Annotated in this window: 103 protein-coding genes, 1 tRNA gene, 2 pseudogenes and 1 other annotated feature (1 of these 107 running past the window's edge); of the genes and pseudogenes, 63 read left to right on the top strand and 43 right to left on the bottom strand. The window is 51.2% G+C overall.

Annotated elements, in window-relative coordinates:
* The first annotated feature begins 82 nt into the window (after positions 1–82).
* From OGV57_RS07275 to OGV57_RS07265, 3 genes are read left to right on the top strand one after another with little or no spacing between them, the layout of a single operon-like run.
* Complete coding sequence (locus OGV57_RS07275; RefSeq protein ID WP_230127276.1) at positions 83–361, top strand: phage holin; 279 nt, start codon at positions 83–85, stop codon at positions 359–361.
* Positions 333–881 (top strand): lysozyme, encoded by a 549-nt coding sequence (locus tag OGV57_RS07270; protein WP_286530923.1) that lies wholly within the window; start codon positions 333–335, stop codon positions 879–881. The genes OGV57_RS07275 and OGV57_RS07270 overlap by 29 nt, the downstream gene beginning before the upstream one ends.
* On the top strand, positions 878–1,408 hold the full coding sequence (locus OGV57_RS07265) for a hypothetical protein (RefSeq protein ID WP_127674226.1): 531 nt from the start codon (positions 878–880) through the stop codon (positions 1,406–1,408). Before OGV57_RS07270 ends, OGV57_RS07265 begins: the two co-directional genes overlap by 4 nt.
* A gap of 11 nt (positions 1,409–1,419) precedes the next feature.
* On the opposite strand, the gene OGV57_RS07260 is transcribed toward OGV57_RS07265, so the two are convergent.
* Positions 1,420–2,013, bottom strand: coding sequence for a hypothetical protein (locus tag OGV57_RS07260; RefSeq protein ID WP_127674227.1), 594 nt, complete (start codon positions 2,011–2,013; stop codon positions 1,420–1,422).
* A 123-nt stretch (positions 2,014–2,136) separates the two neighbouring features.
* Between OGV57_RS07260 and OGV57_RS07255 the strand changes: the two genes are divergently transcribed.
* From OGV57_RS07255 to OGV57_RS07175, 17 genes are all read left to right on the top strand, one after another.
* Positions 2,137–3,135: a terminase small subunit gene (locus tag OGV57_RS07255; RefSeq protein WP_286530919.1), complete on the top strand. Its 999-nt coding sequence runs from the start codon at positions 2,137–2,139 to the stop codon at positions 3,133–3,135.
* On the top strand, positions 3,113–4,417 hold the full coding sequence (locus OGV57_RS07250; protein ID WP_286530917.1) for a terminase large subunit domain-containing protein: 1,305 nt from the start codon (positions 3,113–3,115) through the stop codon (positions 4,415–4,417). The genes OGV57_RS07255 and OGV57_RS07250 overlap by 23 nt, the downstream gene beginning before the upstream one ends.
* Positions 4,418–4,421: 4 nt before the next feature.
* Positions 4,422–5,825 (top strand): DUF4055 domain-containing protein, encoded by a 1,404-nt coding sequence (locus tag OGV57_RS07245; RefSeq protein WP_286530915.1) that lies wholly within the window; start codon positions 4,422–4,424, stop codon positions 5,823–5,825.
* 1 nt (position 5,826) lies between these two features.
* Complete coding sequence (locus OGV57_RS07240; protein ID WP_286530914.1) at positions 5,827–6,933, top strand: phage minor head protein; 1,107 nt, start codon at positions 5,827–5,829, stop codon at positions 6,931–6,933.
* A gap of 320 nt (positions 6,934–7,253) precedes the next feature.
* Entirely contained in the window at positions 7,254–8,006 is a 753-nt protein-coding gene (locus OGV57_RS07235) for a DUF6651 domain-containing protein (RefSeq protein WP_153983762.1), read from the top strand.
* 17 nt (positions 8,007–8,023) lie between these two features.
* Positions 8,024–9,163 carry a major capsid protein gene (locus OGV57_RS07230; RefSeq protein WP_016156686.1) on the top strand — a complete coding sequence of 380 codons (1,140 nt, stop codon included), beginning with the start codon at positions 8,024–8,026 and terminating at the stop codon, positions 9,161–9,163.
* Between the two features lie 39 nt (positions 9,164–9,202).
* The gene (locus OGV57_RS07225; protein WP_286530911.1) at positions 9,203–9,508 is read left to right on the top strand and encodes a hypothetical protein; all 306 of its coding nucleotides are present in this window, start codon (positions 9,203–9,205) and stop codon (positions 9,506–9,508) included.
* A 2-nt stretch (positions 9,509–9,510) separates the two neighbouring features.
* Positions 9,511–9,990 (top strand): DnaT-like ssDNA-binding protein, encoded by a 480-nt coding sequence (locus OGV57_RS07220; RefSeq protein ID WP_286530909.1) that lies wholly within the window; start codon positions 9,511–9,513, stop codon positions 9,988–9,990.
* Position 9,991: 1 nt separating this feature from the next.
* Positions 9,992–10,345 (top strand): hypothetical protein, encoded by a 354-nt coding sequence (locus OGV57_RS07215; RefSeq protein WP_286530907.1) that lies wholly within the window; start codon positions 9,992–9,994, stop codon positions 10,343–10,345.
* Between the two features lie 2 nt (positions 10,346–10,347).
* Entirely contained in the window at positions 10,348–10,947 is a 600-nt protein-coding gene (locus tag OGV57_RS07210; RefSeq protein ID WP_286530905.1) for a hypothetical protein, read from the top strand.
* A complete protein-coding gene (locus OGV57_RS07205; RefSeq protein ID WP_286530903.1) occupies positions 10,937–11,386 on the top strand; it encodes a DUF4128 domain-containing protein in 450 nt (149 codons plus the stop codon). The genes OGV57_RS07210 and OGV57_RS07205 overlap by 11 nt, the downstream gene beginning before the upstream one ends.
* Positions 11,387–11,432: 46 nt before the next feature.
* Positions 11,433–12,365, top strand: coding sequence for a phage tail tube protein (locus OGV57_RS07200; protein WP_065944824.1), 933 nt, complete (start codon positions 11,433–11,435; stop codon positions 12,363–12,365).
* 41 nt (positions 12,366–12,406) lie between these two features.
* Entirely contained in the window at positions 12,407–12,745 is a 339-nt protein-coding gene (locus OGV57_RS07195; protein ID WP_065944825.1) for a phage tail assembly chaperone, read from the top strand.
* Between the two features lie 17 nt (positions 12,746–12,762).
* Positions 12,763–13,050, top strand: a complete 288-nt coding sequence (locus tag OGV57_RS07190; RefSeq protein WP_065944826.1) for a DUF1799 domain-containing protein — start codon at positions 12,763–12,765, stop codon at positions 13,048–13,050.
* On the top strand, positions 13,050–16,121 hold the full coding sequence (locus OGV57_RS07185; RefSeq protein ID WP_286530900.1) for a phage tail tape measure protein: 3,072 nt from the start codon (positions 13,050–13,052) through the stop codon (positions 16,119–16,121). The genes OGV57_RS07190 and OGV57_RS07185 overlap by 1 nt, the downstream gene beginning before the upstream one ends.
* Positions 16,122–16,197: 76 nt before the next feature.
* Positions 16,198–16,611 carry a lipoprotein gene (locus tag OGV57_RS07180; protein WP_045626278.1) on the top strand — a complete coding sequence of 138 codons (414 nt, stop codon included), beginning with the start codon at positions 16,198–16,200 and terminating at the stop codon, positions 16,609–16,611.
* Positions 16,612–16,702: 91 nt separating this feature from the next.
* Entirely contained in the window at positions 16,703–16,960 is a 258-nt protein-coding gene (locus OGV57_RS07175; RefSeq protein ID WP_045357007.1) for a hypothetical protein, read from the top strand.
* Positions 16,961–16,973: 13 nt separating this feature from the next.
* Here the strand turns inward: OGV57_RS07175 and OGV57_RS07170 are convergent, their stop codons facing one another.
* On the bottom strand, positions 16,974–17,201 hold the full coding sequence (locus tag OGV57_RS07170; RefSeq protein WP_045357003.1) for a hypothetical protein: 228 nt from the start codon (positions 17,199–17,201) through the stop codon (positions 16,974–16,976).
* 166 nt (positions 17,202–17,367) lie between these two features.
* Between OGV57_RS07170 and OGV57_RS07165 the strand changes: the two genes are divergently transcribed.
* From OGV57_RS07165 to OGV57_RS07135, 7 genes are read left to right on the top strand one after another with little or no spacing between them, the layout of a single operon-like run.
* Positions 17,368–17,718, top strand: coding sequence for a phage tail protein (locus OGV57_RS07165; protein ID WP_192468592.1), 351 nt, complete (start codon positions 17,368–17,370; stop codon positions 17,716–17,718).
* On the top strand, positions 17,718–18,488 hold the full coding sequence (locus OGV57_RS07160; RefSeq protein WP_286530896.1) for a phage minor tail protein L: 771 nt from the start codon (positions 17,718–17,720) through the stop codon (positions 18,486–18,488). The genes OGV57_RS07165 and OGV57_RS07160 overlap by 1 nt, the downstream gene beginning before the upstream one ends.
* 12 nt (positions 18,489–18,500) lie before the next feature.
* On the top strand, positions 18,501–19,232 hold the full coding sequence (locus OGV57_RS07155; protein ID WP_153983766.1) for a C40 family peptidase: 732 nt from the start codon (positions 18,501–18,503) through the stop codon (positions 19,230–19,232).
* Entirely contained in the window at positions 19,220–19,819 is a 600-nt protein-coding gene (locus OGV57_RS07150) for a tail assembly protein (protein WP_038641010.1), read from the top strand. Before OGV57_RS07155 ends, OGV57_RS07150 begins: the two co-directional genes overlap by 13 nt.
* A gap of 55 nt (positions 19,820–19,874) precedes the next feature.
* Complete coding sequence (locus tag OGV57_RS07145) at positions 19,875–23,105, top strand: TipJ family phage tail tip protein (protein WP_286530893.1); 3,231 nt, start codon at positions 19,875–19,877, stop codon at positions 23,103–23,105.
* Entirely contained in the window at positions 23,105–24,049 is a 945-nt protein-coding gene (locus OGV57_RS07140; RefSeq protein ID WP_286530891.1) for a DUF6453 family protein, read from the top strand. Before OGV57_RS07145 ends, OGV57_RS07140 begins: the two co-directional genes overlap by 1 nt.
* Positions 24,050–24,058: 9 nt before the next feature.
* Positions 24,059–25,396: a phage tail fiber protein gene (locus OGV57_RS07135; RefSeq protein WP_286530889.1), complete on the top strand. Its 1,338-nt coding sequence runs from the start codon at positions 24,059–24,061 to the stop codon at positions 25,394–25,396.
* Between the two features lie 46 nt (positions 25,397–25,442).
* Here the strand turns inward: OGV57_RS07135 and OGV57_RS07130 are convergent, their stop codons facing one another.
* Entirely contained in the window at positions 25,443–25,712 is a 270-nt protein-coding gene (locus tag OGV57_RS07130; protein WP_286530887.1) for a DinI family protein, read from the bottom strand.
* A gap of 78 nt (positions 25,713–25,790) precedes the next feature.
* Between OGV57_RS07130 and OGV57_RS07125 the strand changes: the two genes are divergently transcribed.
* On the top strand, positions 25,791–26,180 hold the full coding sequence (locus OGV57_RS07125) for a HumD family translesion DNA polymerase (RefSeq protein ID WP_286530885.1): 390 nt from the start codon (positions 25,791–25,793) through the stop codon (positions 26,178–26,180).
* A 47-nt stretch (positions 26,181–26,227) separates the two neighbouring features.
* Here the strand turns inward: OGV57_RS07125 and OGV57_RS23690 are convergent, their stop codons facing one another.
* The 5 genes from OGV57_RS23690 to OGV57_RS07105 form a co-directional block, all read right to left on the bottom strand.
* Positions 26,228–26,344, bottom strand: coding sequence for a YnaM/YnfT family protein (locus tag OGV57_RS23690; RefSeq protein WP_352446998.1), 117 nt, complete (start codon positions 26,342–26,344; stop codon positions 26,228–26,230).
* 223 nt (positions 26,345–26,567) lie between these two features.
* Positions 26,568–26,649: transfer RNA gene (locus OGV57_RS07120), tRNA-Pro, on the bottom strand.
* 224 nt (positions 26,650–26,873) lie between these two features.
* Complete coding sequence (gene yegR / locus OGV57_RS07115) at positions 26,874–27,194, bottom strand: lipoprotein YegR (protein ID WP_004197483.1); 321 nt, start codon at positions 27,192–27,194, stop codon at positions 26,874–26,876.
* A 254-nt stretch (positions 27,195–27,448) separates the two neighbouring features.
* The gene (locus tag OGV57_RS07110) at positions 27,449–28,120 is read right to left on the bottom strand and encodes an SOS response-associated peptidase (RefSeq protein ID WP_286530883.1); all 672 of its coding nucleotides are present in this window, start codon (positions 28,118–28,120) and stop codon (positions 27,449–27,451) included.
* A 151-nt stretch (positions 28,121–28,271) separates the two neighbouring features.
* A complete protein-coding gene (locus tag OGV57_RS07105; RefSeq protein WP_003020675.1) occupies positions 28,272–28,568 on the bottom strand; it encodes a YciI family protein in 297 nt (98 codons plus the stop codon).
* 215 nt (positions 28,569–28,783) lie between these two features.
* On the opposite strand from OGV57_RS07105, the gene tonB reads away from it, so the two are divergent.
* A complete protein-coding gene (gene tonB / locus OGV57_RS07100; RefSeq protein ID WP_171278973.1) occupies positions 28,784–29,512 on the top strand; it encodes a TonB system transport protein TonB in 729 nt (242 codons plus the stop codon).
* 64 nt (positions 29,513–29,576) lie between these two features.
* On the opposite strand, the gene yciA is transcribed toward tonB, so the two are convergent.
* The 4 genes and pseudogenes from yciA to OGV57_RS07080 form a co-directional block, all read right to left on the bottom strand.
* Positions 29,577–29,978: an acyl-CoA thioester hydrolase YciA gene (gene yciA, locus OGV57_RS07095; RefSeq protein ID WP_003020670.1), complete on the bottom strand. Its 402-nt coding sequence runs from the start codon at positions 29,976–29,978 to the stop codon at positions 29,577–29,579.
* A 165-nt stretch (positions 29,979–30,143) separates the two neighbouring features.
* Entirely contained in the window at positions 30,144–30,683 is a 540-nt protein-coding gene (locus OGV57_RS07090) for a septation protein A (RefSeq protein WP_003020667.1), read from the bottom strand.
* 54 nt (positions 30,684–30,737) lie between these two features.
* Positions 30,738–31,481: a YciC family protein gene (locus OGV57_RS07085; RefSeq protein ID WP_003020663.1), complete on the bottom strand. Its 744-nt coding sequence runs from the start codon at positions 31,479–31,481 to the stop codon at positions 30,738–30,740.
* Between the two features lie 28 nt (positions 31,482–31,509).
* Positions 31,510–31,596, bottom strand: a pseudogene (locus OGV57_RS07080) (YkgJ family cysteine cluster protein); the annotation flags it as partial.
* Between the two features lie 283 nt (positions 31,597–31,879).
* Here OGV57_RS07080 and ompW point away from each other — a divergent pair.
* Together ompW and OGV57_RS07070 are read left to right on the top strand one after the other, a co-directional pair.
* On the top strand, positions 31,880–32,518 hold the full coding sequence (ompW, locus tag OGV57_RS07075) for an outer membrane protein OmpW (RefSeq protein WP_003833354.1): 639 nt from the start codon (positions 31,880–31,882) through the stop codon (positions 32,516–32,518).
* Positions 32,519–33,086: 568 nt separating this feature from the next.
* Positions 33,087–33,803 (top strand): YebC/PmpR family DNA-binding transcriptional regulator, encoded by a 717-nt coding sequence (locus OGV57_RS07070; protein ID WP_003020658.1) that lies wholly within the window; start codon positions 33,087–33,089, stop codon positions 33,801–33,803.
* 72 nt (positions 33,804–33,875) lie between these two features.
* On the opposite strand, the gene OGV57_RS07065 is transcribed toward OGV57_RS07070, so the two are convergent.
* Positions 33,876–34,313 (bottom strand): hypothetical protein, encoded by a 438-nt coding sequence (locus OGV57_RS07065; protein WP_226791615.1) that lies wholly within the window; start codon positions 34,311–34,313, stop codon positions 33,876–33,878.
* A gap of 260 nt (positions 34,314–34,573) precedes the next feature.
* Between OGV57_RS07065 and OGV57_RS07060 the strand changes: the two genes are divergently transcribed.
* Positions 34,574–34,849 carry a hypothetical protein gene (locus tag OGV57_RS07060; protein ID WP_003841288.1) on the top strand — a complete coding sequence of 92 codons (276 nt, stop codon included), beginning with the start codon at positions 34,574–34,576 and terminating at the stop codon, positions 34,847–34,849.
* Positions 34,850–35,035: 186 nt separating this feature from the next.
* Positions 35,036–36,508 carry a GGDEF domain-containing protein gene (locus OGV57_RS07055; protein WP_003841287.1) on the top strand — a complete coding sequence of 491 codons (1,473 nt, stop codon included), beginning with the start codon at positions 35,036–35,038 and terminating at the stop codon, positions 36,506–36,508.
* Between the two features lie 32 nt (positions 36,509–36,540).
* Here the strand turns inward: OGV57_RS07055 and trpA are convergent, their stop codons facing one another.
* The 6 genes from trpA to trpL all read right to left on the bottom strand — a co-directional run bounded on the left by trpA (position 36,541) and on the right by trpL (position 43,209).
* Positions 36,541–37,347, bottom strand: a complete 807-nt coding sequence (gene trpA, locus OGV57_RS07050) for a tryptophan synthase subunit alpha (RefSeq protein WP_003020647.1) — start codon at positions 37,345–37,347, stop codon at positions 36,541–36,543.
* Entirely contained in the window at positions 37,347–38,540 is a 1,194-nt protein-coding gene (gene trpB, locus OGV57_RS07045; protein ID WP_003020645.1) for a tryptophan synthase subunit beta, read from the bottom strand. Before trpB ends, trpA begins: the two co-directional genes overlap by 1 nt.
* 10 nt (positions 38,541–38,550) lie before the next feature.
* The gene (gene trpCF / locus OGV57_RS07040) at positions 38,551–39,909 is read right to left on the bottom strand and encodes a bifunctional indole-3-glycerol-phosphate synthase TrpC/phosphoribosylanthranilate isomerase TrpF (protein WP_054528688.1); all 1,359 of its coding nucleotides are present in this window, start codon (positions 39,907–39,909) and stop codon (positions 38,551–38,553) included.
* A 3-nt stretch (positions 39,910–39,912) separates the two neighbouring features.
* On the bottom strand, positions 39,913–41,508 hold the full coding sequence (gene trpD / locus OGV57_RS07035; RefSeq protein ID WP_003020639.1) for a bifunctional anthranilate synthase glutamate amidotransferase component TrpG/anthranilate phosphoribosyltransferase TrpD: 1,596 nt from the start codon (positions 41,506–41,508) through the stop codon (positions 39,913–39,915).
* A complete protein-coding gene (locus OGV57_RS07030) occupies positions 41,508–43,070 on the bottom strand; it encodes an anthranilate synthase component 1 (protein WP_003843990.1) in 1,563 nt (520 codons plus the stop codon). The genes trpD and OGV57_RS07030 overlap by 1 nt, the downstream gene beginning before the upstream one ends.
* Before the next feature lie 23 nt (positions 43,071–43,093).
* Positions 43,094–43,188, bottom strand: a sequence feature (Trp leader region).
* Positions 43,165–43,209 (bottom strand): trp operon leader peptide, encoded by a 45-nt coding sequence (gene trpL / locus OGV57_RS07025; RefSeq protein ID WP_191229385.1) that lies wholly within the window; start codon positions 43,207–43,209, stop codon positions 43,165–43,167. It overlaps the preceding feature by 24 nt.
* Positions 43,210–43,344: 135 nt before the next feature.
* On the opposite strand from trpL, the gene rnm reads away from it, so the two are divergent.
* The 3 genes from rnm to rluB all read left to right on the top strand — a co-directional run bounded on the left by rnm (position 43,345) and on the right by rluB (position 45,816).
* The gene (gene rnm, locus OGV57_RS07020) at positions 43,345–44,223 is read left to right on the top strand and encodes an RNase RNM (RefSeq protein ID WP_016150339.1); all 879 of its coding nucleotides are present in this window, start codon (positions 43,345–43,347) and stop codon (positions 44,221–44,223) included.
* Positions 44,220–44,840, top strand: coding sequence for an L-threonylcarbamoyladenylate synthase (locus tag OGV57_RS07015; RefSeq protein ID WP_003020628.1), 621 nt, complete (start codon positions 44,220–44,222; stop codon positions 44,838–44,840). Before rnm ends, OGV57_RS07015 begins: the two co-directional genes overlap by 4 nt.
* 100 nt (positions 44,841–44,940) lie before the next feature.
* Complete coding sequence (gene rluB / locus OGV57_RS07010; protein WP_016150338.1) at positions 44,941–45,816, top strand: 23S rRNA pseudouridine(2605) synthase RluB; 876 nt, start codon at positions 44,941–44,943, stop codon at positions 45,814–45,816.
* Positions 45,817–45,899: 83 nt separating this feature from the next.
* On the opposite strand, the gene cobO is transcribed toward rluB, so the two are convergent.
* Together cobO and OGV57_RS07000 are read right to left on the bottom strand one after the other, a co-directional pair.
* A complete protein-coding gene (cobO, locus tag OGV57_RS07005) occupies positions 45,900–46,490 on the bottom strand; it encodes a cob(I)yrinic acid a,c-diamide adenosyltransferase (RefSeq protein ID WP_016150337.1) in 591 nt (196 codons plus the stop codon).
* The gene (locus OGV57_RS07000; RefSeq protein WP_003843987.1) at positions 46,487–47,248 is read right to left on the bottom strand and encodes a YciK family oxidoreductase; all 762 of its coding nucleotides are present in this window, start codon (positions 47,246–47,248) and stop codon (positions 46,487–46,489) included. Before OGV57_RS07000 ends, cobO begins: the two co-directional genes overlap by 4 nt.
* Positions 47,249–47,469: 221 nt before the next feature.
* Here OGV57_RS07000 and sohB point away from each other — a divergent pair, with 221 nt between their 5' ends.
* A complete protein-coding gene (sohB, locus tag OGV57_RS06995; protein WP_003843986.1) occupies positions 47,470–48,516 on the top strand; it encodes a protease SohB in 1,047 nt (348 codons plus the stop codon).
* Positions 48,517–48,626: 110 nt separating this feature from the next.
* Here sohB and OGV57_RS06990 read toward each other — a convergent pair whose 3' ends face one another.
* A complete protein-coding gene (locus tag OGV57_RS06990) occupies positions 48,627–48,878 on the bottom strand; it encodes a YciN family protein (protein ID WP_003020616.1) in 252 nt (83 codons plus the stop codon).
* 398 nt (positions 48,879–49,276) lie between these two features.
* Between OGV57_RS06990 and topA the strand changes: the two genes are divergently transcribed.
* The 5 genes from topA to acnA all read left to right on the top strand — a co-directional run bounded on the left by topA (position 49,277) and on the right by acnA (position 56,669).
* Positions 49,277–51,874, top strand: a complete 2,598-nt coding sequence (topA, locus tag OGV57_RS06985; protein ID WP_003840713.1) for a type I DNA topoisomerase — start codon at positions 49,277–49,279, stop codon at positions 51,872–51,874.
* A gap of 208 nt (positions 51,875–52,082) precedes the next feature.
* Positions 52,083–53,057: an HTH-type transcriptional regulator CysB gene (cysB, locus tag OGV57_RS06980; RefSeq protein ID WP_003020610.1), complete on the top strand. Its 975-nt coding sequence runs from the start codon at positions 52,083–52,085 to the stop codon at positions 53,055–53,057.
* 314 nt (positions 53,058–53,371) lie between these two features.
* Positions 53,372–53,512: a YmiA family putative membrane protein gene (locus OGV57_RS06975; protein ID WP_213083937.1), complete on the top strand. Its 141-nt coding sequence runs from the start codon at positions 53,372–53,374 to the stop codon at positions 53,510–53,512.
* Positions 53,513–53,514: 2 nt separating this feature from the next.
* Positions 53,515–53,685 (top strand): YciX family protein, encoded by a 171-nt coding sequence (locus tag OGV57_RS06970; RefSeq protein WP_008322403.1) that lies wholly within the window; start codon positions 53,515–53,517, stop codon positions 53,683–53,685.
* Between the two features lie 308 nt (positions 53,686–53,993).
* Positions 53,994–56,669, top strand: a complete 2,676-nt coding sequence (acnA, locus tag OGV57_RS06965) for an aconitate hydratase AcnA (protein WP_032935577.1) — start codon at positions 53,994–53,996, stop codon at positions 56,667–56,669.
* Positions 56,670–56,718: 49 nt separating this feature from the next.
* Here the strand turns inward: acnA and ribA are convergent, their stop codons facing one another.
* The gene (gene ribA / locus OGV57_RS06960; protein WP_003020601.1) at positions 56,719–57,309 is read right to left on the bottom strand and encodes a GTP cyclohydrolase II; all 591 of its coding nucleotides are present in this window, start codon (positions 57,307–57,309) and stop codon (positions 56,719–56,721) included.
* Positions 57,310–57,511: 202 nt separating this feature from the next.
* On the opposite strand from ribA, the gene pgpB reads away from it, so the two are divergent.
* The 5 genes from pgpB to yciH all read left to right on the top strand — a co-directional run bounded on the left by pgpB (position 57,512) and on the right by yciH (position 61,165).
* The gene (gene pgpB / locus OGV57_RS06955; protein WP_054528428.1) at positions 57,512–58,276 is read left to right on the top strand and encodes a phosphatidylglycerophosphatase B; all 765 of its coding nucleotides are present in this window, start codon (positions 57,512–57,514) and stop codon (positions 58,274–58,276) included.
* A 149-nt stretch (positions 58,277–58,425) separates the two neighbouring features.
* Positions 58,426–58,734, top strand: coding sequence for a LapA family protein (locus OGV57_RS06950; RefSeq protein ID WP_003020595.1), 309 nt, complete (start codon positions 58,426–58,428; stop codon positions 58,732–58,734).
* 6 nt (positions 58,735–58,740) lie between these two features.
* The gene (gene lapB / locus OGV57_RS06945; protein WP_003020592.1) at positions 58,741–59,910 is read left to right on the top strand and encodes a lipopolysaccharide assembly protein LapB; all 1,170 of its coding nucleotides are present in this window, start codon (positions 58,741–58,743) and stop codon (positions 59,908–59,910) included.
* A 190-nt stretch (positions 59,911–60,100) separates the two neighbouring features.
* On the top strand, positions 60,101–60,838 hold the full coding sequence (pyrF, locus tag OGV57_RS06940) for an orotidine-5'-phosphate decarboxylase (RefSeq protein WP_127674298.1): 738 nt from the start codon (positions 60,101–60,103) through the stop codon (positions 60,836–60,838).
* Positions 60,839–61,165 (top strand): stress response translation initiation inhibitor YciH, encoded by a 327-nt coding sequence (gene yciH, locus OGV57_RS06935; RefSeq protein ID WP_003843984.1) that lies wholly within the window; start codon positions 60,839–60,841, stop codon positions 61,163–61,165.
* A 91-nt stretch (positions 61,166–61,256) separates the two neighbouring features.
* Here yciH and osmB read toward each other — a convergent pair whose 3' ends face one another.
* From osmB to fabI, 7 genes are all read right to left on the bottom strand, one after another.
* Complete coding sequence (gene osmB / locus OGV57_RS06930) at positions 61,257–61,475, bottom strand: osmotically-inducible lipoprotein OsmB (RefSeq protein ID WP_003020583.1); 219 nt, start codon at positions 61,473–61,475, stop codon at positions 61,257–61,259.
* A 268-nt stretch (positions 61,476–61,743) separates the two neighbouring features.
* Positions 61,744–62,496 carry a DNA-binding transcriptional regulator YciT gene (gene yciT, locus OGV57_RS06925; RefSeq protein WP_003020580.1) on the bottom strand — a complete coding sequence of 251 codons (753 nt, stop codon included), beginning with the start codon at positions 62,494–62,496 and terminating at the stop codon, positions 61,744–61,746.
* 95 nt (positions 62,497–62,591) lie between these two features.
* The gene (locus OGV57_RS06920) at positions 62,592–62,774 is read right to left on the bottom strand and encodes a YciZ family protein (protein ID WP_003020577.1); all 183 of its coding nucleotides are present in this window, start codon (positions 62,772–62,774) and stop codon (positions 62,592–62,594) included.
* Between the two features lie 183 nt (positions 62,775–62,957).
* Entirely contained in the window at positions 62,958–64,949 is a 1,992-nt protein-coding gene (gene pdeR, locus OGV57_RS06915) for a cyclic di-GMP phosphodiesterase (RefSeq protein ID WP_003840724.1), read from the bottom strand.
* Positions 64,950–65,213: 264 nt separating this feature from the next.
* Positions 65,214–67,148, bottom strand: coding sequence for an exoribonuclease II (locus OGV57_RS06910; protein WP_003020571.1), 1,935 nt, complete (start codon positions 67,146–67,148; stop codon positions 65,214–65,216).
* Between the two features lie 89 nt (positions 67,149–67,237).
* Positions 67,238–68,383 (bottom strand): carboxymuconolactone decarboxylase family protein, encoded by a 1,146-nt coding sequence (locus OGV57_RS06905; protein WP_054528426.1) that lies wholly within the window; start codon positions 68,381–68,383, stop codon positions 67,238–67,240.
* A gap of 197 nt (positions 68,384–68,580) precedes the next feature.
* Positions 68,581–69,369: an enoyl-ACP reductase FabI gene (gene fabI, locus OGV57_RS06900; RefSeq protein ID WP_003020565.1), complete on the bottom strand. Its 789-nt coding sequence runs from the start codon at positions 69,367–69,369 to the stop codon at positions 68,581–68,583.
* 442 nt (positions 69,370–69,811) lie between these two features.
* On the opposite strand from fabI, the gene OGV57_RS06895 reads away from it, so the two are divergent.
* Positions 69,812–70,501 (top strand): EAL domain-containing protein, encoded by a 690-nt coding sequence (locus tag OGV57_RS06895; RefSeq protein ID WP_008322387.1) that lies wholly within the window; start codon positions 69,812–69,814, stop codon positions 70,499–70,501.
* A 37-nt stretch (positions 70,502–70,538) separates the two neighbouring features.
* Here the strand turns inward: OGV57_RS06895 and sapF are convergent, their stop codons facing one another.
* Genes sapF through sapA form a run of 5 tightly spaced genes read right to left on the bottom strand, consistent with a single transcriptional unit; the run spans position 70,539 to position 75,821 of the window.
* Entirely contained in the window at positions 70,539–71,345 is an 807-nt protein-coding gene (gene sapF, locus OGV57_RS06890; protein WP_003020558.1) for a peptide ABC transporter ATP-binding protein SapF, read from the bottom strand.
* 1 nt (position 71,346) lies between these two features.
* Positions 71,347–72,339, bottom strand: a complete 993-nt coding sequence (gene sapD, locus OGV57_RS06885) for a peptide ABC transporter ATP-binding protein SapD (protein WP_003020556.1) — start codon at positions 72,337–72,339, stop codon at positions 71,347–71,349.
* Complete coding sequence (gene sapC, locus OGV57_RS06880; protein WP_003020550.1) at positions 72,339–73,229, bottom strand: peptide ABC transporter permease SapC; 891 nt, start codon at positions 73,227–73,229, stop codon at positions 72,339–72,341. The genes sapD and sapC overlap by 1 nt, the downstream gene beginning before the upstream one ends.
* Positions 73,216–74,181 carry a peptide ABC transporter permease SapB gene (sapB, locus tag OGV57_RS06875; RefSeq protein WP_003020545.1) on the bottom strand — a complete coding sequence of 322 codons (966 nt, stop codon included), beginning with the start codon at positions 74,179–74,181 and terminating at the stop codon, positions 73,216–73,218. The genes sapC and sapB overlap by 14 nt, the downstream gene beginning before the upstream one ends.
* Positions 74,178–75,821, bottom strand: coding sequence for an ABC transporter substrate-binding protein SapA (gene sapA, locus OGV57_RS06870; RefSeq protein ID WP_003840735.1), 1,644 nt, complete (start codon positions 75,819–75,821; stop codon positions 74,178–74,180). Before sapA ends, sapB begins: the two co-directional genes overlap by 4 nt.
* Before the next feature lie 311 nt (positions 75,822–76,132).
* On the opposite strand from sapA, the gene OGV57_RS06865 reads away from it, so the two are divergent.
* Positions 76,133–76,456 (top strand): hypothetical protein, encoded by a 324-nt coding sequence (locus OGV57_RS06865; RefSeq protein WP_071684394.1) that lies wholly within the window; start codon positions 76,133–76,135, stop codon positions 76,454–76,456.
* Between the two features lie 8 nt (positions 76,457–76,464).
* On the opposite strand, the pseudogene OGV57_RS06860 reads toward OGV57_RS06865, so the two are convergent.
* Positions 76,465–76,752, bottom strand: a pseudogene (locus OGV57_RS06860) (pentapeptide repeat-containing protein); the annotation flags it as partial.
* A 44-nt stretch (positions 76,753–76,796) separates the two neighbouring features.
* A complete protein-coding gene (gene pspF, locus OGV57_RS06855) occupies positions 76,797–77,786 on the bottom strand; it encodes a phage shock protein operon transcriptional activator (protein WP_162778279.1) in 990 nt (329 codons plus the stop codon).
* A 155-nt stretch (positions 77,787–77,941) separates the two neighbouring features.
* Here pspF and pspA point away from each other — a divergent pair, with 155 nt between their 5' ends.
* From pspA to pspD, 4 genes are read left to right on the top strand one after another with little or no spacing between them, the layout of a single operon-like run.
* Entirely contained in the window at positions 77,942–78,610 is a 669-nt protein-coding gene (gene pspA / locus OGV57_RS06850; protein ID WP_003020532.1) for a phage shock protein PspA, read from the top strand.
* A 54-nt stretch (positions 78,611–78,664) separates the two neighbouring features.
* Positions 78,665–78,889, top strand: a complete 225-nt coding sequence (pspB, locus tag OGV57_RS06845; protein WP_003020509.1) for an envelope stress response membrane protein PspB — start codon at positions 78,665–78,667, stop codon at positions 78,887–78,889.
* Complete coding sequence (gene pspC / locus OGV57_RS06840) at positions 78,889–79,248, top strand: envelope stress response membrane protein PspC (protein WP_054528425.1); 360 nt, start codon at positions 78,889–78,891, stop codon at positions 79,246–79,248. Before pspB ends, pspC begins: the two co-directional genes overlap by 1 nt.
* 8 nt (positions 79,249–79,256) lie before the next feature.
* Positions 79,257–79,487 (top strand): phage shock protein PspD, encoded by a 231-nt coding sequence (gene pspD, locus OGV57_RS06835; RefSeq protein ID WP_003020493.1) that lies wholly within the window; start codon positions 79,257–79,259, stop codon positions 79,485–79,487.
* Between the two features lie 214 nt (positions 79,488–79,701).
* On the opposite strand, the gene OGV57_RS06830 is transcribed toward pspD, so the two are convergent.
* Positions 79,702–80,712, bottom strand: a complete 1,011-nt coding sequence (locus OGV57_RS06830) for a LacI family DNA-binding transcriptional regulator (RefSeq protein ID WP_048217506.1) — start codon at positions 80,710–80,712, stop codon at positions 79,702–79,704.
* Positions 80,713–80,940: 228 nt separating this feature from the next.
* Between OGV57_RS06830 and pspE the strand changes: the two genes are divergently transcribed.
* The 4 genes from pspE to tyrR all read left to right on the top strand — a co-directional run bounded on the left by pspE (position 80,941) and on the right by tyrR (position 85,547).
* Positions 80,941–81,258, top strand: coding sequence for a thiosulfate sulfurtransferase PspE (gene pspE, locus OGV57_RS06825; RefSeq protein ID WP_003020447.1), 318 nt, complete (start codon positions 80,941–80,943; stop codon positions 81,256–81,258).
* A 142-nt stretch (positions 81,259–81,400) separates the two neighbouring features.
* Positions 81,401–82,798, top strand: a complete 1,398-nt coding sequence (locus OGV57_RS06820; protein ID WP_054528687.1) for a YcjX family GTP-binding protein — start codon at positions 81,401–81,403, stop codon at positions 82,796–82,798.
* Positions 82,795–83,856 carry a YcjF family protein gene (locus OGV57_RS06815; protein ID WP_054528424.1) on the top strand — a complete coding sequence of 354 codons (1,062 nt, stop codon included), beginning with the start codon at positions 82,795–82,797 and terminating at the stop codon, positions 83,854–83,856. The genes OGV57_RS06820 and OGV57_RS06815 overlap by 4 nt, the downstream gene beginning before the upstream one ends.
* 146 nt (positions 83,857–84,002) lie before the next feature.
* Entirely contained in the window at positions 84,003–85,547 is a 1,545-nt protein-coding gene (tyrR, locus tag OGV57_RS06810) for a transcriptional regulator TyrR (protein WP_003020438.1), read from the top strand.
* A 53-nt stretch (positions 85,548–85,600) separates the two neighbouring features.
* On the opposite strand, the gene tpx is transcribed toward tyrR, so the two are convergent.
* Complete coding sequence (gene tpx, locus OGV57_RS06805) at positions 85,601–86,107, bottom strand: thiol peroxidase (protein WP_003020437.1); 507 nt, start codon at positions 86,105–86,107, stop codon at positions 85,601–85,603.
* 115 nt (positions 86,108–86,222) lie between these two features.
* Between tpx and ycjG the strand changes: the two genes are divergently transcribed.
* Complete coding sequence (gene ycjG, locus OGV57_RS06800; protein ID WP_054528423.1) at positions 86,223–87,188, top strand: L-Ala-D/L-Glu epimerase; 966 nt, start codon at positions 86,223–86,225, stop codon at positions 87,186–87,188.
* Here the strand turns inward: ycjG and mpaA are convergent.
* Positions 87,163–87,891 (bottom strand): murein tripeptide amidase MpaA, encoded by a 729-nt coding sequence (gene mpaA / locus OGV57_RS06795; protein WP_003020433.1) that lies wholly within the window; start codon positions 87,889–87,891, stop codon positions 87,163–87,165. The two genes, ycjG and mpaA, sit on opposite strands and share 26 nt — an antisense overlap.
* Before the next feature lie 184 nt (positions 87,892–88,075).
* Here mpaA and mppA point away from each other — a divergent pair, with 184 nt between their 5' ends.
* Positions 88,076–89,689 carry a murein tripeptide ABC transporter substrate-binding protein MppA gene (gene mppA, locus OGV57_RS06790; RefSeq protein ID WP_003840789.1) on the top strand — a complete coding sequence of 538 codons (1,614 nt, stop codon included), beginning with the start codon at positions 88,076–88,078 and terminating at the stop codon, positions 89,687–89,689.
* A 37-nt stretch (positions 89,690–89,726) separates the two neighbouring features.
* On the opposite strand, the gene OGV57_RS06785 is transcribed toward mppA, so the two are convergent.
* The gene (locus OGV57_RS06785) at positions 89,727–90,290 is read right to left on the bottom strand and encodes a MarR family winged helix-turn-helix transcriptional regulator (protein WP_003840791.1); all 564 of its coding nucleotides are present in this window, start codon (positions 90,288–90,290) and stop codon (positions 89,727–89,729) included.
* 114 nt (positions 90,291–90,404) lie between these two features.
* Between OGV57_RS06785 and OGV57_RS06780 the strand changes: the two genes are divergently transcribed.
* The gene (locus OGV57_RS06780) at positions 90,405–90,635 is read left to right on the top strand and encodes a glutaredoxin family protein (protein ID WP_003843952.1); all 231 of its coding nucleotides are present in this window, start codon (positions 90,405–90,407) and stop codon (positions 90,633–90,635) included.
* Positions 90,636–90,701: 66 nt separating this feature from the next.
* A complete protein-coding gene (locus tag OGV57_RS06775; protein WP_003843950.1) occupies positions 90,702–90,986 on the top strand; it encodes a Rho-binding antiterminator in 285 nt (94 codons plus the stop codon).
* Here the strand turns inward: OGV57_RS06775 and OGV57_RS06770 are convergent.
* Positions 90,983–91,753 carry a DeoR/GlpR family DNA-binding transcription regulator gene (locus OGV57_RS06770; RefSeq protein ID WP_003843948.1) on the bottom strand — a complete coding sequence of 257 codons (771 nt, stop codon included), beginning with the start codon at positions 91,751–91,753 and terminating at the stop codon, positions 90,983–90,985. The two genes, OGV57_RS06775 and OGV57_RS06770, sit on opposite strands and share 4 nt — an antisense overlap.
* Positions 91,754–91,873: 120 nt before the next feature.
* On the opposite strand from OGV57_RS06770, the gene OGV57_RS06765 reads away from it, so the two are divergent.
* Both OGV57_RS06765 and OGV57_RS06760 read left to right on the top strand, forming a co-directional pair.
* Complete coding sequence (locus OGV57_RS06765; RefSeq protein WP_003843946.1) at positions 91,874–92,257, top strand: VOC family protein; 384 nt, start codon at positions 91,874–91,876, stop codon at positions 92,255–92,257.
* Between the two features lie 172 nt (positions 92,258–92,429).
* The gene (locus OGV57_RS06760; protein ID WP_003843945.1) at positions 92,430–92,939 is read left to right on the top strand and encodes a zinc-binding dehydrogenase; all 510 of its coding nucleotides are present in this window, start codon (positions 92,430–92,432) and stop codon (positions 92,937–92,939) included.
* 36 nt (positions 92,940–92,975) lie between these two features.
* On the opposite strand, the gene OGV57_RS06755 is transcribed toward OGV57_RS06760, so the two are convergent.
* Positions 92,976–93,558: the 3' portion of a mechanosensitive ion channel family protein gene (locus OGV57_RS06755; RefSeq protein WP_003843943.1), read on the bottom strand. It continues 449 nt past the right edge of the window; 583 of the gene's 1,032 nt are visible here — the last part of the coding sequence; its start codon lies beyond the right edge, outside the window; its stop codon occupies positions 92,976–92,978.

The following is a 93,558-nucleotide window of genomic DNA, read 5'->3' as shown; positions in this document are numbered from 1 at the left end:
CGTGCTTTGTTGATAAATCCAGCCCGTGAAGCCTGACCTTTTCATCACACACAGCGCCATCCGAAAAATCGGAGGTGAGGCTATGACCAGAATGGGCACCATTTACAGCAGACTTTCATATGGAACAGGAACCACGCTGACCGGCTGCGGTGTATCAGCGAAGGCATATGCCGAAACAGCTAAAACAGCAAAAGAGGTGTCCTGGATGTTGGCCGACAGAATTGCAGGGTTAAGCCTGAGCGACTGGGCAATTATTGTCGGTATCGCATGCACCGTTATCACCTGTGCAGTGAACTGGTATTTCCGCTGGAAAGAACGGGAGGATCGGCGCAATGGCTATGCCACCAAAGCTGAAGAATAAACTGAGTGCAGCGGTCGTTGGTTTAATTCTTGCGGGGGCTTCAGCGCCCGTGATTCTCGATCAGTTTCTGGATGAGAAGGAGGGTAATAGCGAGCAGGCGTATCGAGACGGCGGTGGGCTCTGGACGATTTGCCGTGGCGCCACGATGGTTGATGGCAAGCCAGTAGTTCAGGGCATGAAGCTGTCTGCTGAAAAATGCGCTCAGGTAAACGCCATTGAGCGTGATAAGGCACTGGCGTGGGTTGAGCGAAATATAAAAGTTCCGCTGACCGAGCCGCAGAAAGCTGGTATCGCTTCTTTCTGCCCTTACAACATTGGCCCCGGGAAATGTTTCCCGTCTACGTTCTATAAGCGAATAAATGCTGGCGACCGTAAAGGCGCATGTGAGGCGATTCGCTGGTGGGTTAAAGACGGTGGCCGCGACTGTCGTCTGACCAAAGGCCAGAAAAATGGCTGCTATGGGCAGGTAGAGCGACGAGATCAGGAAAGCGCGATGACGTGCTGGGGGATAGACCAGTGAACAGAAGCATCGTTGTTGTTGGGGTGGCGGCTATCATCTTCATCGCGGTGCTGTGTGTGCTGCTGGCGCGTAGCAATGCAGCCCTGACCACGTCCGAGAGTAATAACCGGGTACTGCGAAGTGACAACGCACTACAGGCGACGGTAATAACTACTCAGGCTTTCAACTTCAACCGGTTTAACCAGGTGGCCGAGAACGCCAATCGCCTTAACTCACTGATAGATGCCGGTACCGAAAAGACCGTCATCGAATACCGGGAGATTCTCCGACGTGAAAAGACCTGTGATCTGCCTGTTCCTGCTGATGTCTCTAGTGGGTTGCTCAACTACGCGAACCGTTTACGTGCCAGCGCAATGCACGCCGATACCGGGAACGCTGACGCAGCCGGTGGTAGCACCACTGCCACCAGCTCAATAACGTATTGTCAGGCTGTTCTGTGGATTAACCCGCTGCTAGCTACCATTGAGAAGGCTAATAACCAACTTGCAGGGGTACGGGAAATTGAGAGTTCCAGAGCGGTTCAATAAGCGCAATCTCTTTATGCAAATGCGTGTTGATGGAGTGATTGTCCAAGTTGGGTAACTCTCGTCATAGTTCCATGCACATGAATAATTCCCATCGACATAAGCAGTGGGCTGAGAGTCATGGCATCTGGACTTCTGGTGGATGCATAACCTTGTGGGTTTGTACGGAAAAAGAGATCCAGAGCCTTCAATGCTGGTAAAGAGGCATTGAAAATAATAAGTAATAATTCATTTGCATCCGCTACTGCTATTTTACCGTCGTAAATCGAATTTAAAAGCTTAGAGGCAAGTCGGGCTTTAAAGGGTTTCTCTGAATCAATCAGGACCTGAATTACACTATCACATAGCTCGCTTTTTTCGTCATCAGTACTAAAACGGTCAATGAATCGCTGAGCATCTGTTATTGAGGTACTTTCAATAAATGCTTGGGTGTTACGATAAAGCTTCGTTGCCTGATACGTATTTTTTACGTTCCAAGCTTTAACAGCCCATCCGAATACAGGAATTGCTTCAGCAGCTTCCAGGGACGCGTCAGCAATGTCAGCAAATACATCTTTATTTTCTGTCAATGTTTTTACTAATGGAGTGAACCCATTCCCACTGCCCATTCGGTATCTCCCACATGTCATTAAATGGCACTCACCGATAAGCAAGGCATTTTCTATCGTGAGTACCTCATTGATTTGAATGATTATTATCGCCTTGTTTAACGGAACTATCCAGAGGTATTTATGGCAAAACCGGACTGGAGCGAGCTTCAGCAACGGTTCCTGTCCGAACATGCCGCAACCGGCGTATCACCAAAGGAATGGTGTGAAGCGCAGGGACTGAATTACGCTACCGCCCGCCGATATATCAAAAAAACTACTGCGCAAACTGCGCAAAAACCTGCGCATAAAAAAATGCGCACTGCGCAGAAAGATAAAAGCGCAGAAGAGCTGGTGGACGATGATGGACTTACCGCTCAGCAGCGCTTATTTGTCGCGGAGTACCTGAAGGATGGTAATGCCACACAGGCAGCTATCCGGGCGGGCTACAGTAAAAAATCAGCTGAACAAATCGGCTATCAACTCCTTAAGAAAACTTCAGTTGCACAGGCCATTGCGCAGCAGCAGAAAGCCTCCATTGCGCGCACGCTTGGCAGTGCCGATGAGGTCCTCGCGCAGATGTGGCAGCTCGCCACCTTCGATGCAAACCAGCTTTCACAGTATCGTCGTGGCGCATGCCGTTACTGCTGGGGCTTCGGTCATCACTATCAGTGGCGTGATATGGTGGAGTTCGAGGAGCAACGGCTTAAAGCCCTTGAGCGGAAGGGCAAAGAGCCGGTAGACGTCGGAGGTTATGGCTACGACCACAACCGGGAGCCAAATCCTGCCTGTCCGCGCTGCAATGGCGATGGGATAGGCCAGCTATATTTTGCTGACACCCGGAAACTCTCCCCTGATGCTGCTCTGGCTTATTCCGGTGTGAAGCTGGGTAAGAATGGTGTTGAGATAACAGCTATAAGCCGCGAGCGGATGTACGAAGCGGTCATGAAGCGCCTTGGTCTGGCCGATAGCGAATTCGCGCAGCGCCTCCAGCAAATCGAAATCGACCGCCGACAGCTGGAGATTGAGAAACTCCGCAAAGAGCTGTCCTGTGATGGTGATGATGACGAACCAACACCAGTGCAGATCAATATCAACGTAGTGGATGCGAGGGAAGAAGATGGGGATCAGCCCGACACTTAACATCCCACAGGCTCGCTTCCTCGCGATGGAGCACAAGTTTAAAGCCTACGTTGCCGGGTTCGGTTCCGGTAAAACGTGGGTGGGTTGTGGCGGCATCTGCAAAGGGATGTGGGAACACCCAAAAATCAACCAGGGTTATTTCGCGCCGACGTACCCGCAGATTCGTGACATCTTCTACCCGACGATCGAAGAGGTGGCCTTTGACTGGGGGCTGAGCGTCAAAATCAATGAGGGAAACAAAGAGGTTCACTTCTACGAGGGACGACGGTTCCGCGGCACGACAATTTGCCGCTCGATGGAGAAGCCCGGCTCGATAGTTGGTTTCAAAATCGGTAACGCGATGGTGGATGAGTTGGATGTCATGGCGGCTGCCAAAGCGCAGCAAGCATGGCGAAAAATCATCGCCCGTATGCGTTACAAAGTTGATGGGTTGCGTAACGGTATTGACGTCACAACCACGCCGGAAGGGTTTAAATTCGTTTACCAGCAATTCGTGAAGGCAGTACGTGAAAAGCCAGAGCTCTCGGCCCTGTACGGTCTGATTCAGGCCAGCACGTTCGACAACGCGAAGAACCTGCCCACGGATTACATTCCTTCGCTGATGAATTCCTACCCGCCGGAATTGATTAAGGCGTATCTGAGGGGGCGCTTCACCAACCTGACCAGCGGCACCATCTATCACCAGTTCGATCGACGTCTGAATAACTGTTCTGATGAAGAACAGGCAGGCGAACCGCTCTATATCGGCATGGACTTTAACGTTGGCAAAATGGCGGCCATCGTCCACGTCCTTCGCAATGGCGAGCCGCGCGCGGTACGCGAATTAATAAAAGTTTATGACACGCCGGCCATGATAAAGCGTATCCAGGAAGAGTTCTGGCGCTACGAGGGTGGGCGCTATGTTGCCTCCAGGCAGATTTACATCTATCCGGATGCTTCCGGCGATTCACGCAAGTCCAATAACGCCAGCGCCACCGATATTGCTCAGCTCAAGCAGGCCGGATTCAGCGTGGTGGTGAACGCCGCTAACCCGCCGGTAAAGGATCGCATTAACTCCATGAATGCCATGTTCTGCAACGGCAACGGTGAGCGCCGCTACAAAGTTAACGTCGCTCGCTGCCAGGTCTATACAGACAGCCTTGAACAGCAGGTATGGGCGGCAAACGGCGAGCCGGATAAATCAGCCGACAACGATCACCCAAACGACGCTGGTGGTTATTTCATCGTGAAGCAATTCCCGATCATCAAGCCCACCGGAAAAGTCACTCAACTACGGATGTAACTCCATGCCTGACATCTCAACACCCAATCTGGACTATGGGAACATGGTCGAGGCGTGGGATATCAACGATGCCCTGATGGGCGGCACGCTCTATATGCGACAACTGGGCGAGGCATATCTCCCGCGTTGGCCGAAAGAAAACAAAGAGGACTACAAAAAACGCCTTTCCGTGGCCACGCTTTTGCCCGCTTACGAAGAGACCATTAAGCAAAACATCGGGCGAGTATTTGCCGAGCCGATTAAGCTGGCCGAGAACGTTCCGGATCAACTTCGCGAGTTTGCGAAGAACATCGACCTAGAGGGAACGCGCCTAGATGTCTGGGCTCAGTCATTCTTCGGCCTGGCGATGCAGTATGGACTATCCCATGCGCTGGTGGATTATCCCCGGATAGATGCCGAACAGGTGAAGACTAAGGCTGACGAGAAAGCTACTGGCGCACGGCCATACGTCACGATGCTTAATCCCCGACAGGTAATTGGCTGGAAGTCGACGATGTTCGGCGGCAAGGTGCAACTCACTGCGCTGCGCATCAAAGAGGTGGTGGTCGAAGACGGTGACGACTTCGGGCAGACGAAAGTCGAACAGATCCGCCTCCTGACGCCGGGCAAGGTGCAGATTTACCGGAAGTCTACCGGTGCAGAGGGGAAGGCCACCTGGGCGTTACACGACGAATGGCAAACCTCCCGTCGCGATATCACCCTGGTCACGCTCTACACCAAGCGCACCGGCTTTATGTGCGGTTCACCGCCGCTGCTCAACATGGCGCTGCTGAACGTCAAACACTGGCAGAGCCAGAGCGAGCAGGACAACATCCTGCACGTCGCCCGGGTGCCGATACTTACCGTGTTCGGTCTGGCGCAGGGAGAAGAGCTGGTGATTGGTTCCTCCTCCGCGACCTCATTCGATGATCGGCAGAAACAGGGCCTCGAGTACGTTGAGCACACAGGCTCCTCTATCGGTGCTGGCAAAGAGTCGCTGGCTGACCTCGTGGAGCAGATGCGCCAGGCAGGCGCGAAACTGCTGCGCACTGACAACACCTCAACCAAGTCTGTTGACCAGACCTCAGAGGAGAAGATGCAGGAGCAGTCACCGCTCTACACCATGGCAACCAGCCTGGAAGATGCGATCGACAACATCCTGCAAATCATGGCTGAGTACATCGGCGAATCCGAAGGTGGCAATGTCGATGTCCGCACCGAACTGGATGTTGAGTCGAAAGAGTTCAATCCTCCAGCGGCACTGGCCATTCAGTCCCTGCGCCAGGGTGGTGACCTTCGTCGTGTCGATGCGATAAAGGCGCTTCAGAAGCTCAACCTGATTGACCCGGATGCCGATCCGGACAAAGTGCTGAGCGAGTTGCTTACTGAATCCGCTTCACTGACCGAGCCACCACTGGACGAGGTGTGACATGGCCCGCTCCGTAAACGATCGCCTCCAGGACGAGACCATAGCGCATGGCCTTTATGTGACGCGCTACGGCACCGGTGTCGCTCGGCGCATGGTTGCGTTGCTGAACAGAATGGATACTGACCTGGCTGCCAAATTGCTGATGTTGCTGGACGGCAAGCGAGCTGATACGTACAGCGCCCGCCGCCTGGCGTCGCTGCTCGCTGGTGTGCGTGACCTCAACGCAGAGGCCTACGAACCGGTTAACGCTGCGCTGACGCGTGAGCTGACGCGCTACGTTGAATATGAAGCCGGGTATCAGCTGGACCTGTTCAGCAGCATCATACCCAAGCAGATTCTCCAGCATGTTCCGCTCCAGAGCATCGCACCCGAGCAGGTTTACGCTGCGGCAGTGGCGCAGCCCTTCCAGGGGCGATTGCTGAAGGAGTGGGGGCAGAAACTCGAATCGGATCGGTTGGAAAAAATTACCAGTGCTGTGCGCTCCGGTTTCCTCCAGGGCGAGACGGTCGAGCAGATAGTGAAACGCGTCGCCGGCACGCCGCAACTTAACCGCCAAGACGGGGTTATCAATGCCTCACGTCGTGACCTTGCTGTTGTTGCCCGCACCGCAGTGAACCATATGGCAGCAACGGCGCGCCAGGAGTTTGCACAAGCCAATAGCGATATCGTGAAGGCCAAACAGTGGTCTTCGACTCTGGACACCCACACTAGCCAGTGGTGCATCATCCGCGACCGCAAACTCTACTCGCTCGATGGCAAGCCGCTGGGCCATGCAATTCCGTATCTGCGCGGCCCCGGCAAAATCCACTTTTGCTGCCGCTCTTGCGAAATCCTGATCACTAAATCGTGGGATGAAATGCAAATAGCCTCAGGCGAGCTGAGCAGCGCCACGCGCGCCTCAATGGACGGACAGGTGCCAGCACATACCGGCTATGCCGAATGGCTTGCGAGGCAGCCTTACGCGCGGCAGGAACAGGTGCTGGGCGTTACTCGAGCCCAGATGCTGCGTGACGGCAAAATCACCGTACCGGAGATGTTCAACGATGCCGGGGAGTTCCTTACCCTGGACGAACTGCGCCGCGTGGATGCGTCGGCATTTGAGGGATAGGGTATGCGTAATGATGATTTTCACTGCGTGGGCGATGGCCGTGGCAGACGAAAGGTGTTTGTAAATGGCAATGAGGTAAAGAGCTGCGTTTGGGCGGACGTTAAGCGAGGTGTTGCATGCATTCATCCACACCCGCTGCGGATACATAAACGAAAGCGGAGTGAGGTTTACTCCCGCAAGCTACGCGGCGAAATTACAATCGAATTTATCTAACAGGCTGCCTCCGGGCAGCTTTTTTTATGCCTGCCGCTAAGCGGATGCGACGCGGTGCCCGGGTCGGATGACCCATTACGTATGGCCGGAAGGCTGGAGCAAAAACAATGAAACTGAAACTTGATGCTAACGGAAATGTGGTCGTTGAAAACGGTATGCCTGTGTACATCCATGATGACGGCAAAGAAATCCCGTTCGATGCGGTCGCAGCGATGACCAAAATCACCTCTCTGAATGGCGAGGCGAAAACTCACCGTGAAGCGAAGGAAGCGGCGGAAGCCAATCTCGCGAAATTCTCTGGCATCACCGACCCGGCCAAGGCGCTCGAAGCTCTGGAAATGATGACCAAAATCGACCAGAAAAAACTGATCGATGCTGGTGCTGTTGACCAGGTAAAGGCGGAGATCACCAAAGTTTTCCAACAGCAGCTGGACGAAGCGAACGGCAAGACCCAGCAGCTGGAAACTCAACTCTACGACGAGATGATCGGCGGCCGCTTTGGTGGCTCTAAGTTCATTTCCGAGAAGATGGCGATCCCGACTGAGTTCGTTCGTTCCTACTTCGGTCAGAACTTCAAAATCGAAGAAGGGAAGGTTGTGGCCTACGACGGCCAGGGCAATAAGGTGTTCTCACGCGCCAAGCCCGGCGAGTTAGCCAGCTTTGATGAGGCCCTGGAGTCTCTGGTCGAGTCGCATCCGCAGAAAGATTACATCCTCAAAGCGTCCGGTAACAGCGGCGGCGGTTCTCACCAGTCGCAGCACCAGTCCGGGCAAAAAACCATGAAACGCGGTGCGTTTGATTCCCTGGATAACGCTGGCAAGCAAGCAGCGCTGAAAGACGGCGTCAGCATCGTTGATTAAATCGAAAGGAGCCATAAATGGCAGGCAATACCCTTACTGGTCTGATCCCGACCATCTATACCGCGCTGGACGTAGTGTCCCGCGAGCAAACTGGTTTTATTCCTGCGGTGGCGCGTGACGCGAAAGCTGATGCTGCTGCAAAAGACCAGACCGTACGTGCGCCAGTCGCACCTGCAGCCACCACTGAAGATATTGTCCCTGGTCCTTCAGCGCCTAATTCTGGCGACCAGACCATCGGTGGTGTGGATGTCAAAATCACCAAATCCAAAATGGCCCCGGTGAAATGGAATGGTGAAGAGCAATTGGCTCTGGGCCCGGCTGGTACCTACAACACCATCCTGGCTGACCAGTTCAAGCAGGCTTTCCGTGCGCTGGCGAACGAAGTGGATGCAGACCTCGCTGCGCTGTACCTCAACTCCTCCCGCGCTGTTGGCGCGCCGAAGAATACCCCGTTCAGCATCAAAGACGATCTGACTGATGCTGCGTTGGCGCGTCAAATCCTGACCGATAACGGTGCGCCGACTACTGATTTGCGTATGGTGCTGGGTGGCGAAGCGATGGCATCCATCCGTGGTAAACAGGCTGTACTCTTCAAAGCGAACGAAGCGGGAACCGACCAGCTGCTGCGTGAAGGTGTTATCGGTCGCATCATGGGCTTCAACCTCCACGAATCCTTCAGCATCAAGCGTACCGCGAAAAGCGCTGCTGCTGGCTATAAGGTCAATGGCGCGAAGAAAGAGGGCGATATCATCATCGCTATCTCTGCCGGCACCGGCGGTATTGCTGCTGGTACTGCGGTGAAGTTCGCCGGTGATGACAACCAGTATCTGGTCGTTGCGGCTACGTCTTCCACTATCACTATTAGCGCGCCGGGCCTCCGTCAGGATCTGGCAGATCAGGCTGATGTCACCGTGTTGAGCGAGTTCGTGCCGAACATGGCGTTTGACCGCGGGGCGTTCCTGCTGGCCAGCCGTACCCCGGCGATGCCTGAAGGTGGCGATACTGCTGATGACGTCATGAATGTGACCGACCCGGTATCTGGCATCACCTTCCAGGTGGCGCTGTACCGCCAGTACCGTCAGGTGCGTTATGAAGTGGGCCTGGCATGGGGTGTGGCTGCTGTGGCGCCACGTCATTCCGCCATCATCATGGGTTAACCCAGGGGGCTTCGGCCCCTTTGTTTTTCAGGAGGCCCAATGGCCGGATTAACCAGAGAACAGCGCGCTCAGCGTGAAGCGGAAAAGCTTGCAGCTCAGCAGGCCGCTGATAAAAATCCTGCGCAGCAGGAACAGCAGCAGGAACAGCAGCAGGAACAACAGCAGGAACAGCAGCAGGAACAGCAGCAGGAACAGCAGCAGGAACAGCAGCAGGAACAGCAGGGTATTGAGCTGGTGGTCATGGTACGTGACACCCCAGAATTCCCTGGCGGCCCGCTGCGCGCAGATGTTCATCATGATGAAGTGGATAACTGGCTGGCGCTGGACTGGCGTCTGGAGGAATAAACATGCTGGTTGCCGATCCCCACTCTCCAGACTTCAACAGCTACGCCAGCGTGTCAGACCTGCGGGCATTTGCCGCCGGGCGCGGATATAGCATTCCTGCAGATGATGAGTGCGGCCAGATTCTGATGCAGGCAATGGACTTTCTGGAAGGGAAGGCCTGGCGGGGCCAGCGCTCCAGCACATCGCAGCCGCTGTCGTGGCCGCGAACGGGCGTGCGCTTTGATGGCGTTGACCTGCCGGATGATGCTATCCCACAACGGCTGGTCGATGCGCAGTGCCGCCTGGCTATCGAGTCGCAGGAGATTGACCTCACCCCGTCGGTCGCTGGCGGTGGGGCGGTGACGATGGAGCGCGTCGAGGGTGCGGTAACAGTTCAGTATGAGCCGGGAACGAATAAGGCCTCTCCGTCATTCCCCTGGTTCTATTCCTCGCTGCGCGGGCTGGTGGTGGGTGGCAATCAGATCCGTATCGAAAGGGGCTGATATGGCAATTAACTACCTCCGTATGCGTGCAACTGCGACACGACTGCTGACCGAGAACGGAAGGACCTACCCGCTGACCCGCGGCGGCGGCACAATCCGAGACCAGTTTGGCAAAGAGGTCACCAACCCGGCCATTACCGCGACCGTCACCGGCGTTATCACTGAATACTCCTCCCGCGAAATCGATGGCTCCCTGATCGCCACTGGCGATAGGAAGCTGGCAGCCACATTCGAAACGGAGGTGCGTATCGATGACCGCATTGAAATTGACGGTAAAAAATGGCGTGTGGTGCAGCCGAACCCGGTTAAGCCTGCCGACGTGCTTATCTCGTACAACATCCAGTTGAGGGCGTAACTATGGCTGACACTGCTAATCAGCCGTTCCTGGCTGCTATTCAGCTGTTCGTCGATGGCTCAAAGGAGGACATAGACCATGTGGTGCGCCGGACAGGTATCAAAATACTTGGGCGGCTGGTGGATATATCGCCCGTCGGGCAGCCGGATATCTGGCAGATGAACCAGACGGCAACCTCGTACAACACTGCGGTTCGTGAACATAACGCGGCTTTGCGTGATGACCCGGACAACCTCACAAAGTCAGGGCGACTTAAGCGCGGGCTGCGTGTTAATGACTCGATGGATATCAAAAAGCCTGATGGGTATGTTGGAGGCCGTTTCAAAAATAACTGGTACGTGGGATTTGATAGTCAGCCGACCCAATCCAACGATACACCGGACGCTTCCGGCCAGGGTTCCAACTCCCGCGGTCTGGCAGTGCTCGAGGTGTTCCGGGTAGGACAGGTCAGCTCGATTTACTTCACCAATAACCTGCCTTATGCCGTAGCTCTGGAGAATGGGCATTCTGGACAGGCTCCTGGCGGCATGGTTGGCATAACTGCGCTGGACGCTGCACAGTTGTTTCGTGAAGCAATGAGCGAGGTGCGCAATGGCCTGTGACCAGTCAATGCGGATCGCTGACCTGCTGGAAGGTCGCGTTGCGGCAATCTGCTCTTCGCTCGGGCTGCCAGTTGCCTGGCCTAACATCGCGTTCACTCCACCTGATAATGCGCCCTACGGACGCGTTTATGTTTTACCGGCGCAAACTGTAGGGCAGGATCTTGAAGGCCAGCTGCGAACCTATCAGGGCATTCTCCAACTCAACATCATCGCTCCGGCGGGTAGCGGCGTGACTCAGGCCAGAGGACTGGCTCAGTCCATCGCTGACGCTTTCCCCGAAGGGCTACCGCTGGTGGATGGTGACCTCACGACTTACATCAACGGGCCGCCACAGATTCGTTCACCAATACCGGACCGTCCGACCTCTGCACCAAACGGCAGCAGCGGCTCCATAACCTACACCATTCCCGTCAGCATGCAGTACCGCGCTGACTACTGACCCGCCATATGGCGGGTTTTTTATTACCTAAATTCAGGAGAGTGCTATGGCATTCGCAATCCCTAACGGGTCGCGTGTTAACGTGGCCAAGGCGTATCTTGCGCCGATTGTCTTCACTGCGGCATCCAATGCGACGGAATGCGAACTGACCGTTGCCTCTGCGGCTGGCATCCTCGCGGGCGATGTTGTTCAGGTTAATTCAGGATGGCTGAAGCTTGACAACATGGTGGTGCGTGTCAAGTCAGTAACCGGTACGAAAATCGTGCTGGAAGCGTTTGATACCACCGATACCAAGAAATTCCCGGCGGGCACCGGCGCAGGCACGCTGCGTAAAATCGATTCGTGGATCACCATGCCGCAGGTCATGACGCTGTCCACTGAAGGCGGCGACCAGCAGACTATCAGTGTCCAGTTCCTGGAGGATGATAAGGCCCGTACCATCCCGACTTTCAAAAACGCAGTGGTACAGGTCTACACCTTCGCGCATGACCCGCAGTTGGCGATTTATAAACGTCTCATCGACCTGGATGACTCCAGCGACACCACGGCGGTCTGGTTCCATAATCCGCGCGGCAAAGCAGATCGTTATTACTCCGCCAAAGTATCGTTCCAGCGTGTACCACGTACTGAAATCAACGCTGTTGAAAGTAATGAAGCGCGCATGAACTTCGAATCGGATATGCAGATTTACCCGATCGCTGACTCCTCCGCTACACCTCTGGCGTTCCTGACTGACCTGCCAGCAACCAAGTCTGTTGCTGCTAATGCAGCTCTGGATCTGTCGGTGGTCATGCAGGGTGGTTCCGCGCCGTACACCTATGTGTGGAAGAAAGACGGCACAGCCATTCCGGGCAAAACCGCATCCACGCTCAACATTCCGTCCGCTCAGTCTTCTGATGCTGGGGTGTATACCTGTGAAGTTACCGACGCCGCAGGGAAGACGCTCACTTCTGCCGGATGCACCGTCAGCATTACTTGATTAATCTGGCCCGGTAATCCGGGCCTTACCGAGATAAACAAATGACCAAATTCTCCCTGATCCCGAACCCAACTTTTTCCGTTACTGCCAGCATCCCACGCGCTGGCGCCGAAGACGGCAAGCTGACCTTCACTTTCCGCCATAAGACGCTGGAAGAGCTGCGCTCCATGGACGAGAAGCTGCAAAAGGCCGCTGAAGGTAAAAAGGATGCTATTGAGCCGCAGGCCGATTACCTCATGGAAATTGTCGAAGGCTGGGCACTGCCGGATGAGTTCAACCGAGATAACGTGATCGTCCTGCTAAAGAACTATCCTCGCGCGTTCGACAGCATCGGGCTGGCATACACCAAAGAGCTGATGGGACTGCGCGAAAAAAACTGAGGCAGGTCGCCGCAGCGTTGTATACACCGGGACCGACGCTCGCGGAGTTAGCCGCTTTTGGTTTAACGCCTGAGGACGTGGAGGAAGAGGTAGGGATCCTGCCATCCGTATGGGAGGCCTTTACCGTCTTCTCCGCACTGGCGACCCAATGGCGCGTCGGCGCGGGCGGTGCGACCGGTCTTGATTACAACGTTCTCCCCTGGGTGTTTAAGTTGCACGGGGTTGAGGATGCGGCGGCCTGCATGGCTGATATTCGAATCATGGAAAGCGAGGCTCTCAAAGTGATGCATAAGGAGACGGCCTGATGAGTGACCAAATCGCCTCGATCACATTGCGTGCTGACGTATCCGATCTGAAAACAGCCAGCAATGAACTGGATAAACTCGGTGAAGCCGCGGCGGGTGCCGTAGGCAAAGCTGATGACCTCAACAGCGTATTCCGCGCTGGTGCTGAGTCTGCGAAGCAGGGCAGCGAAGGTATCAAAGAGCAGCAGGTGGCGCTGAAAGGCCTGCTGGAGAATATCGACCCGGTAAACAAGGCGCTTAACCGGCTGGATGAACAGCAGGCCGCCCTGCGTAACTTCCAGACCAAAGGCTTCCTGGATACCGATGATTTTCAGCACTACAACAAAATCCTCGACGATACGCGGCTAAAGCTGACGGATACCGGCGAAGCTGCTGCCAGGGCACAAGCCGAACTGGCAGCGACTCAGGCCGCTGAGAAACAGTCCGCTGCGCTGAAAAACCTGCTGGGTTCCATTGACCCGACGATCCGCGCATTCAACTCACTGGATGAGCAGCATGCACAGCTGGTGGCGCACTTCGAATCAGGGCGCATCAATAGCGCTCAATTCGAGCACTTCAACACCATCCTGAACCAGACACGTGAGCGACTCAACGGCGTGGCTGATGTTCTGCCTGAGGCGTTATCGCGGCAGGAAGCCGCAGCACGCCGTGCCGGTATCTCTGTAGGCCAGTACAGCGCAGCGATGCGTACGCTGCCTGCTCAGTTCACCGATATTGCTACTCAACTGGCTGGTGGTCAGTCGCCGTTCCTGATCCTGCTGCAACAGGGCGGACAGATTAAAGACCAGTTCGGCTCGGTTCAGGGGGCGCTATCCGGCGTCGGCGAATACATCCGCAGCATGGCTGGGATGATTAACCCAACCACGATCGCACTTGCTGGTCTGATTGGTACGATCGGCCTGCTGGCTGCCGCGGCATACAATTCATCAGAGCAATTCGACCAGGTAGCTCGTTCGGTCATCATGATGGGTGGCGCTGGTTTCTCCTCAATGCAGCAGCTCAATCAGGCTGCCGAAGAGGTGGCCGGTAATACGAATACATCGATCAGTTCCACCGTCGATACGCTGGTTACGCTGAACGATACTGGTAAATATACCGCCAGTCAGATGAAGCAGATCGCAACGACCATCACCCTCATGGGTAAGGCCGGAAACGATACCAAAACGGCAATGGCCGACTTCGGCAAGATTGTCAGCGACCCGGTTAAAGGGCTGGCCAGCCTCAATGAGCAATATGGTTTCGTTGATGAGGCCATGATTAAGCACATCATCCAGCTTCGTAAGCAGAAGGGTGAGCAGGCGGCTGTTACTGAAGCCATTAACCTGTTTGCTGGCATCATGGAAAAACGCGCACAGGAGACTATTGAGGCAACGGACAATATTGGCAAAGCATGGACTGGGCTAAAAGCATTCGCCTCTGACACTTTCGGCCAGATCGGAATTACTGTGCGGGCTTGGGGCAATCAGGTTATCGAGGTGTTCAAGTTATTGAGCACTTCGTTTGAAGCCCTTTTCGTCAAGATGAAAGAGGTCTCCCTTGAAATTATGGGGGGGATGATTACCGGTTTCACGGATATTGCTAACAAACTACCGGGCGGGGAAGCTCTCATCAAATCCATGGGGTTTGATGGGCTCGCTGAGAGCGTTGCCGAGAGCAGAAAGGCTGCAAGCAAGGAATATACTCAGCTTACAGCTGAGTACAATAAGCACATTGCTAATCTCAGTAAATCCCAGTGGCAATGGGAGGAGGAAGCGAAGAATGGTTCTGGTGGTGTAAAAGGCACAGGCTCAGTTGATCGGCAAACTAAGGATGCTGTTTCGAAGCTTGCTCAGGACTCAGACAAAAAGACCAAAGAGGCGAAAGCCACTCTGGAAGCTGGCGATCGCACCCTGGAGAACTATCGCGCCCAGGCCAGAACGTTAACTGAAATGCTCGAGACCCTCCGACAAACAGGAGAAACCCACGCTAAAAACACCGAGTTCAGTAAACAGCAATCTCGATTCGCTGAATTGGATGAGGCAGCCAAAACCCGCGCGCTGACTGCTCAGGAAAAATCTTTACTGTCGAGCCGTGAGGCGATTCTGAACGCCGCCAAGGTGGTTGATCAGAAGAACAAGGAAGTAGAGGCGCAGCAGAAGATTAACGGCCTGGCGCAGCAGGCGAATAAATACGTCACGCAGATGTCGGAAAAAACCGATGCATTGCGTGATAGTGCAGGCCTCAGCAGTCGGCAAACGCAGCGCATGATGGAAGAGGCGCAGCTTCGCCAGGGCTGGCTCAACGGTGGCGGTAAGCTTGAGGGTGCCGGGTATGAAAAAGAACTGGCAGCTCTCAGGAAATATTATGCCGAAGAGGACAAATTACGGGGCGACTGGAAGGCAGGGGCTGTTGCTGGCTGGAATGAATATCTGGATGCGGCCACGAACACTTACGACGCCGTTAAGAATGTTGCCAGTTCCACGCTGACCGGCTTGAGCAACATGCTGACTGAGCTTATGACAACTGGCACCGCGTCAGTTAAAGAGTTCGGCAAATCTATGCTCAAGATGATCCTCGAGATAACCAACCAACTTATAGTGGCCTATACAGTACAGGCCGCGATGGGCTGGATAAGCGGTGGCAGCAAAGGCGGGAGCACACCAGGGGGATCTTACGCGAACGCTGCCGCTGGCCTAACTTTTAACGCTAAAGGCGGTGTTTATGATTCGCCCGGGCTCAGTAAGTACGTTAATGGGGTATACGACTCTCCCCAGTATTTTACTTTCCAGGGCGCATCGAAGTTTGCGAAGGGCGGTGTCTTTGGAGAGGCAGGGCCGGAAGCTATTATGCCGTTAGCTAAAGATTCAGCAGGGCGGCTGGGAGTGCGTGCCCAGGGCGGTGGCGGTATGGCTCCGGTTATTAATACCACCGTTAACGTTGATGCTGGTGGTTCTGCAACTGTTCAGTCTTCCAGCTCAGGTGATGCTATGGGCCGTGCCCTTGCTGATGAAATGCAGAACGCTGCGTTGCAGGTTATCCAGAAGCACCTTAAGCCAGGCGGCATGATCTATAACTTCAGTAAAGGCAGGTAGCCAGTTTCGCCGGGTTTTGCCGTTGACCGAATACTGTTAGGATTAGTCCGAGCTTTCACCGAGGGAAGATAGGGACATGAAGAAACTTATTTTGGTTATGGGTATTATCGCTTTGGTTGGGTGTGCCACCAAGCCAATTTCAACTGAGCAGGCTAAGCCAGCGCCAGCGAAACAAATTCTTGATAACACTCTCTTCACGAAAAAGGCTGGCACCGGGGAGGTTGTGATTAAACGTGACTCTGGTTATGTGGGGAGTGCTTGTTTGACGAGGGTTTATGTCGATGGGCGTGAAGTTGCCGATCTTGACCCTGAACAAAAAATCACAATCTACCCCACCTTGGGGGATCACATCTTCAGCGCGTGGCCAAAAGGAATGTGTGGTGGGGGAATGAGTGAGCAGGCAGGTAAAGTAATCGAAGGTAAGGTATTAACTTACAGGATAGGTTACGGCTCTGGTTCAGAATTTGGGATTTACCCAACCGCATTTTAACCACTAACCAAGACCTCCCGGGCCTATAGCCCAACAAGCCTCGCATACGCGGGGCTTTTTTATATCTGTAGCCGAGAGGCAGGAGAACGTTATGGAAATGACTGTAGGATTCCCTGAAATGGGTTCGCGATTTGAATCTGTAAGCTTCGATCCAGATTTAGAAATTAAAATGATAAAGACTGTCAGAACCAAAATTACAGTTTGCAAGCTGGAGCAAATCAATGCGCCTCATGAACTGGTGTTTATCTATCAGGAGGATTTCAATCCAGGCAGCTCTTTTGCCGAAGTCGAAGCACGCGCCAAAGAATATGCCAGTAAGGCAATTGCCGGATTGAAAACCCCGGCTTAACCGGGGCAAAGCATTATTTGATGCGATGGTAGATGTTATCAGCCCTGGCGTACAATTTGGATACCGCCTCGGCACGACCTTGCTCTTGCATCGTCATTTTTGATGTATCTCCACCGTAGGCCTTCGTCATATACTCAGTAACGCGCTTGCGAAAAGCTCCAGCATCACCTGATTCGACAGTGGCAACAGCTAATAAAAACGCTAAGGCTTCATCCTGCTGGTCTTCTTTGTTAAAGCTCATCATAAACTCCTGTTATACCGAGGCCATCAGCCGCACCGTCGGCAATTAATGCGCCAGTGCCCACCACTGGCGGGCTGAATCCACAACATAACCAGGCATTTTGATTTGTAACATCCTGATATTCAGACAGTAGCCACCTTCGGGTGGCTTTTTTTATGGAGCAAATATGGCAGTTGAAACATATAGCTGGCGCTCGCAGCTCGGTGCTGGCGCGATTGAGTACAGCCAGGCGGTGCGCGCGGCGCAGTTCGGCGATGGCTATGAGCAAGTGGCCGATAACGGTATTAACTCCACGGCTATTCAGGTCCCTATGAAGCACACGGGCAACGAGTCGGAAGTGGACAGGATTCGTGATTTTCTCCTCGCTCATACCGTGAAAGCTTTCATCATCACGCCGCCGGGAGAAGAGAAGGGGCTTTACCGTGTAGTCGCAGATTCTGTGCGGAAAAATCAGATCAGCAGCAAATTCGCTGAGCTGACATTCACTATCAAACGGGCTTATGGGGTGTATGCATAATGGCATTAGTCGATCAGGCGGCGATGCTGGCACCAGGTGGCAGAGTCCGCCTGGTTGAAGTTGACGCCTCAGAGTTCAGTGGTGGTATCCACCGTTTCCACTACGCACCTTTCCCCCATACGCCGGAAGAAATTGATGCTGCCAATGGAGATGAACAAAAGCTCGGACCCAAGCCTATCTTCTTCGGTGGCAATACCTACGATTTTTGGCCGTTTCAGGTTTCAGGCCTGGAGCTATCAACAGACCAGGCGGCGGAGCCGTCTCTTAGCGTTTCCAACCTCGACGGTCATATCACGGCGCTGTGCCTCCAATTTAAGGATATGGTTAACGCCAAAGCGAGCATTATCGATACCTATGCGGTTTATCTCGATGCTGTGAATTACCCTGGTGGCGTAAACCCTACAGCTGATTCGTCAATGTTCACGCTCCAGACCTTCTGGCTGGACACCAAAACCTCTGAAGATGATGAAGTGGTGACGTGGGCGTTGAGTAGCCCAGCGGATTTGCAGAACCTGGTTATTCCCACCCGTCAAATTACATCGCTGTGCGAGTGGGCGCTGCGCGGCCAGTACCGAAGCGGTGACGGCTGCACCTACAATGGAACAGCATATTTTGATGCGAAGGGGAATGCGGTCGCTGACCCTGCGCTGGATGTATGCGGCGGCTGCCTGAGCGATTGCCGCAAGCGCTTTGGATCGGGGCTGGCTGAGCCAAACGCTGCTATTCTTGATTTTGGCGGGTTCCCGGCAACTGTTCTCTTCTCCCGATAACCGGACTTCAAAATGAACAAAACGATAATGAATGCCATCCGGAAACATGCTCTGGAGGAATCGCCACGCGAGTGCTGCGGCTTTGTCATTCAGTCAGGACGGCGTCAGCGTTACTTCCCGGTACCGAATAGTCACGATAATCCGATAGAGCATTTCCGCATTGATGCTGAGCAGTGGGCGAATGCTGAAGACATCGGCACTATTATCCGCGTGATTCATTCGCACCCAGGTGATGGTGCCAGAGCTATCCCATCAGACCTTGACCGGCAGCAGTGCAACCAGTCCGGTGTGGTCTGGGGTGTCTACGCGCCAGACTGTGATGAATATGCTGAGATAACACCGGGTTCCATCCCGCTACTTGGCCGTCCATTCATCCTTGGCTCGCACGATTGCTGGGGGCTGATAATGCACTGGCATGCCACCCAGGGTGTAACGCTGAATGATTTCCGGGTCGACTACCCTTGGTGGGAAAGCCAGTACCCGGACAACCTGTATTTCGACAACTGGGAGCGGGAAGGGTTTGTCGAATGCGACCCGTCTCCAGGCTGTATGGTCATCATGCAGGTTGAATCCAGTAAGTGGAACCACGCGGGGATCATTACCGAGGAAGGCGAGCTGCTTCACCATCTGTACGGGCAACCATCCTGCATCACGCCGTATGCACGAGGTTATTTCAAAGACAGGACGATGATCTGCGTCCGTCACAAAGAGCTACCGCAGGAGATTCAGCCATGGCGCGTTTAACCACGATTCGATTGTACGGTGTACTTGGAGCCCGGTTTGGCCGTGTTCACAGGCTGGCGGTGCAGACATCAGCTGAGGCGGTAAAGGCGCTTTGCATCAACCTGGACGGTTTGGAAAGTTACCTGATGAACGCCAAAAAGAACGGTATGACGTTTGCGGTGTTCCGCGGGAAACGCAATATCGGAGTTGATGATTTTAAGGAGCTATCCGGGGAAAGCGATATTCGCATCGCGCCAGTGATGGAAGGGGCGAAAAAGGCGGGTATGTTTCAGACCATTCTGGGGGCTGTCATGGTTGTTGCTGGGGTTGTTATTGGCGCAATGACTAGTTGGACAGGTGTTGGCCTGACATTCGGTGCCGGGCTTGTAATGTCCGGTGCATCAATGATGGCTGGCGGTATCTACCAGATGCTGTCTCCCCAACCAAAAGGACTACAGGGGCGAGACGATCCTGACAATAAACCCTCATATGCCTTCGGTGGCTCGGTGAACACCCTTGCGATGGGTAACCCGGTCGCGCTTCTTTATGGTGAGCGCGAGATTGGCGGCGCCATCATCAGTGCTGGCATAGTCGCAGAAGACATCTGAAAACTCCTTTCTGAATATCAAGCACCCAATTGGGTGCTTTTTTTATGGATGTAATATGGAAGCGATCACTGGTGCAAAGGGTGGCAGCCAGAAGCAGCACACGCCTGTAGAACAGCCCGATTCGGCTCAGTCAATGGCGCGCTGCCGCATGCTGCTGGCGCTCGGGGAGGGTGAGTTTGCTGGTGGCCTGGATGCGACCCGTATCTTCCTTGACGGAACCCCGTTGGGAAATGCAGACGGTTCAATGAACTTTGAGAACGTTACCTGGGACTTCCGTCCCGGTACTCAGGCTCAGACACCAATCCCCGGCTTCCCGGCAGTTGAAAATGAAACAAGTATTGGCGTATCGCTGACGAAAGTTACCCCATGGACTCGTGCGATCAGTAACACCCAGATTGACGCGGTGCTGGTACGTATTGGTATCCCTGGATTACAGCAGCAGGAAAACGATGGGGATATTGTCGGCACAACGGTTCAGTACCATATCGACCTTGCTGTGGACGGTGGGGCTTACTCGACAGTCATGACTAAAACCGTCACAGAAAAGCTCAGTTCGCTCTACGAACTAACCCACCGTATTAATCTTCCCAAAGCCAGCACCGGTTGGCAGATTCGGGTTGTCCGGGATACTGTTGACAGTACCAGCCAAATTCTCCAGAACAAAACGCAGGTACAGGCGATCACCGAGGTGATTGACGCGCGTCTCCGTTATCCGCATACCGCACTGCTGTATGTGTCATTCAACGCAAAGTCATTCAGCAATATCCCAAAGATATCCTGCAAGCCGAAAGGCCGGGTAATCCGCATCCCACAAAACTACGATCCCGTTGCGCGAACGTACAGCGGGACCTGGGACGGTACATTCAAATGGTCCTGGAGTAACAACCCGGCGTGGATTTGGTTCGATATTCTTACTGAGCCGCGCTTCGGACTGGGTCGCAGGGTTACGCCAGCGATGCTCGATAAATGGGAGTTGTACCGTATTGCCCAGCGTTGCGACCAGAAAGTGCCGGATGGTAAGGGTGGCAGCGGTACCGAGCCTCGCTTTATGTTTGACGTTTATATCCAGGCTCAGGCTGATGCCTGGCAGGTGATTAAAGACATCGCGGCAGGTTTTAACGGCATGACGTTCTGGGGCAACAACATGTTCAATGTTGTCTCTGATATGCCAGCTGATACGTCAAAACTTCAGATACTCACTCGAGCTTCTGTTGTTGGTAAGCCAACGTACTCCAGCGGCAGTGAAAAGAACCGCTATAGCTCAGCGCTGATTAACTTCAGCGATCCGGATAACCACTACCAGGACCGCACCACCGCAGTGATGTTCCCGGAACTGGTGAAGCAGTTTAAGTTTAAGCAGACGCAAATCACCGCGATCGGTTGTACGCGTGAGAGCGAGGCGCAGCGGCGTGGCGGATGGGCGGTGTATTCCAACTCACTTGACCGCATTATCACGCTTCAGACCGGACTTGATGGCTTTGTATTCGTGCCGGGCACCGTATTTGCGTTTGCAGATGAACGCCTGTCAGGGCGCGTTTATGGCGGGCGTATCACCGGGTACAACGCAGGGCTTAAGGCCGTGACCACTGACCGGGGCACCAGCGCGGTGGCGGGTGATACGCTGATGATTCGTACTCAGGGCGGTACCGTTGAGAGCAGAACCATTCAGGCTGTTAACGGCCAGCAACTGATACTGGCAACTGCCTTTACCGCTGAGCCACAACCTAATGCCATTTTTGTTATCGATGCAGGTCAGTTGCGCCTCCAGTACTTCCGCGTAACCAATCTGACATTTAACGATGAAGAGAACACCTACAGTATCACCGGAGCAGAGTACAACGGGGCGAAGTACGATGCCGTTGATAACAACGCCCGACTGGATACGCCCCCGATTAGTCTGTTACCGACAGGACTGGTAGGGCAACCGACAAATATCACGATCAGTAGCTACGACTCGGTCCGTCAGGGGCAGCGTATTGCAACCATGGTTGCGAGTTGGGATACGCCAGTAGATAAAAACGGGAAACCTCAGGCAGATATTGTCGCGTATCAGGCACAGTGGAAACGCGGTGATAATGAGTGGATCAATATCCCCGAAACAGGCCTGCGCAATATAGAAGTCGCCGGGATTTTCTCTGGTGATTATCTTGTGCGAGTTCGTGCCATTAATTCTGCTGGTGCTTCCAGTCTATGGGCCTCTTCTGTCCTGACTCATCTCACAGGACGTGCTGGGGATGTTCCAAAACCGATTGGTCTGCGTACCACAGCAATTAACTGGGGTATACAGGTTGACTGGTCCTTCCCGGCTGATACCGGAGACACCCTCCAGACCGAACTGCAGTATTCAGTTAATGGTGGCGGGGATAATCCTCTGTTGCTTGCTGGAGTTCCTTACCCGCAACACACATACACCCAACTGGGTTTGAAGGCTGGGCAGGAGTTCTGGTACCGGGCTCGTCTGGTCGACCGTATCGGCAACAAGAGTGACTGGACTCATTGGGTTCGTGGTGAATCCAACGCGAATGCTGACGACTACCTGGGCGATATTGCCGATGATTTTCTGACGTCTGCCGATGGTGACCGCCTGACAAGCGACATTGATACCAATCTGGAAGCAGCGTTGCAGAATGCGCTGGCCAACCATGGAACGGTGGAACACCAGTGGGCGCAGTACGGCGAAGTGCGCGCGGATATTCTGGTGGTTAAAACGACCATTGCGCAGGTGGATAAGGCCATGGCTGAAATGTCCACGCAGGTGCAGGCGCAGTTCAATGATGTAACGGCTGCGCTGGAGGATAAGCTTACCGCCGTGGTTGATGCCTCCGGGGCATCTGCAATTTATACCCTCAAAACCGGAGTCCGGATTAACGGTGTGATGTATAACGCCGGAATGTCGATTGCAGTGCTGGCGGAAACGGGTAAGTCGGTAGTCACCCGCGTCGGGTTTAACGCCAACCAGTTCGTCCTGATGAGTGGCAGCGGTGATACGCAGTATTCACCCTTTGCTGTTGTTAATGGTCAGGTGTTTATCAGCGATGCGTTTATTCAGGATGGCAGCATTACCAATGCCAAAATTGGTAATTTTATCCAGTCGAATAACTTCGTTGCGGGTTCAGCAGGCTGGCGCATTGATAAAAATGGAAACGCTGAATTACATGGCAAATTTTACGCTGACAGTGGCCAGTTTGCATTTAATGGCACCAATAACACTGTCGTCATCAACGGGAATGGCCTGACCGTCAATTTATCTGGCGGTGGACGGGTTGTCGTCGGGAGGTGGTCATAATGCCGGAAGGGATATTAATCGACTATAACGATGGCCGTCCGGTGATGGCGATTACTGCTGGGCTGCGTGCCCCCAGTTTTTGCACAACGTTCTCGGGCTGGTCATCCCAGTCAATGCAGTACCCGGTCAATACACCGCTAGCTCCAGGATCACAGGTTATCGTGGTGCCCACCAATCCCATTTACATCTATTCCTTTGCTGAATTTGATGTGGCCATTATGACGGGGGTCACCAGAAACGGGGACGCCGGTGTCATCATTGGCGCTGAGACAATCGGGGGTAAAGCCCTTACTCCAGACTGGTCAGGTTATGTCATGGAGCTGCTGCCAGCCGCCACTTATAACGAAGGATTACTGGTTTCAAACTCAACTGACTTCACTGCTATATCCAATCAGGCCGCGCTGATGACCTGCGCTTATTCCGGACGCATTACGGTTAACGGTAGTGCGCCGCTTCCGGTGAGCGGTATTCCTTTTGGCAAATGGGATAACCCGAATGTGTCGGTGGGGGTTGATGGCGGCAATATCATCGTGCGCGATATTTCCTACACAGGACGGGACGACGTGGCCGGAACGGCGACGATTGACCTGGTGATATTCAATCAGACCGCACCTGTCGGGGGCGACGGCATCACAATGACCAACGCCGCAGGCCAGGTGACATTCTCCACGCTGAAACGCCCCTTTGTATATGACCGACAAATTCAGATCACCGATGCTTTCCAGGATATTGGCGGCGGGTTCTGCCAGATAGTCTATACCGGCGTTCAGGTACGAATGATTGGTGGATGGGGAAATATCAGAACCAAAGGCGTCGTCATGTCAGGCGGTAGCGTCAGGTCAGCCTACAACAAAGTATTTGCGGACCGCAATTCTGGCGCATGGGATATGACCCGAAACAGAAATATCGCCATGCCCATTCTCATTCTTCCGAACATGTACTGAGGAAAAATTATGTCAGCAGGAACCTTAACCCTGACGAATAACTCTGCTGCGGTCGCTGGCAGCGGGACTGTGTTTACCACAGAGGTGGCGGCCGGAGATTTTATTGTTGTCACTGTTGGCGGAGTTCCATACACCCTCCCGGTTAAGACCGTCAACAGCAATACATCACTGACACTGGTGAGTAATTTCACCGGGCCAACACAATCTGGTGCGGCCTGGTCTGCTGTTCCACGTGTGGTGTTGAATATGGTTACCGCTGCAATGGTAGTTCAGAACACTGAAGCCCTGCGAGGCCTGAACTACGACAAACAGAACTGGCAACAGGTATTCAGCGGAACGGGAACAGTGACCGTCAAACTACCTGACGGCAGCACGTATACCGGACCAGCATGGGGAGGTTTAGCGACAACTCTTGATGGCAAGGCGCGGAAAGGTGTTAATTCTGATATTACCAGCATTACCGGGCTGACTACAGCGCTAAGTATTTCACAGGGAGGGACTGGTGATAAGACTGCCGATGGGGCGCGTACAAACCTCGGTTTGGGAAATGTGGCAACTAAAAATACTGGTGAAGGGGATAATGATGTACTGGCTCCAGGGTCATTTGGTGTGGGGTCTAAAAAACTTCCAGTAATTGATGATATCTGGGACAAGAGTAGTGGGACTCGCTTCTGCAAAGTTATCCCTGCAACGTCGGGAGGTCCTGGAATGTATGGTTCTGGCATCCGGTTATCAGACCGTGATATTGGGAGTGGAAGCACTTCTGCAGCGCAACAATCATTTGCTGCGCTGATTCTTAGCGGGAAAATTATTCACTTCATGAATATGTCGGATGGCAATGATTCTGGCTGGATGCAGATTTACCACACCGGAAATACGACTCGGGCAGCTGATGGTACGCTGAAAGGTGCATCGCCTATTGTACAGTTGTTCGGGAATGGGACATGCCAGCTTAACGATGAGTCTGAGGGGTGCGCCGTAACCCGCCTGGGTATCGGGGAATACCTGATTGAGGGTTGTACCGGGTTAAATGCTGATGCTGCATGGGGTGGTATCGATGGTGGATTTGACATCCCGACCGACCGCAACAAACAGCCTCTCATCTGGCTTGACTATAAGGTTAATTCTGACGGTTCTGTGCTGGTTAAAACGTATCACCGCACCCATCCGTCGGCACCTGAGTTTGCCAGAAATGAGCGGGAGGGGTTAGCTGATGGAGACCTGGTTGATATCCCGTCTGACCAGTTTGTAAGTGTCCGAGTGGAAATGCCAGCTGACAGCATCTGGAATCAGAAACAGAAAGCAATAGAAGAAGCTGCGAAAAGCGCGTCCGAAGAGGTTCAATAAAATAATTGTGACGGCAGTAAAGCGACTCTTTTACTGCCGTCAAATATCACATTCCATTCTGGAGAACGGACGTGAACTCAGATACCAGCCACATATCAGCCTCTTCAAACATTTCCTGAACAGTACGGCTTATCTGCTCCTTCTCATGCTTGCTGGCGTCAGTGTTGATCGCTGGCAGTGTCATCATCGGTTTAACCCGGACATCAGCATCGGGGAAGATCCGGTGAACCCTCCTGGTCAATTCGCCCAGAATGATATCTTTTGCACCAGGCAGACCATCAAAATTCCTTTTGTCATAAACGAGTTCCACGAACATTGCTCATTGCCTCTTTACTGGATGGATATACAGTATTTATACTGTGTTTTTATCCGGTATTCAAGAGAGGGCGTAAACATGGGCTTTCCTTCACCTGCTGCAGATTATGTTGAAACACGAATCTCCCTCGATCAGCAGCTAATCAGCCAGCCAGCAGCGACTTATTTCATGCGGGCATCGCGTTCACATTTCAGGGAAGGGATAATCCAGGGAGCGTTGCTTGTTGTGGATGCGTCACTTTCTCCCTGTGATGGTTCACTGCTGATATGCGCGATAGACGGAGAATTCAGGATCAAGCGATATCGGACTCATCCTCACCCCCACCTCGTTAATCTGGAGAACGGGAGAAAGGAGGCGCTGCCAGTAGATGATGGCGGTTACAGTTCTGCACCCGCTATATTTGGGGTGCTTACTTACATCATCAATGACGCCAGGAATGCAGAGTTTGATGATTGCCCGGTGATGTGAGCACATCACTGTTAAGTGAAGTATGAAGTGGGGTTACGTGGTTGAGGTTAATTATCATTTCTGTCTGGATTGTTAGACAAACCAATCCCTACTTTTACCGCAGCGAACAACATGATGCACAGAGTGGTAATCACGGCAAATACCAATGAGAGACTAGTAATCATAGGGCTTCTTAATGTCAGATGAATTCTATTGTCAGACAACTGTATAGAGAAAAGGTTCCTGGCAATTATCGTGCTTGCTACTCAAGAGGATATTACAATCCGATAGATCGTAGTTGGCTGGTGATCTGTCGATAGTTTCACCCCAATAATTCCCCGGAGTTTCCCCGTACAGAAAACAGACATAAAAAAACCAGCCGTAACAGGCTGGTTCTTAGAGGATTTTTGGTCGGCACGAGAGGATTTGAACCTCCGACCCCCGACACCCCATGACGGTGCGCAACCATTTCAATGGCAGCTATGTGCCAGGAACGGACGTTACTACTAGCTCAAGCAAACCGCTCCTTAGCCCTTAATGAAGAATGGAGGTATTGGTATAAATAGGTGAATATCGGAATATCTCCAACAGGGAAAGGGACGTTTTTAGGGGATAACTATATTATCACCTAGTGGCCGTAAGAATATGCGCAGAGAGAACATATTTCACAACAGCCACCTTAGTTTTATGAAAAATCATAAACCGTAGGAATATTTAAACGCATTTAAACGTCAGGCGAGCAACGCCATTAACAAGTAAGTGTGTATCAATATCAGTTCTGACTTCTTTCATAGATTTATTTTGTACCCTACAGAAATCAGAAGCCTTTTTTGTTGCAGTGCCAATAGCGCCTCGTATACGACCTGCAGCAGGAGCAGCTTCTACCTCAGTGAGGTAGTTCCCATTATCCAGTTTTTTGACATCGGACTGATATGTCAGACCCAGGCCTTGAAACTGTGTTTTATCATTTTGCACAGAGCAACCGCTTAGAAAAGTACCAATTAAAATGGTGGTGGCAATTACTAATGTTTTCATGTAAAGAACAATCCTTATGTATTTGGTTAGTCTCTATTCTACAAACTGAAATACAACATAAATTAAACCAATTGCTATTTATAGATTTGCATACAGCTATCGTATTGAATATTTAGAGAAATAAATCACACTAACCGAAAAACAAGAACGTCAGGTGATCTGTTCCATATGATTCAGAACACATCGATGTAAACATGGATCCCTAACTTCCGCTTCTTGCTCAAAGCAGACGTTTTTCCCTGCCGCATCATACATTAACGCATAGTTTCTATTAACTCTGGTCCTTGATTCTTAACATTCCCGACGGCACGTGTAACGGCATGCCATATAAATTTTTCAGCCGACACGGAACCGTCGGCAGCAATTTCCGCAGCATCTTTCCCTCCAATGTCCTGCCTCATCCATTCGCGAGCGGCTTCTGGTGAAAGTACCAGAGGCCGCCTGTCGTGTATATCTACCAGCCCTTTGTCGGCAGCAGCTGTCACTATCAGGAAACCTTCTGCTTCATCTCCACGTTCGAATGGTGTGCTGCCGATCGCCGCCATAAAAATCGGCTGACCGTCTGCCCGGTGAATAAAGTAAGGTTGTTTCTTATCGCCTTCTTTTTTCCACTCAAACCAGCCATCAGCAAAGCAAATTGCGCGACCGTGTTGCCATAGAGGCTTAAACATTCTGCTGGTGGCCGCAGTTTCAGAGCGCGAGTTAATTAGTGGTGGTTTATCCCACCACCCTGGGGCGTATCCCCAGATAACTGGATCAAGATGGAGTTTCTCGTCACGTTCGCTCAGAAGCAGAACTTTGGTGCCTGGCGCCACGTTAAAACGCCCGATCGGCTCCGGGTCATAGGGAAAGTCTCGTTCGACTTCGTCAGCGAGAAGGGCGAGATAGTCTTCACGCGTCATCGACTGTGAAAAACGTCCACACATAGAAACCTCCAGCTATATGTCAGACTGAAAGTATAGGCGTTAACTAAAAGAGAGGGCGCGTAGGTCAATGTGTACCTAAATGCGCCCTTAATTTTGATTTTTGATGGAGATTTGTATTTATCTATTTGAATTTAAGGTGAATTATTTAAATTCAAAAAACCTTTTTGTACGGTTTTACTGAAACCTGCGCGTAAACGCCCGCTGCAACATACGGATCGGCTTCCGCCCACGCCTGTGCCGCCTCCAAAGATTCAAATTCGGCAATCACCGTCGAGCCGGTAAAACCCGCCGCACCGGGATCGTTACTATCGACCGCTGGCATGGGGCCCGCCGTGAGCAAACGACCTTCGTCATGAAGGAGTTGCAGGCGAGCCAGATGAGCAGGGCGCACGGAAAGACGTTTTTCGAGAGAGTCTGCGATATCTTGGGCGTAAATAACATACAGCACGGGTAGAACTCCTTGAACGGTAAAAGTCGTTAATAACGTTATTGGAAAGGCCTAACAACTGCAACGGAAAGATAACTGATATGTTAAGGCCATACTCTGAAAGTGGTTTTTTATCATAAAATCGCGTTCTAAATGTCAGTTACCGCCACGGGCTTATTGAATATGATTGCTATTTGCATTTAAAATCGGGGCCTGGTTTTTTTACTGAAACGATTATGACTTCAATGACCCTTGATTTACCTCGTCGCTTTCCCTGGCCAACGTTACTGTCTGTCGGCATTCATGGTGCCGTAGTGGCTGGTTTGCTGTATACCTCGGTACATCAGGTTATTGAACTGCCTGCGCCAGCGCAGCCGATCTCTGTCACGATGGTCGCGCCTGCCGATCTCGAACCACCTCAGGCCGTTCAGCCGCCGCCGGAACCCGCTGTCGAGCCTGAACCGGAACCAGAGCCGATTCCAGAGCCACCAAAAGAGGCGCCGGTGGTGATTGAAAAACCGAAGCCCAAGCCTAAACCGAAGCCAAAACCGGTGAAAAAGGTGGAAGAGCAGCCGAAACGCGATGTTAAACCAGCAGAACCGCGGCCGGCCTCCCCGCTGGAAAATACGGCACCTACGCGCACAATGACCAATACCGCGCCGGCAACTACCAGCAAACCGGTGGTCAGTGCGCCATCGGGCCCACGCGCTTTAAGCCGTAATCAGCCTCAGTATCCGGCGCGAGCTCAGGCGCTACGCATTGAAGGGCGGGTAAAGGTCAAATTTAATGTAACGCCGGATGGTCGGGTTGAAAATGTGGAGATCCTGTCTGCACAGCCTGCCAATATGTTTGAGCGTGAAGTGAAAAACGCGATGCGTAGATGGCGTTATGAAGCAGGTAAACCCGGTTCCGGACTCGTGGTGAATATTGTTTTCAAATTAAACGGCACAACGCAGATCGAGTAAGCATCAGGCCGTCCGGCAATGATCAGGAGTGATGATTGCCGGATAGCATTACTGGCGTGTGCTATCAGGCCAACGTGGGGATTGGACGCGGTTTCCCGTCTTTATCAACGGCAACGTAGATAAACAGAGCTTCGGTAGCCTTATAACGCTGGCCAATAGGTTCAGAAGCGACTTTCTTCACCCAAACTTCAATATTGATGCTGATTGAGGTTGTCCCGCGTTTCACACAGCGAGCATAGCAACACACTACATCACCTACGGCGACCGGGCGCAAAAAGCTCATTCCTTCAACCCGCACCGTTACCACACGACCATGTGCGATCTCTTTGGCCTGAATCGCGCCACCTATATCCATTTGTGACATCAGCCAGCCGCCAAAAATATCACCGTTCGCGTTGGTATCGGCAGGCATGGCCAGAGTGCGTAAAACCAGTTCACCCTGGGGAGTGTTATTCGTTGTTGTCATTGTAGAACCGACTATAGAGAAAGATTACAGGCGCGATGCTACTAGAATTTGTGCGTCGAGAACAGAGGGGATGCGGCATGCAGAGCAGATGTAAGTCAGGTTGTCAGCTCTATGGAACGCGAGGGGATAAAAATTCGCCAGATCCGCAGATCTGGCGAGCATGTATTACGATTTATCTTCTTGCGGCAGATGACGGTAAATATAGACTCCACTCAGCAGCGTAAAGAATAAAGTCAGGGCGGTCAGGCCGAACACTTTGAAGTTGACCCAAATGTTCTGCGGTAGCCAAAATGCAATATAGATATTCGCCAGACCACACAGGATGAAAAAGACTGCCCAGGCTAAATTTAGTTTCGACCACACTGGCTGCGGCAGGGTCAGTTCTTTACCTAACATGCGCTGGATCAGCGGTTTTTTCATCACCCACTGGCTTACCAGCAATGCTCCAGCAAACAGCCCGTAAATCACCGTTACTTTCCACTTAATGAATTCATCGTTGTGGAAAAAAATAGTCAGGCCACCAAATACGGCCACCAGGACAAAGGTGATTAACGCCATCTTCTCGACCTTGCGATAGCGAACCCAGCTGTAAATCAACACTACAGCCGTTGCGACAATCAGCGCCGAGGTCGCCGCATAGATGTCGTAAAGCTTATAAAAAGCAAAAAAGACAACCAGCGGTAAAAAATCAAGAAACTGCTTCATTCTTCGATTCCGTCATCAAAAGCACCGGGTACAAGCCCGGAATGCGTTCAGGGTTTATTGGCGAATCAGCATGTACAGGCGGAACAAATAGATCAGCAACACCGCGGAGATCATATTGCTCAGCGTATTCGCCAATACCGCGCCTACATTCGGCGTAAGTACTGCAAAACTTGGCGCAAAAAGCAACAGCAGCGTTTTTGCCAGCAACCAACCGATTACTGCCGGCGCAACCAGTCGCATATTCGACCACGCCAGACGCATACTGTTGCGCATCGCGGCAAAGACACCCATTTTGTCCTGTACCAACATCACAGGTGCGAGTGCCAGCAGGATGGCCAGCAGAATACCGGGAACAACAACCAGCATAATACCGATTTGCACCAGCAGAGTAGTCAAAAAAATCAGAATAAACAGCTTTGGCAACACTGGCGCACTGGCGCCGATGGCACGTAATGCGCTGACCCGATGACCTGCTGAAATCAGCTGAATCATCAGGATGACACCACCGGCGAGGATGGCATTACCAATCAGACCGGAAAACGTAGACGCCGCGGAAGCGCGTAGCAAAATTTGCTGTTGCTCCGGGGTCATGTTTTGCACCAGATCGAACAACCCCACGCTGCTGGTTAACTGATCGCCTTCACTGAGTTGCGCAATTTGTGCGTCAGTGGGGGAAAAGGCATGCCCTAACACCACTGTGATAAACGCGCACAACAACGATACCAGCAAGATGGTAATGAATTGATTACGGAAAAAGTTTCCCGTGTCACGGTAAACGGATTTCGCCGTGATAGACATGCACTCTCCTTGAGTTTTGCAGGTGTTCATTTGCGGGCAATTGTACCCTGGATAACTCTACAGTGGCAGCATCGCGCGATGTATGGAAAAGCATATCTTTGTAAAGCTGCGGTAATTTTTGGCTATGACTTCAGCGTCGTGCATGAACGCTGTTTGTTATCTGCGCATCGCGTGCAGATAACCATCACCCATCAGCAATGAGCTGGAGGTACTTGCACATTGAAAATATATCAAAATTGATCTGAATTAATTTAACCAGGATTTTGAATGCAAGTTCTAACTTAATCTGGATCAATAAATGTTAAATTATCAAAGTCAATGTGATCCATGTTAGATCATTTATTACTCCAAAGTAGGTATATTCATTCCGCTTTTATAACCATAACGATGGAGCGGACATGAAAAAATTAACAGTTGCAGCATTGGCTTTAACAACTCTTCTCTCTGGTAACGCATTTGCGCATGAAGCTGGAGAGTTCTTTATTCGTGCAGGTTCTGCCACCGTCAGACCGACGGAAGGTGCAGGTGGTACGCTGGGCAGCTTAGGTGGCTTTGATGTCAGCAATAACACGCAGTTGGGTCTGACATTTACCTACATGGCAACCGACAATATCGGTGTTGAATTACTGGCGGCTACACCGTTCCGCCATAAAATTGGTACTGCAGCAACGGGTGATATTGCCACCGTACATCATTTGCCGCCGACGTTAATGGCACAGTGGTACTTCGGTGACTCCAGCAGTAAACTGCGTCCGTACGTAGGTGTTGGTGTGAACTACACGACCTTCTTCGATGAAGGCTTTAACGATAACGGTAAAGAAACAGGATTATCGGACCTGAGTCTGAAAGATTCCTGGGGTGCAGCAGGGCAAGTCGGTATGGACTATCTGATTAACCGCGACTGGCTGATTAACATGTCGGTCTGGTACATGGATATCGACACCACTGCAAGCTATAAAATGGGTGGTGTCCAGCAGCGAGACAGCGTACGCCTCGATCCGTGGGTGTTTATGTTCTCTGCGGGTTATCGTTTTTAAGTTCTTCTGCAAAACTCCTCTGCAAAACTGGTCATCAAATGACCAGTTTTTTCCATTCTTTTCCACGCGTATCGTTATTTTGACCAGCCGTAGTCAACTGAGTCACGTGTGCTTCTGAACACATCAGTCAGAGATGCTGGTTGTACCGCTCCACCCATTTAGCATTTCCCTTTGTTGGAGTGGTGGAGTAAATATAGGCTAAGTATCTTGTCCCGGTACTAAACGAACACACTATCAAATAAGGCGCAGTGCAAGATGACTTGTAGCGCTCTCTTTAAGCAGTACCGCGGTAACTTTAATAGCCAGTGTGTTTATCTGGAATATCGCTTTTGTTTCTATTCTCTTATGCATTATTACTGCGGCTCATTTATTACGTACAAAAAAGAACCTGCAGATAATCAGGGGATAACTTATCCAAAATGTTAACTATTGATAAAATTAAAGTAACATATCTTAAAATTTGGATATTTTATTTTTCATGGACTAAGGCTTGTACATCATGATATAATGTGACGGCAGATTATTTACCATTCAATAATGTAAATGAATTTTCGAGGAGATCATTCCAGTGGGACGTAAGTGGGCAAATATTGTTGCTAAAAAAACAGCTAAAGACGGTGCAACGTCTAATGTATATGCAAAATTCGGTGTAGAAATTTATGCTGCTGCTAAACAAGGCGAACCAGACCCTGAATTAAATACATCTTTAAAATTCGTTATTGAACGTGCGAAACAAGCGCAGGTTCCAAAACACGTTATTGATAAAGCCATTGATAAAGCCAAAGGCGGCAGCGATGAAACGTTCGTGCAAGGGCGTTATGAAGGCTTTGGTCCCAGTGGCTCACTGATTATTGCTGAAACATTGACTTCAAACGTTAACCGTACGATTGCTAATGTCCGCTCAATTTTTAATAAAAAAGGCGGGAATATCGGAGCGGCGGGTTCTGTCAGCTATATGTTTGACAATACCGGAGTAATTGTATTTGAAGGGACAGACCCTGACCATATTTTTGAAATTCTGCTTAATGCTGAAGTAGATGTTCGTGATGTAACCGAGGAAGAAGGAAACATCGTTATTTATACTGAATCTACAGATCTTCACAAAGGCATTGCAGCTCTAAAAGCAGCAGGAATTACTGAGTTCTCAACCACAGAATTAGAAATGATTGCTCAATCAGAAATTGAACTTTCACCAGAAGATTTAGAAGTCTTTGCAGGGCTTGTTGATGCTCTTGAAGATGACGATGATGTTCAAAAAGTATATCATAACGTTGCAAATCTCTAATGATAGATTAAAGAAATCTGTCATCATGGCAGATTTTTTTAACTCATAAAGTTGTTATGAGTGCACTATTTATTACAAACTCGGATATTTTCCATCATCATCAACTAAAAATATCTGACATAGGTACCAGGTATCATTCTCTTTGGACAATTGATATTCATAAATAGGTGAATAATACTGCCTCGATAATCTGGTCGTCACGGTCGCTACTTTTTCAGAAATCTGAACCGATATGATGTTCTCTTGCTCAGGATCATGACTAGACTCAGAACCAAAAGCTATAGGCTCGCCCTGAAAACCAGGTTTTGTATATTTATTCAAAAGCTCATTCCAACCCTTCTGGGCCAGGAGCATAACTTCTTGCTTTCCGTAGTTCTGATTTCTCTGAAATGACTGGTCATTCCAATATTTATAATCCCTCTGGAAAGCGGTGATTACCTGTTCCGGAGTATTTGCCAGTATGTCCCCAGCGCTTAAAAATCCAACGCTTAACATAACTAATTTAATCAACAGATGTCTCAACAAGTTCACCCATATTTGGCATGCTTTCCTTCAGTGTCTCGCAAGGGACTTTTTGAAGTCAACTTCATTAATGGTTGCACAACCAAAACGACTGAACTGTATAGATTCCGGGCATACCTGCCCGTGGTTAGCAGCCAGGAAAAATTCCCCTCGTTCTTCATTTAAAAAATTCTGGGGAAAACATCCTGCCTTTCTCCCCTTTGATGTAGTGCTACTCTTTAAGCAAACCAACTTTGAGGGGATTGCTGATGATGTTGACCCGCCATCTGCTACAGCAAAAAATCACACTTCTGGAACCGTTCTACGAGGATCAAACGGCAGCGTTTGCCGTGAGTGTTGCACGTGAATTATTGCTTTGCATGGATAAAATTGAGGCGCTGGAGAAACTTATTGCGACTCCGGTTACACTACCTTATTGCAGCGCAAGTCCGGTTTGTGAGATTGAGGCGGGCTATGCCGCAGGCGTAAACGACTGCCGCGAGGCCATCCGGCGGGCAGGGTATCCTATCGAAGGTGATGATTAGTTTGCGCTTATGTTAACAAATATGTGCTTTTATTGTATAAATCTGTAACCTACGCGCGCTGCTGCGGGCTACATCAACTTACCTGCTTCGGAGTGGCAAACATTCTCTATCAACGTACAACGCTGTTATGCAACAACATAAACGGGTAACCGATTTGGCAATACTGTTAACTATCAGGGTGGACTCGTGAAGATTGTGCAGGATAAGCTCAGAAACAGGCAGGCTCTGCTGGTATCCGGGCTCATTACGTTGATTTTTACCTCGTTGTTTCTGTTTATCATTTATGAACAGCGTATGGCGGCCGCCAGTGAAGGCGTTAGCCGCCTGCAAGCTCACATGTTGGACATTTTTAACGATAATGAACTGATTGCCGATGCGATTGGCGAGCGTTATTACCACATCAAAACCGGCGAACAGTGTGGTGTTATGGCGCAGTTTGTTCCGCGAAACAAAGATGAATGGGGAATTAACGCCGACCCAAAGCGGGTTCATTCTGCAACGGGGACAATTATTGCTCAGCAACCCAGCCATAATGCGCTGTGTATGTATACTGCGGCGGAGTTCATTCGCGGAATGGTTAATGAGCTAAATCCAGGCAGCTTCGATGCACACCGTTACATTATCGCCAGCAATTCAGATTATTTTTATTGGTTTATGGCTTCCGACTCGCGCAATTTCAGTTTTTCTGACTCTGAAATGGCGATGGATATTACGCATTTTTTCTATCCGCCCACCGATTTCTATACCCGGTTGTTGCAAAAAAACGTCAAAAATAAAGCTCTCAGTTCAACAAACTTCTATACCGATAAAATTACCGGTGAAAAAGCCTACAGCGTAGTGAGCTATATCTACGATCTGTCGGGTAAGGAGATATCAGACCAAATCGTTGCCTATCTGGTCTATGATCATTCGAAGCCTGAGCTGCAGGAAGCGTTAGCCGAGGCGTTTGATAATCAAATCCTTCCCGGATTGAACGTGGAGTTGGTGAATCTGACCAACAAAGAGAGCCTCTGCTTATCCGGCAAATGTGCGGGGCAATCCAGCTATTTGGTGCGCAATTTTTCGGAGAAATATGCGCTGCACTATTCGCTTTCATTAGGCCGTTTTATGGCGCGCGATACACATGCCGGGATTGTTATCCTGCTGGCGCCGTTCTTTTTCATCATCATTAGCTTCTCGTTAAAGTCATGGCTAAACGAAAGCGACCTCAAGGTTTATATCGATACTCTGACCGGCTGTTTTAACCGCCGAATACTCGACATTATCAAGCGTCGGGATTTATCACACTGTTCGGTGGTGCTACTGGACTGCAATAAATTTAAGGCCGTCAATGATACCTGGGGCCACGCGGCAGGCGATCGCGCGTTGCAAATTATCGCCAACAGGATGCTGTCAAACACTCGCACCAGCCACGATATTGTAATTCGTACCGGCGGGGATGAATTTATGATCCTGCTGTTTCGATCGCAGGCAACTGACGCCATAGCAATCGCGCAACGTATTAGCGGGCAGGTGACCAGTCATGTGTTTGTGGTGGATGGGCATACCGTACCATTGTCAGTATCGTGGGGAATTGCAGAAGTGAACGGTGAACTGGATGTGGCCATTCAGAATGCGGATAGCGCTATGTATAGAATGAAGCACACGAAAGAAGGGTGAAACCGCCAGACGTCTCTGGCGGTTGATTTAACTTACTGGTGGGTGGCGGCTTTCATCGTGCTGACAAACGCTTTCAGCTCAGCCAGCATCTGTTCCGGTGCCGCAACATTTTTCTCAATGATTTTCACAATTGCCGAGCCGGAAATTGCACCGGCAGCACCGGCTTCAATAGCTCCGGCTACCTGTTCAGGCGCAGAGATACCGAAGCCCTGTAAAGAAGGCGGTGCATCATATTGTTTCAGCTTTTCAACCAAATGATGCAGCGGTAATGCCGCACGATTTTCGGCACCGGTCACACCTGCACGTGAAAGCAGATAAGTGTAGCCGCGACCGTAAGAGGCAATCTGGCGTAGCAGTTCTTCATCAGCGTTCGGCGGGCAGATGAAAATCGGTGCGATGTTGTGACGCAGTGCAGCAGTTCTGAATGGCGCAGACTCCTCAACAGGGACATCGGCTACCAACACAGAATCCACACCCACTTTTTCGCACTGGGCGTAAAACTCGTCAATGCCCTTGCTGAAGACCAGGTTGGCATACATCAGCAACCCAATGGGAATCGTCGGATGTTTCTGGCGAATCAGCGCCAGCATCTCAAAGCATTGCGATGGTGTGACGCCGGCGGCAAACGCACGCAGGGTGGCTTCCTGAATGGTTGGGCCATCGGCCAGCGGATCGGAGAACGGAATGCCGAGTTCAAGCGCGTCGGCACCAGCTTCAATCAGCGTATCAATGATTTTCAGTGACTGCTCAACAGACGGATCGCCCAGGGTTACGAAGGGGACAAAAGCACCTTCTTTGCGGTCCTTCAGCTGTGCAAACAGGTTTTCGTAACGTTCCATCAGATTTCCCCTCGCGCTTTCAGAATATCGTGTACGGTGAAAATGTCTTTGTCGCCGCGACCGGAGAGATTAACCACCAGTAGCTGCTCTTTTTCCGGATTTTCACGCATCATTTTCAACGCGTGTGCCAGGGCATGGGAGGACTCCAGTGCCGGAATAATCCCCTCGTGCAGACACAGCGTTTTGAAGGCTTCCAGTGCTTCATCATCGGTTATTGAAACATAATCGGCGCGACCAATGCTGTTCAGGTACGCATGCTGTGGCCCGACCGATGGGAAGTCGAGCCCGGCGGAAATAGAGTAAGACTCTTCAATCTGTCCTTCTTCGGTCTGCATCATCGGGGACTTCATGCCGAAGTAAATCCCGACACGACCATGTTTCAACGGCGCGCCGTGTTCTCCAGACTCAATCCCGTGACCGCCTGGCTCTACGCCAATCAAACCGACGCTGGTTTCATTAATAAAATCGGCGAACATACCGATGGCGTTAGAACCGCCACCCACGCAGGCGATAACGGCGTCCGGCAGACGACCTTCTTTTTCCAGAATCTGCGCCTTGGTTTCTTCACCGATCATCCGCTGGAACTCACGCACAATAGTCGGGAAGGGGTGCGGACCTGCCGCTGTACCGAGCATATAGTGCGCGGTATCGTAGCTGCCAGACCAGTCGCGCAGCGCTTCGTTACAGGCATCTTTCAGCGTTGCGGAACCGCTGTGAACGGGGATAACTTCTGCACCCATCAAACGCATACGGAAAACGTTCGGCGACTGACGTTCAACATCTTTCGCGCCCATGTAAATACGGCATTTCAACCCCAGCAGTGCGCTGGCGAGAGCAGATGCAACACCGTGCTGCCCCGCGCCTGTTTCGGCGATAATTTCCGTTTTACCCATGCGCTTCGCCAGCAACGCCTGGCCCAGCACCTGGTTGGTTTTGTGCGCGCCGCCGTGCAGTAAATCTTCACGCTTGAGATACAGCGTCGTGTTGGTGCCTTGAGTAATGTTCTGGCACTTGGTCAGTGCGGTTGGGCGACCCGCATAGTTTTTCAGCAGGTCTGTAAACTGCGCCTGAAATTCAGGATCTTTTTGCGCGCTGACAAAAGCTTCTTCCAGCTGGCGCAGGGCAGGCATCAGAATCTGTGGCACATACATACCGCCAAATTCACCAAAATACGGATTGAGTAATGTTGTCATGTCCTTTTCCTTAATATGCGCGCAGCGTCTGAAAGACCGAAGCCAGAAGACGTGCATCTTTGATGCCCGGCTGTGACTCTACGCCAGAATTGAAATCGAGACCGGCACAGCCGGTTTTTGCCGCGTCAACGCAGTTATCTGCGCCAAGTCCGCCAGCCAGTAATACGTTATCCAGCGATTGTCCGCCTAAAAGTGACCAGTCGAAGCGTTGCCCGCTGCCGCCCTGACCGTTGTCGAATACGTATTTATCGACATGCTGATAATCCCGGGCTGGCAACTTATCGCTGACGCTGAGCGCCTTCCAGATTTGTACCTGTGCGGGTAGCGCATTGCGTAGCGCGTCTACGTAGGCTTGATCTTCGCTACCATGCAGTTGCACGGCCGTGAGTCCCAAAGCAGCCGCTGTTTCACGTACGTCGATAATATCTGTGTTGCGAAACACCCCGACGTATTGCAGCGGCGCGCCGGTCATGACCTCTCGCGCTTGCTCAACGCTAACCGCGCGTGGCGATGTGGGTACAAATATCAGTCCGCCATAAATCGCGCCGGATTTATACGCCGCGTTGGCATCCTGAGCCCGGGTTAAACCGCAGACTTTATTCTCGCCGAGCAGTACGCGACGAACGGCGGCGTGCAGATCACCATGCGACATCAGCGCGGAACCAACCAGAAAACCGTTGGCGAAGTGGCTGAGTTCGCGCACCTGACCATAGGTGTTGATCCCGGACTCGCTGATGACGGTCACACCGTGGCCCAGGCGCGGCGCAAGCTGGCGGGTGCGATTCAAATCAATCGACAAGTCGCGTAAATCGCGGTTGTTGATACCAACGACTTTGGCGCCCAGTGCGATAGCGCGCTCCAGCTCTTCTTCGTTGCTGACTTCGGTCAGTACGCCCATTTTCAGGCTGTGGGCGACGGCGGCGAGTTGACGATATTGTTCATCATCGAGGACCGACAGCATCAACAAACAGGCGTCCGCCTGGTAGAAACGCGCCAGGTAAATCTGGTAAGGATCGATAATAAAGTCCTTACACAGAACAGGTTGCGGCGCGATGCGGCTGACGATAGGCAGGAAATCAAAACTGCCCTGGAAATATTTCTCATCGGTCAGTACGGAAATCGCGGAAGCATAATGTTTATAAACGCCCGCAATCTGTGCCGGGTCGAAGTCATCACGGATCACGCCTTTTGACGGAGATGCTTTTTTACATTCCAGAATAAAGGCGGTGCGCGCACCTTGCAGCGCATCGTAGAAATCACGAGAGCTGGGTTGAACATCATTTTGAAAGCTGGCCAGCGGTTGTTGCTGTTTGCGGGCTTCTACCCAAATCGCCTTGTCTGCGACAATTTTCGCTAAAACGGTTTGCATCATTTACCCTCTTGCTGCCAGTGCAGTGACACGGTCATAGGCCGCACCGCTGCGCAGTACATTAATCACGGTTTGCGCATTGGCTTTTAAATCTTCTTCACCGTGCAAGCGCATTAACATGGCGACATTCGCGGCAACAGCGGCTTCATGAGCGGCTTCACCTTTACCTTGTAACAAGCGACTAAGAATGTCACGGTTTTCTTCCGGTGTGCCGCCAGCCAGCTGTTCCTGGTGGTAAGGCGTCAGGCCAAAGTCTTCTGCCGTCAGTTGATAACTCTTGATTTCCCCATCGTGCAGCTCTGCCACAATGGTCGGTGCATGCAGCGAAACTTCGTCCATGCCACCGCTGTGCACTACGGCTGCCCGCTGATATCCGAGCACGCGCAGCGTTTCGGCAATCGGCAGCACCAGCTCCGGGCTGTAAACGCCGATCAGCGCCAGCGGCGGATGTGCCGGGTTAATCAACGGGCCGAGCACGTTAAACAGCGTGCGGGTTTTCAACTGCTGGCGTACCGGCATGGCATGGCGAAAACCGGTGTGGTATTTCGGCGCAAACAGAAAACACACGCCGAGATCGTCAAGCGCCTGACGGGATTTGTCGGCGTTCATATCCAGATTGATGCCAAATGCCGCTAACAGATCCGAAGAGCCTGACTTGCTGGAGACGCTGCGGTTGCCGTGTTTGGCAACTTTCAGTCCGCAAGCCGCAGCAACAAAGGCGCTGGCGGTAGAAATATTGATGCTGTTGCTGCCGTCGCCGCCGGTACCGACAATATCGGCGAACAGATAATCAGGGCGCGGGAATGGGGCTGCGTTTTCCAGCAGCGCGGTTGCCGCACCGGCAATTTCATTCGGGTGTTCGCCACGAATTTTCATGCTCACCAGCGCCGCAGCCAGTTGTTCCGGCTTCAGTTCACCGCGTACCACGGCAGAGAACAACTGGTGGCTTTCCTGCTGGGACAGCGTCTGGGCCTGATACAGTTTCTCCAGAATTGGTTGCAGCGTATTGGTTTGTTCAAGCTTCTGTTGCGCCCAGGCCAGCGTTTGTTCCAGCAAACGCGCGCCCTGGGTGGTCAGAATGGATTCCGGATGGAACTGGAAGCCGCAGACGCGATCGGTATCGTGACGCACCGCCATCACCATGCCGTTAAAGTGGGCGTTAATGGTTAATCCTGCCGGAACGTTGCTGCCAACCAGCGAATGATAGCGTGCCACGGGCAGCGGATTCGCCAGACCAGCAAACATTGCCTGACCGTCGTGTTCAATGCTGGACGCTTTGCCGTGCAGGATTTCTCCAGCCTGGCCCACATATCCACCATAGGCCTCAACAATGGCCTGATGTCCCAGACAAATGCCGATGATTGGCAGCTTGCCGCGCAGACGGGTTAACAGCTCCGGCATGCAACCTGCTTCGCTTGGCGCACCTGGGCCTGGAGAGAGCATCAGCACAGGATTTTTCATCGTTGCTAAACGGTCAATCAACGTCTGAGCCGGAATATGGTTGCGGTAAATCACCACGTTGTGACCATTAGTACGCAGCTGATCCGCCAGGTTATAGGTAAAAGAGTCGATATTATCGAGCAGCAGAATGTCAGCCATTAGAAGGTCTCCTGTGCGTGGTGCGCGGTGGCGATAGCACGCAGAACCGCGCGCGCTTTATTACGGGTTTCATCGGCTTCAGACTGCGGTACAGAATCCAGAACAATCCCGGCACCTGCTTGTACGGTGGCAATACCGTCTTCCACGAGGGCGGAACGAATGACAATACAGGTATCCAGATCGCCATGAGCCGTGAAGTAACCTACCGCGCCGCCGTAGCTGCCACGGCGACGACCTTCTGCCTCGGCGATAAGCTGCATAGCGCGAACTTTTGGCGCTCCGCTTAACGTGCCCATATTCATACAGGCGCGGTAAGCGTGCAGCACATCCAGATCGCTACGCAGCTCGCCTACCACACGCGAAACCAGGTGCATTACGAAGGAGTAACGATCGACTTTGGTGAGATCAGCAACATAGCGGCTGCCAGGCGTACAGATGCGCGCCAGGTCGTTACGCGCAAGGTCAACCAGCATCAGGTGCTCAGAAAGCTCTTTATGGTCGGTACGCATCTCCAGCTCGATTCGGCTGTCAAGGTCGCGGTCAAGCGAACCGTCAGCACGACGACCACGCGGGCGAGTGCCGGCAATCGGGTAGATCTCAATCTGGCGGCTGGTGGCATCGTATTTCAGCGAGCTTTCCGGGGAGGCGCCAAACAGCGTGAAATCGTTGTCCTGCATGAAAAACATGTATGGGCTGGGGTTACTTTTCTTCAGCACATAGTAGGCTGCCAGCGGTGACGGGCAGGGCAGCGAGAAACGTCGGGACGGAACTACCTGGAAAATTTCGCCCGCGCGAATCGCTTTTTGCATGCCACGTACTACGGCGCCGAACTCTTCATCGCTCTGATTGCATTCGCAGCGCATCTGCGGGACTTCAGTAACGGGCAGCGGCGGCGCAGGCTCGGTAAGCTGTTGGCTCAGCTGCGCCAGACGGGCGTTAAGACGCTGTTTCTCCGCATCATTGGGGGTAAAAACACTGGCCTGAATTCGGGTGCTTTTTTTCTGGTGGTCGATAACCATCAGCGTTTCTGCCAGATAGAAGCAGTAGTCAGGACAACGGTTGCCCGCTTCAAGCTGAGGTAAATCTTCAAAACCGGCAACCAGGTCGTAGGAAAACAGACCGCCGAAGAACATCGCTTCACGTTCTTGCACAGGAACATTCACCAGCCCCTGCAGTAAGCGAAAAGCATCAAATACGGAAAGAGAACATAAACGGGCGTCTTCATCCAACAGCGGGCTGACGGCAGGGAATCGCAGATGACGACCATTCGGCTGTTTTTCATTCTCAACGCCAGCGGGCAGGGCTGCATCCAGCAAGGGCAGCAGCGATGCACCGTTTGTGGATAACGCCTGAATAGTGACAGTGTCACCGAGAGCGGTAATGCGCAATGCGCTGTCGACTAGCAGCAAGCTCTTCAGATCGTCTTTGCTGTCGATATCTGCAGATTCCAGCAGCAGCGTTGCCGGACGTGCGCCACACACCTGATGAAACAGCGACGTCGGATTCTCACGATAGGCGGCATCGCAGGCAAGCAGTTCGAGTATCGGTTTTTGTGTTTGCATCGTTATTCTCATTAATTTTGTTCAAAAAAAAGCCCGCTCATTAGGCGGGCCGGGTATCTGGTTGCAAATTGCAGACGTAAGACACTGCCCGAAATCAGGAAGTGCGCCACCAACCGTGCAGAAAAAATGTTGCTTTCATTGCAGATACCTTCTTCATGTGAACTTGCGTACTAGTTAACTAGTTCGATGGGGTAAAGTCAACACCTGATTTCAGTATATTTGCCGAAACCGCTATGATGGGCGTGTTACGACATTTATTGAAACGGGAGCCGCCTTGAGCGACACGAATTACGCAGTGATTTATGACCTGCATAGTCATACTACAGCCTCCGATGGGCGATTAACCCCAGAAGCCTTAGTACACCGTGCGGTAGAGATGCGAGTCGGTACACTGGCGATCACCGATCATGACACCACGGCGGGCATTGCGGCGGCAAGAGAAGAAATTTCACGTTCGGGTTTAGCGTTAAATTTGATCCCTGGTGTCGAGATATCAACTGTCTGGGAAAACCATGAGATCCATATAGTGGGTCTGAACATTGATATCGCCCATCCCATGATGTGCGAGTTTCTGGCGCAACAAACGGAACGTCGTCAGCAGCGTGCGCGCCTGATTGCCGAACGACTCGACAAAGCGCATATCCCCGGCGCGTGGGAAGGGGCGTTGCGCCTGGCTGATGGCGGGGCGGTTACGCGGGGCCATTTTGCGCGTTTCCTGGTGGAATGTGGCAAAGCCACAACCATGGCGGATGTCTTTAAAAAATATCTTGCCCGTGGGAAAACCGGTTACGTTCCGCCACAGTGGTGTACAATAGAACAAGCTATTGATGTCATTCATCATTCTGGCGGTAAGGCTGTTCTGGCTCATCCTGGGCGGTACGATCTTAGCGCTAAGTGGCTGAAAAGACTGGTTGCACATTTTGCTGAACATCGCGGCGACGCGATGGAAGTAGCGCAGTGTCAGCAGTCTCCCAATGAACGCACCCATCTGGCGACGCTTGCGCGTCAGCATCAATTGTGGGCATCGCAAGGGTCTGATTTTCATCTACCCTGCCCATGGATTGAGTTGGGTCGTAAACTTTGGTTGCCCGCAGGCGTAGAAGGCGTCTGGCAACTTTGGGAGCAGCCCGAGATCACAGAGAGGAAAGTATGAGCCAGTTTTTTTATATTCATCCCGAAAACCCGCAGCAGCGGCTGATCAATCAGGCCGTTGAAATCGTGCGTAAAGGTGGGGTGATCGTCTATCCAACCGATTCCGGCTATGCGTTGGGCTGCAAAATTGAAGATAAAGGCGCAATGGAGCGCATTTGCCGCATCCGTCATCTGCCGGACGGGCACAACTTTACGCTGATGTGCCGTGACCTGTCTGAACTGTCGACCTATTCGTTTGTCGACAACGTGGCCTTCCGTTTAATTAAAAACAACACGCCGGGCAACTACACATTCATCCTGAAGGGGACGAAAGAGGTTCCGCGCCGCTTGTTGCAAGAAAAACGTAAGACCATCGGCCTGCGTGTACCCTCAAACCCGATAGCACTGGCGCTGCTTGAAGCGCTGGGCGAGCCGATGCTCTCCACGTCACTGATGCTGCCGGGTAGCGAATTTACCGAGTCAGATCCGGAAGAAATTAAAGACCGCCTGGAGAAACAGGTGGATTTAATTATCCACGGCGGATATCTCGGCCAGCAGCCGACCACGGTCATTGATTTAACCGACGATTCTCCGGTGGTGTTGCGTGAAGGCGTCGGTGACGTTAAACCTTTCTTATAAGGGCGCAAACCGCTATACTACGCGGCCTTAAAATGGCGCTGACTGGCGCCGTTGATTCTCCTGTTCGACGCCTGTGAAGGCGACACCTAAAGGAAGCTCTATGAGCGAAAAGTTACAAAAAGTGCTGGCGCGCGCTGGCCACGGTTCTCGCCGTGAAATCGAATCTATTATTGCCGCGGGTCGCGTGAGCGTTGATGGCAAAATTGCCACGCTCGGCGATCGCGTTGAAGTCACTCCGGGTCTGAAAATCCGTATCGACGGTCATCTGATTTCGGTTAAAGAGTCTGCGGAACAAATCTGCCGTGTTCTGGCCTATTACAAGCCAGAAGGCGAACTGTGTACCCGTAACGACCCGGAAGGTCGTCCGACCGTGTTTGATCGTTTACCAAAACTGCGTGATGCGCGCTGGATTGCCGTAGGGCGTCTGGACGTGAATACCTGTGGTTTACTGCTGTTTACCACCGATGGTGAACTGGCTAACCGTCTGATGCACCCAAGCCGCGAAGTTGAGCGTGAATATGCGGTACGTGTGTTTGGTCAGGTTGATGATGCAAAACTGCGCGATCTGAGTCGTGGCGTGCAGCTGGAAGATGGTCCGGCGGCATTTAAAACGATCAAGTTCAGCGGTGGTGAAGGGATCAACCAGTGGTATAACGTCACGCTGACCGAAGGACGTAACCGTGAAGTCCGCCGCCTGTGGGAAGCTGTAGGTGTACAGGTAAGCCGTCTGATTCGTGTCCGTTATGGTGATATCCCGCTGCCGAAAGGCCTGCCGCGTGGTGGCTGGACAGAGCTTGATCTTGCTCAGACCAACTATCTGCGTGAACTGGTGGACCTGAAGCCGGAAACGACCTCTAAAGTGGCCGTCGAGAAAGATCGTCGTCGCATGAAGGCGAATCAGATCCGTCGTGCGGTGAAGCGCCACTCTCAGGTCGGCGGCAGCCGTCGTCCGGGTGGTCGCAGCAACAACGGTTAATCATGACCAGGCCTGATAAGCAAAGCGCCATCAGGCGTTAGCGTGGAGCCGGATGCGGCGCAAACGCCTTATCCGGCCTACACTCAATAATCGATTCCTGCTTGGGCTTTCACGCCCGCTTCAAACGCATGCTTGACCGGGCGCAGCTCGCTAACCGTGTCAGCTAACTCCAGAATATCGCGATGACATCCACGGCCGGTGATAATGACCGTTTGATGGGCTGGGCGCGCTTTCAGGGCATTGATGACCTCTTCAAGCGGCAGATAGTCGTATGCCACCATGTAGGTTAGCTCATCCAGTATCACCATATCCAGTTCATCGTCGGCCAGCATCCGCTTGCCGTGTTCCCACACGGCCATACAGGCTGCGGTGTCAGACTCGCGGTTCTGCGTTTCCCAGGTAAATCCTGTCGCCATAACCTGAAACTCTACGCCGTGGGGTTCAAGTAAGTTACGTTCTCCGTTTGGCCACGTACCTTTAATAAATTGTACAACGCCGACTTTTTTACCATGGCCCACAGCGCGCGTGGCGGTCCCGAATGCGGCGGTGGTTTTACCTTTACCATTTCCGGTGAACACGATGATAATTCCGCGCTCATCTTTCGCTGCGGCAACGCGTGCGTCAACCCGATCTTTTACGCGCTGTTGACGTTGCTGATAGCGTTCTTCACTCATTGGGCAATTCCTGGTTTACGGCCCGGCTGGGCATCAAAAGTCATACCGGTTTTACGGCGGCTGTCATCGCCCATCAGCCACAGGTAGAGCGGCATAATATCGGCGGGAGTTTTCAATTTTTGCGGATCTTCCGTTGGGAATGCGCTGGCTCGCATGCCAGTTCGTGTCCCACCAGGATTGATACAGTTTACGCGCAGATGACGGTTTTGATACTCATCAGCCAGAACCTGCATCATCCCTTCGGTCGCAAATTTTGAGGTGGCATATGCTCCCCAATTGGCGCGTCCCTGGCGACCGACACTGGAAGAGGTAAAGACCAGCGATCCGGCATCGGATTTGAGTAACAACGGCAGCAATGCCTGAGTCAGCATAAAAGTGGCATTTACATTTACCTGCATCACATCCTGCCAGACCTGCGGGTTTTGTTCACTCATTGGACAAATATCGCCGAGTAATCCGGCGTTATGCAGTACGCCATCCAGACGCGGGAAATGTGCAGCAATGCGCTGCGCAAGCTGGTGACATTCTTCAGAGGTACAGGTCAGTAGATCCAGTGTAAACCACTGTGGTTGTGTTCCGTTTTCATCGGCGATAGTGCGGGCAACCTGACGCAGTTTTTCTTCGTTACGCCCAAGCAGGATAACGGTCGCGCCATAGCGTGCATAGGTCTGCGCGGCTTCGCGTCCGATACCATCGCTGGCACCGGTGATAAGAATAATGCGGCCCTGTAGAAGGTCTTGTTTAGGTTGGTAATGCACGGCTACTCCTCGGCGACGTCCTGGATATCTCGTTCGCGATAACTTTTGGGCTTTATGCCTTAAACCCTGTACTTTTTCAATCAGCCAAAGGCAATAACACCGCAAAATGAACGCTTTGTCATGCTTTTTACTGATTCAGCACTGGATGTATGAAGCAAGACGAGGTGACACGCCTGTTGTACACTGAGCGGAAGTCGCGTTGTTTAACCAAGGTGGGTCTCGTGGAATTGTTGTCTGAATATGGGTTGTTTTTGGCAAAAATTGTCACTGTCGTGGTGGCTATTGCAGTGGTGGTGATGCTGATCGTAAACGCGACACAACGCAAACGTCAGCGTGGGGAATTGCGGGTTATTAACCTCAGCGATCAATATAAAGAGATGAAGGAAGACCTGTCGCTAGCCTTATTGGATGGGCATCAGCAAAAATTCTGGCATAAGGCGCAGAAAAAGAAACAAAAGCTGGAGGCGAAAGCGGCTAAGGCAAAAGCGAAACTGGGTGACAGTACGTCATCAGATAAACCTCGTGTATGGGTGCTTGATTTTAAAGGCAGTATGGATGCCCATGAGGTCAGCGCATTACGCGAAGAGGTGACGGCTGTGCTGGCGGTTGTTAAACCTCAGGATCAAGTGGTGGTTCGTCTGGAAAGTCCGGGTGGTGTGGTACATGGTTATGGCCTGGCTGCGTCCCAGTTACAACGTCTGCGCGATAAGCAGATCCCGCTGACCGTTACGGTAGATAAAGTCGCTGCGAGCGGCGGATATATGATGGCCTGCGTGGCGGATAAAATTGTCTCGGCGCCGTTTGCTATCGTCGGCTCAATTGGCGTGGTGGCGCAGATCCCGAACTTTAACCGCTTCCTGAAAGGGAAAGATATTGATATCGAACTGCACACCGCCGGACAGTATAAGCGTACGTTGACCTTACTCGGTGAAAACACGGAAGAAGGGCGGCAGAAATTCCGCGAAGATCTGAACGAAACGCATCATTTGTTTAAAGATTTTGTGCAGCGCATGCGTCCGACTCTGGACATTGAGCAGGTTGCCACCGGTGAACACTGGTTTGGTCAACAGGCGCTGGCAAATGGGCTGGTGGATGAGATCAATACCAGCGATGAGGTGATCCTCGGGCTGATGGAAGGTCGTGAAGTGTTGAACGTTCGCTATCTGCAGCGTAAAAAGCTGATGGATCGTTTTACCGGTAGTGCGGCGGAGAGCGCCGATCGTTTGCTGATGCGCTGGTGGCAGCGGGGGCAGAAGCCACTGATGTAAAATTGTCATTGCCGGATAGCGATGCGCATATATCTCCTATCCGGCCTACAAATATGCACCAGTATAGGCTGGATAAGGCGATGCCGCCATCCGGCAAATTATTACTCGTGTTAATCGATCAAGTGATACTTTTCGGAAAGTACGTGCGCCAGGTGTTTAAACATATTAAACACCGCCGTACTTTTGGGCGTTGGTAGCCCTTGCTCGTCTAAAAAGTAATCTCCGCTGAAAACCAGCACGCCGTTTCGCTGCGTAACGCCGGTGGCGACAATCCCCGCCAGCGTGTCCTCATGCTCACGAATGATTTTGTTGGCTTCAATCAGCAGTGTTTCGCGATCGATGGGTTGAGTGTCTTTATGCATGATTTACTCCTTAAACAAGGACATTAGTCTACGCTGAGCCCGCCTTATGGGCAAATATTCCCTGACATAAATGAAGGTTTTACGACAGTGTTACAACTGGCGAGATTTGTTTTTGCATGCTAATAAAGTTGCGTAACGCATTTTATCAGGTACAGTGTGACGCTTTCGTCAATCTGGCAACAGATTTGCTTGACATTCGACCAATACTTCGTCGTGCTAGAGCGTTTGTAAGAAAAAAAGCCTGTTAACTCAGTTACATGAGAGTTACATTACAAGCGCGAATCAGTTTAAAGGGTTGATATCCGCCGACGCAGAGACCATATCGATGTCTCGTCGCCAGTGGAAGGTGAATCAACGTGCGACGCATTCTGGAAGAATCAAATTAGGTAAAGGTGAATATGGGTAAAGCTCTTGTCATCGTTGAGTCCCCGGCAAAAGCCAAAACGATCAACAAGTATCTGGGTAATGACTACGTGGTGAAATCCAGCGTCGGTCATATCCGTGATTTGCCGACCAGTGGCTCAGCAACTAAAAAGAGCGCCGACTCAACCTCCACCAAAACGGCTAAAAAGCCCAAAAAGGATGAACGTGGCGCTCTCGTCAATCGTATGGGTGTTGACCCGTGGCACAACTGGGATGCGCGCTATGAAGTGCTGCCCGGTAAAGAGAAAGTGGTTTCTGAACTGAAGCAACTGGCTGAAAAAGCCGACCACATCTATCTCGCAACTGACCTTGACCGCGAAGGGGAAGCCATTGCGTGGCACCTGCGGGAAGTGATCGGCGGCGATGACACCCGCTATAGCCGTGTGGTGTTTAACGAAATTACCAAAAATGCTATTCGTCAGGCGTTTGAAAAACCTGGCGAACTGAACATCGACCGTGTAAATGCGCAACAGGCGCGCCGCTTTATGGACCGTGTTGTGGGCTATATGGTGTCGCCGCTGCTGTGGAAAAAAATTGCGCGCGGTCTGTCAGCTGGCCGTGTACAGTCGGTTGCTGTGCGTCTGGTGGTTGAGCGTGAACGCGAAATCAAAGCATTTGTTCCAGAAGAGTTCTGGGAGATTGATGCCAACACCACCACGCCTGGCGGCGACGCGTTACCGCTCGAGGTGACGCATCAGAATGATAAACCGTTCCGCCCGGTCAATCGGGAACAAACGCTTGCCGCTGTTAGCCTGTTGGAAAAAGCGCGCTATAGCGTATTGGAACGTGAAGATAAACCGACCAGCAGCAAGCCGGGCGCGCCGTTCATCACCTCCACGCTACAGCAGGCCGCCAGTACGCGTCTGGGCTTCGGTGTGAAGAAAACCATGATGATGGCGCAGCGCTTGTATGAAGCGGGTTACATCACTTATATGCGTACTGACTCAACCAACCTGAGTCAGGATGCGGTGACGATGGTTCGCGATTACATCAGCGATAATTTTGGTAAAAAATATTTGCCGGAAAACGCGAATCAGTACGCCAGCAAAGAAAACTCGCAGGAAGCGCACGAAGCTATCCGTCCTTCCGATGTCGCCGTACAGGCGGAATCGCTGAAAGATATGGAAGCTGATGCGCAAAAACTGTATCAGCTGATCTGGCGCCAGTTTGTTGCCTGTCAGATGACCCCAGCTAAATATGATTCCACCACGCTCACCGTGGGTGCGGGTGATTTCCGCCTGAAGGCGCGCGGTCGTATTCTGCGCTTCGATGGCTGGACGAAAGTGATGCCAGCGTTGCGTAAAGGCGATGAAGATCGCATCTTACCGGCGGTGGACAAAGGCGATACGCTGACGCTTATCGAACTGACGCCAGCACAGCACTTTACTAAACCGCCTGCGCGCTTCAGTGAAGCTTCGCTGGTTAAAGAGCTTGAAAAGCGTGGTATTGGTCGTCCATCTACCTATGCGTCGATCATTTCTACGATTCAGGATCGTGGTTATGTTCGCGTAGAGAACCGTCGCTTCTACGCTGAAAAAATGGGTGAAATCGTCACCGATCGTCTGGAAGAAAACTTCCGCGAACTGATGAACTACGATTTTACTGCGCAGATGGAAGATAGCCTCGACCAGGTGGCGAATAAAGAAGCCGAATGGAAGGGCGTACTCGACAACTTCTTCACTGATTTTACTCAGCAACTGGATAAAGCCGAGAAAGATCCTGAAGAAGGCGGTATGCGTCCGAACCAGATGGTGCTGACTAGCATTGATTGCCCGACCTGCGGACGCAAGATGGGTATTCGTACCGCCAGTACCGGCGTTTTCCTTGGTTGCTCCGGCTACGCACTTTCCCCGAAAGAGCGTTGCAAAACCACCATTAACCTGGTGCCGGAAAACGAAGTATTGAACGTGCTGGAAGGCGACGACGCGGAAACGAACGCATTGCGCGCCAAACGCCGCTGCCAGAAGTGCGGTACGGCAATGGACAGTTATCTTATCGATCCTAAGCGTAAATTGCATGTGTGTGGTAATAACCCAACCTGCGACGGCTACGAGATCGAAGAGGGCGAGTTCCGTATCAAGGGTTATGACGGTCCTATCGTCGAGTGCGAAAAATGTGGTTCTGAAATGCACCTGAAAATGGGACGTTTCGGCAAGTACATGGCGTGTACTAACGACGAGTGCAAAAACACCCGTAAGATCCTGCGTAACGGTGAAGTCGCTCCGCCGAAAGAAGACCCAGTTCCGTTGCCGGAACTGCCGTGTGAAAAATCTGACGCGTATTTCGTGTTACGTGATGGTGCAGCAGGCATCTTCCTGGCGGCCAATACGTTCCCGAAATCACGTGAGACTCGTGCGCCGTTGGTGGAAGAGTTGTACCGCTTCCGCGATCGCCTGCCGGAAAAACTGCGTTATCTGGCAGATGCGCCGCAAACTGATCCGGATGGTAACAAGTCCATGGTTCGTTTCAGCCGTAAAACCAAGCAGCAATACGTTGCCGCTGAGAAAGACGGTAAGGCGACTGGCTGGTCCGCGTTCTTCGTTGACGGCAAATGGGTAGAAGGGAAGAAATAACAGCGTTTCGGCTGAATTTCTCCTCAAAGGGTCGCGTAAGCGGCCCTTTTTGTTTCTCGCATATTATTTTTTGTCATACCTATACAGCGTACATAGAAATGATATAGTGGTTATAGTTAACAGACTTTTTATTATTAAATCGTATTAGCAGCGCCCGCGAGCCTGCACTGAAACGATGATTTGATGGCGCGAATCGGGATGGCATAACATGAAATTACAGCAGCTTCGCTACATTGTTGAGGTGGTGAACCACAACCTTAATGTCTCCTCAACAGCGGAAGGGCTTTATACCTCGCAGCCCGGTATCAGTAAGCAAGTTCGTATGCTGGAAGATGAACTTGGCATCCAGATTTTTGCCCGTAGCGGTAAGCACCTGACGCAAGTTACGCCAGCGGGGCAGGAAGTTATTCGTATTGCGCGAGAAGTTCTGTCGAAGGTGGATGCCATTAAGTCCGTTGCTGGCGAACATACCTGGCCGGACAAAGGCTCGTTATATATCGCCACTACGCACACTCAGGCGCGTTACGCTTTACCGAACGTGATTAAAGGTTTTATTGAGCGCTATCCTCGCGTCTCATTGCATATGCACCAGGGATCGCCGACACAAATCGCCGAAGCCGTTTCGAAAGGAAATGCAGATTTTGCTATCGCGACGGAAGCTTTGCACCTGTATGACGACCTGGTGATGTTACCTTGCTACCACTGGAACCGCTCGATCGTCGTCACGCCGGATCATCCGTTGGCGGGGAAATCTTCGGTTTCTATTGAGGAACTGGCACAGTATCCGCTGGTGACCTACACGTTTGGTTTTACCGGACGCTCGGAGCTGGACACCGCGTTTAACCGCGCGGGTCTGGAGCCACGTATTGTCTTTACCGCGACCGATGCTGATGTCATTAAAACCTATGTCCGTCTGGGCCTTGGCGTGGGTGTGATTGCCAGTATGGCGGTTGATCCTGTTTCCGATCCTGACCTGGTACGCGTGGATGCTCACGATATCTTCAGCCATAGCACCACCAAAATTGGTTTTCGTCGCAGCACCTTCTTACGTAGTTACATGTATGATTTCATTCAACGTTTCGCGCCGCATCTGACGCGTGATGTGGTGGACACGGCGGTGGCGCTGCGTTCCAACGATGATATTGAAGCCATGTTTAAAGATATTAAATTGCCTGAGAAATAATAACGACTGTAACCTCGTCGGTATCCATAAGCATAAAGCGATACCGACGGGAAACACTGAATTAATTGATAATTTACCGTGGATAAATTAACCATATATAGCTTGTGGAAAAAATTCTCTAAAGTAGTTTCAAATTAGTCAGCTTGCCAAAAATTCCTTTCAAATATTTATAACCGATCAAACAATCGATTTATTTATCAGGACGAGTCTGAAAATTAACTGGCTTTTTTTCGCCTTTTTTATTAGGATTCCTCCTATCTGATGATTAATTGTACCGATTGTTTGGTGCCTAAATGATAAGTGATTTCGATAGTATGAGGTTAGCGATGCCTTCAGGAAACCAGCCAGCACGCAGGGATCCGGTGATGAAACGTAAAGCCTGGTTCGCCGTATTTCTTGGTTCTGCGATATTCTGGATTATTGTCGCACTCGTGGCCTGGAATGTGTGGGGGTAAATATGTCCGCACCAGAGCAGCACTCTACCGAAACGCTATCGCCTCATGACCATGAACAAGAGAGCAAAACCGTCGCAGAGAAGGGGCAGAAGGTACCCGAATCCTGGAACCTTTCTCCTGAACAACGGGCGTTTATTGATCTGTTAACTGATGATGATGAACAGAAACAATAATTCGTACGTATTTTATAATAATAACGATTACCTTGTGCCCTTGAATATCGAATCATTTATCCATGTAATCGTCATCAACAACCTAATCAACGTATTATCCATTGCTCTATTGCCTGCTGAATATTCATCCTATTAATCTACACGGCTAGACCTTCCTCCTTACCATCGACCTCAGTTCGCGCTTTTATATCGCCCGCTACTTTTATCATTTTGAGTTGTTATCAAAGCGTTACATTTTGTTTGTGTTATCTTTAATACTAACCCTGAGGAAAATCAGGGGATCCAACCCTGTCATTTAAGGAGGAGCTATGTCGTCGACCCTACGAGAAGCCAGTAAGGACACATTGCAGGTTAAAGATAAAACCTACCGCTACTACAGTTTACCTCTGGCTGCTAAATCACTGGGTGATATCACCCGACTACCCAAATCGCTAAAAGTGTTGCTGGAAAACCTGCTTCGTTGGCAGGATGGTAATTCCGTTACCGAAGATGATATTCATGCTCTCGCGCATTGGCTGAAGACCGCCCATGCCGATCGTGAAATTGCCTATCGACCCGCTCGTGTTCTGATGCAGGATTTTACCGGCGTGCCGGCGGTGGTCGATCTTGCCGCCATGCGCGAAGCGGTGAAACGACTGGGGGGAGATACGGCAAAAGTGAATCCGCTTTCGCCAGTGGACCTTGTCATTGACCACTCGGTAACGGTGGACCGTTTTGGTGATGATGATGCTTTCGAAGAAAACGTTCGCCTGGAAATGGAACGTAACCATGAACGTTATGTGTTCCTGAAATGGGGACAGCAGGCATTTAGTCGCTTCAGCGTTGTACCGCCGGGAACGGGGATTTGCCACCAGGTAAACCTTGAATATCTTGGCAAAGCCGTCTGGAGCGAGTTACAGGACGGTGAGTGGGTGGCTTATCCCGATACGCTGGTCGGTACCGATTCCCATACGACAATGATTAATGGTCTCGGTGTGCTGGGATGGGGCGTTGGAGGCATTGAGGCTGAAGCAGCAATGCTGGGTCAACCGGTCTCTATGCTTATCCCGGATGTTGTGGGCTTTAAACTAGTGGGCAAACTGCGGGAAGGTATCACCGCTACCGACCTGGTTTTAACCGTTACCCAGATGCTGCGTAAGCACGGCGTGGTCGGTAAATTTGTTGAATTCTATGGTGATGGCCTCGACACCTTACCGCTGGCCGATCGGGCAACCATTGCGAACATGTCACCGGAATACGGCGCAACCTGCGGTTTTTTCCCGATCGATGGCATCACTCTTGAATATATGCGTCTAAGTGGACGCAGTGAGGAGCAGGTTGAGTTGGTCAGCGCCTATGCCAAAGCGCAGGGAATGTGGCGTAATCCAGGGGATGAACCCGTATTTACCAGTTCACTGGAGCTGGATATGGGCAGTGTGGAAGCTAGCCTTGCCGGACCGAAGCGCCCGCAGGATCGGGTGGCACTGGCTGATGTTCCGAAAGCGTTTTCGGCGAGTAATGAACTCGAAGTAAATAGCTCGCTGAAAGACCGTCAGCCCGTGGACTACACCATGAGCGGCCAGCAGTATAAGCTGCCGGACGGTGCGGTGGTGATAGCAGCTATCACTTCCTGTACCAACACCTCCAACCCAAGCGTATTGATGGCGGCGGGACTGTTGGCGAAAAAAGCAGTGACACTTGGTCTGAAACGTCAGCCGTGGGTGAAAGCCTCGCTGGCGCCAGGATCGAAGGTGGTGTCTGATTATCTGGCGCAGGCTGGGTTCACGCCGTACCTTGATGAGCTGGGATTTAACCTTGTAGGTTATGGCTGTACCACCTGTATTGGTAACTCGGGTCCGTTACCCGATCCTATCGAGACAGCCATCAAAAAAGGCGATCTCACCGTTGGTGCTGTGCTTTCCGGCAACCGAAACTTTGAGGGGCGTATCCATCCGCTCGTGAAGACCAACTGGTTGGCGTCTCCGCCGCTGGTGGTGGCCTATGCGCTAGCAGGGAATATGAATATCAATCTGACGAAAGATCCGTTAGGCCATGACAGAAAGGGCGATCCCGTTTATCTGAAAGATATCTGGCCGACGGCTCAGGAAATTGCCCGTGCCGTGGAGCAGGTTTCTACCGCCATGTTCCATAAAGAGTACGCTGAAGTCTTTGAAGGTACGCCAGAATGGAAAGCTATCCAGGTTGATCGGGCTGATACCTATGGTTGGCAGTCTGACTCAACTTATATCCGCTTGTCGCCGTTCTTCGATGGAATGCAGGCTACGCCGGATCCGGTCCAGGACATTCATGGTGCGCGTATCCTCGCGATGCTTGGGGATTCCGTCACCACCGACCATATTTCTCCTGCCGGCAGTATTAAGCCGGATAGCCCGGCAGGTCGTTATCTGCAAAGCCACGGCGTTGAGCGTAAAGATTTTAACTCCTATGGTTCACGCCGCGGGAATCATGAAGTGATGATGCGCGGTACCTTTGCCAATATTCGTATTCGTAATGAGATGGTACCCGGCGTGGAAGGTGGGATGACGCGTCATTTGCCGGGAACCGAGGTAGTGGCTATCTATGATGCGGCTATGCAATATCAACAGGAGAATATCCCCCTGGCGGTTATTGCCGGGAAAGAGTATGGCTCTGGCTCCAGTCGCGACTGGGCGGCAAAAGGCCCACGCTTGCTGGGAATTCGCGTGGTTATCGCTGAGTCCTTTGAGCGAATTCACCGTTCTAACCTGATTGGTATGGGGATTTTGCCGCTGGAATTTCCACAGGGCGTCACGCGCAAAACGCTGGGACTAACCGGTGAGGAAGCGATCGATATTACGGACCTGCAAAACATCAAGCCGGGCGCAACAGTGCCGGTGAATATGGTTCGCTCAGATGGACGTAAAGAGGTGATTTTATGCCGCTGCCGTATCGATACCGCGACGGAGCTAACTTACTACCAAAACGATGGTATTCTGCACTACGTGATTCGTAATATGTTGAATTAAAATGTATAAAGCCTGCGAGAGCAGGCTTTTTTATCGGCGGTAACAACCATTACTTGCCCAGCAAGTGCCCCATCTTGGCGGCTTTGGTGTCCAGGTAATGTTCATTGTTCGGGTTACGACCCACAATCAGCGGCACGCGTTCAACAATATTGATTCCTGCTTCGGTCAGAATTTCCACTTTTTTCGGGTTATTGGTCAGCAAACGAACCTCGTCCACGCCCAGCAGCTTGAACATATCCGCACACAGCGTGAAATCACGCTCATCTGCCGCAAAGCCCAACTGATGGTTAGCCTCAACGGTATCATAACCCTGGTCCTGCAACGCGTAGGCGCGGATTTTATTGAGCAGGCCGATATTGCGTCCTTCCTGACGATGATAAAGCAGGATACCGCGCCCTTCTTCAGCAATGTGGGTGAGAGCCGCTTCGAGCTGGAAGCCGCAATCGCAACGCAGGCTAAACAATGCATCGCCAGTCAGACATTCGGAGTGGACACGCGCCAGAACAGGCGTTTGACCTGTGATATCGCCAAAAACCAGTGCGACGTGATCGTGTCCGGTTGCCAGTTCTTCAAATCCCACCATCAGGAAATCACCCCAGGGGGTTGGCAGTTTGGCTTCTGCCACACGTTTAAGCTGCATGTAATTCTCCAGATTATGCTGGCACTGTCGTGCCGTCGCCTGTTGGCTTCTTGTTCTGTATTGCACTATTTTGCCATAAGGCAACGATGTTCACCTAATCGCGACAACGGATTCGCCTTTGGAATGGCACAAAAATGTCAATTTTCCCGGCATGCACTTTTTTCAGTTATGATTGTGAGACTTATCGACGAAAGGAGAGGCAATGCTGTCAATTGCAAAGCGCACTGCGGTCGGGGCCGGGCTGCTACTTATTATGCCGGTTGCTGTATGGGTATCGGGCTGGAGCTGGCAGCCGGGACACAACGTTTGGTGGCTAAAATCTCTGTACTGGGTAACGGAAACGGTGACGCAGCCGTGGGGGATTATCACTCACGTTGTGCTCTGTGCATGGTTTCTGTGGTGTCTGCGTTTTCGTCTGAAAGCTGCGGTAATGCTGTTTGCGATCCTGGCCGTGGCAATTTTAGTCGGTCAGGGTGTGAAGTCCTGGGTTAAAGACAGGGTGCAGGAACCTCGGCCCTTTGTCGTATGGCTGGAAAAAACGCACCATATCCCGGTTGATGAGTTCTACACTTTAAAACGTAAAGATCGTGGCAACTTAGTTAAAGAGCAATTGGCCGAACAACAGGATATTCCGACGTTTCTACGTAAGCACTGGCAAAAAGAAACGGGTTTTGCCTTTCCGTCAGGACATACGATGTTTGCTGCCAGTTGGGCTTTACTGGCAGTAGGGCTGTTATGGCCACGTCGACGTGCGCTGACGATTGTGTTTTTGCTTGTCTGGGCGACAGGTGTTATGGGTAGCCGCTTGCTGTTGGGCATGCACTGGCCTCGTGATTTGGTCGTTGCAACGCTGATTTCATGGCTGCTGGTAACGCTGGCGACCTGGCTCGCGCAGCGAGTATGCGGACCACTTACGCCGCCTGTGCAGGAGGCAAAAGAAATCGCGCAACGCGAGCAAGAAAGCTAGCTATGATTGATTTTTCAAATTTTGCCCTTAAATCAGAAAGCGGAAAGCGCTTTTCCATTTCGCACTCGTTGTGAAAATGGTAATTTAAAGGGCTCAACGCGGTAAGTTGTACACGATTTATTCGCTTAAACCACATAACGGGAAGTAATGTGAAATATTTACTCATTTTCTTACTGGTGTTGGCGATTTTTGTTATTTCGGTGACATTAGGTGCGCAAAACGATCAACAGGTTACGTTTAATTACCTGCTGGCTCAGGGTGAGTATCGTATCTCTACGCTGCTTGCTGTATTGTTTGCCGCAGGTTTTGCGATTGGTTGGTTAATTTGCGGCCTTTTCTGGCTGAAGGTTCGTGTGTCTCTTGCGCGCGCCGAACGTAAAATCAAACGACTGGAAAACCAGCTTACGCCTGCGACCGACGTTGCGGTTTCTGCCGATTCGTCGGTTGTGAAGGAATAATTATTTATGTTGGAGTTGTTGTTTCTGCTTTTACCTGTAGCCGCTGCCTATGGGTGGTATATGGGTCGCAGAAGTGCGCAACAAACCAAGCAGGATGAAGCTAACCGTCTTTCCCGTGACTATGTCGCCGGGGTTAACTTCCTCCTGAGCAACCAACAAGACAAAGCGGTGGATCTGTTCCTCGATATGCTAAAAGAGGATACGGGCACCGTTGAGGCTCATCTCACTCTCGGAAACCTGTTTCGCTCGCGCGGTGAAGTCGATCGCGCAATCCGCATCCATCAAACGTTAATGGAAAGTGCTTCGCTGACCTACGAGCAGCGTTTGTTGGCCGTACAACAGCTGGGGCGCGATTACATGGCCGCAGGTCTGTACGACCGCGCGGAAGACATGTTCAATCAGCTTACCGATGAAACAGATTTTCGCGTCGGTGCATTACAGCAACTGCTGCAAATTTATCAGGCGACCAGCGATTGGCAGAAAGCCATTGATGTCGCAGAACGTCTGGTGAAGCTAGGCAAAGATAAACAGCGTATTGAGATAGCCCACTTCTACTGCGAACTGGCCTTACAGCAGATGGGCAGCGACGATATGGATCGTGCCATGGCGCTGTTGAAAAAAGGGGCTGCGGCAGACAAAAACAGTGCCCGGGTTTCCATCATGATGGGCCGTGTGTACATGGTGAAAGGCGAGTACGCGAAGGCCGTTGAAAGTCTGCAACGCGTGATTTCTCAGGATAAAGAACTGGTCAGCGAAACGCTGGAAATGCTGCAAAGCTGCTACCAGCATCTGGGGAAAACCGATGAGTGGGCAGAGTTTTTACGTCGGGCCGTTGAAGAGAATACTGGCGCCGCCGCCGAGCTGATGCTGGCCGATATTCTTGAAGCGCGTGAGGGGACTGATACCGCTCAGGTTTATATTACCCGCCAACTACAACGCCATCCTACGATGCGCGTTTTCCACAAATTAATGGATTACCATCTTAACGAAGCAGAAGAAGGGCGCGCGAAAGAGAGCCTGATGGTTCTGCGCGATATGGTCGGGGAGCAGGTGCGCAGCAAGCCGCGCTATCGTTGCCAGAAGTGCGGATTTACCGCATATACACTGTACTGGCACTGCCCATCTTGTCGCTCATGGTCAACCATTAAGCCTATTCGCGGGCTTGATGGGTTGTAATTTTTAAAAAAATCTTACTTTAGTTACAACATACTAATGATGAGTAACAAAGCCATCCTCAGCCACCGTTGCCAAATTCGCCTAGCAGAAATGGAATCGCGCCTGTTAATTTTCTATTACCGCAGGTAGAATGCACGCCGTTTACCCATTTCGCGCTACTGTCGGCGCCCATCCTCAAGAAGGTCTGGTCATGACGTTTACTGCTTCATCTTCTTCTCGTGCTGTTACTGATTCTCCTGTCGTTGTCGCTCTCGATTATTCCAATCGTGATAAAGCATTAGCTTTTGTCGACAGAATTGATCCTCGTGATTGCCGTTTGAAAGTGGGCAAAGAGATGTTCACGCTTTTTGGACCTCAGTTGGTTCGCGATTTACAACAGCGTGGTTTTGACGTTTTTCTTGATTTGAAATTTCATGATATTCCCAACACTACCGCGCATGCCGTTGCGGCAGCGGCTGAGCTTGGCGTGTGGATGGTTAACGTTCATGCTTCTGGTGGGGCGCGTATGATGACCGCCGCACGTGAAGCCTTATTACCTTTTGGCAAGGACGCACCGCTGCTGATTGCGGTAACGGTTCTGACCAGTATGGAAGCCAGCGACCTCGCCGATCTCGGCGTGACGTTGTCACCTGCAGAGCATGCTGAAAGGCTGGCGCGCTTAACCCAACATTGTGGTTTGGATGGCGTTGTATGCTCCGCGCAGGAAGCGGCGCGATTCAAGCAGGCGTTTGGCCAGGCATTTAAATTGGTTACGCCGGGTATTCGTCCTGAAGGCAGCGAGGCGGGCGACCAGCGTCGCATTATGACGCCGGAACAAGCACAGTCAGCTGGTGTGGATTATATGGTTATTGGTCGTCCGGTCACGCAGTCGGCAGATCCGGCTCAGACGCTGAAGATGATTAATGCCTCACTGAAACGAGGTGCGTAAATGAACGACTCAAACTCTCGCCTGGTCTACTCAACCGACTCCGGGCGCATTGATGAACCAAAAGCTGCTCCTGTGCGTCCACAAGGCGATGGCATTGTCCGTATCCAGCGCCAGACCAGTGGCCGCAAAGGCAAGGGCGTGTGTTTGATTACCGGTATTGATCAAGATGATGCCGAACTGACCAAATTAGCTGCGGAACTGAAGAAAAAATGTGGTTGCGGCGGGGCAGTTAAGGATGGCGTGATTGAGATACAGGGTGATAAACGCGACCTGATTAAATCGCTGCTGGAAGCCAAAGGAATGAAAGTTAAACTGGCTGGCGGTTAATAAAAAAAGCCACGGAATTTTTCCGTGGCTTTTTAATAATACAGACCTGAAAAAGTAAACGTATTATTATATCGAGCCGTTCAACCGTAGATTATTTACCCACCTGGTGGCCAATGATACCACCTACTGCAGCACCACCCAGCGTACCCAGCGTGCTGCCGTCAGTCAGGACTGCACCACCTATTGCACCTGCACCAGCACCGATTGCGGTGTTACGATCGCGTTTGGACCAGTTAGAGCAGGCGCTCAGCGACATTGCCAGAGTAATCGCCAGAATGGCAGCGGTCATTTTTTTGCTCGTTACTAACATAATACTTTCTCCTGAATTATTGATTCACGGAATCCAGTGTTCTTTAAGAATAGCGCTAAATTTAGGCTAACGAAGATATTTCCGTGAAACCGTTTAGCGAAGGCATTACAAACACTATCCTGAAGTTGGAGGTTCGTTCCTGTTATATCGCTAACATTAATTTTACGACTTAATCCTGTTAACGACAGGTAAAAAGTCTTAATTGGGCTGTCAGATAACTCTCAGAGGGGAGATGATTTGCCAACTGACAAATCATCTGCTGAAGATGTTACGCGTGGGCATCAATGATATTGACGGTTAATCCGGAGTGCTCAAGCTGCATTTGTACGCTGGCGCTAAGTCTGGAGTCCGTGACTACGCGGCTGAATCGCTCTAATGGACCCAGCGTGTACGGGTGAATGGCTTCGAATTTTGAGCTGTCAGTAAGCACAATAACTTCTGCACCTTTTTCCAGCACCGCGTTAACCACATCAGAACGCATCATGTCGCGTCCGGTGAAGCCGGTGTCAGCCTGCCAGCCATCAATGCCGATAAAGGCCTTGCTGAAGTGTACCTGCTGGATAAACTGGCGAGTTAAGGGCCCAACCATACTTTCGCTTTTTTTCTGATAGATGCCGCCAAGAAGAATCACTTCGCAAGGGGTTTCTTTCAGCAGATGGGCTATATAGCTGCTGACGGTAATGATGGTGACATCTTTTTGCTCCGCGAGCGTTCTGGCTAAGAGCGCATTGCTGCTGCCGTTTTCAATGAATACGGACTCACCTGGGCTTACCAGCGATGCGGCGAATTCAGCCAGCTCACGCTTCAGCGTAAAATTAGTCATCATGCGCGTTTCCACATCATCGCTGTTCAATGAAACAGCAAAACCGTGCGCACGGCGTAAATAACTCTGTTTTTCCAGTGTGTTCAGATCCTGTCGAATCGTCACTTCTGAGACACCGGTGATTTTTGCCAGTTCGGCAACGCTCATCTGACCTTTATCAGTCACCATCTGCAAAATAGATTGTTGTCGGGAATTCATAATATTAATTTTATTGCGATATCGTATCGGAAATTAAACGGAAACTGCCTCACGTGCAGTTTGCTTATAGCAGCGACATTAAAGGGTTAATGTCATCAGATCTCCCAGGGAGCCTTGTGCTTTTTGGGCAAGGATTCGGCATCTTCTTTGGTCATGTTTAGCAGCTCAGCCTTCAGAATTTCGAGATTATGGATAGCTGAGTGGTAATCACCTGCAACGAGGATATCCAGCACAGTATCAATGCGTTCGGCCAGACGCTGAGCGTCGATATCAGACATGGTTATCATCCTAATGGCAATAGAGTTTGAATTTCATGATGCAGAATTTCATGGCAAAAGAGAAGGGAAAAATAGTATTAACTATCAACGATAGAAGAATATTATATATTCTGTGATTACATGAAGATAGGATCGTTACGTAATGTCCATTTATGGCTATTTTCAACGTTTGATCCCACTGCATTAGCGTGTTTTTTTATTGAGGTGCCGTCGATACCAACGCTCAAACGCGGCGGCTGGCATTGGTTTGGCAAACAAAAAACCCTGACGCTCGTTGACGCCATTTTTGGTTAAAAACGCATCCTCTTTCGCGCTTTCAACACCTTCGGCGATGACCTGCAGGTTGAGTGCCTGTGCGACCGCAACAATGGCACGTACCAGCGACTGCGAAACAGGTTGTTTGTGTACATCCCTGACAAAGGTTTGATCCAGTTTAATTGCATCAAGCGGGAACCGGGCCAGTTGAGACAGTGACGAATAACCGGTACCAAAATCATCCAAATGGATTTGCGCCCCCATCTGGCTAAACTGCTGAATGACGGACAGTGCCAGTTGCTCATTTTCAATTAAACTGCTTTCCGTTAACTCGACATCGATGGGGCAATATTCAAAGTCGAGTTCATGAAGCACCTGCTTGAGATCGGTAAATAGCGTCTGATCGGCGAGCTGCCGGGCAGAAACGTTTACCGCCACGCGCAGATTGATTCCCTTTGCGCGCCATTTTGCTATCTGACGCACAACGTCCAGAATAACCCAGCGACCCAGAGGAACGATAAGCCCTGATTCTTCGGCGTAGGAGATAAATTCCAGTGGTGGAATGAGGCCACGTTCCGGAGACTGCCAGCGAACCAGCGCCTCCAGGCTGCGCACTTCGCCTCGCCAGGTTATCTTTGGCTGATAATGGATAACCAGTTGATCGTTTTCCAGCGCCTTGCGCAGATTAGTATCCAGCCACAGATATTCAAATACCCGCTGATTCATTTCCGGAGAGAAAACACAAAACTGTCCACGGCCACCTTCTTTTGCGGTGTACATGGCCGTATCGGCGTTACGAATGACGCTCTCGCAGTCCTGACCATGTTGTGGAGCGAGGGAAATACCAATAGAGCATCCGGTATAGATTTCAATCAGGCCGATGCGAAAAGGTTGACGCAGGCGTGTCAGAATACGCGACGCGGTGGCTTCCAGTGAACCCTGGGATGTTTCGGTGGCAAGGACAATAAACTCATCGCCGCCAAACCGTGCCAGTAACTGGTTTTCGCTAAGGCAACTGAGTATTGCCAGCGATACGCTTTGCAATAGCTGATCGCCAAACATATGCCCGTAGGCATCGTTTACCTTTTTGAAGTTATCCAGATCGAGGTACACAATCCCGACCTGCGTATCGCCCGCGTTCTCAATCGCATTGCTGATCAGATTATGAATAGCGTTGCGATTGGGTAATCCTGTGATCGAGTCAGTATTCGCCAACACCCGCAAACGCTCCTGGGCGCGGCGTTCTTCAGTGATATCGGTCCCGGAACAGATCAGAAATATTTCGTTCTTGCCGCTACCGTTATGCACAAATTTATTACGAAATAAAAACAGACGCTGTCCTTTGCAGGTCTTCACCCAGCGTTCAACTTCATATGAGTTACCTTCGCGAAAAAAGACCTCGATATTGCGTCGTGACGCGGCAGCTTCACGTCGACTCATAAATAATGTGAATACACTTTGGCCAATGACTTCACGTTCTTTGAGTCCGGTATACTCTTCGCACAGTCGATTAAACCGCTGAATGTTGCCCATGCGATCAAGAATGACAATGACTGAATTGGCTTCAGAAACCACCTGTTCGGCAAAAGAGAGGCCATGAGCCAGGTCACGGGCGACGGAAGGGGTGTCATCCCAGGCGGATGCGCTACCGGCCCATTCACGCTTATTGATTTTTCGGCCGACCAGATGCACGGGAATGTTGTCATCTTCAATCGGTAACGTCATTAATAAACTTGACGTAATTACCGTCATCTCGCGAATGCGTTCGGCTTGTTCCGGGGATAATTCGATGGTCTGATCGGCCTCTGACGTTTCTTCGACAGAGAAATGCAGGATGTTGCAATCCTCTGACAAACGCCAGTAAGGGTTATTAGTGCCAACATAGCTATACAACGTAATCAGCTCCCGGACGTCTTTCATGATGTGTACTATCCCGTTTAAAGCGCATAGAGCCTCAAAAGTATGGGTAGCCATGATTCATTCAGGGTGATTATGGCTGAACGTATTGTTTTTTTTATATATTTATGTGTAATCCAGAATCCGTAAAAAGCAAAGCCAACGGAGCTGAAAAATAGTAAATAAATTTTTTGACTGGATGAAAGAAGTGTAGTGCGCGGTTGAAATTTGGGAGGTAAAAAGAAAACGACCTTTCAAAAATGAGAAAGGTCGCTTGATTTATGCGTGTTACGCGGCTGGACGCGCGATAACGCTGCGGGTTTCCATCCGTACTTCAGCGATAGTTACGTCAATCACATCTGTGACTTTGTAAACCACTTCACCTTTAATTTGCACGGTGCCGCTTTCCTGGCTGCATACCAGTTCATCACGAACGGCGTGCAGGAAGGGAGCAGGAATAAAGGCAACAGCGCCATTATCAACTAAACGCACGCGCATGCCACCGCGGCTGACGTCAATGATCTCGGCCGCAAAGCGGGTGTCGGTACCGGCTTTATCACTCAGGAAACGGGCGTAAAGCCAGTCACCCACGTCACGCTCAGCCATCCGGTTCAGGCGACGACGTTCTGCCATTTGCACGGTGGTATCATCCTGAGGTCGGGCGATGGTTTCGCCTTTGATGACAGCCTTAAGCAGACGGTGGTTGATCATATCGCCATACTTACGGATTGGGGAAGTCCAGGTGGCATATGCCTCCAGACCCAGCCCAAAGTGTGGACCTGGCTCAATACTTATTTCAGCGTAAGACTGGAAGCGGCGAATTCGGCTGTCGAGGAAGCCTGATGGCTGAGCATCCAGTTCGCGGCGCAGTTTGCAGAAACCTTCCAGAGTCAGGACTTCTTCGGCATCGACGTGCATACCGTGGGTTTTCAGCAGCGCGGCCAGAGCGTCGGCGTTGGCCGGGTCGAATCCCATATGGACGTTATAAATACCGAAGCCCAGCTTGTCGCGAAGCACACGGGCGGCGCAAATATTTGCCGCAATCATGGATTCTTCCACGATACGGTTTGCGATGCGGCGTGGTTCAGCGACGATGTCCAGTACTTCACCTTTTTCACCGAGAACGAAACGGTAATCCGGGCGATCTTTAAAGACCAGCGCGTGGTTATGGCGCCACTCTCCTCGGCTCAGACAAATACGATGCAGCAGACGGATCTGTTCCGCAATCGCGTCGTTTTCTGGTTGCCACTCGCCTGTACCTTCCAGCCAGTCGGAAACATTGTCATAGGCCAGCTTCGCTTTTGACTCAATTGTCGCAGCGAAGAAAGTGATGTTGTCTTCAATCGTGCCATCGGCGGTAATGCTCATACGACAAGCTAAAACCGGGCGCACTTCGTTCGCGCGCAGAGAGCAAAGATCGTCAGACAGCTCACGTGGCAACATCGGGATATTGAACCCCGGTAAATAATTGGTGAACGCGCGAATTTTTGCCGTTTTATCCAGCTTACTGCCTTCTGCAATCCAGGCTGTTGGGTCGGCAATGGCGACGGTTAATTGTAGCGTACCGTCAGCTTGTTCTTCAGCATACAGCGCATCGTCCATATCTTCGGTGCTGGCGCTGTCGATGGTGACGAAATTGAGGGCGGTTAAATCTTCACGAACCAGGCCTTCGTCCAGCATTTCGGTTGCTACGCCGTCCGGTGCTTCTTTTTCCAGATTATGGCGTGCCAGTGTGACCCACCACGGGACAAAGTGGTCATCAGCAAAAGTGATAAATTGGGTTAACTCGGCGTAGAAGGTGCGATCGCCTTTCAGCGGATGACGGCGCATTTCTGCAACCGCCCAGTCGCCTTCTTTAAATTCATGTTCAACGCCGCGGGTGGCACGACATGGAATAGCATCTTTCAGTAACGGATGATCCGGCACGATGGACAGACGATCATTTTTGCCCTGAACTTTACCCACGAAGCGCGTCAGGAAGGGTTCGATCAGTTCTTCCGGCTCTGCAGACTCACGATCTTTTTCTGTATGGATAACCGCAACAATGCGGTCGCCATGCATCACTTTTTTCATCTGCGGCGGTGGAATGAAATAGCTTTTTTGTGCATCGACTTCCAGGAAGCCAAAGCCTTTTTCCGTGGCTTTTACCACCCCTTCAGCACGTGGCGTCTGGGAATGTAGTTGCTGTTTAAGCTGCGCTAGCAGCGGGTTGTCCTGAAGCATAATTGTCTATTTTCGTGGCTAAAAGAGCGGCTGACAGTTTTACGCGATTCTGCCAGTGGCAGCAAGCGCTCTTTCAGTAAGTGGATCGGTTAATCAGTGTCGCCCAGCGCGATTTTCAAGCGATTCAACCATCCGCACAATCCACTCCAGGCTAGCAGGTTAATGGCCTGCTCTGAAGAGATTCCCTGATCGAACAAAGACGTTAACAGTGCGGTGCTAAAGCGGTCGGGCGCCCGGGTCAGCCATTGTACCGCCTGTAGGGTGACGCGCTCAACCGGATGTCGTTGTTCCCAACGTTGTAATTCACGTTCATCCAGGCGAAGCAGGGCGATAACGTCGACTAATTCATTTGCTGTATACGCCTGCTCGTTAAAGCAGGCCACGCTGCCGTTAATTCGTGACGTCATCAGCGCTGCCAGTGAAAATGCCTGTACTGATACAGCGCTGCGCCGGGTACTGGAAATCAGCGTCGTGAGTAAATCTAAAATGACAGGTGAATGTATCAATAATGGCACCAACGCTTGCAGTTCATCGGGATATCCTCTGGCAGCGTTCTCATCATGGGGGGGATATTTTTCGATCGGGAATGGTGCAGCATGCCAGGTTGTCTTTGTGGCGTTAAATAACGAAGCGTGAGCAAATTGCTGAATATCCAGCCCCGGTATTCGGCGTACCGGATGACCAGACCAGGCCTGAAACAGGGCCACGGTTCGGGCCTGAAATCCGACGAAGCCGATGATTTGATTCATCAGAATATTATCGCTGGTGGTCAGTCCGACCGCCTCCAGATGCTGACGGTCGCGTTCGCCTATCACGGCAGGAGAGCTGGCAAGTTGGCGAGCATATTGGGTGATTTGTGCCAGTCGATGGTTACTTTCCCGCGAGGAGTCCGGACCGGGAAGCGGTGTTAAACGCGCGGCATAGTGATTACATAATCGCTGCACACCATACACCTGAGCGACGGTCAGGGCTGTACTCATCCGTTCATAAGCGCTGAACGTATGCATCTGGTTCAGGTTTACATGAGCCGGGAAGAGCGTCTGGGCAAGTTTACGGGCAGGGGTTAACCAGGATTGAAAGGGCGAAAGAGCGTCATCAGGTAATGTCAGATCCAGTAAAAAACTGTCGTCGACATGAGCGGCTTCCGGGACCAGCGGCAGAACATCTTGCGGATACGTGCTGGATTGCGTCTCATGATACCAGTGGCTTTTGCCTTCAATTCGGCGTTGTTCCATGGGCGTTCCTTGGTCTAAAAGTGGCGACCCGGACTCGTCGTCATACTACTACGCCGGATCGTTTGCGCTGCAATATCCTGACGTAAGCAGATGAGGGGATGAAAGATTGTTACGTGATAATAAATATCAGAAAGGCATATGTGGTAGCTGAGAGGAGTGTCATGGGCGGCGCAAGACCGCCCATCGAGGTCTTAGGATTATTTAAGTTCCAGCTCGTTCATTGCGGCGATGCTGAAGCCACCGTCAACGTGTACGACTTCACCAGAGATACCGGCAGAGAGATCGGAGCACAGAAATGCTGCGGAGTTACCCACATCTTCAATGGTAACGGTGCGGCGAATCGGTGTAACCGCTTCGCAGTGCGCCAGCATTTTACGGAAATCTTTAATGCCAGAAGCGGCGAGTGTACGGATTGGACCTGCGGAAATGGCATTCACACGCACGCCTTCAGGCCCCATCGCATTAGCCATATAACGGACGTTCGCTTCCAGGGAGGCTTTCGCCAGGCCCATCACGTTATAGTTAGGGATTGCACGCTCTGCGCCCAGATAGGATAACGTCAGTAGCGCAGAGCCAGGGTTTAGCATGGAACGACATGCTTTTGCCATCGCAACAAAGCTGTAAGCGCTAATGTCATGCGCAATTTTAAATCCTTCGCGGGTAACTGCGTTCACATAATCGCCATCCAGTTGGTCAGCAGGTGCGAAGCCGATTGAGTGTACGAAACCGTCGAATTTCGGCCAGGTTTTGCTCAGTTCAGCAAACATGGCGTCAATGCTGGCATCTTCAGCCACATCACACTGCAAAACAATGTTGGAGCCTAATTGCGCTGCAAATTCTTCCACACGACCTTTCAGCTTGTCGTTCTGGTAGGTGAACGCCAGTTCAGCACCTTCGCGATGCATCGCCTGAGCGATTCCCCATGCGATAGACAATTTACTGGCAAGGCCTGTCACCAGAATACGCTTACCTGATAAAAAACCCATGGCTTTAATCCTTTTTGTTAACACTTATCTTTTACCAATCAATGAATTATGATTGACGCGTTAAGCTAACTCGAAATTGGTCTGAAATTATATCCCACGCCTTTTCCCTGAGGAATTGTTATCAACCTCACGTGACCTGTCACTTCATTGCATGTGGGGAGTATATCATCCCCCTCCGGTTATGCTTCGTTCAGGCATTTAACGTCGGTGAAGCAGAGAAAATGCAAGGTTTCAAAGGCATTGAAATGGTATTATTTCATTGCTAGCTGATGTTAATAAACATAGCAAGGTAGGAAATTTCTTAAAACAAAAAATATGACAATATTCAGCTTGTTATGATATATTGTTTTTATCGATCAATATCGATACATTGATCGATATTATTGATTGATTGTGATTAGAAGTGCATTATCAGGATGTTATGATCAATTGGAGTGGTCTTATGCACTATCATTTCATCGCGGAAACGATGAGAGACACAACAGATAAATTACTGGGCGTAGAGATGAACGCCCGGTTTACTTCAGATACGGTTCAACCGTTGCATCCAGATTTCATCATTTCAGCGTGGGATAGCGAACAAAAGCGTAATTTCATGCTCGAGCAAATTCGATTAATTGCCGAAAAGCGTGACTGGTTTGAGCGCAACAGCCTTATTTGTACCCTGAAACTCATTGACGAAATGGCGCTGCTGGCGATTGGTGATCCAGCCATCAAGTCGGCCTTACAGGCACTACCATTTATTGCACTGGAACTTTCAGAACGTTTTCTGACGAATACCGTGTGCCTGAATAGTCTGTTGATTAATTCACTTCGCGACGGCCCAAACGCATTGTGGTTAGGCGATCTTGGCTCCGGCAGCGTAGGGGCCAGCCCGCTGGTTTGCGGTCATTTTGACGTTGTTAAACTGGATCGCGGTTTTTTCCTGGAACAGGTAGAAAAACCGATGTTCCCGGTGCTGATCAAAAATATCAGGGAATATTGCGACCGTGTTGTAGTGAAGGGAGTCGAAACAGCACAACTTGTCGACGAGGCCAGTGCTGCAGGTGTCTGGGCAATGCAGGGTGCCCTTTATCCGTCAGTCACGTTTACCGAAGTTGATACGCTGCTCTTACCTACGTTGTGTCACTGATGGCAGAATGCCCCCCGGTTGAGGGGGCAGTCGTTTGTTAGCGATCTTTCCGCCAGGCGTCGGCGGTAAGCGCTTCGCCGAAATGACCTGCAATCAGGCGACGGGTAAGTTCATGCAACGGGGAGGCCAGAACGTCCGCTGTACTGCCGCGCTCAACAACTTCGCCCTGATGCATGACTAATACCTGGTCGCTGATGTGCTTCATCATGCCAATATGCTGAGTCACATAGATATATGAAATCCCTTGTTTTTCCTGTAATTCCAGCATCAGATTGATGAGCTGCGAACGCATCGACATGTCCAGAGAAGCCAGGGCTTCGTCGGCGATAATGACTTTGGGTCGTAAAATGAGCGCACGGGCAAGGCCCAGACGCTGTTTTTGTCCCGGCGCTAACATATGCGGGTAATAGCTTACGTGATCGGGCAGCAGTCCGACCATGCGCATGGTCTCCACGATCTGTTTACGACGCTGCTCAGGCTCGAGGTCGGTATTCAGACGTAGCGGAAAATCGAGGATCTGCGAGATACGTTGCCGAGGATTAAGCGATGTTGACGGATCCTGGAAAATCATACGGATCCGCTGACTACGAAATGAATAATCACCATATTTTAACGGATGATCGTCAATCAGCAGCTCACCGCTGGTAGGTTCAATCATACCCGCCAACATTTTTGCCAGCGTAGATTTCCCTGAACCGTTTTCACCAATGACGGCGAGCGTCTGACGTTCGCGCAGGGTGAAACTCAGGGGCTTGACGGCCTCCACGGTCTGGCGGCGAAATAAACCTGTCCGGTAGCGAAAGGTTTTGCTCAGGTTACGAACTTCGAGCAGGGTTTCTACCATCTCACTCTCTCTCCATGTTCAGCGGGAAATGACAGGCGTAGAGATGATTCTTTGCTCCGGTCAGTCTTGGGGTTTCAATACATTCGCGTTGTGCATAAGGGCAGCGCGGCCCCAGACGACAGCCGATGGGTAATTGTTCCAGCAATGGAATTGCTCCTGGCATGGTATTCAGGCGGCTTTTGTGCGGCATTGCGCTACCAAAATCAGGAATAGCGCGAATCAACGCTTGAGTATAAGGATGATGCGGAATGGTCACCAAATCTTTACTTGGCGCGGTTTCCACCGTTTGTCCGCAGTACATCACGTTGATTTTGTCAGCCCACTGGCTGAGCATTTGCAGGTCATGGCTTATCAACAAAATGGTGGTATTGCTGTTTTGATTCAGACGGGTTAGCAGACGGAAAATTTGCGCCTGGGTGGTTGGCTCCATCGCGTTCGTCGGTTCATCGGCAATCAGCAAGCGCGGCTGATTCGCCAATGCGATAGCGATCATGACCTTCTGGCATTCGCCGTCGGTTAGCTCATATGGGAAGCTGCGCATGGCATCTTTATGGTCTTTTATCCCGACGCGGTGTAAGAGTTCAATCGCACGGCGTTTGCGCCAGCCAATGCGCTGCCACCAGCGGCCCTTGTAAGTCCAGGCGGGAATATTTTGCATTAGCTGCCGTCCGATCCGCTCGGACGGATCGAGACATGACTGTGGCTCCTGAAAAATCATGGAGACGTTATGGCCGACCAGTTTGCGTCGTTCACGCGCGGAAAGACGTAGCAGATCGATATCATCAAAACGCATACGGTCTGCGGTTACGCGCCAGTTATCTTTAGCGACGCCGCAAATGGCCTTAGCGATCAGACTTTTGCCGGAACCAGACTCGCCGACCAGCCCGCGGATTTCACCCTCGTTGAGGGTCATGCTGACGCGATCAACTGCCTTAACCCAGTCGTCACCGGTTCTGAATTCAATCGTCAGGTTGCGGATATCCAGTAATGGCATTATTCCACCCCCGCAATAATTGCGCGGCGCACGCCGTCACCCAGTAGGTTAACCAGCAGCACGCTTATCATAATCGCTGCGCCTGGCAGCATGACCGTCCACGGTGCGACATAAATCAGCTCCAGCGCGTCACCGAGCATGGCCCCCCATTCCGGGGATGGCAGCTGTGCACCAAGGTCGAGAAAACCCAGCGCGGCGATATCCAGAATCGCCATCGACAGTGCGCGGGTGATTTCAGTAATCAGACCGGCGGTAATATTGGGCAGAACGGCAAACCACAGAATATTCAGTGTGGTTGCACCATCCAGGCGAGCGGCAATGACGTATTCTTTCTCCAGCTCGTCATGCACCATGCTGTAAACGGAGCGCACCATGCGCGGCAGCAACGCCAGCCAGACCGCAAACATGGCGTGTGTCAGATGCGGTCCGGCAAAGGCCACCACAATAATCGCCAGCAGCAGAGAAGGGATTGACAGCAGGGTGTCCAGAATGTGGTTCAGCACAGCGGAGCGCAAGCCGTGCGTCGCACCGGCAACTACGCCCAATACAAGGCCACACAGTGTGGCGGCAAGAGTGACGACAAACGCGCCTCCAACGGTCGGGGCCGCGCCGCTGAGCAGACGACTTAAAACGTCTCGTCCCAGATCGTCAGTTCCGAGGAAGAAAGAGACTTCGCCATAGCGTGACCATGACGGCGGTAAAAGCTGATAGCCGAGAAATTGCTGATCGATGCCGTAAGGGGCAAACCAACCACCAAAAATACACAAAACAGCCAATCCCGCGCAGCCGTACAGGCCGATCATCGCAGTTGCATCACCATAGAAATTGCGCCATGCGGTGCGCAACGTACCTGGCGGGCGTTTTTCGCTATAGACGCTATCGTAAGGCATACCATTCCTTATGTTTCAGAGGGTTAGCCATAGCACCCAAAATATCAGAGATAACGTTGACGATGATAACCAGTGAGCCAATCACCATAACGCCCGCTGAAATCGCCGCGTAATCCTGCTGGCGAATCGCGTTAATCAACCAACGGCCAAGACCAGGCCAGCTAAAGACCATCTCGGTGATCATCGCCAGCGTCAGCATGGTGGAAAACTGTAAGCCCAGGCGTGGGATCACCGGCGGGAGGGCGTTGTGCAGAACGTGACGGCGCAGAATCGTTAAGCGTGACAAACCGCGTGTGGCCGCCGCCTTGACGTAGTTCTGATCAAAGACCTCAATGGTGCTGATACGCATCAGGCGGATGACTTCGGTGGTGGGCGCAACGGAGAGCGTTAGCACCGGGAGCACCATATGACGGATAGCGCTGACCAGCATTTCATCGCGCCAGGGTGAGTCGGAGATCCACGCATCAATAATGGCAAAACCGGTAACGGGTTTCACCTCGTAGAGAAGATCAAAACGCCCGGAAACGGGTAACCAGCCGAGGGTCAGTGAGAAGAGCAATGTCAGCAGCAGAGCCAGCCAAAAAACGGGGATAGAAAACCCCATCAGAGCCAATGCGCTGATGCAACGATCCTGCCATTTGTTGCGCGTGATGCCTGCCAGCATACCAACGGGGATCCCGACCATTAGTGCAAAACCAAAGGCAAGAATGCACAGTTCCATTGTGGCCGGGAACACCTCTTTCAGCTGTTCTGAGATCAACTGACCATTGATACTGGATACGCCGAAATCCCAGTGAATGAGACCATTGAACCAGAATACCCAAGCGTTCCACAACGATGCGCCCTGTAACGGCGCATGAGGTGTGAAGTAGCTCAGGCTGAATCCAATAAAGGTCAGAAAGAACAGGGTGACCAGCAGCAACAAAAATCGACGCAGGGTGAAGATAATCATGGTTTTTTCACCTCATCTTTCTTTTCCCGGGACACCCCGGCAAAAGAGGAATTGCCGAACGGACTGAGCACCAGCCCTTTGATGTCGTAGCGGTAAGCCTGTAGACGCAGTGAAGAGGCCAGCGGCAGGATCGGTAACTCTTGCGCAAGAATATTTTGCGCTTCGTCATAGGCGTCAATTCGCGATGAAAGCTGCTGCGAAGAGAGGGCTTTGCGCAGAATGCTGTCAAACTGCGGATTACACCAGTGGGCAAAGTTGGTCTGCGAATTGATGGCGGCACAGCTGAGCAACGGCCGGAAAAAACTGTCAGGATCGTTACTGTCCGTCGCCCAGCCGGATAACGTCAGATCATGGTTCATATCCATTAATCTTGCCTCCTGAAAACGGCCTTCTACCGGGATGATCTTCACTTTCACACCCACCTGAGCCATATCTGCCTGAATCAGCTCTGCGGTTTTCAGCGGACTGGGGTTCCAGGCCTGAGAGCTGGTAGGAACCCAAAGTTGTAACGTCAGATTCTCCAGCCCCAGCGCTTTTAGCTGCTCGCGCGATTTTGCCGGGTTGTACTCTGTAATTTTAGCTTCGTTATCATAAGCCCACGAGGCGCGAGGCAAAATAGATGCTGCGGTTTCTGCCGTCCCGTAGTAGATAGACTGCATTAACCGTTGGTTGTTGATCGCTAGCGCCAGCGCATGCCGCACGGCAGGGTTATTCAACGGCGGTTTATTGGTGTTGAACGCCAGGTAGGCAATGTTCATCCCCGGGCGCAGCGTCAGACGCAGGCGAGGGTCATCACGCAATATGCTGAGCTGGCTGGCGGCAGGCCAGGCTAAAACGTCACATTCGCCGGTCAGTAACTTTGATAACCGTCCGGTTCCGCCAGAACCGAGGTCCACTACCACCTGCGGCATCAGAGGAGTGCCACGCCAGAATTTTTCATGCCGCTGCAACCGAATATATTGGCCGGCACGATTCTCCGAAAGTTGGTACGGTCCTGTGCCGACAGGTTGTCTGTCGAGCAGTTCCTGACGATCCTGTTTTGCCAGGTTAGCCGCATATTCCGCCGACATTACGGAGGCATAGTGTGTGGCAAGATGCCACATAAAGGAGGCATCAGGTTGAGTTAAGCGGAATTCAACGGTGTTGTTGTCCAGTTTGCGCACACTTTGGACGTTATCGGCGAACTGCAGGCTGTCGAAGTAGGGGAAATTGCTGCCGTTCACATTGTGCCATGGATGGTGGCGATCAAAGATGCGCTCGAAGGTAAACACCACATCGTCTGCATTCAGTTTGCGGGTGGGAGTGAACCAGGCGGTCTTTTGAAACTGTACGTCACGACGCAGATGGAAGCGGTAGGTTGCGCCGTTATCCAGCACCTCCCAGCTTTCAGCCAGCTCAGGCACTAGTCGATAGGTGTAGGGATCTACATCAAGCAGTCGGTCATACAATTGGGCCGCTAACGTGTCGACGATGAGACCACTGCTCGTTTTTTGCGGGTTGAACGTATTGACCTGCCCGCTGACGCAATAGACAAACCCACTGTCACGGATATCAGCGTGCGAAGCTTGCTCAGGCGCAGCAGCAGCCTGACCACTCAGAAATCCAGCCATCACGATCAGAGATGATAAAACCAGGCGCATAATTTTAATGGATTATATAAAGAGGCTATCTTACTAATACTTAATGACATTTGCCATTACCGTTTGTTTTTGGGAGCAACAGGTTCGATAAGCGCGAGTTCAACACCGCGTCATGGTCAAAATTCATACCTGCTATCCACTTTGAATCTACTCTGTTAACTATCTTAGCATTTTCATGCCCCATCTGACTTGCTATAAACGCGGTGCAGGATGTGGACAGTTGGCGTAATTTGTTACGGTTTCCTCGCTGTGACAAAATGCGTAAGCGATTACAATGCGTTAGTGTACGAATCAACGGGAATATTTAATAAATGAGCAACTTAGCGGATTATGTCAATGCTATAAAAATAGGCATAAATGTTATTTGTATTGAGGATGTCAGTAAACGGGATGACATGGCTGAAGTTGAGATTATAAATAAGACATGGCTTCATGATTCGGGAGTGGTTATTCGTTGTTCTCGCGAAAATGAATTGGTTAAATATTCATCAAATGCCTGTCCAGAATGCAGCATTAGATGGCATGTCGTTGATGCGGCAGGTCAGGATATTCGTCCACTGGAGAAAACGTTTCACAATGCTTGCCAGGAGTCGTACTGGTTAAAAGTAAATCGTCAAACGCATCTCCCGGTGTAAACGCTGGGCTAACCAATCACAGCGATACCAAGCCGCTCCATGAGCAACGATGCCTGGTAGTTGCCTAACTTAACGCCTTGTAAATCAACACCCCGAATATCTAAGTCACCTAACTCCGAATTGGTCAGATCGCAATGTGCGAAGTTTGCTGCTTGCCAGTCGAAAGTAGAAAACTCGCCGCCGGAGAGATCTGAGCCACTGAATGTCGCACCCAGTACCTGAGTCCCCATCCAGCGGTTCTCCCGCAGCTCACACTTTTCCAACACGACTTTCGAAAAATTGGCGTAGCTTAGATGAGGTTATGCGTCAAACCCGCCAGTATGACACTTGCGAATGCGTGCTAGATCTGGTGCTTCTTCAGCAAGGCTCGTAGCTGATGATAAGTCAGACCCAGTAATTCAGCGGCTTTTTTCTGGTTAAATTTAGCCAGCAGTAAGCTGGTTTGTAGAAAGTCTTTCTCTTGTTGCTGCTGGAATTCACGCAGATCCAGCGGTAATGCTGCAGATGTTGGTTTTGCTTCCTGCACCTGAGATTCCACGACATGACGGCGGAAGGGATCAATGATTATCTCATCCAGCGGGTAATCACTGGTCCCATGTCGATAAACGGATCGCTCCACGACGTTTTTCAGTTCACGAATATTGCCCGGCCAACGGTAGTGGAGGAGCGTTTCTCTGGCTTCGGCACTAAACCCTGGAAACAGTGGTAACCCGATCTCGCGGCACATCTGAATGGCAAAATGCTCGGCCATTAACATTATGTCGCTTTGGCGTTCGCGTAACGGTGGGAGTTGCACTACGTCAAAGGCCAGACGATCCAGCAGGTCCGCGCGAAAAGTGCCTTCGTTGACCATGCTAGGTAAGTCGGCATTGGTTGCACAAACAAGTCGTACGTTAACCTGCAACGGCTGGCTGCCGCCAACACGTTCCAGCTCTCCATATTCAATAACGCGCAGTAATTTTTCCTGCACCAACATCGGGGCGGTTGCCAGTTCATCGAGAAACAGCGTACCGCCGTCGGCGCGTTCGAAGCGTCCAGGATGGCGTTTTTGAGCGCCGGTAAAGGCACCTGCTTCGTGACCAAACAGTTCGGAATCAAGCAAGTTCTCGTTGAGCGCTGCGCAGTTAAGTGAAATAAACGGGCCTTGCCAACGGGTGGAGAGATAGTGCAGGCGGTTGGCAATAAGCTCTTTCCCAGTACCTCGCTCACCGATAACCAGGACAGGCTTATCCAGCGGCGCCAGATGAGAAACCTGCTCCAGCACTTCAATAAAGCTGTTTGCTTCACCCAGAAGATTATCTTTGTATCCTGCCATGATGAAATTCACCATTTGTTAGTGTTATTCACCAATTTACCCTAATTCTCTCGCCAGGTAAAATTAGATATAATTATTAAAATCAATTAGATAAAAAGTTGGCACGCCAAGTGCATTACGAAATCAGCAGGGCATAGCCCGATATCAGAACAGTAAGTGAGGATTACATTATGGGTATTTTTTCTCGTTTTGCCGACATCGTGAACGCCAACATTAATGCGTTGCTGGAAAAGGCTGAAGATCCGCAGAAGCTGGTGCGGTTAATGATCCAGGAAATGGAAGATACGCTGGTTGAGGTGCGTTCAAACTCCGCACGCGCTCTGGCAGAAAAGAAACAATTATCTCGTCGTATCGAACAGGCCAGCGCGCAACAGGCAGAGTGGCAAGAAAAAGCTGAGCTGGCGCTGCGCAAAGAGAAAGAAGATTTGGCGCGTTCTGCGTTAATCGAAAAACAGAAATTGACTGACCTGATTGCCTCTCTGGAGCATGAAGTCACGCTGGTCGACGATACGCTGGCGCGTATGAAAAAAGAGATTGGTGAGCTGGAAAATAAACTCAGTGAAACCCGTGCTCGTCAGCAGGCACTGATGTTACGTCATCAGGCAGCGAGTTCTTCACGTGATGTTCGTCGTCAACTGGACAGCGGTAAACTTGATGAAGCGATGGCGCGCTTTGAATCTTTCGAGCGTCGTATCGATCAGATGGAAGCTGAGGCTGAAAGCCATAATTTCGGTAAACAGAAGTCCCTGGATCAGCAATTTGCTGACCTGAAAGCAGATGATGAAATCAGCGAGCAGCTGGCGCAACTTAAAGCCAAAATGCAGCAAGACAAGCAATAATAACATCTGGCGGCGCCCGAACGCGCCGCCGCTCATCACCTGTAAGGAGTACTCATGAGCGCGCTATTTCTGGCTATCCCGTTAACTATCTTTGTGTTGTTTGTTTTACCGATTTGGCTCTGGCTGCATTACAGCAACCGTTCCAGTCGTGGCGAACTGTCGCAAAGTGAACAGCAACGTCTGGTCGAACTCAACGATGACGCACAGCGGATGCGCGAGCGCATTCAGGCGCTGGAAGACATCCTTGATGCTGAACATCCAAACTGGAGGGACCGCTAATGGGAGGCGTTAATCTGAACAAAAAACTGTGGCGTATTCCGCAGCAGGGCATGGTGAAGGGGGTTTGTGCGGGTATTGCGCATTATCTCGATGTGCCTGTGAAGCTGGTACGGATCCTGGTGGTGCTGTCAGTCTTTTTTGGTCTGGCCTTTTTCACCTTCGTCGCCTATATCGTGCTGACATTTGTGTTGGATCCGATGCCGGATAATGTGGTTTCCGGCGAGCAGCAGCCTTCAAGCGGTGAGCTGTTGGATGCCGTCGATCGCGAGCTGGCGGCTGGTGAAAAGCGTTTGCGTGAAATGGAACGTTATGTGACGTCCGATACTTTTTCCTTACGTAGTCGTTTCCGCCAATTGTGAGGTTAGAAATGAACAATCGCTGGCAACGTGCCGGGCAAAGGGTTAAGCCGGGCTTTAAAATAGCAGGTAAGCTGGTGCTTTTAACGGCGCTTCGCTACGGCCCGGCGGGAGTAGCAGGGTGGGCGGTGAAATCCGTCGCCCGACGCCCGCTAAAAATGCTGCTGGCGTTGGTTCTGGAACCGGTGTTGAGTCGGGCCGCGGCAAAATTGTCGAAACGATATTCCGGTAATCGAACCTGATATTTGAATTAGTAAAAGCAAGCAACAATTAATCAACATTCCCTCAGTTAATTTGCGGCAGCTCACAAATACGATTTTTTGGCTGCCAAAATTCTTTTTTACCCCCCTCCAGACCACCTCTGCTAATTGACAGCTTATTTTCCGCAGAGTAGTCTCTTGGTTCATGGGACCGCTACCACAAAGGTAAAAATGAAACATTATTATGCCCCTGTTTTTACACCAGTGAGTCCGCCAACGATATTTGCGTGCTCACCGTGATATTCTGTAATCCTTTTTCACCTGCAATCAGATTAAATAATAAATTACAACTTTGTTCACCCAATTGCTGAGTAGGTACATCAATTCCACCAGGAACTGGTGTGAGCATAAAAGAAAGTAGCTCATTACTATAGCCTACGACGGCAAGTTGTTTTGGGATGGAAATGTTTTTCTCGGCCGCTACGCGATATAAACTCATTAACTTTAAGCTGTCTGTCGCAAATACGGCATCGGGTAACGACTGCTGACTCAGTAATTTTCGAGAAGCAAGTAGGGCGGTTTCATGAGTATACCCCCCGTCAATAACCCACTCATCACGCATTTTAATGTTATGTGCCTGAAGGCTGGCTTTATAACCGTTAACGCGATCGATAGAAACATGAACGTCAAGCGGTGCATGCAAACAGGCTATATTACGGTGGCCGCTCTCAATCAGCGCATTTGTCAGCGTAATACTGTCGCGATAATTATCGGTGTCTACAGAATAGACATTAGTGTAGTCACCTTCAACCTTCCCGATAACCACAACCGGGACGTTGTATTTATCCAACCGAGCAAAAAATGATTCATCGGCAGGAGAGCTCAGCATAATGATCCCTTTGATCAACTTCTGCTTAATTTTGCTCTCACATTTTTGTAAATCATCTTCGGTGCTTCGCGACGTCTGCAATATGACATCAAAACCGACTTCTTCAGCCTTGGCAGTAATTGCATGCAATACTTCAGAGAAAAACGGATTACCGGCAGTTGTTTTTGCAGAACGGGTAGATATCACCATTATTGCATCAAATCCGGAAGAGGTAAGCGCGCGAGCTAGTTTATTAGGCTGATACTGTAACTCATCAATTGCGCGCAGCACCTTTTCAAGCGCCTCCGGCGAGATGTTGGTTTGCTTATTAAGCACGCGCGATACCGTGGATTTTGATACACCAGCGGCTCGTGCAATATCATAAATGGTAGGAGACATAGATCCCAAGCTCCGTCCGAGAGTCAATGGCGGACATATTATGGAGTTAAGTGGCGAATGACAACAATCTCGGAATGCGAGTTGGAAAATCAAAAGGCTAACCGCACTATGTGCGTGCTGAGGAACAATCGTCCACGGGTGCGGACGGTGATAATGCGGTCGCAATATTTTCTTAAGAACTGGCGTATAGTGTAAGGGTTAAATCCAACTATCAGTCAGGAAGATATTATGTTGAAGAAAAGCGTATTAGCGTTGGCACTGGTTATTGGCATGCCGGTTTATGCTGCCGAGCACTGGATTGATGTTCGCGTTCCTGAACAGTACCAACAGCAGCATATTCAAGGGGCTGTCAACATCCCGTTAAAAGAGATCAAGGCGCGTATCGTAACTGAAGTTCCAGATAAGAACGATACCGTGAAGCTCTATTGCAACTCCGGGCGTCAATCAGGGCAGGCGAAAGATATGCTGACTGAAATGGGCTACACGCAGGTGACCAACGAAGGTGGCATCAATCAGATAGCGCTTCCTAAAGTAGAGAATAAATAAACCGCCCACATTCATTCTGCTACAGGCGGTAAGAATAATGCCGCCTGATACAGCTCAGGTAGTTGATAAGTAAGAATTGACCCCTATCTTTACTTCCTGTTTGTTATAATTTCTTCGGTTCCTTCAGCAAAACGGGATGGCGATGAAGCGACTTAAAAATGAATTCAATTCGCTGGTTAATCGTGGCGTAGACCGGCATTTGCGCCTGGCTGTCACCGGACTTAGCCGGAGTGGTAAGACGGCGTTTATCACCGCAATGGTTAATCAGTTACTCAATATTCATGCCGGTGCGCGTTTGCCGTTGCTCAGTTGCGTGCGCGAAGAGCGTCTGCTTGGCGTGAAACGGGTTCCACAACGCGATTTTGGTATTCCGCGCTTTACCTATGATGAAGGACTGGCGCAGCTGTATGGCTCTCCGCCGACCTGGCCGACACCAACGCGCGGTGTGAGTGAAATTCGTCTGGCACTGCGTTACAAGTCTAATGACTCATTACTGCGCCACTTTAAAGACACCTCCACGCTGTACCTGGAAATCGTCGATTATCCGGGGGAGTGGCTGCTCGATTTACCGATGCTGGCCCAGGATTATTTGGGCTGGTCGCGGCAAATGACCGGATTATTACAGGGCCAGCGTGGCGAATGGTCGGCAAAATGGCGGCAGTTAAGCCACGGGCTGGATCCACTGGCACCTGCTGACGAAAACCGTCTGGCGGAAATTGCTGCTGCCTGGACGGAGTATCTGCATCAATGCAAGCAGCAGGGACTGCACTTTATTCAGCCGGGCCGTTTTGTTCTGCCAGGAGATATGGCGGGCGCGCCTGCGTTGCAATTCTTCCCGTGGCCGGACGTTGATGCCTGGGGAGAATCGAAGCTGGCGCAGGCAGATAAACACACCAATGCGGGCATGCTGCGCGACAGGTTTAATTACTACTGTGAAAAAGTCGTGAAGGGATTTTATAAGAATCACTTCCTGCGCTTTGATCGTCAGATTGTGCTGGTCGATTGCCTGCAACCGCTCAACAGCGGGCCACAGGCGTTTAACGACATGCGTCTGGCGCTGACCCAACTGATGCAAAGTTTCCATTATGGACAGCGCACGCTGTTTCGTCGGCTGTTTTCTCCGGTGATCGACAAACTGCTGTTTGCCGCCACCAAAGCTGACCATGTCACGGTCGATCAGCACGCCAATATGGTGTCGCTTTTACAGCAGTTGATCCAGGATGCCTGGCAAAACGCTGCGTTCGAAGGCATCAGCATGGATTGTCTTGGACTGGCATCGGTGCAGGCAACCACCAGCGGCCTGATCGATGTGAAGGGTGAGAAGATCCCCGCGCTGCGTGGTAATCGTCTGAGCGATGGCGAACCGCTAACCGTTTATCCGGGGGAAGTGCCCGCGCGTTTACCTGGACAGGCATTTTGGGACAACCAGGGCTTTCAGTTTGAGGCGTTTCGCCCGCAGGTGATGGATGTCGATAAGCCCTTACCGCATATCCGTCTTGATGCCGCGCTGGAGTTTTTGATAGGAGATAAATTGCGATGAGCGAGCCGTTAAAACCGCGTATCGATTTCTCAGGTCCGCTGGATGTGGAACAAAATGCGGCGTTTAAAGCGCAGCAGATGTTTAACGAAACGGAGGCGCAGACTTTTTCTCCGGCGACAGTGGATGAACCACTGGAAGACGAAGGTCAGGCAGAAGCCGTTATTGATGCGGCCCTTCGCCCTAAACGCAGTCTGTGGCGTAAGATGGTGATGGGTGGCCTGGCGCTGTTTGGCGTGAGCGTTGTCGCTCAGGGTGTGCAGTGGACTATGAATGCCTGGCAGACTCAGGACTGGGTCGCGCTGGGAGGATGTGCCGCAGGCGCATTGATTATCGGCGCAGGTGTTGGATCGGTGGCGACCGAATGGCGCAGATTGTGGCGATTGCGTCAGCGCGCGCACGAGCGCGATGAAGCGCGAGATCTGCTCCACAGCCATGGAACCGGAAAAGGCCGTGCATTTTGTGAAAAGCTGGCGCAGCAGGCGGGCATCGATCAGTCTCATCCGGCATTGCAGCGCTGGTATGCCTCAATTCATGAAACGCAGAACGATCGTGAAGTGGTTAGTCTGTACGCCCATCTGGTGCAGCCGGTGCTGGATGCGCAAGCCCGGCGTGAGATTAGCCGTTCAGCGGCAGAATCCACACTGATGATTGCCGTCAGTCCGCTGGCGCTGGTGGATATGGCGTTTATCGCCTGGCGCAATCTGCGGCTGATTAATCGTATTGCTTCGCTGTATGGCATTGAGCTGGGTTATTACAGCCGCCTGCGTTTGTTCCGTCTGGTGCTGTTGAATATCGCTTTTGCCGGGGCCAGTGAACTGGTGCGGGAAGTAGGGATGGACTGGATGTCGCAGGATTTAGCCGCCCGCTTATCGACACGTGCAGCTCAGGGCATTGGCGCGGGGTTATTAACGGCGCGTCTGGGGATCAAAGCCATGGAACTATGCCGACCGCTACCGTGGATTGATGATGATAAGCCTCGGCTGGGTGATTTCCGCCGCCAACTGATTGGTCAGGTGAAAAAGACCTTACAAAAGAATAAATCTCCGCGCGAAAGTTAGCTATAAACAGGCGCCGATCGTTTAACTTTACGCCCCGGCGCCCAATTTTCCAGCTCGCTGTCAATATTTGTTGACAGAGTTCTTCCTGCAAACCAAATACTGGCTTATCATTTAACACATAATCCCTTGTCCAGGTGAAGGTTCCTATGCGTTTGGAAGTCTTTTGTGAAGACCGTCTTGGTCTGACCCGCGAACTGCTCGATTTACTGGTGCTGAGAAGCATTGATTTACGCGGTATCGAGATTGACCCCATCGGGCGAATTTACCTTAATTTTGCGGAGCTGGAGTTCACCAACTTCAGCAGTCTGATGGCTGAAATCCGCCGTATTTCAGGGGTTACGGATGTGCGTACCGTACCCTGGATGCCTTCCGAACGTGAACATCTGGCGCTGAGCGCGCTGCTTGAAGCGTTGCCAGAACCGGTCCTTTCTCTGGATATGAAAAGCAAAGTCGAGATGGCGAACCCTGCGAGCTGTCAGCTTTTCGCGCATACGCAAGATCGGATGCGCAATCATACCGCCGCCCAGCTAATCAATGGGTTTAACTTCCAGCGCTGGCTGGAAAGCAATCCGCAGGATTCCCAGAGCGAACATGTCGTAATTAACGGACAGAATTTCCTGATGGAAATTACGCCTGTCCATTTGCAGGGCGAAAATCAGGAGCAGATGCTGACCGGTGCGGTGGTGATGTTGCGCTCCACTATCCGAATGGGACGCCAGCTGCAAAATATGACTACGCAGGATCTCAGCGCGTTTAGCCAGATTATTGCCGTCAGCGCCAAAATGAAACACGTGGTGGAACAGGCGCGCAAGCTGGCGACGTTGAGCGCGCCGCTGCTGATTACCGGTAATACCGGCACCGGCAAAGATCTCTTTGCTCATGCCTGCCACCTGGCAAGTCCGCGTGCGTCAAAACCGTATCTGGCGCTGAACTGCGCGTCAATTCCTGAAGATGCGGTTGAAAGCGAGCTGTTTGGCCATGCGCCGGAAGGTAAAAAAGGCTTCTTTGAGCAGGCGAATGGCGGTTCGGTTCTGTTAGATGAAATTGGCGAAATGTCGCCGCGTATGCAGACCAAATTGCTGCGTTTTCTCAATGACGGCACGTTCCGTCGTGTGGGAGAAGATCACGAAGTTCATGTTGATGTTCGCGTGATTTGCGCAACGCAAAAGAACCTTGTGGAACTGGTGCAGAAAGGACTTTTCCGTGAAGACCTCTATTATCGTCTGAATGTACTAACGCTAAACCTGCCGCCGCTGCGCGATTGCCCACAAGATATTATGCCGCTTACCGAACTGTTTGTGGCGCGTTTTGCCGACGAGCAGGGCGTGCCGCGTCCGAAACTGTCCGCAGATCTCAGCACGGTACTAACTCGTTATGGTTGGCCGGGCAACGTGCGTCAGCTTAAAAATGCGATCTACCGGGCGCTGACCCAGCTAGAAGGCTATGAGCTACGACCACAGGATATTTTGCTGCCGGATTACGATGCGGCAACGGTTGCTGTCGGAGAAGAGGTGATGGAAGGGTCGCTGGATGAAATCACCAGCCGCTTTGAACGCTCCGTGTTGACGCAGCTGTATATGAATTATCCCAGCACGCGCAAGCTGGCCAAGCGCCTAGGTGTTTCGCATACTGCGATTGCTAACAAATTGCGTGAGTATGGACTGAGCCAGCAGAAAAAAAGCGAAGAGTAATGCCGTAAATGAAAATGCCTCCATGTGGAGGCATTTTTGTATGCAGACGCAGCTTACGCTTTCAGTACGTCCAGCGCAGCGGTGTAGTCTGGTTCGTTGGTGATTTCATTGACCAGCTGGCTGAAAACAACGTTATCATTTTCATCAATAACGACCACGGCACGTGCGGCCAGGCCTTTCAGCGGGCCTTCAGCGATTTCAACACCGTAGTTTTTCAGGAATTCTGCGTTGCGCAGGGTGGACAGCGTGATAACGTTGCTCAGACCTTCCGCGCCGCAAAAACGAGAGTGGGCGAATGGCAGGTCGGCTGAGATGCACAGTACGACGGTATTGTCGATTTCTGTCGCCAGTTGGTTAAACTTACGTACCGATGCCGCGCAAACGCCGGTATCGATGCTTGGGAAAATATTCAGCACTTTGCGCTTGCCTGCGAACTGGCCCAGCGTAACGTCAGACAGGTCTTTAGCCACAAGGGTAAAAGCCTGAGCTTTGCTTCCAGCCTGAGGAATAGAGCCGGCAACTGCAACCGGGTTGCCCTGGAAATGAACGGTTTGTGACATGGTTATCTTCCTGTTTACATATAGTTAACGTCGAGGCTAGTTTATGCCATCAGCAGTTAACACGGCAAACGCTATTTGCGGATATCCGCTTCAGGGACTGCATTAAGGAAAACAAATGAGAACAGTTAAGGTATATGAGGAAGCCTGGCCGCTGCACACTCCCTTTGTCATTGCCCGTGGGAGCCGGACCGAAGCGCATGTGGTGGTTGTCGAAGTGGAAGAAAACGGCGTCACAGGTATAGGCGAGTGCACACCGTACCCGCGCTACGGTGAAAGCGATGCCTCAGTGCTGGCGCAAATTATGAGCATTGTGCCACAACTGGAAAACGGAATGACGCGTGAAGAGCTGCAAAAGCAGCTGCCAGCGGGGGCAGCGCGTAATGCCGTGGATTGCGCGTTGTGGGATCTAAGCGCGCGTCAACAGCAGCAGTCGCTGGCGGAACTAGTGGGAAGTGAACTGGCGGAAGTGGTGACTACGGCGCAAACCGTAGTGATTGGCTCGCCGGAACAAATGGCTGCGAGCGCGGCTGCGCTGTGGGAAAATGGCGCGAAATTGCTGAAAGTTAAACTGGATGCTCGCTTGATTAGTGAGCGAATGGTTGCCATTCGTGCAGCTGTTCCTGACGCCACGATTATTGTCGACGCCAACGAATCCTGGCGGGCAGAAGGCCTTGCAGCACGCTGTCAGCTGCTGGCTGATTTAGGGGTTGCGATGCTGGAGCAGCCGCTGCCGGCGCAGGATGATGCCGCGCTGGAGAATTTTGTACATCCGCTGCCCATCTGCGCAGATGAAAGCTGCCACACCCGTAGCAGTCTGAAAGCGCTGCACGGACGCTATGAAATGGTCAATATCAAACTGGACAAAACAGGCGGCCTGACGGAAGCGCTCGCGCTGGCAACCGAAGCACGCGAGCAGGGATTTGCGCTGATGCTGGGCTGCATGCTGTGTACCTCCCGGGCGATCGGCGCGGCATTACCCCTTACGCCACTGGTTAGCTTTGCCGATCTTGATGGTCCAACGTGGCTTGCCACCGATGCGGTGCCAGCCCTGCATTTTACGACCGGGCAGCTCCATCTCTAGGGTGCCAGCGCAGGAGATTGGACATGGCCAGCAGGTATTTTTCGCTCGCTTCATCCGATGAAATGGGCGGAAATTCGGCGGTTATACAGTGTAAGTTTAAGTCTGCGCACCAGCTACCAAAAGAGCCGGGCGTTTCATAACCTACACTGGTGACCAGAGGCAATTCAAACGATTGTGCCAGCCACGCGCCCAGCTCGCTGCTTCTGGGATCTTCAATACAGGCCAGTGGATCGTGAAAAGAGACTACCCAGGCGGGATGAATTCGGTGAATAAGCTGACACAATGCCTGGGTTTCTGGTTCCGAGCCCGGATGATCGCCGGTCAACAACACCACATCACGCTCTTCTGCGCTACTGTTCCAGCGATACACCGTTTCGCCTGCTTTCCAGTTTGCGGCGGGAAAGTTACGGTTAAGATCGACGCCGTTCGCATTTGCGCGCAGCCCAAGCTGGCAACCGTCAGGGTTTACGGCTAGCACCACATGATGGCGACGCAGGGAAGGGTTAAGCGTACGCAATGCGCAGGAAAGGGTTACGACCGAGGAGTTTTCGTCGCCGTGCGTTCCCGCCAGTATCAGGCCGCTTTCACGATCGGCTGCCAGTGCAGGAAACCAGATTAGCGGTGCGCCTAACAATGAACGTCCGTAATGTTCGGTTCCAGGTGGGAATGCGCCGCGCTCGGCACGGGGACGGGTAACGGTCATAGTCATCTCTGAATGCTTGGATTGTTACTCGCAGTGTTGTGCAAAATGTATGGATAATCAAATCGTTTTCACACACTTATCTTTTCAGGTGTAATATCACTTTCTTGTCGGAAGTTAATTGCATTTCCTGCTGGCGATACAAATAATTACACATTCACTTAGTAGCCGGAATCGAGGGTATCTTATGCAGCATTCTGTTTCAGTAACCTGTTGTGCGTTGTTGGTTAGCAGCATTTCTTTATCCTGGGCTGCTGATGTTCCCAGCGGAACGGTTCTGGCAGAGAAACAAGAACTGGTGCGTCATATAAAAGACGAACCGGCGTCGCTTGATCCGGCAAAGGCCGTCGGGCTCCCTGAGATTCAGGTAATTCGTGATTTATTTGAAGGGCTGGTCAACCAGAATGAGAAGGGTGAGATCGTACCTGGCGTCGCTACCCAGTGGAAGAGTAACGATAACCGCATCTGGACGTTTACGCTGCGCGACAATGCACAATGGGCGGATGGTACGCCCGTAACGGCGCAGGATTTTGTCTACAGCTGGCAGCGTCTGGTTGATCCAAAAACGCTGTCGCCGTTTGCCTGGTTTGCTGCGCTGGCGGGTATTAATAATGCTCAGGCTATTATCGATGGCAAAGCCACGCCTGATAAACTTGGCGTTAGTGCTGTCGATGCACGGACATTGAAAGTTCAACTGGATAAACCGCTGCCCTGGTTTGCCAATCTGACGGCGAGTTTTGCATTTTATCCGGTACAAAAAGCCAACGTTGAGAGCGGCAAAGAGTGGACCAAACCGGGCAACCTGATTGGTAACGGCGCCTATGTGCTAAAAAATCGCGTCGTGAACGAAAAGCTGGAAGTTGTCCCGAACACGCATTATTGGGACAACGCCAAAACAGTGCTGCAAAAAGTTACCTTCCTGCCAATTAACCAGGAATCGGCAGCGACCAAGCGCTATCTTGCTGGTGATATTGATATCACGGAATCCTTCCCGAAAAATATGTACCAGAAACTGTTGAAGGATATCCCGGGTCAGGTTTACACCCCGCCGCAGCTTGGTACTTATTATTATGCCTTTAATACCCAGAAGGGACCGACTGCCGATTCACGCGTGCGTCTGGCGCTCAGCATGACTATCGATCGTCGCCTGATGGCGGAGAAGGTGCTGGGTACCGGTGAGAAGCCTGCATGGCATTTTACGCCGGATGTAACGGCAGGATTTGTGCCGGAACCTTCACCGTTTGAGCAAATGAGTCAGGAAGAATTGAATGCGCAGGCGAAAACGCTGCTGCGTGCGGCGGGCTATGGTCCACAGAAACCGCTTAAACTGACGCTGCTGTACAACACCTCAGAAAATCATCAGAAGATTGCTATCGCAGTGGCTTCTATGTGGAAGAAAAACCTTGGTGTTGACGTGAAACTGCAAAACCAGGAGTGGAAAACCTATATTGATAGTCGTAATACCGGCAACTTTGATGTGATCCGTGCCTCCTGGGTGGGTGACTACAATGAACCTTCTACGTTCTTGTCGCTATTAACATCGACCCATACGGGCAATATATCCCGCTTTAATAATCCGGCATACGATAAAGTGTTGACCCAGGCTACTCTGGAGAATACAGAAAAAGCGCGGAATGCTGATTATAACGCTGCGGAGAAAATTCTGATGGAACAGGCGCCTATTGCGCCGATCTATCAGTACACTAATGGGCGTTTAATTAAACCGTGGCTGAAAGGGTATCCGATTACTAACCCTGAAGATGTGGCCTATAGCCGCACAATGTATATCGTTAAGCACTGACAGAGATAATGGCTGGTGTGATTTTGCATCAGCCATTCTACGTTTCCGGCGGTTGATGCTCACGGCAAATCAGCAACGAGTCTTCTTCACTTAATCTCTCTTTCGTCAGATTACAAAATCCCTGGCCGTCAATTTTTTGGTGGAACCGACAGCTATGGCAAAGACCAAAGCCAGGCACATTGTTGGTCCTCTGGATCCCGCGTAACAGTTCTAACAGCAGCTCTCTGAGTACGCTCGCCCGTTCACCCATTGCCGATTCACCCTCCACTAAAAACGTGGGGGGCAGCAGGGCTTCCAATAAGGTATTGGCCGACTCACTTAAGTGTAGATGGACGCTACGTTTATCACGGTCATCCGGTTTGCGAACAATCAACCCTTTGTTTTCCAACAGCTTCAGCGATTGCGACACGGTACCTTTGGTGAGACCAAGGTAGTCTGTCACGCCAAGCGGCGTATTGGAATAACGGTTACAACGGGCCAGATACATTAACGCACTAAGTTGTACTGGCTGGAGATCCACCAGTAAAGGATGCTGGCGAAACCACATCCGTGTCAGGCTGGAAAGCCGGTCAAGTACGTCGAAAAGTGACATGTCGGTCATAACAAATCCTCCTCGGCATATAGTATCGATTGAAAACTATATTGACAAAGAATAAAAGCAACGTACTATAAATTATAGTATCGAATCGACACTATAATCTAAAGGAGATGTATCATGACTAAAGCTCGTTTCTATCATGCAGGTTGCCCGGTTTGTGTTTCCGCAGAACAAGCTCTTCTGCAGCACTTGTCTGCGGATGTTGAAATCGATGTGGTTCATCTGGGAGAGCATCCTGATCGGGTTGCCGAGGCTGAAGTGGCTGGCGTGAAATCTGTTCCGGCGCTGGTGATTGACGGCAATGTGCTGCATATTAATTTTGGCGCTCCCATTGAAGCGTTGAAATAGCTGGATAGTTCGGGAAGTTGCGTTGGCGATTTCCCGAATATACAAGACGTTGGGGAAGGTAACGCGATGAACACGACCGAAGAGTATCACCCGATAGATTGCGATCTTCATGATTATCTGGAAATCGCCTGCATGTACCACTATTGGTTGCGCATTGAACTAACGGATGGCACATGTTTTGATGCTAAAGCGTTGACGACGTGTACCACCGTGGAAAAAGAAGAATTTCTGGTAGTGGGGCAATCTGAAAATCAGCAAAAAATCCGTCTGGATTGTCTGTCAGCTATCACCGCGCTGACGCCAGGAGCGACGTTTAGCACAGTAAGTTTTCAGAGAGCCTGCCGCGGTTAGACGGTATAAATCCGAATATCGTGCGCCTGGAATGCTGTGGCGTACTCTTTGCTGATGTTGTCCTCTACAACAATCACATCAATATTGCTGCTTTCGGTAACGACATATCGGGCGACGGCTGGGATTTTTTCAGCGGTTAGCGCGACGATAGTTTCATTACATTGTTTGATCACCGCTTTTTTGAACTCACAATCCGCGTAATCAAACCCCGTTAAGCCGGATTCAGGCGACATCGCACAGCCGCCAATAAATCCCTGATCGAATAAAATGTCCTGCACTTGCGCGATGGCGGAAGCTCCCACACACCCGCCAGAAGATCTCTGTACCGCGCCGCCCAGCATAATGACCTCAAACAGCGGTTTTTTTAGCAAAACGGCGGCAATCTCCGGTGAATTTGTCACCACGGTTAACGCCAGTTCGGCGGGCAGAGCTTCTGCCATCGCCAGATTGGTGCTACCCGTGTCGATAAAAATACAGCTTCCGGATTTGACCAGTCTGGCACATCGCTGCGCGATGTTGCTCTTTTTGGCCACATTAATACCCTTGCGCACGGCAATGTCTTCGGATTCAGGGAGTGCAATTACCGCGCCACCATAGACCTTCTTGCACACGCCATCTTTGCTCAATTCATGCAAGTCACGACGAATTGTATGTTCAGAAACACCTAATCGGTTCGCGAGTTCAGAACAAATGACTCTGCCGTTTTCTTGCAGGATCTGATAGATAAGCGCCTGGCGCTGTTCCGGGAATGCGGCGTAATCGAGCATAGATACTCCAGGTAAAATAAACATCGAGCAATAAAGTGCATGATCGTGCATTATGATTAACGATGTCAACATCCCTTACAGGGACCGTACTATTCTGGATACAACGGAAAGAGGTAAGCTATGAAAATTGCGCATATGGCGTTATGGACACAGAATCTCGAGCAGCAAGCTCGCTTCTGGGTCTCATTTTTTGACGGTAAGATCAACGAGAAATACTGCAGTAAAACCAACCCTGGGTTTGAATCTTATTTTGTCAAAATTGGCGAGGATATTGCAATTGAGTTAATGACCAAACCGGGTCTTGTCGGGCAGCAACCTGACAATAATCGTTGCGGATGGGTACACCTCGCCATTTCTGTTGGCGGCAATGAAAATGTTGATGCCGTTGCAATGCAAGCGCAGAAACAGGGGATATTAGTCTCAGGTCCGCGCACTACGGGCGATGGTTATTACGAAGCGGTGATACGAGATCCGGACGGTAACCTGATTGAAATTGTGGCGTAAGCCATCAATCAGTAACCTGCAAATAAAGAGTACCTGCTGCTTATTATTGATGAGCTCAGCTCATAAGTTTGTCCTTCTTTTCCTCTCTAATCACCGACACGTCGAGTCTCTATAATTTTACTGTTTTCAGCCCCCGGTGGTGCAATGTTGCCACCGCTCTGGAGAGTCGAATATGCAATACCAACTGGATGCGGGACTCACGCTCAACAAACTTGCAAATGCACTGGGCGCGGAAGTTACGCTGTTTACGCGTTCACCGGGCAAAGAAGCTGATGCCAGACGTTTGGGTGCCAGTCATGTTGTGCTTTCCACTGACAGTGAGCAGATGAAAGCGACAGCGAATCAGTTTGATCTGATTATCGATACTGTGCCCTACGTTCATGACCTGAACCCGTATATCCCAACCCTGGCACTAAGCGGTACGCTGGTGCTGGTTGGTTATCTCGGTGCGTTGGATCCGTTTCTGAATACGGTTCCCCTGATCCTTGGACGTAGGTCTGTGGCGGGTTCAGTTATTGGCGGTATTGCCGAAACGCAAGAGATGCTCGATTTTTGCGGTCAGCATGGTATTACCGCCGATGTCGAAGTGATCAATATTCAGGATATTAATCATGCCTGGCAGCGGATGTTGAAAAGCGATGTGAAATACCGCTTTGTAATTGATATTGCCTCATTGAAATAAGTACAAAAAAGACGCGGACTTCCGCGTCTTTTTTTGTTAGTGTGTCGACGGCGATGCTTCAGGATTATCCATATACAGCGTCTGGCTGGGGAACGCAAAGTCGGCGCCATTTGCCTGGACTATCGTGATAATCTTTAAATAAACGTCTTGCTGTACCGCGAGCCATTCCTTCCAGACGGTGGTTTTCGTGAAGCAATACACCATGATATTCAACGATGAATCGGCAAATTCATTAAAATAGACCAACAGAGTTTGTTTCTGGTCTATTCCTGGATGGTTTTGCAGCATTTCTCTGACCGACTCGACAACAGCACCGACTTTATCGGCATCCTCATATCGTAACCCGATCACCGTTTTAATACGCCGGTTGGTCATGCGCCCTGGATTTTCTACGCTGATGGAGGAGAAAATCGAGTTTGGCACATACAACGGACGATGGTCGAAGGTGTTTATTTTAGTCATTCGCCAGCCAATTTCGGCCACTGTGCCTTCAATATTGCGGTCCGGGGAGCGGATCCAGTCGCCGATGCTAAACGGTCTGTCGAAATAGAGCATAATACCTGAGAAGAAGTTGCTCAGAATATCTTTCCCCGCCATACCCACAGCGATACCGCCAATG

The sequence above is a fragment of the Citrobacter sp. Cf087 genome (assembly GCF_030334285.1).
Classification (GTDB): Bacteria; Pseudomonadota; Gammaproteobacteria; order Enterobacterales; family Enterobacteriaceae; genus Citrobacter; species Citrobacter freundii.
The sequence above is the reverse complement of the archived record's forward strand: the minus strand, read 5'-3'. Positions and strand labels throughout refer to the sequence as shown.

Excerpts from the sequence above, each read along its gene's own strand:
- pspF (WP_162778279.1), bottom strand. The coding sequence starts at position 77,786 with ATGGTGAATTTCATCATGGCAGGATACAAAGATAATCTTCTGGGTGAA.
- OGV57_RS06780 (WP_003843952.1), top strand. The coding sequence starts at position 90,405 with ATGACTAAAGCTCGTTTCTATCATGCAGGTTGCCCGGTTTGTGTTTCC.
- OGV57_RS07230 (WP_016156686.1), top strand. The coding sequence starts at position 8,024 with ATGGCAGGCAATACCCTTACTGGTCTGATCCCGACCATCTATACCGCG.
- OGV57_RS23690 (WP_352446998.1), bottom strand. The coding sequence starts at position 26,344 with ATGATTACTAGTCTCTCATTGGTATTTGCCGTGATTACCACTCTGTGC.
- ycjG (WP_054528423.1), top strand. The coding sequence starts at position 86,223 with ATGAGAACAGTTAAGGTATATGAGGAAGCCTGGCCGCTGCACACTCCC.
- OGV57_RS06920 (WP_003020577.1), bottom strand. The coding sequence starts at position 62,774 with ATGTCTGATATCGACGCTCAGCGTCTGGCCGAACGCATTGATACTGTG.
- OGV57_RS07130 (WP_286530887.1), bottom strand. The coding sequence starts at position 25,712 with ATGTTCGTGGAACTCGTTTATGACAAAAGGAATTTTGATGGTCTGCCT.
- OGV57_RS07250 (WP_286530917.1), top strand. The coding sequence starts at position 3,113 with ATGGGGATCAGCCCGACACTTAACATCCCACAGGCTCGCTTCCTCGCG.
- OGV57_RS07155 (WP_153983766.1), top strand. The coding sequence starts at position 18,501 with ATGAACAAAACGATAATGAATGCCATCCGGAAACATGCTCTGGAGGAA.
- ompW (WP_003833354.1), top strand. The coding sequence starts at position 31,880 with ATGAAAAAATTAACAGTTGCAGCATTGGCTTTAACAACTCTTCTCTCT.
- OGV57_RS06905 (WP_054528426.1), bottom strand. The coding sequence starts at position 68,383 with ATGGAACAACGCCGAATTGAAGGCAAAAGCCACTGGTATCATGAGACG.
- OGV57_RS06970 (WP_008322403.1), top strand. The coding sequence starts at position 53,515 with ATGTCCGCACCAGAGCAGCACTCTACCGAAACGCTATCGCCTCATGAC.
- OGV57_RS06770 (WP_003843948.1), bottom strand. The coding sequence starts at position 91,753 with ATGCTCGATTACGCCGCATTCCCGGAACAGCGCCAGGCGCTTATCTAT.
- mpaA (WP_003020433.1), bottom strand. The coding sequence starts at position 87,891 with ATGACCGTTACCCGTCCCCGTGCCGAGCGCGGCGCATTCCCACCTGGA.
- pyrF (WP_127674298.1), top strand. The coding sequence starts at position 60,101 with ATGACGTTTACTGCTTCATCTTCTTCTCGTGCTGTTACTGATTCTCCT.
- pspC (WP_054528425.1), top strand. The coding sequence starts at position 78,889 with ATGGGAGGCGTTAATCTGAACAAAAAACTGTGGCGTATTCCGCAGCAG.
- OGV57_RS06990 (WP_003020616.1), bottom strand. The coding sequence starts at position 48,878 with ATGCATAAAGACACTCAACCCATCGATCGCGAAACACTGCTGATTGAA.
- trpB (WP_003020645.1), bottom strand. The coding sequence starts at position 38,540 with ATGACAACATTACTCAATCCGTATTTTGGTGAATTTGGCGGTATGTAT.
- OGV57_RS07145 (WP_286530893.1), top strand. The coding sequence starts at position 19,875 with ATGGAAGCGATCACTGGTGCAAAGGGTGGCAGCCAGAAGCAGCACACG.
- OGV57_RS07275 (WP_230127276.1), top strand. The coding sequence starts at position 83 with ATGACCAGAATGGGCACCATTTACAGCAGACTTTCATATGGAACAGGA.
- OGV57_RS06830 (WP_048217506.1), bottom strand. The coding sequence starts at position 80,712 with ATGTCTCCTACCATTTATGATATTGCACGAGCCGCTGGTGTATCAAAA.
- OGV57_RS07215 (WP_286530907.1), top strand. The coding sequence starts at position 9,992 with ATGGCAATTAACTACCTCCGTATGCGTGCAACTGCGACACGACTGCTG.
- ribA (WP_003020601.1), bottom strand. The coding sequence starts at position 57,309 with ATGCAGCTTAAACGTGTGGCAGAAGCCAAACTGCCAACCCCCTGGGGT.
- pdeR (WP_003840724.1), bottom strand. The coding sequence starts at position 64,949 with ATGAAAGACGTCCGGGAGCTGATTACGTTGTATAGCTATGTTGGCACT.
- pspB (WP_003020509.1), top strand. The coding sequence starts at position 78,665 with ATGAGCGCGCTATTTCTGGCTATCCCGTTAACTATCTTTGTGTTGTTT.
- pspA (WP_003020532.1), top strand. The coding sequence starts at position 77,942 with ATGGGTATTTTTTCTCGTTTTGCCGACATCGTGAACGCCAACATTAAT.
- OGV57_RS07255 (WP_286530919.1), top strand. The coding sequence starts at position 2,137 with ATGGCAAAACCGGACTGGAGCGAGCTTCAGCAACGGTTCCTGTCCGAA.
- OGV57_RS07110 (WP_286530883.1), bottom strand. The coding sequence starts at position 28,120 with ATGTGTGGACGTTTTTCACAGTCGATGACGCGTGAAGACTATCTCGCC.
- OGV57_RS07085 (WP_003020663.1), bottom strand. The coding sequence starts at position 31,481 with ATGTCTATCACGGCGAAATCCGTTTACCGTGACACGGGAAACTTTTTC.
- OGV57_RS07200 (WP_065944824.1), top strand. The coding sequence starts at position 11,433 with ATGGCATTCGCAATCCCTAACGGGTCGCGTGTTAACGTGGCCAAGGCG.
- OGV57_RS07235 (WP_153983762.1), top strand. The coding sequence starts at position 7,254 with ATGAAACTGAAACTTGATGCTAACGGAAATGTGGTCGTTGAAAACGGT.
- OGV57_RS07175 (WP_045357007.1), top strand. The coding sequence starts at position 16,703 with ATGGAAATGACTGTAGGATTCCCTGAAATGGGTTCGCGATTTGAATCT.
- OGV57_RS07125 (WP_286530885.1), top strand. The coding sequence starts at position 25,791 with ATGGGCTTTCCTTCACCTGCTGCAGATTATGTTGAAACACGAATCTCC.
- OGV57_RS06910 (WP_003020571.1), bottom strand. The coding sequence starts at position 67,148 with ATGCTTCAGGACAACCCGCTGCTAGCGCAGCTTAAACAGCAACTACAT.
- trpA (WP_003020647.1), bottom strand. The coding sequence starts at position 37,347 with ATGGAACGTTACGAAAACCTGTTTGCACAGCTGAAGGACCGCAAAGAA.
- OGV57_RS06975 (WP_213083937.1), top strand. The coding sequence starts at position 53,372 with ATGAGGTTAGCGATGCCTTCAGGAAACCAGCCAGCACGCAGGGATCCG.
- pgpB (WP_054528428.1), top strand. The coding sequence starts at position 57,512 with ATGCTGTCAATTGCAAAGCGCACTGCGGTCGGGGCCGGGCTGCTACTT.
- OGV57_RS06775 (WP_003843950.1), top strand. The coding sequence starts at position 90,702 with ATGAACACGACCGAAGAGTATCACCCGATAGATTGCGATCTTCATGAT.
- acnA (WP_032935577.1), top strand. The coding sequence starts at position 53,994 with ATGTCGTCGACCCTACGAGAAGCCAGTAAGGACACATTGCAGGTTAAA.
- topA (WP_003840713.1), top strand. The coding sequence starts at position 49,277 with ATGGGTAAAGCTCTTGTCATCGTTGAGTCCCCGGCAAAAGCCAAAACG.
- sapD (WP_003020556.1), bottom strand. The coding sequence starts at position 72,339 with ATGCCATTACTGGATATCCGCAACCTGACGATTGAATTCAGAACCGGT.
- OGV57_RS07195 (WP_065944825.1), top strand. The coding sequence starts at position 12,407 with ATGACCAAATTCTCCCTGATCCCGAACCCAACTTTTTCCGTTACTGCC.
- OGV57_RS07240 (WP_286530914.1), top strand. The coding sequence starts at position 5,827 with ATGGCCCGCTCCGTAAACGATCGCCTCCAGGACGAGACCATAGCGCAT.
- lapB (WP_003020592.1), top strand. The coding sequence starts at position 58,741 with ATGTTGGAGTTGTTGTTTCTGCTTTTACCTGTAGCCGCTGCCTATGGG.
- OGV57_RS07135 (WP_286530889.1), top strand. The coding sequence starts at position 24,059 with ATGTCAGCAGGAACCTTAACCCTGACGAATAACTCTGCTGCGGTCGCT.
- OGV57_RS06820 (WP_054528687.1), top strand. The coding sequence starts at position 81,401 with ATGAAGCGACTTAAAAATGAATTCAATTCGCTGGTTAATCGTGGCGTA.
- osmB (WP_003020583.1), bottom strand. The coding sequence starts at position 61,475 with ATGTTAGTAACGAGCAAAAAAATGACCGCTGCCATTCTGGCGATTACT.
- OGV57_RS06765 (WP_003843946.1), top strand. The coding sequence starts at position 91,874 with ATGAAAATTGCGCATATGGCGTTATGGACACAGAATCTCGAGCAGCAA.
- yciT (WP_003020580.1), bottom strand. The coding sequence starts at position 62,496 with ATGAATTCCCGACAACAATCTATTTTGCAGATGGTGACTGATAAAGGT.
- OGV57_RS07140 (WP_286530891.1), top strand. The coding sequence starts at position 23,105 with ATGCCGGAAGGGATATTAATCGACTATAACGATGGCCGTCCGGTGATG.
- OGV57_RS06815 (WP_054528424.1), top strand. The coding sequence starts at position 82,795 with ATGAGCGAGCCGTTAAAACCGCGTATCGATTTCTCAGGTCCGCTGGAT.
- sapA (WP_003840735.1), bottom strand. The coding sequence starts at position 75,821 with ATGCGCCTGGTTTTATCATCTCTGATCGTGATGGCTGGATTTCTGAGT.
- OGV57_RS06785 (WP_003840791.1), bottom strand. The coding sequence starts at position 90,290 with ATGACCGACATGTCACTTTTCGACGTACTTGACCGGCTTTCCAGCCTG.
- yegR (WP_004197483.1), bottom strand. The coding sequence starts at position 27,194 with ATGAAAACATTAGTAATTGCCACCACCATTTTAATTGGTACTTTTCTA.
- OGV57_RS07030 (WP_003843990.1), bottom strand. The coding sequence starts at position 43,070 with ATGCAAACACAAAAACCGATACTCGAACTGCTTGCCTGCGATGCCGCC.
- tonB (WP_171278973.1), top strand. The coding sequence starts at position 28,784 with ATGACTTCAATGACCCTTGATTTACCTCGTCGCTTTCCCTGGCCAACG.
- OGV57_RS07160 (WP_286530896.1), top strand. The coding sequence starts at position 17,718 with ATGGCATTAGTCGATCAGGCGGCGATGCTGGCACCAGGTGGCAGAGTC.
- OGV57_RS07210 (WP_286530905.1), top strand. The coding sequence starts at position 10,348 with ATGGCTGACACTGCTAATCAGCCGTTCCTGGCTGCTATTCAGCTGTTC.
- OGV57_RS06760 (WP_003843945.1), top strand. The coding sequence starts at position 92,430 with ATGCAATACCAACTGGATGCGGGACTCACGCTCAACAAACTTGCAAAT.
- OGV57_RS07170 (WP_045357003.1), bottom strand. The coding sequence starts at position 17,201 with ATGAGCTTTAACAAAGAAGACCAGCAGGATGAAGCCTTAGCGTTTTTA.
- OGV57_RS07245 (WP_286530915.1), top strand. The coding sequence starts at position 4,422 with ATGCCTGACATCTCAACACCCAATCTGGACTATGGGAACATGGTCGAG.
- OGV57_RS07165 (WP_192468592.1), top strand. The coding sequence starts at position 17,368 with ATGGCAGTTGAAACATATAGCTGGCGCTCGCAGCTCGGTGCTGGCGCG.
- tyrR (WP_003020438.1), top strand. The coding sequence starts at position 84,003 with ATGCGTTTGGAAGTCTTTTGTGAAGACCGTCTTGGTCTGACCCGCGAA.
- yciH (WP_003843984.1), top strand. The coding sequence starts at position 60,839 with ATGAACGACTCAAACTCTCGCCTGGTCTACTCAACCGACTCCGGGCGC.
- OGV57_RS07060 (WP_003841288.1), top strand. The coding sequence starts at position 34,574 with ATGATGTTGACCCGCCATCTGCTACAGCAAAAAATCACACTTCTGGAA.
- OGV57_RS07205 (WP_286530903.1), top strand. The coding sequence starts at position 10,937 with ATGGCCTGTGACCAGTCAATGCGGATCGCTGACCTGCTGGAAGGTCGC.
- OGV57_RS06865 (WP_071684394.1), top strand. The coding sequence starts at position 76,133 with ATGAGCAACTTAGCGGATTATGTCAATGCTATAAAAATAGGCATAAAT.
- fabI (WP_003020565.1), bottom strand. The coding sequence starts at position 69,369 with ATGGGTTTTTTATCAGGTAAGCGTATTCTGGTGACAGGCCTTGCCAGT.
- OGV57_RS07185 (WP_286530900.1), top strand. The coding sequence starts at position 13,050 with ATGAGTGACCAAATCGCCTCGATCACATTGCGTGCTGACGTATCCGAT.
- trpCF (WP_054528688.1), bottom strand. The coding sequence starts at position 39,909 with ATGCAAACCGTTTTAGCGAAAATTGTCGCAGACAAGGCGATTTGGGTA.
- yciA (WP_003020670.1), bottom strand. The coding sequence starts at position 29,978 with ATGACAACAACGAATAACACTCCCCAGGGTGAACTGGTTTTACGCACT.
- OGV57_RS07225 (WP_286530911.1), top strand. The coding sequence starts at position 9,203 with ATGGCCGGATTAACCAGAGAACAGCGCGCTCAGCGTGAAGCGGAAAAG.
- OGV57_RS07220 (WP_286530909.1), top strand. The coding sequence starts at position 9,511 with ATGCTGGTTGCCGATCCCCACTCTCCAGACTTCAACAGCTACGCCAGC.
- cysB (WP_003020610.1), top strand. The coding sequence starts at position 52,083 with ATGAAATTACAGCAGCTTCGCTACATTGTTGAGGTGGTGAACCACAAC.
- pspE (WP_003020447.1), top strand. The coding sequence starts at position 80,941 with ATGTTGAAGAAAAGCGTATTAGCGTTGGCACTGGTTATTGGCATGCCG.
- OGV57_RS06895 (WP_008322387.1), top strand. The coding sequence starts at position 69,812 with ATGCACTATCATTTCATCGCGGAAACGATGAGAGACACAACAGATAAA.
- trpD (WP_003020639.1), bottom strand. The coding sequence starts at position 41,508 with ATGGCTGACATTCTGCTGCTCGATAATATCGACTCTTTTACCTATAAC.
- sapC (WP_003020550.1), bottom strand. The coding sequence starts at position 73,229 with ATGCCTTACGATAGCGTCTATAGCGAAAAACGCCCGCCAGGTACGTTG.
- OGV57_RS07260 (WP_127674227.1), bottom strand. The coding sequence starts at position 2,013 with ATGGGCAGTGGGAATGGGTTCACTCCATTAGTAAAAACATTGACAGAA.
- OGV57_RS07150 (WP_038641010.1), top strand. The coding sequence starts at position 19,220 with ATGGCGCGTTTAACCACGATTCGATTGTACGGTGTACTTGGAGCCCGG.
- rluB (WP_016150338.1), top strand. The coding sequence starts at position 44,941 with ATGAGCGAAAAGTTACAAAAAGTGCTGGCGCGCGCTGGCCACGGTTCT.
- OGV57_RS07180 (WP_045626278.1), top strand. The coding sequence starts at position 16,198 with ATGAAGAAACTTATTTTGGTTATGGGTATTATCGCTTTGGTTGGGTGT.
- tpx (WP_003020437.1), bottom strand. The coding sequence starts at position 86,107 with ATGTCACAAACCGTTCATTTCCAGGGCAACCCGGTTGCAGTTGCCGGC.
- pspD (WP_003020493.1), top strand. The coding sequence starts at position 79,257 with ATGAACAATCGCTGGCAACGTGCCGGGCAAAGGGTTAAGCCGGGCTTT.
- sapF (WP_003020558.1), bottom strand. The coding sequence starts at position 71,345 with ATGGTAGAAACCCTGCTCGAAGTTCGTAACCTGAGCAAAACCTTTCGC.
- mppA (WP_003840789.1), top strand. The coding sequence starts at position 88,076 with ATGCAGCATTCTGTTTCAGTAACCTGTTGTGCGTTGTTGGTTAGCAGC.
- OGV57_RS07015 (WP_003020628.1), top strand. The coding sequence starts at position 44,220 with ATGAGCCAGTTTTTTTATATTCATCCCGAAAACCCGCAGCAGCGGCTG.
- OGV57_RS07270 (WP_286530923.1), top strand. The coding sequence starts at position 333 with ATGGCTATGCCACCAAAGCTGAAGAATAAACTGAGTGCAGCGGTCGTT.
- cobO (WP_016150337.1), bottom strand. The coding sequence starts at position 46,490 with ATGAGTGAAGAACGCTATCAGCAACGTCAACAGCGCGTAAAAGATCGG.
- sapB (WP_003020545.1), bottom strand. The coding sequence starts at position 74,181 with ATGATTATCTTCACCCTGCGTCGATTTTTGTTGCTGCTGGTCACCCTG.
- OGV57_RS07090 (WP_003020667.1), bottom strand. The coding sequence starts at position 30,683 with ATGAAGCAGTTTCTTGATTTTTTACCGCTGGTTGTCTTTTTTGCTTTT.